This window comes from Microcoleus sp. N9_A1, assembly GCF_036701795.1.
Classification (GTDB): domain Bacteria; phylum Cyanobacteriota; class Cyanobacteriia; order Cyanobacteriales; family Microcoleaceae; genus Microcoleus.
In genome coordinates, this window is record NZ_JAUBRI010000025.1 from 1 (window position 1) to 87,745 (window position 87,745).

General features: G+C 43.0%; 93 protein-coding genes, 1 pseudogene and 2 CRISPR repeat arrays. Of the genes and pseudogenes, 64 read left to right on the plus strand and 30 right to left on the minus strand.

All coding sequences use genetic code 11. The annotated features are described in order from the left end of the window. The 5 genes from QUA58_RS13645 to QUA58_RS13665 form a co-directional block, all read right to left on the minus strand. A partial coding sequence (locus QUA58_RS13645; protein WP_333394468.1) for a site-specific integrase occupies positions 1-326 on the minus strand: 326 nt, incomplete at its 3' end. A 299-nt stretch (positions 327-625) separates the two neighbouring features. Further along, positions 626-6,214, minus strand: coding sequence for an AAA family ATPase (locus QUA58_RS13650; protein ID WP_333394470.1), 5,589 nt, complete (start codon positions 6,212-6,214; stop codon positions 626-628). A 130-nt stretch (positions 6,215-6,344) separates the two neighbouring features. Then, positions 6,345-8,678, minus strand: a complete 2,334-nt coding sequence (locus QUA58_RS13655) for an NAD(P)-binding protein (RefSeq protein ID WP_333386181.1) — start codon at positions 8,676-8,678, stop codon at positions 6,345-6,347. A gap of 119 nt (positions 8,679-8,797) precedes the next feature. Further along, positions 8,798-10,045 (minus strand): hypothetical protein, encoded by a 1,248-nt coding sequence (locus QUA58_RS13660; protein WP_333394471.1) that lies wholly within the window; start codon positions 10,043-10,045, stop codon positions 8,798-8,800. A gap of 281 nt (positions 10,046-10,326) precedes the next feature. Next, on the minus strand, positions 10,327-10,965 hold the full coding sequence (locus QUA58_RS13665) for a tyrosine-type recombinase/integrase (RefSeq protein WP_333394472.1): 639 nt from the start codon (positions 10,963-10,965) through the stop codon (positions 10,327-10,329). Between the two features lie 262 nt (positions 10,966-11,227). On the opposite strand from QUA58_RS13665, the gene QUA58_RS13670 reads away from it, so the two are divergent. The 3 genes from QUA58_RS13670 (at position 11,228) to QUA58_RS13680 (ending at position 12,599) form a co-directional block, all read left to right on the plus strand. Then, positions 11,228-11,503 (plus strand): hypothetical protein, encoded by a 276-nt coding sequence (locus tag QUA58_RS13670; RefSeq protein ID WP_333394473.1) that lies wholly within the window; start codon positions 11,228-11,230, stop codon positions 11,501-11,503. Between the two features lie 141 nt (positions 11,504-11,644). Further along, positions 11,645-12,232, plus strand: coding sequence for a type II toxin-antitoxin system antitoxin SocA domain-containing protein (locus tag QUA58_RS13675; protein ID WP_333341445.1), 588 nt, complete (start codon positions 11,645-11,647; stop codon positions 12,230-12,232). Next, complete coding sequence (locus tag QUA58_RS13680; RefSeq protein WP_333341443.1) at positions 12,204-12,599, plus strand: hypothetical protein; 396 nt, start codon at positions 12,204-12,206, stop codon at positions 12,597-12,599. Before QUA58_RS13675 ends, QUA58_RS13680 begins: the two co-directional genes overlap by 29 nt. 351 nt (positions 12,600-12,950) lie before the next feature. Here QUA58_RS13680 and QUA58_RS13685 read toward each other — a convergent pair whose 3' ends face one another. The 5 genes from QUA58_RS13685 to QUA58_RS13705 form a co-directional block, all read right to left on the minus strand. Next, positions 12,951-13,445, minus strand: a complete 495-nt coding sequence (locus QUA58_RS13685) for a hypothetical protein (RefSeq protein WP_333394475.1) — start codon at positions 13,443-13,445, stop codon at positions 12,951-12,953. Positions 13,446-13,894: 449 nt separating this feature from the next. Then, positions 13,895-15,736 carry a hypothetical protein gene (locus QUA58_RS13690; RefSeq protein WP_333394476.1) on the minus strand — a complete coding sequence of 614 codons (1,842 nt, stop codon included), beginning with the start codon at positions 15,734-15,736 and terminating at the stop codon, positions 13,895-13,897. 645 nt (positions 15,737-16,381) lie between these two features. Further along, positions 16,382-19,540, minus strand: coding sequence for a type I restriction endonuclease subunit R (locus QUA58_RS13695; protein WP_333394477.1), 3,159 nt, complete (start codon positions 19,538-19,540; stop codon positions 16,382-16,384). A 23-nt stretch (positions 19,541-19,563) separates the two neighbouring features. Then, positions 19,564-21,969, minus strand: coding sequence for an N-6 DNA methylase (locus QUA58_RS13700; RefSeq protein ID WP_333394479.1), 2,406 nt, complete (start codon positions 21,967-21,969; stop codon positions 19,564-19,566). A gap of 880 nt (positions 21,970-22,849) precedes the next feature. Continuing rightward, positions 22,850-23,602: a leucine-rich repeat domain-containing protein gene (locus QUA58_RS13705; RefSeq protein ID WP_333394481.1), complete on the minus strand. Its 753-nt coding sequence runs from the start codon at positions 23,600-23,602 to the stop codon at positions 22,850-22,852. A 263-nt stretch (positions 23,603-23,865) separates the two neighbouring features. On the opposite strand from QUA58_RS13705, the gene QUA58_RS13710 reads away from it, so the two are divergent. Both QUA58_RS13710 and QUA58_RS13715 read left to right on the plus strand, forming a co-directional pair. After that, positions 23,866-24,639 (plus strand): arylamine N-acetyltransferase, encoded by a 774-nt coding sequence (locus tag QUA58_RS13710; protein WP_333394482.1) that lies wholly within the window; start codon positions 23,866-23,868, stop codon positions 24,637-24,639. A gap of 26 nt (positions 24,640-24,665) precedes the next feature. Continuing rightward, positions 24,666-25,022: a tyrosine-type recombinase/integrase gene (locus QUA58_RS13715; RefSeq protein WP_445301876.1), complete on the plus strand. Its 357-nt coding sequence runs from the start codon at positions 24,666-24,668 to the stop codon at positions 25,020-25,022. A gap of 427 nt (positions 25,023-25,449) precedes the next feature. On the opposite strand, the gene QUA58_RS13720 is transcribed toward QUA58_RS13715, so the two are convergent. After that, positions 25,450-25,746 (minus strand): hypothetical protein, encoded by a 297-nt coding sequence (locus QUA58_RS13720; protein WP_333394483.1) that lies wholly within the window; start codon positions 25,744-25,746, stop codon positions 25,450-25,452. A 254-nt stretch (positions 25,747-26,000) separates the two neighbouring features. Between QUA58_RS13720 and QUA58_RS13725 the strand changes: the two genes are divergently transcribed. After that, positions 26,001-26,906, plus strand: a complete 906-nt coding sequence (locus QUA58_RS13725; protein WP_333394485.1) for a GUN4 domain-containing protein — start codon at positions 26,001-26,003, stop codon at positions 26,904-26,906. A 153-nt stretch (positions 26,907-27,059) separates the two neighbouring features. Here QUA58_RS13725 and QUA58_RS31510 read toward each other — a convergent pair whose 3' ends face one another. From QUA58_RS31510 to QUA58_RS13740, 4 genes are all read right to left on the minus strand, one after another. Then, positions 27,060-27,152 (minus strand): excalibur calcium-binding domain-containing protein, encoded by a 93-nt coding sequence (locus QUA58_RS31510; RefSeq protein WP_445301877.1) that lies wholly within the window; start codon positions 27,150-27,152, stop codon positions 27,060-27,062. Between the two features lie 432 nt (positions 27,153-27,584). After that, a complete protein-coding gene (locus tag QUA58_RS13730) occupies positions 27,585-28,145 on the minus strand; it encodes a YHYH domain-containing protein (RefSeq protein ID WP_333394487.1) in 561 nt (186 codons plus the stop codon). Positions 28,146-28,360: 215 nt separating this feature from the next. Then, positions 28,361-28,540, minus strand: coding sequence for a hypothetical protein (locus QUA58_RS13735; RefSeq protein WP_333394489.1), 180 nt, complete (start codon positions 28,538-28,540; stop codon positions 28,361-28,363). Positions 28,541-28,831: 291 nt separating this feature from the next. Then, positions 28,832-29,366: a CRISPR direct-repeat array (repeat unit 36 nt; unit sequence GTTTCCATTCAATTAGTTTCCCCAGCAAGTGGGGAG). 554 nt (positions 29,367-29,920) lie between these two features. Beyond that, positions 29,921-31,102 (minus strand): WYL domain-containing protein, encoded by a 1,182-nt coding sequence (locus tag QUA58_RS13740; RefSeq protein ID WP_333394490.1) that lies wholly within the window; start codon positions 31,100-31,102, stop codon positions 29,921-29,923. A gap of 239 nt (positions 31,103-31,341) precedes the next feature. On the opposite strand from QUA58_RS13740, the gene QUA58_RS13745 reads away from it, so the two are divergent. From QUA58_RS13745 to cas2, 10 genes are all read left to right on the plus strand, one after another. Then, a complete protein-coding gene (locus tag QUA58_RS13745) occupies positions 31,342-31,683 on the plus strand; it encodes a type III-B CRISPR-associated protein Cas10/Cmr2 (RefSeq protein WP_333394491.1) in 342 nt (113 codons plus the stop codon). After that, the gene (locus tag QUA58_RS13750) at positions 31,684-32,673 is read left to right on the plus strand and encodes a Cas10/Cmr2 second palm domain-containing protein (protein WP_333394492.1); all 990 of its coding nucleotides are present in this window, start codon (positions 31,684-31,686) and stop codon (positions 32,671-32,673) included. Between the two features lie 202 nt (positions 32,674-32,875). Further along, the gene (locus QUA58_RS13755; protein ID WP_333394493.1) at positions 32,876-33,862 is read left to right on the plus strand and encodes a CRISPR-associated protein; all 987 of its coding nucleotides are present in this window, start codon (positions 32,876-32,878) and stop codon (positions 33,860-33,862) included. Beyond that, the gene (cmr4, locus tag QUA58_RS13760) at positions 33,862-34,695 is read left to right on the plus strand and encodes a type III-B CRISPR module RAMP protein Cmr4 (RefSeq protein ID WP_333394494.1); all 834 of its coding nucleotides are present in this window, start codon (positions 33,862-33,864) and stop codon (positions 34,693-34,695) included. The genes QUA58_RS13755 and cmr4 overlap by 1 nt, the downstream gene beginning before the upstream one ends. Positions 34,696-34,698: 3 nt before the next feature. Beyond that, on the plus strand, positions 34,699-35,127 hold the full coding sequence (locus tag QUA58_RS13765; protein ID WP_333394495.1) for a hypothetical protein: 429 nt from the start codon (positions 34,699-34,701) through the stop codon (positions 35,125-35,127). After that, positions 35,120-36,748 (plus strand): hypothetical protein, encoded by a 1,629-nt coding sequence (locus QUA58_RS13770; protein WP_333394496.1) that lies wholly within the window; start codon positions 35,120-35,122, stop codon positions 36,746-36,748. The genes QUA58_RS13765 and QUA58_RS13770 overlap by 8 nt, the downstream gene beginning before the upstream one ends. A gap of 2 nt (positions 36,749-36,750) precedes the next feature. Further along, on the plus strand, positions 36,751-38,247 hold the full coding sequence (locus QUA58_RS13775) for a hypothetical protein (RefSeq protein ID WP_333394497.1): 1,497 nt from the start codon (positions 36,751-36,753) through the stop codon (positions 38,245-38,247). A 145-nt stretch (positions 38,248-38,392) separates the two neighbouring features. Continuing rightward, positions 38,393-38,677, plus strand: a complete 285-nt coding sequence (gene csx18, locus QUA58_RS13780; RefSeq protein ID WP_333394498.1) for a CRISPR-associated protein Csx18 — start codon at positions 38,393-38,395, stop codon at positions 38,675-38,677. A gap of 32 nt (positions 38,678-38,709) precedes the next feature. After that, entirely contained in the window at positions 38,710-39,699 is a 990-nt protein-coding gene (cas1, locus tag QUA58_RS13785; RefSeq protein ID WP_333394500.1) for a CRISPR-associated endonuclease Cas1, read from the plus strand. A 3-nt stretch (positions 39,700-39,702) separates the two neighbouring features. Continuing rightward, the gene (cas2, locus tag QUA58_RS13790; RefSeq protein WP_333394501.1) at positions 39,703-39,984 is read left to right on the plus strand and encodes a CRISPR-associated endonuclease Cas2; all 282 of its coding nucleotides are present in this window, start codon (positions 39,703-39,705) and stop codon (positions 39,982-39,984) included. Between the two features lie 187 nt (positions 39,985-40,171). Further along, positions 40,172-42,166: direct repeats of the CRISPR family, unit length 36 nt; unit sequence CTCCCCACTCGCTGGGGAAACTAATTGAATGGAAAC. Positions 42,167-43,001: 835 nt separating this feature from the next. On the opposite strand, the gene QUA58_RS13795 is transcribed toward cas2, so the two are convergent. Together QUA58_RS13795 and QUA58_RS13800 are read right to left on the minus strand one after the other, a co-directional pair. Continuing rightward, positions 43,002-43,391 (minus strand): hypothetical protein, encoded by a 390-nt coding sequence (locus tag QUA58_RS13795; RefSeq protein WP_333394502.1) that lies wholly within the window; start codon positions 43,389-43,391, stop codon positions 43,002-43,004. Next, entirely contained in the window at positions 43,388-44,035 is a 648-nt protein-coding gene (locus tag QUA58_RS13800; RefSeq protein WP_333394503.1) for an AAA family ATPase, read from the minus strand. The genes QUA58_RS13795 and QUA58_RS13800 overlap by 4 nt, the downstream gene beginning before the upstream one ends. A gap of 392 nt (positions 44,036-44,427) precedes the next feature. Between QUA58_RS13800 and QUA58_RS13805 the strand changes: the two genes are divergently transcribed. Then, positions 44,428-45,333: a DNA/RNA non-specific endonuclease gene (locus tag QUA58_RS13805; protein WP_333394504.1), complete on the plus strand. Its 906-nt coding sequence runs from the start codon at positions 44,428-44,430 to the stop codon at positions 45,331-45,333. Positions 45,334-45,336: 3 nt separating this feature from the next. Here the strand turns inward: QUA58_RS13805 and QUA58_RS13810 are convergent, their stop codons facing one another. Beyond that, positions 45,337-45,507, minus strand: coding sequence for a LysM peptidoglycan-binding domain-containing protein (locus QUA58_RS13810; protein ID WP_333394506.1), 171 nt, complete (start codon positions 45,505-45,507; stop codon positions 45,337-45,339). Positions 45,508-45,587: 80 nt separating this feature from the next. Then, positions 45,588-46,025, minus strand: a complete 438-nt coding sequence (locus tag QUA58_RS13815; RefSeq protein WP_333394508.1) for a nuclease A inhibitor family protein — start codon at positions 46,023-46,025, stop codon at positions 45,588-45,590. A 276-nt stretch (positions 46,026-46,301) separates the two neighbouring features. Between QUA58_RS13815 and QUA58_RS31515 the strand changes: the two are divergent. Together QUA58_RS31515 and QUA58_RS13825 are read left to right on the plus strand one after the other, a co-directional pair. Beyond that, positions 46,302-47,207 (plus strand): annotated as a pseudogene (locus tag QUA58_RS31515) (pentapeptide repeat-containing protein); the annotation flags it as partial. A gap of 129 nt (positions 47,208-47,336) precedes the next feature. Further along, positions 47,337-48,476 (plus strand): pentapeptide repeat-containing protein, encoded by a 1,140-nt coding sequence (locus QUA58_RS13825; protein ID WP_333394512.1) that lies wholly within the window; start codon positions 47,337-47,339, stop codon positions 48,474-48,476. Between the two features lie 200 nt (positions 48,477-48,676). On the opposite strand, the gene QUA58_RS13830 is transcribed toward QUA58_RS13825, so the two are convergent. Continuing rightward, entirely contained in the window at positions 48,677-49,039 is a 363-nt protein-coding gene (locus QUA58_RS13830; protein WP_333394513.1) for a hypothetical protein, read from the minus strand. A 1,283-nt stretch (positions 49,040-50,322) separates the two neighbouring features. Continuing rightward, positions 50,323-50,871 carry a GIY-YIG nuclease family protein gene (locus QUA58_RS13835; protein WP_333394514.1) on the minus strand — a complete coding sequence of 183 codons (549 nt, stop codon included), beginning with the start codon at positions 50,869-50,871 and terminating at the stop codon, positions 50,323-50,325. Between the two features lie 536 nt (positions 50,872-51,407). Between QUA58_RS13835 and QUA58_RS13840 the strand changes: the two genes are divergently transcribed. The 7 genes from QUA58_RS13840 (at position 51,408) to QUA58_RS13870 (ending at position 56,799) form a co-directional block, all read left to right on the plus strand. Beyond that, the gene (locus tag QUA58_RS13840; protein ID WP_333394516.1) at positions 51,408-52,022 is read left to right on the plus strand and encodes a hypothetical protein; all 615 of its coding nucleotides are present in this window, start codon (positions 51,408-51,410) and stop codon (positions 52,020-52,022) included. A gap of 281 nt (positions 52,023-52,303) precedes the next feature. Next, positions 52,304-52,687: a hypothetical protein gene (locus QUA58_RS13845; RefSeq protein ID WP_333394518.1), complete on the plus strand. Its 384-nt coding sequence runs from the start codon at positions 52,304-52,306 to the stop codon at positions 52,685-52,687. Between the two features lie 116 nt (positions 52,688-52,803). Next, complete coding sequence (locus QUA58_RS13850; RefSeq protein WP_333394520.1) at positions 52,804-53,325, plus strand: hypothetical protein; 522 nt, start codon at positions 52,804-52,806, stop codon at positions 53,323-53,325. A gap of 75 nt (positions 53,326-53,400) precedes the next feature. After that, positions 53,401-53,910, plus strand: a complete 510-nt coding sequence (locus QUA58_RS13855; protein WP_333394521.1) for a hypothetical protein — start codon at positions 53,401-53,403, stop codon at positions 53,908-53,910. 47 nt (positions 53,911-53,957) lie between these two features. Continuing rightward, the gene (locus QUA58_RS13860; RefSeq protein WP_333394522.1) at positions 53,958-55,100 is read left to right on the plus strand and encodes a hypothetical protein; all 1,143 of its coding nucleotides are present in this window, start codon (positions 53,958-53,960) and stop codon (positions 55,098-55,100) included. Positions 55,101-55,111: 11 nt separating this feature from the next. After that, positions 55,112-55,945 carry a hypothetical protein gene (locus QUA58_RS13865; RefSeq protein WP_333394523.1) on the plus strand — a complete coding sequence of 278 codons (834 nt, stop codon included), beginning with the start codon at positions 55,112-55,114 and terminating at the stop codon, positions 55,943-55,945. Between the two features lie 20 nt (positions 55,946-55,965). Beyond that, positions 55,966-56,799 (plus strand): ATP-dependent DNA ligase, encoded by an 834-nt coding sequence (locus tag QUA58_RS13870; protein ID WP_333394524.1) that lies wholly within the window; start codon positions 55,966-55,968, stop codon positions 56,797-56,799. Between the two features lie 141 nt (positions 56,800-56,940). On the opposite strand, the gene QUA58_RS13875 is transcribed toward QUA58_RS13870, so the two are convergent. From QUA58_RS13875 to QUA58_RS13890, 4 genes are all read right to left on the minus strand, one after another. Then, positions 56,941-57,537: an HU family DNA-binding protein gene (locus QUA58_RS13875; protein WP_333394525.1), complete on the minus strand. Its 597-nt coding sequence runs from the start codon at positions 57,535-57,537 to the stop codon at positions 56,941-56,943. Positions 57,538-57,688: 151 nt separating this feature from the next. Then, positions 57,689-60,400: a hypothetical protein gene (locus QUA58_RS13880; protein ID WP_333394526.1), complete on the minus strand. Its 2,712-nt coding sequence runs from the start codon at positions 60,398-60,400 to the stop codon at positions 57,689-57,691. Between the two features lie 6 nt (positions 60,401-60,406). Continuing rightward, complete coding sequence (locus QUA58_RS13885) at positions 60,407-61,882, minus strand: hypothetical protein (protein ID WP_333394527.1); 1,476 nt, start codon at positions 61,880-61,882, stop codon at positions 60,407-60,409. Positions 61,883-61,964: 82 nt separating this feature from the next. Continuing rightward, complete coding sequence (locus QUA58_RS13890) at positions 61,965-62,408, minus strand: RNase H family protein (RefSeq protein WP_333394528.1); 444 nt, start codon at positions 62,406-62,408, stop codon at positions 61,965-61,967. Between the two features lie 93 nt (positions 62,409-62,501). Between QUA58_RS13890 and QUA58_RS13895 the strand changes: the two genes are divergently transcribed. Continuing rightward, entirely contained in the window at positions 62,502-62,705 is a 204-nt protein-coding gene (locus QUA58_RS13895; protein ID WP_333394529.1) for a hypothetical protein, read from the plus strand. Between the two features lie 256 nt (positions 62,706-62,961). On the opposite strand, the gene QUA58_RS13900 is transcribed toward QUA58_RS13895, so the two are convergent. Beyond that, entirely contained in the window at positions 62,962-63,735 is a 774-nt protein-coding gene (locus QUA58_RS13900; protein ID WP_333394530.1) for a hypothetical protein, read from the minus strand. Between the two features lie 396 nt (positions 63,736-64,131). Continuing rightward, entirely contained in the window at positions 64,132-65,004 is an 873-nt protein-coding gene (locus QUA58_RS13905) for a DNA cytosine methyltransferase (protein WP_333394531.1), read from the minus strand. Positions 65,005-65,159: 155 nt separating this feature from the next. On the opposite strand from QUA58_RS13905, the gene QUA58_RS13910 reads away from it, so the two are divergent. The 16 genes from QUA58_RS13910 to QUA58_RS13985 all read left to right on the plus strand — a co-directional run bounded on the left by QUA58_RS13910 (position 65,160) and on the right by QUA58_RS13985 (position 74,382). Beyond that, a complete protein-coding gene (locus QUA58_RS13910; protein WP_333394532.1) occupies positions 65,160-65,615 on the plus strand; it encodes a hypothetical protein in 456 nt (151 codons plus the stop codon). 86 nt (positions 65,616-65,701) lie between these two features. After that, entirely contained in the window at positions 65,702-66,085 is a 384-nt protein-coding gene (locus QUA58_RS13915) for a hypothetical protein (RefSeq protein WP_333394533.1), read from the plus strand. A gap of 67 nt (positions 66,086-66,152) precedes the next feature. Continuing rightward, positions 66,153-66,569, plus strand: a complete 417-nt coding sequence (locus QUA58_RS13920; RefSeq protein WP_333394534.1) for a hypothetical protein — start codon at positions 66,153-66,155, stop codon at positions 66,567-66,569. Positions 66,570-66,758: 189 nt separating this feature from the next. Further along, positions 66,759-67,181: a hypothetical protein gene (locus QUA58_RS13925; RefSeq protein ID WP_333394535.1), complete on the plus strand. Its 423-nt coding sequence runs from the start codon at positions 66,759-66,761 to the stop codon at positions 67,179-67,181. A gap of 41 nt (positions 67,182-67,222) precedes the next feature. Beyond that, positions 67,223-67,951: a hypothetical protein gene (locus QUA58_RS13930; RefSeq protein WP_333394536.1), complete on the plus strand. Its 729-nt coding sequence runs from the start codon at positions 67,223-67,225 to the stop codon at positions 67,949-67,951. Positions 67,952-68,279: 328 nt separating this feature from the next. Next, entirely contained in the window at positions 68,280-69,662 is a 1,383-nt protein-coding gene (locus QUA58_RS13935) for a transposase (RefSeq protein ID WP_333394537.1), read from the plus strand. 24 nt (positions 69,663-69,686) lie between these two features. Beyond that, on the plus strand, positions 69,687-70,037 hold the full coding sequence (locus QUA58_RS13940; RefSeq protein WP_333394538.1) for a hypothetical protein: 351 nt from the start codon (positions 69,687-69,689) through the stop codon (positions 70,035-70,037). A 211-nt stretch (positions 70,038-70,248) separates the two neighbouring features. Continuing rightward, positions 70,249-70,635: a hypothetical protein gene (locus tag QUA58_RS13945; protein WP_333394539.1), complete on the plus strand. Its 387-nt coding sequence runs from the start codon at positions 70,249-70,251 to the stop codon at positions 70,633-70,635. Between the two features lie 29 nt (positions 70,636-70,664). Further along, positions 70,665-71,033, plus strand: coding sequence for a hypothetical protein (locus tag QUA58_RS13950; protein WP_333394540.1), 369 nt, complete (start codon positions 70,665-70,667; stop codon positions 71,031-71,033). A gap of 143 nt (positions 71,034-71,176) precedes the next feature. After that, on the plus strand, positions 71,177-71,542 hold the full coding sequence (locus tag QUA58_RS13955; protein WP_333394541.1) for a hypothetical protein: 366 nt from the start codon (positions 71,177-71,179) through the stop codon (positions 71,540-71,542). 115 nt (positions 71,543-71,657) lie between these two features. Beyond that, a complete protein-coding gene (locus tag QUA58_RS13960) occupies positions 71,658-72,044 on the plus strand; it encodes a hypothetical protein (protein ID WP_333394542.1) in 387 nt (128 codons plus the stop codon). 15 nt (positions 72,045-72,059) lie between these two features. Beyond that, entirely contained in the window at positions 72,060-72,296 is a 237-nt protein-coding gene (locus QUA58_RS13965) for a hypothetical protein (protein ID WP_333394543.1), read from the plus strand. 217 nt (positions 72,297-72,513) lie between these two features. After that, positions 72,514-72,909, plus strand: a complete 396-nt coding sequence (locus QUA58_RS13970; protein ID WP_333394544.1) for a hypothetical protein — start codon at positions 72,514-72,516, stop codon at positions 72,907-72,909. 162 nt (positions 72,910-73,071) lie between these two features. Next, entirely contained in the window at positions 73,072-73,578 is a 507-nt protein-coding gene (locus tag QUA58_RS13975; RefSeq protein ID WP_333394545.1) for a hypothetical protein, read from the plus strand. Positions 73,579-73,736: 158 nt separating this feature from the next. After that, entirely contained in the window at positions 73,737-74,030 is a 294-nt protein-coding gene (locus QUA58_RS13980) for a hypothetical protein (RefSeq protein ID WP_333394546.1), read from the plus strand. A gap of 169 nt (positions 74,031-74,199) precedes the next feature. Continuing rightward, positions 74,200-74,382: a hypothetical protein gene (locus QUA58_RS13985; RefSeq protein ID WP_333394547.1), complete on the plus strand. Its 183-nt coding sequence runs from the start codon at positions 74,200-74,202 to the stop codon at positions 74,380-74,382. Here the strand turns inward: QUA58_RS13985 and QUA58_RS13990 are convergent. After that, a complete protein-coding gene (locus QUA58_RS13990) occupies positions 74,379-75,089 on the minus strand; it encodes an IS1 family transposase (protein ID WP_333394548.1) in 711 nt (236 codons plus the stop codon). The two genes, QUA58_RS13985 and QUA58_RS13990, sit on opposite strands and share 4 nt — an antisense overlap. A gap of 156 nt (positions 75,090-75,245) precedes the next feature. Between QUA58_RS13990 and QUA58_RS13995 the strand changes: the two genes are divergently transcribed. The 21 genes from QUA58_RS13995 to QUA58_RS14095 all read left to right on the plus strand — a co-directional run bounded on the left by QUA58_RS13995 (position 75,246) and on the right by QUA58_RS14095 (position 86,702). Next, entirely contained in the window at positions 75,246-75,530 is a 285-nt protein-coding gene (locus QUA58_RS13995) for a hypothetical protein (protein ID WP_333394549.1), read from the plus strand. A gap of 82 nt (positions 75,531-75,612) precedes the next feature. Continuing rightward, a complete protein-coding gene (locus tag QUA58_RS14000; RefSeq protein ID WP_333394550.1) occupies positions 75,613-76,218 on the plus strand; it encodes an alpha-ketoglutarate-dependent dioxygenase AlkB in 606 nt (201 codons plus the stop codon). Between the two features lie 68 nt (positions 76,219-76,286). Next, positions 76,287-76,883: an SLOG family protein gene (locus QUA58_RS14005; RefSeq protein WP_333394551.1), complete on the plus strand. Its 597-nt coding sequence runs from the start codon at positions 76,287-76,289 to the stop codon at positions 76,881-76,883. 95 nt (positions 76,884-76,978) lie between these two features. Then, the gene (locus QUA58_RS14010) at positions 76,979-77,236 is read left to right on the plus strand and encodes a hypothetical protein (RefSeq protein WP_333394552.1); all 258 of its coding nucleotides are present in this window, start codon (positions 76,979-76,981) and stop codon (positions 77,234-77,236) included. Between the two features lie 132 nt (positions 77,237-77,368). Continuing rightward, positions 77,369-77,587, plus strand: a complete 219-nt coding sequence (locus QUA58_RS14015) for a hypothetical protein (protein WP_333394553.1) — start codon at positions 77,369-77,371, stop codon at positions 77,585-77,587. A 74-nt stretch (positions 77,588-77,661) separates the two neighbouring features. Continuing rightward, the gene (locus QUA58_RS14020; RefSeq protein WP_333394554.1) at positions 77,662-77,937 is read left to right on the plus strand and encodes a hypothetical protein; all 276 of its coding nucleotides are present in this window, start codon (positions 77,662-77,664) and stop codon (positions 77,935-77,937) included. 93 nt (positions 77,938-78,030) lie between these two features. After that, the gene (locus tag QUA58_RS14025; protein ID WP_333394555.1) at positions 78,031-78,519 is read left to right on the plus strand and encodes a hypothetical protein; all 489 of its coding nucleotides are present in this window, start codon (positions 78,031-78,033) and stop codon (positions 78,517-78,519) included. A gap of 102 nt (positions 78,520-78,621) precedes the next feature. Beyond that, positions 78,622-79,077: a hypothetical protein gene (locus QUA58_RS14030; protein WP_333394556.1), complete on the plus strand. Its 456-nt coding sequence runs from the start codon at positions 78,622-78,624 to the stop codon at positions 79,075-79,077. Between the two features lie 60 nt (positions 79,078-79,137). Then, a complete protein-coding gene (locus QUA58_RS14035; protein WP_333394557.1) occupies positions 79,138-79,968 on the plus strand; it encodes a hypothetical protein in 831 nt (276 codons plus the stop codon). Positions 79,969-80,087: 119 nt separating this feature from the next. Then, on the plus strand, positions 80,088-80,456 hold the full coding sequence (locus tag QUA58_RS14040) for a hypothetical protein (RefSeq protein WP_333394558.1): 369 nt from the start codon (positions 80,088-80,090) through the stop codon (positions 80,454-80,456). A 98-nt stretch (positions 80,457-80,554) separates the two neighbouring features. Continuing rightward, entirely contained in the window at positions 80,555-81,472 is a 918-nt protein-coding gene (locus QUA58_RS14045; RefSeq protein WP_333394559.1) for a DUF5131 family protein, read from the plus strand. 19 nt (positions 81,473-81,491) lie between these two features. Continuing rightward, entirely contained in the window at positions 81,492-81,767 is a 276-nt protein-coding gene (locus tag QUA58_RS14050; protein WP_333394560.1) for a hypothetical protein, read from the plus strand. A 581-nt stretch (positions 81,768-82,348) separates the two neighbouring features. Continuing rightward, positions 82,349-82,723, plus strand: a complete 375-nt coding sequence (locus QUA58_RS14055; RefSeq protein ID WP_333394561.1) for a hypothetical protein — start codon at positions 82,349-82,351, stop codon at positions 82,721-82,723. 2 nt (positions 82,724-82,725) lie between these two features. Further along, positions 82,726-83,106, plus strand: a complete 381-nt coding sequence (locus QUA58_RS14060) for a hypothetical protein (RefSeq protein ID WP_333394562.1) — start codon at positions 82,726-82,728, stop codon at positions 83,104-83,106. Positions 83,107-83,134: 28 nt separating this feature from the next. Next, positions 83,135-83,497: a hypothetical protein gene (locus QUA58_RS14065; protein ID WP_333394563.1), complete on the plus strand. Its 363-nt coding sequence runs from the start codon at positions 83,135-83,137 to the stop codon at positions 83,495-83,497. Positions 83,498-83,526: 29 nt separating this feature from the next. After that, positions 83,527-83,778, plus strand: a complete 252-nt coding sequence (locus QUA58_RS14070; RefSeq protein WP_333394565.1) for a hypothetical protein — start codon at positions 83,527-83,529, stop codon at positions 83,776-83,778. A 129-nt stretch (positions 83,779-83,907) separates the two neighbouring features. Next, the gene (locus tag QUA58_RS14075) at positions 83,908-84,234 is read left to right on the plus strand and encodes a hypothetical protein (RefSeq protein ID WP_333394566.1); all 327 of its coding nucleotides are present in this window, start codon (positions 83,908-83,910) and stop codon (positions 84,232-84,234) included. Positions 84,235-84,238: 4 nt separating this feature from the next. Continuing rightward, complete coding sequence (locus QUA58_RS14080) at positions 84,239-85,219, plus strand: hypothetical protein (RefSeq protein WP_333394568.1); 981 nt, start codon at positions 84,239-84,241, stop codon at positions 85,217-85,219. A 60-nt stretch (positions 85,220-85,279) separates the two neighbouring features. Next, the gene (locus QUA58_RS14085; RefSeq protein ID WP_333394569.1) at positions 85,280-85,789 is read left to right on the plus strand and encodes a thermonuclease family protein; all 510 of its coding nucleotides are present in this window, start codon (positions 85,280-85,282) and stop codon (positions 85,787-85,789) included. A gap of 6 nt (positions 85,790-85,795) precedes the next feature. Continuing rightward, positions 85,796-86,404 carry a hypothetical protein gene (locus QUA58_RS14090; protein ID WP_333394571.1) on the plus strand — a complete coding sequence of 203 codons (609 nt, stop codon included), beginning with the start codon at positions 85,796-85,798 and terminating at the stop codon, positions 86,402-86,404. 61 nt (positions 86,405-86,465) lie between these two features. Then, positions 86,466-86,702, plus strand: coding sequence for a hypothetical protein (locus QUA58_RS14095; protein ID WP_333394572.1), 237 nt, complete (start codon positions 86,466-86,468; stop codon positions 86,700-86,702). Between the two features lie 76 nt (positions 86,703-86,778). On the opposite strand, the gene QUA58_RS14100 is transcribed toward QUA58_RS14095, so the two are convergent. Together QUA58_RS14100 and QUA58_RS14105 are read right to left on the minus strand one after the other, a co-directional pair. Next, positions 86,779-87,378, minus strand: a complete 600-nt coding sequence (locus QUA58_RS14100; protein WP_333394573.1) for a hypothetical protein — start codon at positions 87,376-87,378, stop codon at positions 86,779-86,781. A gap of 74 nt (positions 87,379-87,452) precedes the next feature. Beyond that, on the minus strand, positions 87,453-87,638 hold the full coding sequence (locus QUA58_RS14105) for a hypothetical protein (RefSeq protein WP_333394575.1): 186 nt from the start codon (positions 87,636-87,638) through the stop codon (positions 87,453-87,455). Positions 87,639-87,745 lie beyond the last annotated feature (107 nt).

Consider the following 87,745-nt stretch of genomic DNA (forward strand, 5'->3'; position numbering starts at 1 on the left):
AGGTGGCGGCTGGGGAATAGGTAGGGGTGTGAGGGATGCTCGTAGGTTTCTAATAGCAGCCTCAACTCTTGAATGATGGGGATAGTGCGGGTGCCGAGCTTGCCTTTGGTGTTGCCCTTGCGGATGATCATTTCGGAGCGGATGACATTCGCGGGGGTAAAGACATCGATGACTTTCAAGCTGCACGCTTCGGCAATCCGACAGGCGGTGTAGAGGCAAACTCCAAAGAGGGCGCGATCTCGGTCACTCTGCAAACCTTCGTTGAACAGCAGTTCGATTTCCTCTTGGCTGAGTATCTTGGCTTGCCCGTGTCCCTCAATCTTCATGCTTGGTGTATACCCGACCCGACACCACAAAGTTTGCCGCAAATACTGCATTACTGCATCGGTTGGGGGTATTTCTTAACACGATGGCTGAGGGTGAGCGTCATAAATTAGCCCAAGTGCAGCTAACGCAGTAAAGGTGCAAAGGTCACATTTATCGGAGCAATTAGCTTAACAAAAGTAGTAGGATTAAGGATACTAAATGGGTTGATGCACTGCTAAAATTGGTTGACAAACTGCTGTTACTGTTCTCAATCCAAATTGTTCTCAAAACTCAACTCAATTATGTACTAGCAAAACGTCTATATACCCTGCGATAACGGAATCTCCAAAACAAATTCAGCTCCCCGCCTCGGTGCTGAAATGCACGTTAGCGAACCACCGTGTTTTTGTACGATAATTGAGTGCGAAACAGACAAGCCCAGACCAGTCCCCGAACCTACAGGCTTAGTTGTAAAAAAGGGATCGAATACCCGAACGCGGACTGATTCACTCATTCCAAGTCCGTTGTCCGCAATTGAAACGATCGCGCTAGTGCCTTTTACCTCTGTGCGAATCCGAATCGCAGGCGTTGGACACTGCTGGTTATCCAACTGTACCAGTGCGTCGATCGCATTCCCTAGAATATTCATAAACACCTGATTGAGTTCTCCAGCAAAACACTCGACTAAAGGCAAGTTCCCGTATTCTTTAACAACTTGAATTTCTCTGCCCGCAATGCCGACCGGCTTGCCGCTATCCTCCCCATCCCCCGGTGGTTCCGCAGGGTGCAGGCGGTGCTGCAAAATCAGCAGCGTGCTCTCAATCCCTTCGTGAATGTCAACCCGCTTCATCTCGCTCTCAGAAAGACGCGAAAAATTCCGCAAGCCTATCACAATATTGCGGATGCGCTCAGCTCCAACATTCATCGACTTCAGAATTTGCGGCAAGTCTTGTTTAAGGAAATCCAGTTCAATTTCCTCTGTGACTGCTGCCAAATCTGGACTAACATTGGGGTATGTTTGCTGGTAGGTATCGATCAGTTTCAACAAATTTTGCATATATTGAGTTGTGTAAGTAAGATTACCGTAAATGAAATTAATCGGATTATTAATTTCGTGAGCAATTCCTGCCACTAACTGTCCCAGACTGGACATTTTTTCAGTGTGAATCATTTGAGCTTGAGTTTGTTGTAACTCTCGCAGAGCAATTTCTAGCTGAATTGCTTGTTCTTTCAACTGCATTTCTGACTGCCTCAAAGCTGATTCGATAGAGATTCGCTCGCGAATTTCTTGTTGTAAGAGCGCGTTTTTTTCTGTAACTTCCCGCGTTCTCTCTTGCACTTTAACCTCTAAAGTCTCGCTGTACTCCTCCAACTTTTCATTAGCTGCCGACAAATTTTTATAGAGAAAAGCGTTTTCTAAAGAAATTGCAGCCTGAGTAGAAAGAATCTTTAAAACTTCCTGCCGTTCTTCTGTGAAAGCACCTGTTGCTAGATTATTCTCTAAATAAAGCAGAGCGATTAAACTACCTCTATTAATGAGAGGAACGCATAAAATAGACTGGGGATGATTTTTGACAATGTAGATATCATTTTTGAATAATTCATCCTTCCCAGCATCATTTAAAACAACATCTTTTTTCGTTCTAGCTACATAATTTATTACAGAGACTGGCAAATCCTGGCTGAAAGCGATTGGCAGCGACTGCTGCACTATTATGCGATCTTGTTCAACATAGCCAGACGCTTCTATTAGCAAATCACCATCTTTTGCTAAAATCAAAATACCGCTTTGTGCGCCAGCGTTCTCCATCACAATTTTGAGCAATTTTTCTAGCAATTTACTCAAAACAACTTCGCTCGCTAAAACTTGCGAAGCCTTCATTACTGTTGCTAAATCGAGGAAAGAATTACCTGTTGCATTATTTGTAACTGTTGTAGTCTCTGTAGATGTAGTTTTCTCAAAGCTGGCGTTCTTAGCAGATATCAGAGAAAGAAGCGGAGGATATCTTGACTCCAAATCGGCAACCTTAGTCTTCGCTCCCCACCGAGCGTAGCCGTAGTATGCTGATGCCATGTAAGTCTGACCGATTTCCTCTCTTGAAGCCCCTAAATAAAATTCAGCCGCCAGTTCGTAAGCTAAAGCTTCCTCCTGAACGTACCCCTGTTTTTTAGCTCCCGCGATGGCGAGATCGTAATACTCCATCGCTTCCCAATTTTGCCCTTTCACCCGCGCTATTTCTGCCTCTACTAACTCGTATCTGTGCTGGTTGTTTTCTGGTGCATGGTACGCCCACAGCTTCATTCTTTCTTGATTTGACTCAACATTAACCAAGTATTGCTGCTGTTCGTTGCAAGAACTGATATCGCCCTGAGAATCAGAATACTCAGCCAAAAGAGCCAGAGAATAATAAAAATTGTGTTGCGGAACTGTTACAAATCCTATCGCCCCATCTAAATATGTTTCTGCTTGCCTAGCACTAGCAATTGAAAGATTATATTGTCTAAATAAATAATAAATAATTGCTTTAGCAAAATAGGTATGAAAAATCGATAATTTATTATGATTTTTCTCTAAAACAGGTAGCATCTCTTCTTCATTAAAACTCTCACCAATTAACTTGTATTTATCTGCTGAATGTCCCAGCAAATTCAATACCATTTGTCGCCATACTTTAATATAATAAAGTGAAAAATCTTGCTTATTTTTTTTTGTAAAGTCAATAAATTGTGCCTGCCTATTAGCCACATTTTTCAACTCTTCTCCCAGAAAAAGAGGGTAAGTTGAATAATTGCAAGCACAATAACAGGCGTGTTCTATATCTCCAGTTTCTAATCCGCTTTCTATCCCCTCCCAGAAAGGCTCTAAAGATTCTCTAGCGTGTTCTTTCCAATGTCTGACAAAGATATTAAATAATGCGAAAACTTTGGCTTTTAGTTTTTTAGTTTTAAATTTTTCCAATAGTTTAATTGAAAGTTTCCCAGAGCGATAACCTAAATCTATATCGCCCAATACGCTACACAAAAGCAGTCCGTAATAACCATAAGCAAAACTGGCAATTTCTGAGTTGCCATATTCAACACATAGACTTACCATTGTCAAAATTGTGAAAATTAGCAAAGGTGGATTCGCAATATAAGCAGGAGCGCACAGATTCATCATGATTCGTAGTGCTGCTAATTTATAATTATCAGTCATTTGTGGGAGTTTTTCTAAATCTTCAATTTGTCTATCTCCCATAATAGTTTTTGTTTGGATGAGGGCTGTACCAATATCATTTTGAGTCGGCTGTTGAGGTAGCCTAATTTCCAGTATCTCTAAAACTTTTAGGGCTGTATCTATTGCCAACTGCATTTGATTTTGAGCTATGTAAAATAGCATTTGTAACTCGTAAATTTGAATTTTTTCTAAAATGAGAGTAGCATTAACCAGGACAATCTCAGAGAGCGCTCGCGCTCGCTCGAAATTAGTCGTTAAGTATGCCACTTCTACTGTTTCTACATATAGAGTCAGGGTTAAGTCATACTGACTCTGCCAGCTATTAGCAGCGAGGAGATCCAAACCCATATTCAGATACTTAACAGCCGATTCATAGGCAGTCGCTGCCTTTGCTTTCTGACCAGCAATTAGATTTAGGAAAGCTAGTTCATCTTTTTCTACTTGCTCAACAACTAAATCAGCACCAAAATTAAGTTGATTGACTAAAGCAAAAATATTTTCTTTTCTGTCTTCAGGAGTGGTATTTTGCAACAGTAGTTTGCCAATACTCAGATGAGTGACTTTTTTCTCGGATTCGGGGATTAAAGAATAAGCGGCTTGCTGGACGCGATCGTGCAAAAACTTATAGTCAACTCTAGCATCACGAAGCATAAGTTCGTCTAGTTCCTCCTGCCCGAAAATTAGAGGAATTTTGTAGTTTTCACTCAAGGGTAAAATTAGACCAGCATGAAGTGATGCCCACAACTGAGAAGCAGTAACTAATTCTGATTCTTCATTAACAATTGCTAAAACGTTTAAATTAAAAGTGCTGCCTATACAAGCAGCCAATTTTAAGACTTTTTGGGTTGATACTGGTAGTTTTTGAATATTTTTTGCGATCAGTTCAACGATATTGTAATCGACAATGCCAATGCTTTGAATTTCTTCGATGTCCCACTGCCAAATACCGATGAAAGTATCGTAGGTTAGTAGATTTTCAGAATACAGGACTTTCAACAGTTGAGTCAAGAAGAAGGGATTGCCTTGAGTTTTATTGAAAAGTAGTTCGGAGAAGGATTTTATACGGTTTGTGTCTGGAGATTCATTGAGCGTGTCTGCAATTAGCTGCCTAACATGGTTTAGCTGTAAAGGTTTAACAGTAATATTATTGATGGCAGCCCCACTTTCTCGAATTTTTTCTAATGTCTGAATCAAGGGATGAGCTGGATTGACTTCGTTATCTCGATAAGCTCCGATCGTTAACAGGTATTGGCTATCGCGATCACTCATCAACATTTGGATTAGTTTGAGCGATGCAGAATCAGCCCACTGCAAGTCGTCAAGGAAGAGAACGAGGGGATGAGAAGGTTGACAAAAGACTCTGAAGAACTGACCAAAAACGCGATTAAAGCGGTTTTGAGATTCAGACGAACTCAGTTGTGGCACTTCTGGCTGAGGACCGACAATCAGTTCAACTTCGGGAATAACATCAATAATTAGAGAACCATTTTGACCCAATGCAGTTAAAAGTTTCTCTCTCCAAACAGCTATTTTTTCAGAGTTTTCGGTTAATAGTTGTCGCATTAGTGACTGAAAAGCTTCAATTAATGAAGCGTAAGGAATATTGCGATTAAACTGGTCAAATTTACCAGCAATAAAATATCCGCACTTAGTAACAATAGGTTTGTGAATTTCATTCACTAAACAAGATTTACCTATCCCTGAAGAACCGCTGACCAGCATCATTTCGGCGGTACCGAGACTGGTTCGTTCAAACGCTTCCATTAATACAACTACCTCTTCTTCCCTACCGTAGAGTTTCTGCGGAATTAGCAGTTGATTGGATAAATCTTTAGCTCCTATAATAAAATGTGAAATTGTGCCGCTTTCCTGTAACTGAGCTAGGCAATTTTCTAGGTCAGCTTTTATTCCCTCAGCAGTTTGATATCGCTCTTCTGCGGTTTTGGCTAATAATTTGAGTGTAATATCAGAAATAGCTTTGGGAATTTCTGGATTTAAGTGAATCGGCGCAACTGGTTGTTTTGCTAAATGGCAGTGAACCAATTCCATTGGGTCAGTGGCTGCAAAAGGTAGGGAACCTGTCAGCATTTCATAAAAGGTTGCACCCAAAGAGTAAAAGTCGGTGCGATAGTCAATCGACCGATTCATCCTGCCAGTTTGCTCTGGGGATATATAGGCTAATGTGCCTTCCAGACAATTAGGATTGTTAATTGTTTGGTTTTCTCTGTCCAGGCGAGAAGAAATGCTAAAATCGGTAATTTTAACCATCCCAGTTGCGGGATTGATAATAATATTTTTCGGTTTAATATCTTTATGAATAATCTGTTGCTCGTGCAGTTGCCCTAAAGTTACTGCTAGCTGAATTGCTATTTTGAGAAAGCTGATTTTATCGTTTTTGAGTTCGCCAAAAATGTAATTCAAAGATTGACCACCAAAATCTTCCATGATTAAGGCAAAGCTATTCCGATATCTTTCCAATTCCAAGCAATTAACAACTCCTGAAATGTTCAGGTTCTTGGTAATTTCATATTGAAACTTTAAATTAGCAACATCAATAGGATGGGGATACTCTGAGTTGAGCAACTTAACAATAACAGGCTGTTGGTTCTGAACATTCAGCCCTCGATACACAACTGTTTTGATTCCTTCATTTATTTTTTTTAAATTTGTATATCTCGGAAGGCTTAGCATAATTTTTGAATTTTTTAGCGAACTTAATTATTTATGATATCAGACATCCCCCAACCCAGGCATACAAGAGTTTGATTGTTTCTTGAGATGCAATTTAAATGCTGAGCGAGCTTATACCCTGACACAGTTTTCAAAACCAGGAATCCCGCTCACCGATAATTTTTTTTGCATACTCAATCCCAAAAATTTGTGTCAAAATAGCACGAGCAGCCTGCATAGCTGACATAACGGTTGCTTCGACACAGCCTGAATTGTAACCGTTGTCGATCCAGTCACCCGTCAAGTAGAGGTTATCGAAGCCAGATTCATCGGTTTTGAGCCGATATTTTGTACTTCCGGGGACAGAAAGCACGTAACGCTCTGAAGGGTCGATGTTGACTCGCCAGTATTGAGAGTAGAAACGCTTCTGTCCCGGCTGGTTTTTTAGATCGACAAGCAAATCCCAATTCAACCCTTGAGGATTTTCTGGAGTGGTAGCTTTAGGCCATAAGTTACCGATTTGGTTTTCGAGGAAGTTGATAGCCTGTTGTTCTACTTTCTCCTGTTCCCTTTTGGGGAAATCGCGATCGCTGCTAGGAGGAATTCCTGAGTCTGCTATTACGCCTGTAAAATAAGCAAGATTGTAGGGATAATGTTCGGAAGGCCAATTTTCGCGCTGGATCAAATCGCTCATATCGGCATAAGTATCGAGGGGTTCTACATAAGAACCTACCACAGGACTGCCCCCAATCCATCCCAACTGCTGTAAATTAGATTTAAGCCACAACTGACCGCCTTGAGTGGGAACTGTCTCGATTTGATTCACCATCAACGCCCATTTTTGATGAGCCGGATTTTTTTCAGCATTAATCAAATCGCCGCAGATAAAGGGTAAAGCTCCTAGAGAAATGCCGAGAATTACCAAGTCAAAATCTTCTCCAACATTCAGAGTGACTGGGGTTTCATTATCTTGCCACGGAGTCCAAAAAGACTCCAAATTTACCTGCTGTTGCTGGAGTTCTTCACCTTCTACAATTTGCTCGTAGAGGGGTTTGCTCGGCCAGCAGAGGAGCCTCTTAACTTTAATCAGAGGCTCGTATTCCCGAGCCGGTTCTTTGAGATTCACCTGCCGTCCCAAAGAAATGCTAGCGATCGACTGCTGCGAATCGTCAAGGTGCAACTGTTTCACGCGGTGGAAAAACTCAAATTTGACACCACGACGTTTCAGCACTTTATAAAGCGGGGCGAAAATCGTATCTCCCATACCAGCTTGCATTTTCCACATAATCGCCCCGTTGTACTGGAAAATTACGGTTGTTAGGATACGGATTGCTGTTCCTGCTGCTAGTCTGGGCTGATGAACGTTCCCCCCAGGAAAGGCATAAACAAGGTCATACAAAACGCGGATAAATGCTGAATTGATGCTAGTTTCCCCGGCCCCGTGTTTTTGCAGCCACTCCCTATAATCATATTCGTCTAAAGAGTCTAAAGAACCCGAATAAATTACTTCATCAACAAATAATCCCCGAATGTTGGCAAATGCTAAATCTAACAAAACTAAAATCCGAAATGTATCGTCATCTTGCTCAAGTTCTGACTCGATAGAGCTTCTCAAGCGCTGCATAAATTGCTCTAAAAGCTTAAGAATGATCCTGTGGTGTTCGGAGCGGTGAGTGCGGGTATCGTCCGGCATGGATTTGGCTAACTTGTAGGCCAGAGCGAGAAATGTTCCTTCTGATGTTAAATCAATAGTGTCTAAGGTAGTTCCTATCTGTTTCATAGCATTTTCCAACCACTGACACCAGCGGGCTGGTTCTTTGAGAAGTAACTGCACCAGTTGGTCGGGAAGGTGAAGCGGTGCGATTTCTGAGGTGAGTTTAAGAGTTTCCCCGCCAATATCTATCTGTTTGGCAAGAAGTTCTAACCAGTTCGGGATTGGCTGATTGCTGGATAATCTGTTAACTGAACACTGAGATTTTAAAGAGTTTGAACCTTCAAATCCATCGTGCATCAATTTGAGCAGGGAGCAGATATGCTCCCACATCGAGAAATAGCCCCCTCCTTCCCAAGGAAGCAATTTATTCGTGGGAAAGTTGAAAGGCCACTGAACCCAGCGACCATTGATATATTCTTCGAGAACTATCAGGCTGTGCGGCTTGAAGGCATCTTCTATACTCAAAAACGGGCCGTCTTCTCCTAATTCGTCGTAGCACTGTTTCATCAATCGAAAAGCATTCTCGTAGAATCCAAAAAAAATGTGCAATCCATGTTCTTCTATTCGGTAGGTTGGTTCGTGGTAAGGCGGGTTAGACTCCACGCTGCGTCCTGATGCGCCTTTACCTCCCAGACGCCAGCCCTGTTGGTACACAGTAATATCGTAGAGAGCGTTCCATCCCGGCTGGCTGGTGAGTTCAAATGCAGCAGTTATGGAGGCGATTCCTCCTCCCAAAATGGCAATTTTTTTGAGTTTCGATGTTTCAGGCATTTATCGATTGAGTAGAGAATCTACTTTCAAAAGTATATTTTTAACTGCGCTTCATCCCGGGCTTTTTAGCCGGGGTTTTCATGGATTCGCGCTATAATTTGACTGAAATGAAAGTTAATTTAAGAAGGCGCTTTCCAAACTGTAGTACCATTTTCGACGGTGAAGTTGAAGTTGATCCAGAAAGACAGCTTGACGGGCAATCGAACTGATTCTCCTGGTTTTGTACCACGTGGGCGTAACCCCAAATCGTTAACTATGGGGTGGCTGGCATAATCGTACAGTGTGACCTCAAACTGATCGCCTAAAGAACCGAAGCTCAGGATGCGTCCGCTGTGATATTTGTACATTTTCATCAAATTTTCGACGATCGCTTGATAGCAAGCTCGGCTACCATCTTCTGCATCGCGGAATTGTTTGAGAAATACGACTGGAACTGCTGTATGAGTTAGGTAGTCAAAAATATTGAGTGGCAAACTAAAACCAGGAATCTCGATCCTACCATTGTTGTCAAAAAGTAGCTCTAAAATTTCATTGACTAATTCTTGTGGGGTATCCCAAGTCTTGTTAGGTTTAAAAGATACCTCCTTACCAACTCTGCAAACTTCTATCAACCTTTCATCTTGGGCTTGAATGTCCGGTCTAAAATGTTTCCATAAAAGCGTCTCTAAAGTGAATAAATCAGGTGGCTGCGGGGGTTTGGGAATTTGAAAAGAACCCAGTTGTTTTGAAATACCGTAAACCTCGCGCCCTGAAATTAAAACTGGTGAGTTATTGACAAAAACGTAAGGCATGAACCAAGCTAGCCGCTCCACTACAAATGCAGGTCCTACTTGTTTTCCGACCATCGTCAATATCCAAAAAACTACCTCTTCTTCAAGAACATATCCCTTTTCGCTGTCTGGTTTGTTTGTGGAACTGAGCGAATCCATCGTTCCGAAAGTAAGGACAACATAGTGCATGGCAGGGCGATACTCAACTTCTCCTTTAGCTGGCTGGTTGAGATATGTGTCGCATACTGCTTGTAGCTTATGCAAAGAACCTTCTAAGATAAATCCATAGAGGTTTGTACCTTTGATGTCGTAGGGTTGAAGAAAACACTGCTCGCCAGCTCGTTCAATGTATTGTGGCGGTTTTAAATGGTGACTGCCGCCCGATAAAAATGTCTCGCCAAATTTATGTGCTTCTTGTTCTATGCTTTCGCCTCTAGCAGCAAGGTCTAGGAGTAGTTGCTCTGGCGATCGCGGCGGTTTTGCGAGGATGTCTGCTAATTTTTGCGGGTTATTGAGCAGTTCCGCGATCGCGCTGCTTGCTCCTAGTGCGGTGCGAAAGCCTGTTTGCAGAAGTTGAGCGGCGCTGTTAACATTCATTGCTTCATAACCTCATCGTGAGTTAGCTTGCAAACTTTTTATATTTCAGTCATATCACATACCGCTCTGTTCGATCTGAATTAACGCCTATTTTCTCAATCACAAACTCTTTATCGAGCGATCTAGAAAGCAAACTGAGTTCACGGCCCACCTATACTTCATGTAACCGTTGGGGTGATCCATGTGGTGTATATCTGACCCGACAGCGGAGTCGGTCAAACTTGCTGCATTACTTCACTGGTAGGCGGAGATGGAGTGATCGCGGCGGTTGGGGGCGATCGTCAGAAACTAGCAGACCGTTGCCAACTCGGTAATGAGCGTTTTCCAGTGTTAGAAAGGATGGAAATTGAAGAGATCGCTCCTGTGACTTGTTCTGACCGGCACCTCTTTCGTAGCGCTGCAACTGTTCTGGCGTTGCGGTGGCCACTGATTTCTTGAATGATCCGCAGCGGAATCCCGGCGTTGCTCATCTGGGTGAGAGCCGTTCTCCTAAAACTGTGGGTGGAGGCTCCTTCGATGCCGGCGCGATCGAACGCTTCTCTCAAAATCCGATCCGCTGAGTTGGGGTGCAGATGCTTCCAATGATGGTTCGGGTGGCGGCCGGGGAATAAGTAAGTCTGACCGGCGTTAGGTTTCCAAGATGTCAGGAGACTTCGCAAATCCTCTATCACTGGAATCGTCCTGGTTTGGAGTTTTCCTTTGGTGTTGGCTTTGCGGAAGTTGATTGTAGGTCGGACTGTACCTCTGGCTGTGTAAATATCGATGACTTCCAGGGAACAAGCTTCGGCAATCCGACAAGCGGTGTAGAGACAAACTCCAAAGAGCGTGCGATCGCGTGAGGTTTGCAAACCTTTGTTGAACAAAAGCTCGATTTCCTGTTGCGTGAGTATTTTTGCCTGGCCGTGCCGTTCTATCTTCATCTTGGTGTATACTCGACCCGATACCACAGAGTTTGCCGCAAATACTGCATTGCTGTATCGGTCGGGGGGATTTCTTAACGTGGTAGCCCAGCTCACTTCGGGCGGACGTAGAATATACAGACAGCTATCACGGCAGCCCTGGATGCAACCGACGGCAATGTGCGTAAGGTTCAAAAACTCAGCAGGCATCGGAAGCTCGACACTTTAATGATCTATGATGACAACCGGGGTCGCGACCAGCAAGACGTTACCGAATTACTGGATGGAATGTTTTGAGCAAAAAAAAATCCCCAACTTTCGATTAGTTGAGGATTCTGGTTCTTGTGATTTGTCGGCAAGTGCGATCGCACTTGCCGACAGCGAGCAGGATATCGGTCGCTCTTTTTTGTCAAACAATTTCAGGTTTAAGATTCAAATTTTAGATTTTGCTAGTGCAGATTACCGTGCAAACCGCACAAAAACGGGAATCAACGGGAATCAAAATGCGTTAAGTAGTTTTTTTGCCTGTAGTTTAATCCCTGATAAGGTTGTAGGGTGATGTGACACCTAGCAACTCGCCTAAAGCCCTATCAGGGACTGAACTACAGGCTTACCGGAGAATGTTGATTTTTTAGTCTATAATAGAAGTGTAGCAAAATTGTTACAATGAAAGATTCAATATCGCCAGAGGAGCTGCGTCATGATTGATTGCCTCAATGTGGCTCGCTACTTTATTAAGAGAGCTTACCAAGATGGCTTAGAACCTGAAATGACTAACATGAAAGTGCAAAAACTCCTATATTACGCGCAGAGCTTGCATTTAGCCTTGTTTGATGAACCGCTGTTTGAGAATGAAATTCAGGCATGGCGGTATGGACCGGTATGCCCTCCTGCTTACAGGTTTTACAGCGAGTTTGAAGCCAAACAATTACCTATCCCCGGAGAAGATGTTTTGTCACAGGTTCCAGATGAGACAAAGTATCTTTTAGAAAAAGTTTGGGACTCCTTTAGTGGCTACCATGCTTACCTATTGAGTGATATGACTCATGTTGAGTTTCCTTGGAGGAAAGCTCGCAAAGGATTGCCGCCAGAGGAAAGTTCGACAGAGCCGATTCAGCAGGAAGACATGAAAGCACTAGGATATCAAAAGTTGGATTGGATAGAGCGCCAGAATCCACTTTATGAACCTCTGATGCGTGCATTGTTGGAGGATGCCTTTAATTTAGAACCGTCAGAATGTATCAAAAAAGGAGAAGTGCGTGACTGGATCGACTCCCTTCTCGATTGAAAAGTATCCAAAATTTCAGAGGTCTCTTAAGGAATGTGCAAAAAAGTATGGCAAAGATGAGTTTCGGGATTGGATAGCAAAAATTATAGGTGATTTAACTGAAAATCCGTATCCTAACAATTCTCGACAAGAATCTTTGCCTAAAAAAGCTCGATTACCGGAAGGCTGTACATTTCACAAGCTGGCAGTTTCTTTTGCAAAGGGAGCTTCAGGACAAATTAGATTGATGTATGTGGTTAATCCAGTTAGTTGCAAAATTTTATTATTTTGGATTTATAGCCACGAAGACATTGAAAAGCGCCCTCGTGATAAAGATATTACATCCGCCCTCAAAGAGCTTTTATACCTCACAACGGAAGAATCTTAAACCTAGCCCTACAGTTGGGACGCTCCGACACCAACCGCAACTGATGCCCTCACACCTCGTTGCCATTTTCAGCCCGAAACGGGAATCCAAGGAATGTTACTAACTTACTAGACAAGATGTTCTGAGCCACAAAAAAGCCCCAACTATAAGCCGTTGGGGAAATTCCGGTTTTAGTATTTATCGCCGAAGGCGATCGCCTTCGGCGGTCGCAAAGAGACTCTGGTGCGCTCTACTCCAACTGGCATCAATCCCTGATAAGGTTTTAAGTTTTTGTGGCTTAACGCCATAGAAATTATCTCAGCACATCTCCGGGATAAACTGGGGTATAGATTTCTAATTCCCTTTTGGGGTTTACCCTTCAATCATCTCCAAAATCGCTTCGATGTCTGCGAGCGAGGCGGTTGATTTCTTGTGCTTGGCTTTCAGCCTGTTTAACAGGTCAGCAGCATCTGGTGACTCCCATTCAAGCACTACAGGGGCATTTCTCAACGTATCATTCAGTTCAACCCTCAAGTCACTCAACAAATTCTGTAACCGCTTATTCTCAGTCTTTAACCATGTCACTTCGTCAACCAGGTTCCTTGTGTCATGCGATTGATCGGTATTTGGCCTTATTTCGGGACTAACGATGCTATCTGTTGTGTCACGCGGTTCAATACGTGCCATGCCAAGTGGGTTATTTACTGTGTCACGCGGTTCAATTACTTGGTCAAGTTGTCGGGCATATTCCAAAGTAGCGTCAGCCAGGGCGATCGGAACTCGGATGGTGCGAGTCGGGCCGCTCTGCCAAGCAGCTTTAAAGCGGGAATCTTTGATTGAGTCTTCGTGTCCTTTAGGGTTTGGCATAATAATTGAATCCCGTGTGTCAAGCGTTTCATTTACTATAGCAGCCATACCAAGTAGTTTCAAGCGCGTGACACACGGCTTTTAGTTCGGCCAACAGCTAGCGAGGCTGGCTGCTATTTTTTCGACGGTCTTCCAAATCTTTTTCACTTCCACAAAAACTTAACAGCCCGTCGAAAAAATCCCGCTAGGGTTTAGGCGGGGATAGTCATTTTTTCCGATATTCGATAACGACCCTTAGAGAAGCCGAAAGAAGGTTCAATTAGAACCTCTAATGATTAGTCTTTATTTGATTACAACCTGTAACTTATGTCACATACATAGCAGTCTAATGATCATGTTCAGCGGACGCAGAAACCTCTCCAACTCAACGAAGAGGGTTGTTAGCTTAATGCTATACTTAAGTTAGGTTTACTCTATTTTTACTTACCACCAAATACTTTTGGGACAATTCAAAAAATATTCAGAGCCTCTTGCGGTTGAACAACCATATCATCAGAATTCATTGCATTATGTATTAAATTTTGAAGATTTGGATATAGTGCCGTATCTCCATAGGCAGCATTTAACCACTTTCTTCGCTCCTCATCTAAACCTTCATTTTGAGAGAGCTTTGCTAGTTCAAGCATACAAGCTATTTCTACACGAGTTGGAATAAAAATTTTTGTGTTTTTGAGGTGATTTTCAAAAACCTTCTCAGCTTGTTTACATGACCAACACGATGTTGTGTTGTGAATCACATCTACAACAAAACGTTCGAGTTCAAATAAAGGAGTATCAAAAGCAGGTGCTTTTAATACACTGTCCCATTCTTCCTCTGCACCATCCATCGTTGCAAGATGAGCGCAAAGCAATGCAATAGCCTGTAAATAAACTTTTTTGATCTTATCAGACCAAGCTATAAGCTGTAGAGCTTGTTGTTTGAGAAGTTGCCAGTTGTAAGAAGGGTTAGTATCAAAACGAAATAGCATTCTTCCTGCCATAGAACCGGAAGTAGCTATACCCAGGCACACATCAGAATCTGTTTGGTTTTTTGAAAATTGTTCATGAAGGCGTTCAATATAGTTGTCTTGATAGATTACAAGAATATCTTCAAACCAATTTTTAGCATACTGAGCTTCAAGGGTTAAAAGCTCACCCTCAGAATTTTTCATAGAAACATAAGCCGGATCACGGGCACCTTCGACTAGACCATATTGTGGTTCTTGAGTCCAGTTATAAGACCTCAAATCCACAACTTCTTGTTGCTCAATAAACTCAAGCAAGATAGAACGCACTACACGAAATAAACCTCGTAGGGTCAAATAAGAGGTTTTAACTTTCTTACCACCTTTTAGCTCAAATTCTCCTTCAATCTCTTCAGCACGATATGATTCACCAATCAGAAGCTGAGTGAGCGGTGTTAGTGCATGAGAAAACGAAGATCTAAGAATATAAGCATTTTGAATACTTTGATGAATCCTAGAGCGCCTTAATGGAGATTTAGCATTACTATTTGATGCACTATATAAATCGTTGGAGATATGAGCGAGCGCAAAATTTGTAAATCTTCTTGTAGCTCCTGGATGTATGGTGTCTACCAAAACTTCACGAAAATCATCAATCCAACTAGTATCTATAGAGGAAATCCGACCGTCCTCAAACAGAGCATTGAAACGTTCTTTTGGCTCACCTCGTATATCATCCCACGTTGCATGATAATCTGAATGGCTATTTGCTAATGCTTCGATTACAAACACAAGCAAGGAGTAAGAGAGAGCAGCATCACTAGAGAGAACGTGGAGTGCACGTTCGTAAGCAGCAAGAGCTTGACAAACAATTTTATATTTTTCTCGTGGTAGCGATAAAACCTTTTGAAACCAAGAATTAAGCGATAACATTTCTTTATGAGGCAATTTTCGTGTTTCAGTAAAAATATCAGGCAAAATCTTTTGGGGAATAAGGTTATTTCCTACAGGATGAAGCATATTACAGTGCCTTTCAACTTCTTCTGGTGACTGGCCAAAAAACAAGTTCATTCGTAGGATGAGGAAACGACGAATTTGTTCACTTACATGGTCTGCTGATGTGGAAAAAGAACCAGGACCAGCGAAAATTGAACAATTATTAATAGCTAATGTCCAGGCATAAGTGTTAGATACTAAACCTCCATCGACCATAATGAAAGCTGGGCTTACGAAAGTAAGAGGATAAGGAATTAGAAACTTATGGTTACAAAAAAGAGTTCTAAACTCTTGAGTTTGATGAATATTCTCACCCTGAATCTGTCCTAACCAATGAATTTTTTGCAACATAAGAGCTACTTTTGTAAGGTTATGATACTTTTCTTGTTAGCATTATTACCAAACTCTGAGAATTAAATAAATGACTGAGCTATTATTGCAAATGCGTAATCGCACCAAAGGTTGAGAGGGAGAAGCAATGATACGTGTTGGGTTTCATCATCCAACCCGACCTACAACATTGGGCATCAGTAAAAACGCATATCCTGAGCCAGAGCCGGGAACTGCTAAGGTTATTAAATGGGGTCAAGCGCGTGACACACGAGTTTAAGTGTACTCAGTCCGACGGGCAGGCGGCTATTTTTCCGACAGTCTTCTAAATTTTTTCACTTTGACAAAGATTTAACAGAGGGTCGAAAAAATCCCGCTAGGGTTTAGGCGGGGATAGGGTAATTTCCCACTCACTCCAAAACCTTGTTCTAGGCGGGGATAACACTATTTCCCAGCCCAAGACTTGAAAGTGCGGACGCTACATCAGGTTAGCTACATATCTTGACCAGGGGTTTAAACTACTACAGCTTCATCAGAATATAACAGCTTTCCCGTCTATCCTCACTGTACTCAAAATGGCGGGTTTCCTTTACCTTTTGCAACCTATACCATCCTTATCTCTATGTTACAGCTTCGCTACAGGAGTTTTAATCTTCCTGCGTAATATTAGGAACGATTTGTCTCTACTTCAAACTCCGTGAAAACCTTTGCCTGCTCTAACACCAACTCGATCGCAAGAGCTTGTATATCGGGCGGATAGCCATATTGCCTCAATAAGCGTTTGACCATCACCTTCATTCTGGCTCGGACACTTTCTTTGAGATTCCAGTCGATAGAAGCGTTTTTGCGTACCCGTTCTACCAGGACGATCGCCAATTCTCGCAGTTGGTCTTGTCCCATCACGTCCCGCGCACTCTGGTTTTGAGCCAGGGCATCATAAAAGGCGAGTTCATAGGGTTCTAACCCCAACTCTTCACCTCGTTGTTTGGCGGCTTGGACATCCTTAGAGAGATTAATCAATTCTTGGATCACATCCGTGACGCTAATTACTTGGTTTTGGTAGCGTCGCAAGGAGTCTTCAAGCATTTCAGTAAGCCGACGACTCTGGACAATGTTGGTACGGCGTTGGGCTTTGATTTCATCGCGCAACAGTTTTTTGAGCAATTCCACTGCCAGATTTTGATGTTCCATGCCTTCGACTTCTTCCAGAAATTCGTCGGAGATGATGGAGAGGTCAGGGCTTTTGATACCTGCTTCGTCGAAGATGTTGATGACGGTATCGGAGACGAGGGCTTGATCCACCACTTGCCGGATAGCGGTTTCGATTTCGGCATTGCTGAGGCTACCGTCGGTGGGTTCTAGTTTTCGGAGACTCGCTTGGATAGCTTGAAAGAAGGAGATTTTTTCGGATTGGTCGATCGCCTCTGGATGGTGAGCGGTGAGAGCATAGATTTTGGAGAGTGCAGTCACGGCATCGAGGAAACGGTCTTTAATTTGCGGGTCTGCGACATAGTTCGCCGCAGATTTGAGAATGTTGAGTTTGTCCCCGGTGCTGGCGTTGGAGTAAGGCTGATAGTTGAAGCCCGCCATAATGTCTTCAACGACTTCGAGTTTGGCGAACAGTAGCCCGATCGCCACCTGTTGATCGAGGGTGAGGTCGCCTTTGCCGCCGCTTTGGGAGTAAACTTTCAGGGCTTCTCTGAGTTCATTTGCCACACCCAAATAATCGACAATCAAGCCGCCTTGCTTCTCAAAGTAAACACGGTTGATACGAGCGATCGCCTGCATCAGGTTGTGCCCCTTCATCGGCTTGTCCATATACATCGTGTGAAGGATAGGGGCATCGAACCCAGTGAGCCACATATCGCAGACGATGACGAGTTCAAGGTCGTTGGTGGAGTCTTTGAGCCGTTGTGCCAAGATTTGACGATTTTTCTTGTTGGTGTGGTGTTTAACCAAGTTGCCCTTATCAGAAGCGCTGGCAGTCATGACGACTTTAATTTTGCCGCTGTTGAGGTCGTCGCTGTGCCAGTCGGGGCGGATTTTGATAATGGCATCGTAAAGATTGGCAGCTACCTGACGGCTGAGGGTGACGATCATGCCTTTGCCGCGATTGGCAGTTTGGCGGATTTCAAAGTGGGTGATGATATCTTGAGCGATGGTTGTTAGGCGTTGGGTGGAGCCAACGATCGCCTCGACTCTGGTCTGCTTGGCTTTGGCTTGCTGGGTAGCGCTGAGGTCTTCAAAACTGAGGTCTTCGTCGAGTTCGTTGAGCAGTTCCCGCCCTCGCTCATCGAGGTCTACTTTGACCAAGCGACTTTCGTAGTAAATGGGGACGGTGGCATTGTCTTTGACAGCTTGGGCGATGTCGTAGATGTCAATGTAGTCGCCAAAGATTTCGGGGGTGTTTTTGTCAGTCTGTTCGACGGGAGTGCCAGTGAAGCCGACGAAGGTCGCGTTGGGTAGGGCATCGCGGATGTATTTGGCGAAGCCGTAGCGGGTCTGTTTGCCGACGATGTTGCCTTCCTCGTCTTTGATGTTGACCTGTTTGGCTTTGAAGCCGTATTGGCTGCGGTGGGCTTCATCGGCTAGGACGACGATGTTAGTGCGATCGCTAATTTTGGGATAAATCGTTTCGTCGTTTTGGGGGGAGAATTTCTGCACTGTGGTAAAGATAATGCCACCCGAATTAACATTGAGCAGTTCTCGCACTGCCTCGCGATCTCCCGCTTGTTGGGGGGATTGACGCAGCAATTGACGGCACCCGGCAAAAGTGTCGAAGAGTTGGTCGTCGAGGTCGTTGCGATCTGTGAGGATAACTACGGTGGGGTTAGCCAGCATCAGAACGAGTTTGCCACTGAGGAACACCATTGAGAGAGATTTGCCGCTCCCCTGGGTGTGCCACAGAACACCACCGCGATGGTTGCTTTTAGTTGCTGAAATGATGCTCTCGACGGCTAGATTGACCGCATAATACTGGTGATAGGCAGCCAGCTTTTTGATGGTTTGCAGGGTAACGACTTCGGTTTTGGGGTTTACAGTCTTGATTTTTTCAAAGACGGTGAAGTGGCGGATCAGGTCGAGCAGGGTGTCTTTGTTGAACATCCCCTGAGTGAGGATTTCCAGTTCGTTTGTGTTGGGGTCGTTGTCGATGTCGCCGTTGGGGAGTTTCCGTTTCCATTGGCTGAAACGGCTGTAGGAAGCAGAGAGAGAGCCTGCACGGGCGGAGGTGCCATCAGAAATTACTAGCAGGGCGTTATAGGTAAAGAGGCTGGGGATTTCGCGCTTGTATGTCTGTAATTGGTTAAAGGCGGCTTGCAGGTTGGCTTTGGTATCGGCGGCGTTTTTGAGTTCGATCGCCACCAGGGGCAGCCCGTTGATAAAAAGAATGATGTCGGGACGGCGATCGTGGTTGTCTTCGATGACGGTGAACTGATTTACCGCGAGGAATTCGTTATTTTCGGGGTTGCCCCAGTCAATCAGCCAAAGCTTTTCCCCTTTGGTTTCGCCGTCGCGCTGATATTCAACGTTGATGCCCTCAGTGAGGTAGCCGTGGAAGGTTTCGTTGTTGTCGATCAGGTCGAAACTGGCGATGTTTTGCAGTTCCCGTTGAGCTTGGTGGCGAGTTTCGGGCGGAATGTGGGGATTGATCCGCGCTAGGGCTTGGGTCAGGCGGTCTTTAAGCAGGACATCACTGAAGCTCTGGCGGTCGGGTGCGGCTCCTTCAGGTTCAAGGATTTTGCCATGTTTATAGTCATAGCCGAGGGTATTGAGCAGTTCAAGGTTGTATGTCTCGATGTCGTCTTCGGTGGTGAATTTGCTCATAAGACCGGGAAAGGAGTTGAGGTTTATTCGGTGATGCGGAGTTTGCCGCTCATCAGTTTGGGCAGGAGCAAATCGCGTGTTTTAGTTAAGGTTTGAATTTGCTGGCTATTGTTTTCAATCTTTTCAAGAGCTACAAGCCATGTATGGGTAGCTTTTTTGAGAATATCCGCAGAAGGGATAATAATTTCAACTTTTCGGAGTTCTACTTGTCTGATTCCTTCGACAGTCGAACCAGTGGCCCTCCTTTCCAACAGAAATTGACCTTGAATTGATTTCAACCAAAAATACAAATATGTAGAGTCGAATCCTAATTTTGTCCTCAAGCAAAATAACCTTTGTGATAATACATATTTTCTATTATTTGCCAAATAATAAACTTCTCCTAAAGGTGCTTCAGAAGTCAATAAAACATCACCTTTTTGGAGTTCATCCTTCATCCATTTCTGATACAAATCCTCATCTACAAAATTTATTGCATCTTCTCTAACAATTCGTCCATTTTTGATGTTTTTTGCTGAGAGTGCTGGAATTCCAGTCAACGACCAGTCACTCCCTAACTTTTTAGGTGTTTTACCTCGATAATCAATAATTAGAGATAGGACATCATCTAACTTCCTAGCTTTCCAACCTGCGGGAATTTCGCCTAACTCCGATCGCACCATCTCCCCCCCGGATGACTTGTAGGGCTTCCCGTCTTCGTTGGGAAACTCGAAATCGACGAACCAATGTTTAAATAGGGTTTGGGCGATATACTCCAGTACCTCAGATGATGAAAAATCTACTTCACTCCAATCTAGAGAGGGATAAACCAAATGAAGTTGCTCTCTGATTTCTCGATCTAATTTTCTTGCTTGCTGTGTCTGCTTTTGAAGAGACTGGTTGAGATGAATCATTGTTTCCTCAAAGGAAATCTCAGATTCCACCTCATCAGGAATGCCCACATAGCGCCCTGGCGTTAAGACAAAATTATGCTTCTCAATCTCCGCCAGCGTTGCCGACTTACAGAACCCCTTAATGTCCACATAGTTCCCGCCGTCCCGCTTCCATTCGTGATACGTTCCCGCGATCTTCTGAATGTCGTCATCATCAAACGCTCGATTGCGACGGTTGACCATAGCGCCCAACTCCGAGGCATCAATAAACAACACCTCCTCCTTGCGATCGCGGTTCTTGTTGCCGTTCTTAGATCTGCTCAAAAACCACAGACACGCCGGAATCCCTGTGTTGTAAAACAACTGCGTCGGCATCATCACGATGCAATCTACCAAGTCAGATCGCACCAACTGCTGACGAATCTCCCCCTCCCCGCTCGTATTAGACGACAGTGACCCATTCGACAACACAAACCCCGCTGCGCCGGTCGGTGCCAAGTGATACAAGAAATGCTGCACCCAAGCAAAGTTGGCACTGCCCACGGGGGGCGTTCCATACTGCCAACGCCCATCATTACGAAGAGGATGCCCCCCGTCATTTTTCTCGTCTATCCGACCAACCCAGTCGCTATCGTTAAACGGTGGATTCGCGATCACAAAATCCGCCTTTAAATCTGGGTGAGCATCCTTAAGAAACGACCCCTCTGTATTCCAGCGAATATTCGAGCCATCAATCCCCCGAATCGCCAGGTTCATCCGACACAGCTTGTAGGTTGTCTCGTTGCTCTCTTGCCCATAGATCGAAATATCATCCAGTCGCCCCTGATGCGCCTTTACAAATTTCTCACTCTGGACAAACATCCCGCCCGACCCACAGCAAGGGTCAAACACTCGTCCCTTGTAAGGTTCGAGCATCTCTACCAACACCCGCACCACACTTTCTGGCGTGTAGAATTGTCCCCCTTTCTTGCCTTCTGCCAGGGCAAACTCCCCCAAAAAATACTCATACACTTGCCCTAGTAAATCCGCCTGTCGAGTGGGGGCTACCCTTGGCTCCAAATCCAAAATTAATTGCCCGTCAGATTCCGCCTTTACCTTCGCCAAGTTGACGCTGCCGATATTGTCGATCAGCCCCCCCAAAGCGATCGGGTCGAGCTTCTGTTGACCATAGACCTTCGGCAAAATCCCCTTGAGGAGTTTGGGGTTTTCCCGTTCGATCGCCTCCATTGCCTCATCCACGATCTGCCCAATCGTCGGCTGCTTCGCCTGTGCTTGCAACGCCGACCAGCGCGCCTCAGCAGGTACGAAAAACACATTCTCCGCTTTGTACTCGTCCGAGTCTTCCGGGTCAGCCCCTGCGTAGTCGCCCTCGCCCGCAATCAACTTCTCGTGTAACTGCTCAAAGGAATCGGAGATGTACTTAAGGAAAACCAATCCCAAGACAATGTGCTTATACTCTGCCGCGTCAATGTTTTTTCGTAGCTTATCCGCAGCCTTCCATAGCTTCTGCTCTAGGCTTTCCTTATTCTGGACGTTGGTTGTCTTGTTTTTGGGCATAGCAGTCTTCAGGAGTCCAAAGTCTATTTTACCTGACGGGGTGACAAGCCCGTCAAAAGCTTAATAAAATCAAGGACATAGCCCTCAAAACCCGGTGAAAGAATGGGAGCTTATTACCTCTAATTTTCATCAATTCCGCAACAGTTGTATGGCAGGCAAAACTCCCTCTCTACTCTCGGCTTCGCTGTGTCCACGATTGACCATATCACCCTATCCAAAAACTACTATGATGACGTTGCGATCGGCTTGACTCAATCAGGCGATCAATGTATTTCTGAATTCCCCTAAGCTTAAACTTACGTCCCTGTAAAATAGCGCAACTGTAAGCCAAAGCTATCAATAAAATTAAAGTTTTTAGGCGATCGTCACAAGCGTAGCTTTTTTCAAAATTATAGCCTCTTGTTTTACAGTCCTTAAACATTGCTTCGATACCCCTCCGACATTTAAACGCTGTTACAGCTTGTTTCAATGTGCCTATATTTGTGAGTAAATACCATAACTCCTATGATCAGTACCAAATTTGCTCAAGTTCACGCTTGAGCGAAAACAGCAAGAAGCGCGACTGGTAAGGAGTTAGCCAGTGTCGGGCAGTTTAGTAATATCAAGTAAAACTAAGTAAATAACTAAATAACCCGGCTAGATTTGTGCAGGAGTTAGTTGAATAAAACACGCTTGGCTGGGGCGAATTACTGTCCGGGTTTTTGGGTTTTTTTAAGACGAAAGCTAACAGAAACTCACGTCTAAATAGCGTGACAAGTATTCTTCCAGTTATTTATCACGCTTGAGCTAGAGCTTGAGACTATGAAGGCTTGCTAGCAAGAGTTTCACCGCATTCTTTTGCTTACATTCTAATAGACAAAGCGTAAACTTTTTCCTTAGCCTATTCATCTATTTTCAGCTTCGGCAATTGTTTGAGCGCTTCTGGGATGGAGGTAATATTATTATTACTGAGGTCAAGCTCTGTCAGATTGGACAGTTGTCCTAGTGCCTCTGGGATGGAGGTAATCTTATTGTCACTGAGAATAAGCTTTGTCAGACTGGACAGTTGCCCTAGTGTCTCTGGGATACACGTAATCTCATTGTGACTGAGGTCAAGACCTATCAGATTGGACAGTTGCCCTAGCGCCTCTGGGATAGAGGTAATATTATTGTCACTGAGGTCAAGGTATATTAGATTCGACATTTTTCCTAACACCTCGGGGATGAAAGTAATCTGGTTCTTACTGAGATAAAGCCACCTAAGACTGGACAGTTGCCCCAGTGCCTCTGGGATGGAGGTAATATTATTGTTGTAGAGGTCAAGCCATTTTAGATTAGATAGCTGTCCGAACTCCTCTGGGATGGAGGTAATCTCATTATTACCGAGGTCAAGGATTCCTATATTGGACAGTTGTCCGAACTCCTTTGGGATGGAGGTAATATGATTATTACGGAGGTCAAGCCCTGTCAGATGGGAGAGTTGCCTTAGCTCCTTTGGGATGGAGGTAATATGATTGTCACTGAGTACAAGCACTTTTAGAGTCGTGTACTTGACGATTTCTGGTGGGAATTCTTTCAAATTCTGCAAGGGCAACCGCAGTTGCATTTGATCGCTAACCTGCTCAAATGGTGGCACTGGATACTCTTTCGTCATGTCTCTTATCTCTCCCTAGCATTTATTGTCACAAAATTCAAAATATTTCTGTTTTATTTGACTCTCTAGCTTTTAGAAGTGGGGCTTCATTGTCAGACAATGACCCATCAAACATCTTGGCATTAAATCAGCCCTAACATTCTAGCTTCTGGAGTGAGGTTAGAGAATAATAATTAACTACTCCCCATGAAGAAACTCAACAACGACTGACTGAGATTGACATTGATGCCTATTTTCAACGAATTGGCTATAGTGGTGACGGCTTGCCCAGGCTGACAGCGTTACAGGCAATTCATCAGCGACATTCCCACACGATCGCCTTTGAAAACCTCAATTCGCTCCTGAAACAACCGGTTTTGCTGGATTTAGCATCCTTGCAACAAAAACTAATCAACGAGGGACGGGGTGGCTATTGTTTTGAGCAAAACTCACTGTTGCGGGATGTTTTGCTTGCTCTTGGCTTTCAGGTAACGAATCTAGCAGCTCGTGTGCTATGGAATTTACCATCCGGGACGATCGCACCTCGCAGTCATATGGTGCTGTTGGTCAATATTGATGGAGAGCCATACATTGCAGATGTGGGATTCGGAGGATTAACGCTTACCGTACCGCTTGCTTTGACACCGGATATTGAACAACCTACATCCCACGAACCATTTCGATTGATCGCAACGGATCGCAGCTACATTATGCAAGCATATATCAAGCAGGAGTGGAAATCCCTTTACAGATTCGATCTTCAAGAACAAGAATTACCCGATTATGAGGTGAGTAATTGGTACGTTTCAAATCATCCCAACTCGATTTTTGTTAATAACTTGATTGTGGCAAAACCGGGGTCAAATTGTCGTTATGCCTTGTGGAATAATCGGTTTATGGTGCATTATTTGGACGGTCGAACAGAACATCGCGTCCTTTCAACGGTTGCAGAGTTACGCGCTACTCTTGAGAATGTTTTTTGTCTCAACCTGGGAGCGATCGCCGAGATCGATCGGATGTTACAACAATTAATTGAGCGATCGTGTGCGATGACCTAACGGTGAAAGTGGGCAACTCTCGATTTATGGCAAGGGCGACAAGACTCGCGTGGTTCTACTTCCTTCGTCTGTATCTAGCACTTTTGAACAGCAGAGGGGGGGCGGGGAATTCTGAGCCGATTTTCAGGAGTCGGAAAGCAACTAACGGCGGGCACTTGCACAGGGTGTCTGTAACGCACTTGGTCAAGGAAGCTGCGAAACGCGCTGGAATTTCTGAGAAGACTAGCGCCCATTGGTTGAGGCATTGTCACGCTTCCCATGCACTGAACCGTGGGGCCCCGATTCACCTACTATCCCAAACTCTTGGTCATGCCAGTGTGGCGACTACCAGCAAGTATCTTCACGCTAAGCCGAACGACAGCAGCGGATTGTATTTGATGTAGGACAAAGGTTTGAAGCTGTCTATAAGGATATTAAACTATCCTGATGGAGCGGCAAGGGTTACAAACTTTATCTCTTTTTTTGTTCTCATGGCTGTTCAATCCACCTAACCCCTCTAGCTTTTGCTTATAGTTAATAATAAATGAGTTCCCTCTGTCAACCCCGGTAATGACTCTACCCACTACTTTGCTAGCCTCATTTGTCTTTCTTTCCTAGCTTAGCTGTTGATTTAGCATACTAACTATTGAAGAGCCAAAATCCATACTTTGTTTACTTCCACCACTGATTCAGCAAGCCCTAGTTATATCTACGCTTCAGTGAATATACTGATTACCTTTAATAGCTATTTGGTTAGACTTCTAAAATCATTATTTACTTAATTTAAAATGGTTTCAACTCACGACCTATTTTCCCAAACAACTTGCTACATTAATGGTCACCCAAAAAACGGAAAAGTTTTAGCTGTAGCCACCTATGTACATTGTCGCCGAATATGTTTTCAACTTGAAGGGGAAAACCGAGGAATATGGATTCCAGAATCAGCATTCGTAGGAGAAGAAATAGCACCAACACCCGCACCAACACCCGCACCAACGCCTGCACCAACACCCGCACCAACGCCTGCATCAACACCCGCACCAACACCCGCACCAACACCCGCACCAACACCCGCACCAACACCCGCACCAACACCCGCACCCTCATCGCCGACAAATACAACATCATCGCCACAACCCAACGAACAAATTATTCAAATAAATACTGAAGTCAATGCTAATCCTCAACTACGACAACTGAAGCAAGAATCTAATTCAAATGCTTGGAATAGTCTAGTTAATTGGATTGGTGGATCTATTTGTGAAATTAATTTTGCTGCATCTGAATCGTCTGTTAAAAGGCTAAAGCACAGCTACCGAGACAAATCTCCCTATGAAATTGCTCATGTTCTTATTGTTCACAAATCCTTACAAGCGGCTGGAGTGGATTTAGTTAGAGGAATTCCAAGAGCCGAAGCTGTTATCAGGGGGATTGCTAAGTACGATTTACCAGAAATCACCAAACTCTCGGCAGAAATGGTTTATCAGATTGCCGATATTTATGGATTTAACTTACAAGATCCCGAACGAAAAATTGAAGCTTTAACAGCCTTTGGTGCAGCTTTTTTGGGAGAAAGAGCTATTGATGCAGGTATAGACTGGCTAAAGTATGGCATGATTCCCAGTAAAATAATAAGTGCTTCTGCTAAAGCCCTAATGATTTATGCAGTAGGAAATGCTGCTTGTAAGTTCTATGAAGCTAAACTTAATCAACATATAAATCCATTAACTTCGCTAACAGTTATAAAAAAAATTAGAGAACAAAGTCAACATTATTTAGATAACGCTACTTCCGAAGAAGGAATCCTTGCTCTGATTTCTAGCGAAATCAATACGGCTTTGACCATAGACTATACTAGACTCAGTAGTTTACTAAAAGTGGGAGAATGGAAAAAAGCAGACCAAGAAACCTGTGACATCATAGTAAAGATAGCTAACCGTGATTTTGAGGGAAATCTGAGAATATTGCCCCGTGATGATTTACACACTATTAATCAACTTTGGTCACAGAATAGTAATGGACATTTTGGTTTTAAGGCGCAAAAACAAATTTATTCGGATGTGTCAAAAAAAGTAGGGGATTTTGGAGAAAAGATTGGCTGGCGAGGGAAAGCAGGTTTATTCGGTGGCGTTTTTGGTTGGAAATCCTATGATGATTTAAACTTTAACTTAAAATATGCTCCTAAAGGGCATTTGCCAGCTTTTCCCTTAAATAAATCTTGGTGGTACCACTCAGGTGAAGCAACGAGGGATTTTGCCCAATCAATTTTAGAGAGAAACGATTGGTAAAGAGTGATAAATAAAGCTGCATATCTCACGGAATAAGCCTCTACCAATATGCAGCTTTCTTGTCTGTGTTTCCTTCCCCACTCGTCATTATTCAAGCAATGACTTAACGTAAGTGTTTCCCCGCCTATCCGTTTATAGAAATCGTGGCTTCCCTTACCTCTCGCAACCTATGCCGTCCTTATCTCTATCAAATCCGTGGGGTCTGGCTCTAGTACGCGAAAGCGTCTCTGTGAAATGTCGCTGCAATCAAAATCAGGTGGGGTTTGCGGAATGCACAAATCTGGATAAATCGGGTCGCAACTACTTTGTAGACTGGAGGCACGTTTTTGCGGGCGATGAGGTCTATAAACCAAGAAAATCAGAATAAGTCAAGAAAATCAGAATAAGTCAAGAAAAGGCAAAATAAGTCAAGAAAAATCAACCTAAACCAAACTAAAGCGCCGATGGTATCAAACCGATCGCCCCGATGCCTTGCGTATCTGGCGAGTTGTAGTGGTTGTTGGGGTGATTGGATATTGGATGGTGAGGACTGGCACGGCTGGCACGGTCGGAGCGAGCGCAGGGTACGGATAGCTTTTTTGTTTCAAGTGTTGAGATGTAAATGGTTGATGTTTCTAAAAAGCTGGTGAATGCAGAAACCCGCCATAGTCACAGTGCAGCGGGTTTAAAGGGTTTATATCAATTGCGTGATTGTTGGATATAGCGAGAAACATTACCGATCGCTTCAACGGCGTACTTGTTTCCCAAATTAAACGCTAAGGCTCGCTTGAAATTGACTAACGCGGTTTGATAGTTTTTCTGTTTCATTCCTGCGTATCCCAAGTTCATGCAGGTTTTAAAATCTGGACAATTACCGGGTATCGCCATCACGTAAGGCTCAACAACGTTTATTCTGGTAAATGCTTGAATATCCTTTGGTTTGAGGAGTAAGGCTTGCTGGAAATAGTTGAGCGCCTGAGCAGGATTCGACTTAAGTTGCGTTTCCCCCCGACTCATGCAGTCGTTGAACGTCAGACAAACGCCTTCCGAACCTCCGCCACTGGGTGAACTCGATCCAGAACCGGAAGAACCTGACCCAGAACCCGAATTGTGACAATGGTATCCGCTTGTGCGACTGGTATGACATCCGTTGGCATCAGTGCGACCTGGAGTTGCCCAGCTACTGTCCGCGATCGAGACAGCCGATAAAGCTAAAAAAGCAGCAGCCAGGGCTTTGGATACCTTGCGATTAATTTTCATGAGGTTTCCTTTTGGTTGGGTATTGCAGTCAAATAAGCCGTAGATGCAGCAGAATCAAGAGGAAGTTGCGATCGCGTTACAGGTGACGCGGTGGTTTGGCTTTGGAAATAACTGTTGGAGCGTTCCAGTATTATGTTTTTTGATGTTCGACCATAAAAACTCATAAGTTGCTGAAACTATATCAATTGTGCCTCGCCAACGATCGCGTAAGAAATTTAAGTTAGTGGCTCTATCCCTTCTAGCCGTAAGAAATCTACTCCATTGGACGCAATGGTGTAGCAAAATAAGGCTAAAACTAGCGATCGCCTCCACTTTCTCTCATCCCAGACTTTTAGGGTGTTGTCGTAACGCTGCGGAAATAGCCCTTTGCGCGTCGCCGGTAATTGCGATCGCATTGATGTAGTCAGTATGACCCGTCAATGTTTTAAATTCTGTACCATTTGTCAAATCCCATAACTTTAGCGTGTTATCCACCAATCCACCGTAGTGCAGTCTAAAAAAGTGTACGTCCAAGCTGACCCTACCCTACCACCTCATCTGTCGCGCTCTTTGGAATCTGTAACCACCAACCTTTCAGATTTTCCTGGTCTAGTTGCACCTATCGCAAACTCTCTAGCCTCATCATTTAACTGCCGTCAACGAGTGAAGGCAGAAAAACCCGGATTGCCACTATAAGCTATCCGGGTTTTTCCATTCAATTAGCTTCCCCAGCGGGTGGGGAACGGGCTGAAGTATGACAGAATTCCAGGTTCTCCTGTTTCCATTCAATTAGTTTACCCAACGAGTGGGGAGAAAGACTCTGACAATATTTCCACTATCCACACCGCAGAGTTCCCATTCAATTAGTTTCCCCAGCGAGTGGGGAGGGACAGGATTGGATTTGATATGCAAAACCCAAGATTGTTTCCATTCAATTAGTTTCCCCAGCAAGTGGGGAGTCACAAAAAATTTCCAAAGATAATAACAACCAAGTTTCCATTCAATTAGTTTCCCCAGCAAGTGGGGAGCGAAGAGTTGGAAGACTTCGAGGACACTCTACCTGTTTCCATTCAATTAGTTTCCCCAGCAAGTGGGGAGAAAAACCAAGGCCAACCCTGGCTCCTCTGGCCCCCAGTTTCCATTCAATTAGTTTCCCCAGCAAGTGGGGAGCATTAATACTGCCCGAGGTTAAGCCTTCTGCTGAAGGTTTCCATTCAATTAGTTTCCCCAGCAAGTGGGGAGAGTTCGCCACAGAGACCATACCCAGAGCGGGATTCAGCCATCAAATCGACGCACCGCTAAAATATAGCACAGCTAAACGAGAAAAAGCATCGAACTATCAGCCTCAAACTCAATCCCTGTAAAGCATCGACGCACCTCAACCAAACCGTAAGGGTTACAGGAACTAAGCGAGGTGCGTCGATATGGGCTAGATTAGTCTCCTAAAATCAATAGTGTTTTCCGGTCTAAGACTTGAGCTGGTAGATGGAGGCCTCGTGAAATGGCATCCTATGGGCACGAAAAACAGGGACTTTGTAGCGTATGTTGGCTCTAGGTCTGATTGACTGGTGCGATCGTCTAGCCGCAACAAGAAACTGATATCGGCTAGCCTAACTTTTTTAGCCAACTGTCGCCCATTGCTGGAATATAAATGTGTTGTTACTAAAACTGCTGCGCTATCAGTTTTGCTGATTTCATCGGTGTATTGTCTGGCAACTCCCCCTGTTTGTTTACGTGAGAGTGTTACCTACAAGGGATTATACAATTCTTAGCAAGAATTTGTTGTTTAAGTCACGCTAGCTGTATCGATCGGCTAAATCTCTGGCTGCTTGTCGGTGTTTTTCTACTAAACTAGGTGGGGAAAGCACTTGGGCGCTATCCATATATCTGTTTACCCACAGACTGAATTCGTTGAGGGAGCGATCGGGCAAATCGATCTGATAATCCACATAAGCCACTTTGCCAAAACTATCCCTTGGGCCTTCCTTAATCTTTTTTTGTCGTGGATGCCGCCGATCGCCCTCTAAGATAAATCCAATTACCTTCTCAAAAAACCGCACCTTCACTTTTTCTAACTTCAGCGTACCTTCCAATTCAGCCTGCTGTTGCTCTGGCTTACCTAAAAACAGTCCCCAGCCGTTTTTTAACAACTTTTGAGCTATTTTCAAACGTTGTTCCTGCACGGCTAAACCACGCCCCTCGGGAGCGATAATTTCGCAGTAGTCAGTAAAGCGATTCACCCGTTCTACGCTTAAGTGTCCGTTGTCGCAATTTTCGCAAATCAGGTACCAGGCGATATCGTGATAAATCAGTTGCAGAGGCCAGATGCGCCGGAAACCAACGTTGCCTTTACCGTAATAATCGCTTTGGCGGTAAAGTTCGATCGCCTGGCCCCGAACGATGGCTGTTTCTACGATGTCTAGTTTGTGAAATAGAGTATTCCGATATTCTTGGCGATCGAGCATTTCTACAGGGTCGGTGTAAATTATCGCACGATTCAGGTATTCACGAACGGGATAGAACAATTGACCTTTGAGTTCGATATCTAATCCGCGCAACCGTTTCGTGAGTTTTTCACAAATTTGGCGGGCTTGGGGATTTCCTTGATATTTGGCTTGAGATGCTATCGCTTGAAACGCGAATAGTAGTTCTTCGCGATTCATTGCACCGGTGCCGAGATAATAGCCGAAGCGATACATTCGTTTGTCAAGGATTCCGTAATGGCGCAGAGTTTCTAAATCTTTGCGAATGGTAGGAGTTGCGGGATAGTTGGCTGGAAACTCGATGCTGCTGGACTCGGCGGCAACTTTCTGTAATTGAGATTGAACTTCTAGCAAAGCATCGTGATATTTACTATCGGATGCTTCGGTGTCGGAGTGTCCGATGCCCGGATGCTTTACCAATGTGGCGATGAGGAGCATGATGCGATCGAACGTTAGTTTGTCGGCATAGGGGTGAGGGGTTGGTTTTTTTGCCATGATGGGGGTAAGGCGGGTAAAAGTCAAGGAAAAGACAATATTGACACAAAAATATAGAAAAACCTCAAAGGGATTATGTAGAAAGCTGTAGGTTTTCCAAGAGATTTGATAAATATTGTAAATTGCGAGACTCGAAGCTGGCTCGGCTGGTATATTGAGTTGAGTAGAACTTAAGCAGCTAGCGACTGGGGACTACCAGCAGCATTCAGGTGGGCATTGCCCGTCTTAAAATTGAATTTATGTCTGCATACACTGCGATCGCCTTTGCCCCCGTTCAAGGCTTTATCGAGAAATCCCGCAAACTCCGAGATTTATTTGGAGCTTCACTGATTCTGTCTTATCTGAGTTATAAGCTAGTAAAGCAAGCCGAAAAATCAGGTTTAGATGTCATTTCTCCCGGTTCCCCGAACATCCAGAAAGGAATGCCCAATCGGATACTGCTGAAAGGGGAAGGGGAATTTTCCAGGAATGACGTGACGAATACTCTTCAAAAGTCATGGCAAGAAATATTAAATGAATGTCGAGTTTGGATAGAACGAGAAGTACCTCCTAAAGAGCAATACTTTTGGCAACAAGAGTGAATGCGATGGGGTTTGTACACTTGGGAGATATTTTGGGGACACGGAGATTCGATAGAATCTGCGATGAAGAATTTAGAAACGCGCAAATTGCGTCGCGATTGGACGGCGATTAACTGGATTGGCGACAGTTCGAGTTTGACTGGCACGGATGCGATCGCCTGGCCCCGTTTAGGTTTGGAACATCGAGAACCAGGGCGGCTACTATCCGATACAGAAAAAGCTGAACTTAAGGATTTCTATCAGCGTCTCTCCTGTGTCTTAGAAAATCTTCCCCCAGATGGCAAACCCGAAGGCAAATTTCTTGCACTTAATGAAAGATTGAGCATTCCTGAGTTAGTCAAGCGGTTAGTTACTCGCGACGAAGATATTGCCAGAAACATTGGGATATCTCCGCTTGAAGCAGGGTTTAGCGATATTATTCGTGAACCTAAACACTGGACTGGCTGGTTTATGGGAGATGGCGACAGAGTTGGCAAAAAACTTCAGGACATTGCTCAAAAAGAAGGAGATGAAGGTCTAAAGAAGTTCAGCGAAGCCATGCGGGTTTGGGGGGGGAATTTTATCAAGAATTTTCCCAAAGACCAAGGGCGAATTGTTTATGCCGGCGGTGACGACTTCCTCGGTGTAATTTACAGCAGCCAACCCGAAAAGCCCCCAGAACCTATAAAGGCATTAGAATGGTTAATGGGATTGTCAGATAAATGGAAAGAGCACGGTCAGGATATTAATTTAAGTGTTGGTTTTGTTTGGGCTGGTCATAGTGTGCCACAGCGAGATATTCTTCAACACTGTCGAGAAGCCGAAAAACTGGCGAAAAGTTTGGGGCGCGATCGCCTTACAATTCGAGTAGTTTTTAACAGCGGTCAATTTGTGCAGTGGACTTGTCCTTGGGATTATTTGCACATTCTCAAACAATACAAAGACCGCGACGGTAAAAGTTGGGAGCAAAACCCGAATTGGAGTCATGTTTACAATGATTTAGCCATCTAAAAAATCGTCATGTTATTAGTTTTAATTCCAAAGAAAACAGCGCCGATGATGAATTAGCTTTAGCTCTTTTTCAACTTTACTTTCAAGACAAGAATAACTTAGAAAAAAACTGGAAGCACATCGTCGGCGATTACCCAAATCCAGAACAATCTAAACAAATTATTTACTGGATTAGTGACCTAATAAATGTCGGATGGCAGCTATGTTCAAATATCTCATCACTATAAGTCCTTTAGGATTTATGTACGGGAGTTCTGGCGGATTTTTATCGCCTGAAAACCTAGTCGGACGTTCTGGGGCAAAATTCCCTCCCGAAGCCGCTACCCTATCCGGTCTATTTTTCAGCACCAACAAAGTTAAGTCCTATATTTCTCCAAAAGAACTTAGTGATAATTTGTTTGTCGCTGGCCCATTCTGGGCAAAATCAGACGATCCTGAATACTTTTACGTCCCCATTCCGTGGCACAAAATTCTTGCTAAAAAAGGCGTGGATGAATGGGAAATTAAATCTGGAAAATGGGATCGCGAATCTGAAGATTTAGATCCTGAATATAGCTGGCAAACCGTGAATTCTTGGAATAATTCACCTGCTGTCATCAAGAAAAATGGTGATGTTTTTGAGACTCCTTGGAAATACGTCCCTATCTTGCATCCCAAAACAAAAGATGACGAACGCTGCACCTTAGCAGAAGATGGTTTGTTTTTGGAAAATGCCGTGCAGATGGATGATGAATGTTGTCTAGTTTATCTCTCAACTCATCGTTTAGCAGATGGTTGGTATCGGTTTGGTGGCGAAAATCATCTGGTGGAAATCAACAGTATTGAACTGCCTGATGACAGCCCGATCGCACAACTGTTACGCCAACCAATTCAGCGCTCATTTGCTTTGATAACACCGGGGATTTGGGGCTCTAACAAATTTTCATTTCGGTATCCCAAAAATGAAGATTTCTCCAAAAAACGACCGGAGATGCTCACAGATAAACCCATTTCCTATCGCTACCGCGCAAAAGGACAAATGGGACGGGGACGCTATGCTGTTCCACCTGGAACAGTCTATCTTCTTAGAGAACCTTTAGATAAAACTTGGTGGGAATTCCCTGAAGATTGGTTTCCCAAAGAAGGTTTTAGCCTGAAACAAGTTGGATGCGGTTTGTGTTTGCCAATTGAAATTCAAGGAGTTGAATAATGTACAAAAAAGCTTACGGTATTATTGAAACCCTTGCTCCTGTTCATGTGGGAGCAACGGCTGGTGAAGAAAGTGGCAACTTAAACTTAATTTTCCGTGACCAGTTTACCCAAACGGGCATTATTCCCGGTAGCTCGATTCGGGGAAGATTGCGATCGGAAATTCGTCGCAGTCTGGGAGAAACTGAAGCGAATAAATGGTATGGTCAAGAAGCAGAATTAGGGAAGCCAGACAGTACCACGGAGTCCATAATTAAGTTTGAATACGCTTCGCTGCTGTGGTTGCCAGTATTTTGTCCCGGTCAACCAATTGTCTGGGTAACTTGTCCTCGTTTACTGAAACGCTATCAACGAATTGCTGGAGATAATGTCAAACTAAAAGATGGTACATCCCTCAAATCAGCAAAGATTCCAGCTAATTATACAGGTTCTCAAACCTTAAAAGCTCTCGACATAAATGGCAAACCAAAGCTGTTTTTTAACTTTGGGTTTCTGACAATTGACAAAACTCAGGATTTATCTGCTTGGTTTCCTTTAGGGGAGGAATTGCCAGCCGTTGTTGTTGCTGATGATGAAATTGCCATGATTCACGATATGGCCTTATATCGCCAGAGTCGAGTTGCCTTAGACAAAGAGGAAAAAAAGGCTAAGAAAGGAGCTTTTTTTAATACTGAAGCTTTGCCAGAAGGCACAATTTTAGTATTTCCGATCGCCCTCAAAGAAAACCAAGAAAAATGGCAACCTTTTGGCGCGTCTACTGGTGCAGATATTTATCTCGGCGGTTTAGAATCAATTGGTTTTGGTCACTGCTATCTAACTTTAAAGGAGGTATAATTTATGGCTTGGGAATCTTACAAATTAGACCAAGAGGCTCACGATTTAGTTGTCAAATATCGCGACAAAAAAGATGCTCTTAATCAAGCATACAAAATGCGTGTTGCAGTTGCTTACGGTTTAGAGCGATTTTGGGGAGAACAGTTTCGGTTAGTCAAAGACAAAGATAAGGCTGATTATTGGCGGGATACTTGGAAAGCGTTAGTCACAATTATGGCAAAGGCTGGCGTTAAAATTCCCAATGATAATGTTAGTTCTGACAATACAGCAGCCATTAAAATCATGGCAAATAAATTATGGGATTTTCCTGTAGAACAGCGCAAAGTAGCTATAGCTGTGCTGACTCAACTTTGTGACAGTATGGTTTGGTGGACTCAGCGTTATAAGCCTACTAACACTAACAGCAATTCTGGAGGTGAATCAAATGAGTGATAGTAATGATATTCCTTTGATGTTTCGTGCCCAAATAGAAGGGCGCTGTCAGATTCAGCGCTTAATTCCCGGCGCACCTAGGCAACAAGCTTATGACTGGGCTAAAGAATGGATCGCTGGTGTTTCCAAAGAAGTTCCCGACTTTGACTCAAAAACAATTCAAACTAAACCGTTTAAAATCACTTGGCGATTTGTTTCTAATAGCGGTCAAGATGAGGGAGTTATCCGTCCTGTGACTGGTACAAAAGGTTGGCCGTTATATCCCGGTGCTAGTATGAAAGGCGCATTCCTGCGTACCTGTACTGATGAACAAGCAATGAAATATTGTGGCGGTCAACTTTCTCAAAAAGACACAAAACCTGGAATTTTACGCTTTCATGGTGGCTATCCCCAAGATGGAGACTGGACTAAAAAATCCCTAGTAGATGTTGTTCATCCCCAAGAAGATTGGCAAGTCAAGAAGAATGGTAGTCACAGTGCTTTTATCCAGATATCTCTGCATCAACCTACCTTGGTTTTTGGCATTTCGAGCACAGTAGAACTCAGTGAGGAAGAATGGACAACTATCTGGGAACTTTGGGAAAGAGCAATGGAACGGGGTATTGGTTCTAGGGTCAGTGCTGGTTACGGTCAACCGAGAAAGCACGGAAATAGTAATCTGCTCAGCATACAATTAAAGGGTCAAGGTTTAGGCTCTCAGTTAATAGACAAAACAGGCGAATTCCGCCCGAATATGTTTAAAGCTGCTTTGCGTGGTCATACTTTACGTCTATTCAGTGGCATTACTGATGAAAATAGTGCTGAAGAATTGACTAAAGAACTATGGGGGGGCTTTGCAGGTAAAAACGGGGCAATTGTTGGTTTATTGGGGATTGCATTTAATGCTGTAGAATTAGATTTAGATAGCTATAGCTACGGCAATAATATCATGCCTACTTATGAGCTAGTGGACGGGACGCTCAATATTCTTTGCATGACGGCTAAGGCTGAACAACAAAGAAAAAACTTGAAAGTCCTGATTCCTCAACTGATAAAATTCTCTCTGCTATTTGGAGGTTTTGGTAAATCGTGGCGACGAGTTGACCATCGCCTCTTTTTTAAGGAGTATGTAACGGGTAATCATAACCCGATGATTGGGTGTCATTGGCAGTTTGGAGAAAAATCAAATAGTCTCTGCTGTCCTGTGAATGAATTGAGTGATATTACTAATTTTCTGAATACTTTTCAGAAAAGTCTAAAACAGTGGGTTAAGTTAAAGAAGAAAACACTGAGTAGTTCAATCAGCAGTTGGCGGGAAGCATGGCATCCAAAAAAAGTTGAAGTTTGGGGTCGAATTGCTGAAAATCAGTTAGATAGTAAAGCTGTTCGATGGTTTCACGGCCCCTACTTGGGATCACAGTCAATTAAAAAATCAGTGCTAACTGGTCAAATGGGTCAAATAGGCTGTATTTGGCATCGAATGTATCCGCGCTATATTGCTACAAATGGCAAACTACAATCCACAAGAGAGTATGTGGAATTACTGACTATTTTCCCTGATAAATCCGACTCAACTAAAGATTTTCTAGACTATTTAGATAGCACTAGCGACTTTATCAAACTTTGGCCAACTGAGGAATAATTATGAATATCTGGATTGTGACTACTGGTAGCAGCGATGTTAAGCTCAAAACTGATGACAATTGGGGGACTCTGTTTAGAAAGGTGAGAAGTCAATTATACGATCGCCGTTTTGTACCTACACAACCGCCGAATACTGATGAGAACGAACCTTTCATTGTACCAGCTAGAGCGATGGGGATAGTTTATGGCAGCCAATTAACAGATGAATATTATCAAGATTTGCACTTTCCGCTGCTAGATGCTTTTTCTGCCAAGCTTTTAGAGAAAGGTAAAACAAATCCTGACCGAATAATTGTGATTTTGACTAATCAGGAAGTAGTTTTTGATAACGAAGACAGAAATATAGACAAAAGCCCATATTGGCAAGATACTTGCACTCTCAAGCCGATATTTAAGCAATATTTTGAGAGAAACTTTCCTCAAGTTAAATCAATTGATTACTGGGAATTAAAACCAAAATCTCAAGATGAGGGATTAGATAGTTGGAATAAAGCATTGTTGCTGGTTCAGCAAGCTTTGTCTAGTTTAGAGTTTGACAAAAATGCAAATATCTATGTCAGTCATCAAGCGGGAACTCCAGCTATTTCTTCGGCTGTTCAATTTAATTGTTTAGCAAAATTTGGCAAAAAAGTCAAGTTTTTGGTTAGCAATGAGTATGAAGAAAAGTTAGCAGAGAAGGGTGATTTCATAGAAAGTTCTACTTATTTACAGGGGATGCAAGTCCAAGAGGCAAAAGCGCTATTAAGTCGTTATGACTATTTGGGAGTAGAGCGCATTTTAAAACCTTACTGGAAAGATGCTTCCGATCCGCTATTGCTGGAAATTCGTGACTTGTTGGCAATGGCTATACAGTGGAATTTTGCTAAGTTTGAAGATTTTGGTAAGGCTAGGGGAGATGTTACAAAAGAGCCTTTAAATCAGTGGTGGTGGATGGGTTATGAGGCTGCTTATTTAGGCGTGATTCGTTTAAGACAGGGAAACACGGTTGAGGCTCTATTTCACAGTTTTCGGGCTGTGGAAGGAACGATCACAAAATGGGCATTAGAAAAGTATAAGCTACAAATTAAATACTCTAATCCAACGCAGCCCAATACGGCATATTTTCATGATGTGAATTTACCTCATAATTTACGAAATTGGTTTAATGATAACAAGCATCACCGCTTCGGAACTGTGGGATTATTTGGCAAACCGCTGTTTGATTTACTAAAAGCATCTTATTCAGCAGAATGGAATCTAAACCCTCACATTCAAGTTTTTGCTAGCAATACAAGAGATGAAAGAAATTCTACTTTTCATTCGTTGAGCGGTTTGCAGGAACAAGATGTTTTTAAGGCTTGGAATACTAAAAGTAGAGAGGAATGGGAATCACGAGTTTTGGGCTGCTTAAATTTTGTTTCACAGCAAAAATTTGTTTCGTTAAAATCAGCAAGTTTGATGGCGAAAGTGCATGATGAATTGGTAAATTCTATTGACCGTTACGAACTGCAAAAATAAAATCGACTATCTATCGGCAACAGATTCACCATTCCGCCAGGTTTAAAACCCCAGGCGGATTAAGGGACTTAACTAAAATTTTTACCTTCAGCGTGCATCTACAACCCAACTTTACCCTCTATATTCAACACAAAATAGCACAACTATGTACATCACATCTCGCGCATCCACAATCCGTAACTTTTCCCTAGCCGCCGTCAACGGCACTATCACTCTCATCATCCTCCTCATCGCACCACTCGGATTATCTGCCGTAATTTCTAACACATTCCTTGTCACAGTAGCTACTTTTTTTGCCTCGACAGCGGCCGACCAAATCGTTCGCTATCTCCAACCATCTCGCGCCCAAGAAATCCAAAGTCCCTTAGAATCTACCCCAGTATCGTCGCAAATTAGCCCGCGCCGTGATTCCCAAAATTTAGACAGATAACCAACAATTTTGCAGCGGCTGGTTTATTGCTTATGCGTACCGTCTACGTTTCTCAGCCCGGTTGTTACGTTTCCTTGCACCAAGAAATGTTGGTTATCAAAAAAGGCGAATCTGTACTCGGTGAAGTTCAGCTTCCTCTCCTCGAACAACTGCTAATTTTTGGTCAATCTCAAGTCACAACTCAAGCAATTAGAACTTGTCTGTGGCGGAATATTCCGATCGCTTATCTTTCCCGCATGGGTTACTGTTACGGGCGGATTCTTCCTATCGAGCGCGGCTACCGGCAACTTTCTCGCTACCAGCAACAGCTTTGTTTTGCAGAACGTTTGCAGGTGGCCAGACGCATCGTGCAAACCAAGTTGAAAAACAGCCGGGTTATCCTCCAACGACAGCAGCGCCGACAAGCTTCTGAGGTCATTGCTTTTGCGATTCAGTGTTTGGAACATTTAATTAAAAAAGCGGGTGAAGCAGAAACTATTGAGCGGTTGATGGGGTTGGAAGGTGCTGGGGCTGCTCAGTATTTCTCGGCTTTTGAAGAATGTCTCAGCAATCCTGATTTTGTGTTTGTCAGCAGAACGCGCCGTCCTCCGGGAAATCCTGTCAATGCGATGCTGAGTTTTGGCTATCAGGTTCTGTGGAATCATTTGCTGAGTTTGATAGAACTGCAAGGGTTAGATCCTTATTCAGCTTGTTTACACCAAGGAACCGATCGCCATGCGGCTTTGGCATCGGATTTGATTGAGGAATTTCGCGCGCCAATTATTGATTCTTTGGTTACTTATTTAGTCAATCGTCGATTTGTAGATGCTGGCAGCGATTTTGTTTATAGTAACGGGGGTTGTTACTTAAATGATGCTGGCAGACGGAAGTACCTCAAAGCTTTTTTAGATCGTATGGAGGAGGAAATTGAAACAGATTCGGGGAAACAACCTAAGTGGGATTTGTTGAATCAACAAATCAAAGTTTACAAACAATTCGTTTACAACCCAACGGAGCTTTATAAACCTTACCAAATTCGCTAAGTTGTGCTTTTTTATGTGGTGATTTACGATATTCCTGACAACAAGCGACGTTCTAAGGTGCATGATTTGTTGGAAGGTTACGGAACTTGGGTGCAGTATAGCGCTTTTGAGTGCGTACTCAGTGCAGCTAAGTTTGATGAATTGCGATCGCGACTTGGGAAAAAGATTAACCTGGAAGAGGATAGCATTCGGTTTTATCCGGTGTCGCGCCATACTTTGGGACAGGTAGAGGTTTTGGGAGTCGGTGCACCTGTGACTCAAGCAGCTCGATCGGTGATTATTTAGCTGGCTTTGCGAGGCTGGGAGTAAATCGGCTCAAACGCTTTGTTTGCGTCGCGAGCCTCGCAGCATTGCTAGACAAAGGTTTCAGCGTTTAAAATGGATGAGTGACGGTGGGATGTTTGGCAATAATTCCTGAGCCTCGCAAACGGCATCTAGATGGCTTGCGCTGTATGGAGTGTATAATGGAGGCCTCCCCACTCGCTGGGGAAACTAATTGAATGGAAACAGCATTACCTTTTCATTGTGTGGAAAGCTTACTTGCAAGCTTTCTCCCCGCTCCCCACTCGCTGGGGAAACTAATTGAATGGAAACCTAAACAGAACCACATCCAAAATGAAACGGCTTTTCTCCCCACTCGCTGGGGAAACTAATTGAATGGAAACTTCAACTAAATAATTAGAAGCTTTTACATCTGGACTCCCCACTCGCTGGGGAAACTAATTGAATGGAAACATTCGTGAGCAGTTGACTTCTGACGCATGGGCATTCGGATATGCTCCCCACTCGCTGGGGAAACTAATTGAATGGAAACGCGACAAGGTGAGAAAGTATTACCGCGAATATCTTCTCCCCACTCGCTGGGGAAACTAATTGAATGGAAACGGCTCATCTTTAAGCCTTCTCTGTCGGCTACGTCGCGAAAGGCCTCTCCCCACTCGCTGGGGAAACTAATTGAATGGAAACGGTTTTGTTCAAGCAGAGTTTGGTGTTAGTTGACAGCCAAGCTTCTCCCCACTCGCTGGGGAAACTAATTGAATGGAAACTAGCGATTCAATAGGTAATGTGAATATACTTGTTAGGCTCCCCACTCGCTGGGGAAACTAATTGAATGGAAACACGAGCCAATACGGAGACAACAGAGGGGACGGTAGCACTCCCCACTCGCTGGGGAAACTAATTGAATGGAAACTGTTCATGGTGATGTCTTTCAGGGCTATTGCTTGGCAGACTCCCCACTCGCTGGGGAAACTAATTGAATGGAAACCGGAAGTTAGCAGCCGTGATGTTATTCAGCAGCAGCGAGCCTCCCCACTCGCTGGGGAAACTAATTGAATGGAAACTCCTTCTTAGTTCTCAGGCGACTTAGCTGGTCCATCTCCCCACTCGCTGGGGAAACTAATTGAATGGAAACATAATAACCAGAGGCACCACGAACATAGGCGCACCCACCCTCCCCACTCGCTGGGGAAACTAATTGAATGGAAACAATGCACGAGCCAAGACACGGACAACAGAGGAGATAACAGAACTCCCCACTCGCTGGGGAAACTAATTGAATGGAAACATCTTCTACAGTGGGTGCGTATAAGTCTGACATGATGGTGTCTCCTGATCTCCCCACTCGCTGGGGAAACTAATTGAATGGAAACATAGTTCTCGCTGCGGGCGAATAGGTTGGTGGTACCTGCCTCCCCACTCGCTGGGGAAACTAATTGAATGGAAACGATAAAACAGACAATTTAAACTTGGCGATTTCTCGCCTCCCCACTCGCTGGGGAAACTAATTGAATGGAAACAAAACGAGGTCTACATTCAAGCTAACTTCCCCAGCTCCCCACTCGCTGGGGAAACTAATTGAATGGAAACTTCTTTTTCCTTGTCTGTCTGCGCTTTGAGTCTCCCCACTCGTTGGGGAAACTAATTGAATGGAAACCTAATTGGTTTCTATTAGCAGTGATGTATTTATTAACTCCCCACTCGTTGGGGAAACTAATTGAATGGAAACGCTTCAGAAAGCTTTTCGTCGTTTAACCATATGGAAGCTCCCCACTCGTTGGGGAAACTAATTGAATGGAAACATTTCAGGTGTCTGATACTCGAAGTGACATTTTGCAGTTACTCCCCACTCGTTGGGGAAACTAATTGAATGGAAACTTTGCTTGATGTCGGCAGCGCCTTTGTAGCCTTCTCCCCACTCGTTGGGGAAACTAATTGAATGGAAACCTATCTGGTATATCCGATAATGACCAGCCGGATTCGTACTCGAACTCCCCACTCGTTGGGGAAACTAATTGAATGGAAACGCTCATCAAAAACCGAGCCAACCTCATTTTGTCTCAAAAACTCCCACTCGTTGGGGAAACTAATTGAATGGAAACAGCTTGAATGGCGTAGTGTCTTTGTCGTCAGTCTTGTCAACTTGTTTGGACTCCCCACTCGCTGGGGAAACTAATTGAATGGAAACGCTAAAACAAAATTAGTGGAAGTCTTCTATTAATGCGACAGTTTAAGGGAAACCATAAATAGCTGTTGACAAAAGACTAGATTTCTAATAGCCTAGTTTTGGGGGACGCCTCTACCGCATAGAGTAAACGTCCTTAAGGCATCGTCCTATCCCCCAGCCGAAGGGTTACGGCACTTAAATTTAAGTCGGCACTGCCTAGAAATAGGTAGCTAAGACAAATTTTGTCGAGGTCTTCTATTAATGCGGAATCGAAGGAGGCTTCGATCCCCCCGACACCGCAAACAGAAATTAAAAATTAGAGCCTTCTGTAGTGCCAAAAGCTCTAAGTTTTCAACATCGGGAAAACTTCAAACACAAACTTCTACAACTCAAATTTCTGCAATTAATCCGAATTGCGAAGAATTAACAAGCACAAAAAAAGCCCCGTGATTGGGGCAAAATCTAACTATTCTCAGTCGTTGGGTGGCAGGTTTATTATATTGTTGGTGAACTCGCCCCTACGAGAATTGGGGCAGACACGATCGCTTATTATGGAATCACCAAAACCAAATCATCCGCTGTTTTGACAATCTCAGAATTCTGCAAATCTAAATCTTTAAAACCTGGTTGAATGGAAACAACCGATCGCAGCCACGGAACTTAACGCTAAATACTCCCCACTCGTGGGGCAAGCTAATTAAATTGAAACGGGCGATCGTCAAAGTTCAAGAGATACCAGGTTTTCAGTGGAAGCTCCCCACTCCTTGGGAAAACTTCTGTTTCTTAACCCAGTCAGTTCCTCCGAGCGATCGCCACTTTCCGAGTACAGCGATCGCCATCAATAGGAAGAGAATCCTTATCCCTCAACCTCTTTCAAACCATCCTCCAACAGCATCCGCACAATATCCACTTTCTTGCGCCCCGTCCTAGCTGCCAGCATCGACAGTTTACGGTGCAGAGTTTCGGACATATCCACAGTAAACCTGACCGTTGCTTCTTTATCGGGTGCTTGCAGTTTGCTCATCAGGCTAGGCTCTTTTGATTGAATGGGAACTGTTTCTGGTGCAGATACTTCCGGCTGTGGTGGTGTAGCGACTGGCAATGCAATTTCCGGTGTTAGCGATGCTGTGGGCGTTGGTGCTGGCAATACAACGTCTGGTGGTGTTGGGGGTGATGCAGCTTCGTTTGTACCAAAAACAAATTCTTCGATCGCGCTGCCGAGTGGTTTGCGTTTTTTGGTACTCATTTCAGCGCTCCCATGATTTCCTTGAACAGTCGGCCGTACTCTTTCCCGGAATCTTTGGCAGGTTGACCGCCCAAATCCCACACCGTAGCCGCTTGACCCGAAGAATCGGCAATCACTTGTTTTTGATGAATCACCGATTTGAGCACTTTGATGGTGGGGGTAAGTTTCCCCAACAGCTCCATTGCTTCGGTTTTAAGCTTTGTCCCCTTTACCGCACGGCTGAGAAACATCACCGCTTGGGGCGGGCCTTGTCTCACCGATTGCGCTTGTTTGATGAGCCTCACCGCATCGGCTGCTGATTGTACGTCGATACCGCTCGGTTGAACTGGAACCACCGCTAAGTCTGCCCTCATCAAGATTGCCCTGGTTGCTTCACTCAAACCAGCAGGGCCATCCACTACGAGGTAATCAACGTTAGCCGCTAAGTCGGTTAGTTGGTCTAAGAGGTCATCGGGACTTTGCAGTACGTGAGTGGCGATACTCGGTTCCATCCTGCTGCACCACTGGGAACTAGACCGCTGAGCATCAGCATCTACTATCAACACTTGCTTGCCCTGCTGTACGAGCCAATGGGCGAAATGTACGGCTGTCGTGCTTTTGGCACATCCGCCTTTCTGATTTACGAAAGCAATAATTGCTGCCATGATTACTTACTCACTTAATTGCTGCACTGATTACTGCATTACTGAAATACTGAATGCAGTAAGTATAGCGCTTGTTGAGGCATCCACTACCAAAACTTGATAACCTTGCTATGTGACCCAATCTGTTCTCTCTCTGTTGTGTTGTTGCCTGGTTGTACGGCTGCTGTGCTTTTGAGCTGTTTGTCTTTCTAATTTACTGCCAAGCCAAATTAATAATTTAATTACTTACTGCATTACTTACTGCATTACTTACTGCATTACTTAATTAATGAATACAGTAAGCATTAGGTTTGTTGAGGTAACGGGTAAACGGGTAATTAGTAGGAATCTGTACCTCATGCTGCTGTAAGCTTGCAGGGTAAGGGAGACGAAAAAGTTGGGGAGTAAGAGCAATGAAGCAAGTTTATCAAGGGTGGGCGATCGCTCTAGTATTGGTAGAGATTGTTAGCGGTTGCAATCTGACAGCGCCATCGCCACCGTCTCGGCTTCCCCAAGTGCGCGAGAAACCGAGGGTGCAGCAACCAACACTAAAACCAGGAACGCGAGAACCAATTGCATCCGCCACCAACAACCCCAACTTGCTGCTGGGCAATCCCAGCAATGCAGCTTCCAGTATTGCGAACGCAAACAACTATTTAATGGTGAAGCCGCAGTACGTGATGAGCTACAACAGCAAAACTAAGACCGCCAACTGGGTTTCGTGGCAACTGAACCGCTCTTGGATTGGGTCAGCCGACCGCCAGGACAACTTCCGCCCCGATGATGCGCTCCCCGCTGCTTGGTACAAAGTGCGGCCGACAGATTACAGCGGAAGCGGCTACGACCGGGGACACGTTGCCCCGAGCGCCGATAGAACGCGCAACGAAGCCGATAACACCGCTACCTTTTTGATGACCAACATGATGCCCCAAGTCCCAGAACTCAACAGGGGCGTGTGGGGTGAGTTGGAGGAGTATTGTAGAGAATTAGTGCAGCAGGGCAAGGAACTTTACATCGTAGCGGGGCCCGTGGGAAAAAAAGGCAGCATCGGCAAAACAGAAAAAATTACAGTCCCCGCAAAAACTTGGAAAGTTATCGCGGTGCTCGACAGACAGGGATTGGGGTTGCAGGGAATTACATCAAACACCAGGACGATCGCGGTGATGATGCCGAACGATGCCAGCGTCAAAGGCAGGGGGGGATGGAAAAGCTTTCGAGTTTCGGTGAAGCAAGTGGAGCGGGAGACGGGGCTGAATTTCTTGTCTAATGTGCCGCTCCAGGTTCAGCAAGTGATTGAGGGGAAAGTTGACAGTCAGTAAAAGCTATTGGTCAGGAATAGTTAATTGCTGTCCGGGTAAAATTAAATCGGGGTTATCTCCAATAACTTCTTGGTTTGCTAGATAAATCTGTTCCCATTCGTCGCCGTCGCCGTAGAATTGTTCGGCAATGCCGTAAAGCGTATCGCCTTCTTGGACTGTGTAAGATTGAGCCATACATTCCTCTAGGTTGATTGAAGCTGCTTAAGTTTCACTGTTTGCCCGAGCTTTTTTCTCTACCTTGAGGCTGAAAATTGTTAAGTCTCTACTACCTGAGTAGAAAGCCCCGCCCAATCGCCTGACTGAGCAACGCCGACGATGTAGACATCAATTTCAATGCTGCCCACTCGGTAAACCTGCAACTGGGATAGGTTCTGCTTCAACACGCTCACCAAGTTCTCAAAGCGCTGCACCGTTTTTTGTTCTTCTTCGTCGTGCCAATCCTCTTTGGCGGTGGCGGCATCAAAGAACTCATCGACTGTCACTACTTCGACTGAAGCATCGGGCGGGTGTCCGGTGAGTTGCAGCAGCTTTGCCGGGGTGAGTTCTCCCTGTGTCGGCCAATGAATGACCTCGAAGGGAGCGTCGGTTTCGCTTCCGAAGAGCAAGCCTTTGGAAGCTTGGTTGAGTTGGTCGGCGATCGAGTTAATCATGGAGGCTGTTAGTTTTATTTCAGTTTCAAAAATATACCTCATGTGACTAATAACCGCTCTAGTTTCTTTTTATTAAAAATTTATACTATCAATAGTCCGGACAGTTTTTATATTGCCCAATGGCTTATGCTCGCTTGACTTTGGCCACTGTGGATAATTAAATCAATGTCAGATTCACGCCTGACTTATATTTAATTCGACTTTTTTATGCTCCTTGCCTTGTAAAGCTTGTAGTATTGTTCCAAAAACTGTCCGGACTATTGATGCTATTCATGTATTAAGCTATGCGTGTAAGTTTTCCATTTTTTCCTAAGTGCTATGAAATCTGAAGAGGTTTTAAGACGTTACGCTGGTGGATATCTTAATTTTAGTGGGAAAAATCTTCAAGGACAAAGCTTTCAAGGAAAAGATTTGTCTAAAATTGACTTCAGTAATGCATATATTCAAGGAGCAAATTTTACTAACGCTATATTAATAGGAGCAAATTTCACAGGAGCCAAAACAGGACTGCAAAAACGTTGGTTGGTTGGACTTTTGCTTCCTTCACTTTTTTTATCGGGACTGGCTGGGTTTATATGGTCATTCACTGGTGTTTGGACAGCATATTTATTCAAGAAAACCATTATTAGCGATTTCACTATTTTTCCTGGTATCTTTGTTTTGGTAATACTTGCAAGCTTATCATTTATCGCTATTGAGAAAGGCTTGGGAACAGCTTTGGGTTTTGGAGCAGGAACCTTGGCAGTTGCTGGAACAACTGCTATAGGTATTGCTGTTGCCTTTTCCGGTGCGGGAACCTTAGCCGTAGCATTAGCAGGGAATGGCTCGCTGGCGATTGCTGGAGCCTTAGCGGGATTGTTAGCTGGGACTCTTTCGATAGCTATAATTTCTGCCATCGGCAATGCTCTATGTAGATGCGTAGCAATAGTAATTGCATCAGCCTCAATTTTAATGCTGGCTTTAGGATTAGGTTCTAGAACAATTGATGCTGCTGTTAATGTTAACTGGGCTTCAACAGGGGCAATATTAGGAGGAACTTTAGGCATCCTACTAAGTAATTATTTAGCTTTAAAAACTTTATCAGGGGATGAGAAATTCTCATTTTCTTTGAAAATAGTATCTGATTTTTGTGCAATAGGCAGCACCACTTTCCAGGGGGCTGATTTGACTAATGCTATTTTTCAAAATGTAAATCTAAAAGGTACTAATTTGGAGGGGGCGAATCTTGTTGGCACCTGTTGGCTTTCTGCCCGAAGTTTAAGTCTTTGTAAAATTGATCGAGGATATCTCATATACTCGGGAGTACGCCAACTTGTTGTTAGTAATAATGGTCACAACCAAAAATTTATTAGAATGAATTTGGAAGGAATAAATCTGCAAAATGCAAATCTGCAAGATGCCAATTTTATAGGAACAAACCTCAACAGCGCTAATTTGCGGAATGCCGATTTGTCCAGAGCCATCCTGAAGCAAGCGCAACTCGACGGTACAGATATGACGGGAGCAATTCTCACGGAAGCTTGTATCGAAGATTGGGGGATAACAGGTAGCACCAACCTAGAGGACGTGCAATGCGACTATGTATTCATGCGTCTTGAAACCAAAGATAATCCCAACCGATTGCGGAAACCGGATAACTGGGGAGAAACCTTTGCTGAGGGAGAGTTTGCAGATTTCATCAAGCCTTACGTGGATACTCTAGATTTGTACCACAGTCAGGATATTGACCCCCGCGCCATCTCCATTGCACTTAAAAACTTATCAGCCAACCATCCAGAGCAAGAGCTACGGTTTGTGGCGATCGAACGGCGGGGCAACAATGGCTTGAATCTCCGGTTTACCACTGCACCGGGAGCCGATAAATCAGAGTTAAGCCACGAGTATTTTACAGATTACGCTCGAATCCACAAGGAATTGCCGCTTGCCGTTCAGTTAAAACTGGTCGCACAAGACTCTGCAATTCGTACACTTAAAGATACGATTGAGCAGTTTATTCAAACAGGTACGCATCAATCTAAGATTCACGCAGAAACAATTCAAATCGTTCAAGGAGAATTAATCGTGACTCAGAATAAGGGAATCAACATTCATTCAGACGGTGGCAGCATTGGCGACATCAGCGGGTTAGTTGGCGGTGATGGAGTTGTTAATTTGGGCATGATTAGCGGCAACGTGACCAACACTCTCAATCAATTGCCCAATTCCTTGAAAACCGATGAACCCAACATCAAAGAACTTTTAACACAACTCCAACAAGCGATCGAAAATGATTCCGACCTATTCGACCACGACAAAGCCGATTTATTAGAGCAGGTGCAAGCTTTGGCAGAAGCTAAGCAAACAGAGGAACCTGCTAAAAAAGAAGGGCTGACACGAAAAGCGAGGAAGATGTTTGAGGCAACATTGAGCAGTTTACCCCAGACTGCTAGCATTGTAGAAGCGTGCAGCAAGTTATTGCCAATGATATTGAAGGCATTAGGGTTGCCTGCGTAGCGTTGCAGTATTTGCAGGCATAGTGCAAGATACCCCTATCCGACTGATTGGTATTTAGGATATGCACCCCGATGATGCGATTCAACAGAGCGCTGAAAGGCTGCTGATTCAAGTACAATCAAGGGCTTTAAAGTTGCGATAACTGGTCGTGCCCCGGTAAAATGCTGGGGCTTTCTTGTTTTTATCACTGTCAATCGCCCTCAATCTCCCTCAACTTCCATCTCTAACTCATACACCCGCAAACTCGGATGTTCGCCAATCAACCGCCAGCAATATCCCTCAACTGTTGGAGTGGGTCGCGCTCCCTGACGGTACAGGAATATCGGCTCGTTTCGCATCAGTGCGGTAAATATCTCCCGCTCTCTGTCTTTGCCATCATCCCAAATCAGGTGAGCTTTGCCGAAGTACCCCGCACCCATCAAACTAGCAAAGAGCCATTCCATGAGAGCTTGCTGCTCGTCTTGGTTAAGCGTGAATTGACCATAAGTGTCGATTATGGGTATTTTGGATTTGGGCTTGAGCGATGCAATGAGGGCGATGGCGAGGTTGAGGTACTTTTTCATGGGTAGATGGAGATGCGTCTGCTTCTTATTATGCAATCACACAGCGACTTGGGAAAAATCTGGCACCAACTCAATCTCTACTAAGCGTTGGATTTACAGAAATTAAGTGTGGTGCATCGATTTTGGTGAGTAACATCTACAACTTTTGCCTCCGGTGAGCTGTTTGAGAACCCAACTTTTAAAATAGGTTTTACGATCGCACCGCAATTGGGGCTATTTACACTTTATGCCCTAACAGCCTTGGCGGTTGCTACACTATCGCCTTGGTATTGTAAATCTTAGCCCGTTAGTAATTTGGCGAATGTTTTCCTTGTTCGCAGACAACATGAGGTGATTGTAGTTTCCCCCATTCAGGCGAATCGGTGTGGGATAGCGGACAATGAGCGTTGCCATTCTTTCCAACGTCCGATCTTGGTCAGAGGAAGGCAAAATTAAACACGCTGGGCGGCCCTGGATTTGTAACCTCTGCATCCGGGGACGAGTACCATAGGGATTGAGTTTATGATTCATTACACTCTTACAAACATTCTGAATCGTTGACCGTGGCGGTGACGACAACCCCGTTACTTGGAAGAATCCATCAGCACCGCTAAAGCGTTCTTCATAGCCCTTGGTAGGTCGCCAATTGCTGGGATAGCTCAAGCTAACACCATACGCCGAATTCTTGTAAGTAGTCGTGCAAAATTAATTACACAATATTTCGCGTGAAAGCCTTACCTAGCAAGGAGTTTTTATGTAATTAATTTTGTGTAGTTACTTATTGCTTTGTACTGGAAGCAGGTTTACGTGAAACTTGATTTTGACTAACTGATGGGGAAAGCTGGCTGCTACTGCTACCAGGAGAGAGTATTCCTGTTAGCGGCACGAAGGTTAGAAGTCCTAGGCTACACAAGAGTGAATATCGATAAACAATGTTTTTCATGGATTTTCTCGAAATACTCTAGAGGCTTATGTAAACAGCTAGAAATCCGGTTTTTTTCAAGGATTGTTTAGTAATTCAACAATCTCTGTGAATTGGAACAATCTCGAACTGTTACTGATACCTTTCGCTCGCATTTACCTATATCCGGTTAAAATGAGGATGGGAGCCTTAGAAATTCGGTTTGCTAAGATTTAAGATACGGAAACAGCACGGATGCAATCTGCCTGGCAGCATTGCTACCAACCTCTACTACATTTACGCTTATTAACCGGGATTTTGTCTCTTTCTTACTTCTCCAGTTCGCAGGGTCAAATAATACTTTTTTGAGTAACTTGCTATCAGGTGCGGAATCCCAGCAGTTTCACTTACCAAATGGCTGTCCCCAATATTGCCAGCATTCTTTATTAAAAGGCGACTTCCACTTGTAGATAAGCTCGGACTCTAGTTGCAGCCGCTTTTTTCGATTGCTCGGCGCTCCGTACCAAAATGCTATGGCTACACTCACATCTAGGGAATAACGCCGATGCAGTTCGATGTAGTTGCCAATGTAGCTATGACAATAGTGATTCGTCCAACGTTGTTTGGGAGTGCGGTCTGTTTCTCCCACGTAAAGAACTAATGGAAGGGCGTTATCAATGACGAAGTAGAGGCAAGTACGATCGCCCCAATCCGGTTTCTCACAAAATGAGAGATTGTGTAATTCCAGGGCAAACGGGTCTATGCTGTTGGAGTCACAGGGATTTGGAGCTAACTCGAATAGACTTCCCTGTCGCGGTTGTGGCGCACTTTCAGATTGTTGGTGTTCAAAAATGCGTTGTTTCCAAGAATACAAAGCCTCGGAACTCATCGTTAGTTGAGGAGATTTAGCGGAGCTGGGTTTGGGTTGCGGAAAAAGTTCGAGTTGCTGCACAGATTTTAAGATTGTTGGACGATCGCTGCTGGAAAGTTTAGCTCAATGGAATTCTACCAAACATCACGCTCCCGGTAGTAATGTCTCCAAATAGGGAACTGATACTGTCACAATTATACCAAACTGATGACCGTGATTCTTGAAAAAACTAGAGAATTCATGAATGTAATCAGCAAAATCTAGAGATACTGTCACAGATTCCTTAGCTTTTCGATGTAAATGAAGGTTTATTTAGCCGAGTTGCGGAAACCGTCGCCTTCACCTTGCCTATCTATTCGATCGATTCTTAGCTCTTTATAACAAATCGAACCAAATCACAGCAATTTATAAAGAAATGCTACGTCAGCTTTTGCGCTTCTTACGAGCTAACAATTTAGGGCAAAAGAAAACCATTATGCTTCGCTTTAGGGTGATGATGTTTTGGCTCTTTAACTATGAGAATTTAGCAGCATATAAAATTGCAGAATCTGTTTAACTACTGACCACTGACCTCTCATTCTACTGGGAGGTTAGAACTCATACTAGCCCTAAAACACATGGCAAGAGATTTAAGTGCTTACAATGTACCAGAAAAACCGTGTCATAGCTGTCCTTTTGGTGGGAAGAAACCGATCGAACTACCCCCCGAACGGCTCACATATTATTACCACCAACTCCTCAATGGCGGCTCCCAGCACTTATGCCATAGCGCAGAAAAAACTATTTGCCGAAGCGGACGAACTCTCCAACTCCGATGGTTTTGTTTGATTGGTATCATTGAAGAACCTACCGATGAAGCTTTCAATCAAGCTGTTGCAGAAATTGAATCGAAGAGAAACAAAAACGATGGAAACGGTAGAAACGATGGAAAAACAGAAACATCTCAGAAACACATTGATTTGTTTCTGGAACCCAAAGATTGTTTCTTCTTGTACAATCCCTCTAATTGGTGTCCTGGCTGGGCGATCGGTCAAATTGAGCTTCCTATCCCTACTAGCTATTCCCGTTGCTTGACTTTGATTCGTGATGCTGAAGGTGGCTGCCATTGGGTTTCTGCTAAAAATGTTGCCATTCGAGACGGCAATCATCGTCAAACTCACCTTTTCGATACTTACGCAGCGAATTGTTTCGATTGGACAAAGATTAAGAGTTTTCAGGAAATTGTCTGGTGATTCTATGGAAACCTTAAAAATCACTCAAGAACACATTACTTGGTTTCCTGAACCAAAAGACTGTTTCTTTCACTATGGAAATGTTTGGTGTCCAGGTTGGGCGGTTGGTGCAATTGAATTACCGTAGCTTGCGGGGCGGGAACCGCCATCGTTCCCTGCTATTCCCGTTCCTTTACCTTAGTTCGAGATTGTAGTGGCGAAAGTCATTGGTTTACTGCCAACAAGGTTTTGTTTCGCGGTGACAGTCATTTATTTGACAGTTACATCGGAAATACTTTCGATTGGACAAGAATCCATACTTTCAAGTCTCTTGTTTCTTAATTTCTTACCTAACAGCAGCGGTTTACCAGTTCGCTACTGGTTTTTTTATGCTCAATTCCCCTGTTCCGAACCCTAATGCTGATGCTCCTTCTTTGATTGAGCACAGATTTGTTATCTGCTACGCTTATTATTCAATCGCTGCTGCCACCGAACATGGTAGTATTTTGTTCTTGGCTAACTATGAAAATCCTGAATGGATTACTGATTTTGAAGAAGCCTATTTCTTCGAGTCTAAGGAAAAAGCCGAGAAAGTAGTTGCGACTCTACAGGACAACTTCAAAGCTAATAATTTTCCCACAGATTCTGTCTCTGTTATTCTAGTCAATTGCTCAGAATCCGATTAACACTTTTGGCTTTTATCTCTATAACAAAATGGGATAAAAGTCAACTTTTTGGTGTATGAACTCAAAAACAGAAAAGGGATATAAGCTAAAAAATAATTTATTACTTAGTAAGTGACATGGTGTTAACAGCAGGACTAGCAGCAAAACTGCTACGCCAAATCCTCGTAGACTACAATTACTGGCCCGAATCCGAATCCGATTCGCCTCTTTCTGTCAGACGATCGAAAACCGCTTTAGATGACAAAGCGATTCTTTCCCGCGATGCAACCATGCGAAGAACAGCAATGAAGGAGTTAGATCCAGAAGTTGCTTACAAAGCACCAGAACGACGAATTGAATACAAAACACTCGATCAAACATTCAAACCTTTAGCTGCTACTGCACTGCTTGAAGTACAAGCAACAGCAACTAACGTACAAGGTGGAATGGCTGAGTTGGAAACATTGGAGATACCGATCGAACAATCCGAATTTTTGGTGCAACTCTACAGCATTTTCAAACAACTAACAAATGCCAAAGTTTGTTATGTTGTTGATGGTAATATGACAGGTTCTGACCCATATACAGGACTTTTTATTACTGGTGAAAGCAGCGATAATGAGGTGATTATTGCTCAATCTCTGCTAGTTCAAACCTGATAATTAATCCCGTTTGTTTTCTTATACGAAAAACAAACGGGATTAATTACACTATTTTTTACACATTCAAAAACTATGCTAACAGCAGTTCTGGCACTAAAACTTCTTCGCTCCATTCTTGTTGACTATAACTACTGGCCAAGTGATGGTGATTCACCGTTAAGTGTTAGTCGCCACAGACAGAAAGTGACTGAAAAAACCATTCTTTCTCGCGATGCTGCTCTGCGACGCGCTTCGGAAAAAGGCTCAAACAAGAGTGTGCCTTACAAACCGCCAGAACGTCGAATTGAAATCCAAACACTTGACCAAACATTTAAGCCTTTAGTAATTGATACGCTGGTCATTGTGGAGACAATAGTTCAAGAATCTGAAGGTGATTTAGAAAATCTACAACTACCACTCGAAAAATCTGAGTTTTTTATTCAGTTGTATGGTGTTTTTAATCAGTTAGAAAATCCCAAAGTTTATTACGTTTTTGATATTGATAATGTGATATTCAATCCGTATATCGGACTGTATATCACTGGTGAATCTAGCGATGGTGAGGTGATTATTGCTCAAACGTTGATTCAAAACGACAGTTAATCCCACTCTGTTTTGCAGACAAAAAATAAATTAAGGATAATCAAACCATGCCAGTAAGAATTATTTCCCCAGTTTCAGGAGAAATTGTCCAAGCAAACACAGTTCCTAATACTGTGACAGTCAAGGTGATCGCCGACAGTAACTTAAATACTGACGTTCGTTTTAAACTCAACGGAACGATCGTAGGAATTGATAAGTCAGCTACTTCGATCAATGTTAATGGATTTGTAGAATATCAATATCAATTAAATATTCCAATCCCCGCAGCCGGCATTCATTCGATCGAAGCAGAAGATATTGACCAAGCTACAGTTCCAATGGTTCGATCGACTGACTCAATCAGTTTTGAACTCAAACTTAATGACCCCAAAATAACTCTCACTGAAACTACAACAACTTTAGCCGCTAAGTTGGTGACTGCCACGATCGCTAACCGACCAACTGGAGCTTTGGTCAGATTTAGTCTCAATGGTACAGTCGTCAAAGAAGATAGCACCAGCCCATTCAATGTTTCTGTTTCTGAACCCGGAGAACTAAAAGCAGAATTGGTTGTTGCTGGTAGCGTTATTGAAGTTGCTACTGCTACTCTTCAAATCTCCGACCTTCCTACTCCTACTCCTACTCCTACTCCCACTCCTTCCCAAGGACCCAAAGGTGATAAAGGTGATAAAGGTGATAAAGGTGAACCCGGTATTCAGGGCATTCAGGGTGAACGTGGTGAACGTGGTGAGAAGGGAGAGACAGGAGCGATCGGTTCAGAAGGAATTCCCGGCCCCAAAGGTGATACTGGAGCAACGGGAGCTCAAGGGATTAAAGGTGATACTGGTGCCACTGGTGCAACAGGAACAATGGTATGGTCAACCCCGGTTTCTTTGCCATTATCGGCGGGAGTAACAGGGAGTGTAACTTATCAAACTTGCGGAAAATTGGTTCGACTCAATGTGGACGTGATGATGAATTTTACAAACAGTTCAGGGTTGTTAATTTGTGCAAATATGCCGAACACAATCTTTAACACCTGGTTCCATTCCACAGCAATGATTTTTAAATCTGACTTAACAATTGCTGCTACTGGACAATGGGGCTTAATAAGGTATCAACCAAATAACCGAGAATTAGCGTTGATGTTTGACAAAATCGTCAATGAAACTGTGCGATGTGTCAGTAATTTCATAATGGCAGTTAATTAACGAATAAAACCATGACTTTTATAGCGGAAGTACCAAATACTTACAATCCAGCTAAAGAATACATGATTGGATTTTGGCTAAGCACCCCAAAGCTTAACGGAGTTCGTTGTATTTACACACGGGATGGCATCTCACGCGGATTAAGAAGCCAGACTTTGACAACTCGATTTGTAGGACTCGATCGACTTGAGTTAGCCTGTCGCAGTCTCTGTGACGCGAATAATTTATCATTCCTAGACGGTGAACTGTTCATCCCAGGGAAATCACTTGATGAACTTACGGTATTAGTTCGCGATCGTGCTACCTATGAACTTGATGAAAAATTTGCTGTTGAATTCCGAGTTTCTGCTGTTGGGTCGGCAACAAATCCCGCCCTAACAACACAACAGATGATGAATCTGATGCAACAAATCATTCCGGCACAGGGAATGATTTGTTTGATTCCTCAAAAACTAATTCGGAACACACCTCTAGGCGTTCTAGATGAAGCAACCACCGTTCTTAATGCTGGAGGAACTGAAGGAATCATCCTCAGAAATCTGGACTCAGTTTATTCTGGGGTGCGCTCGGACAATCTTCTCAAAGTGAAAGGCATAACAAGCGGAATCTTTACTGTTGTTGGATTTACGCAAAATCTAATAGTGGGTTACGTGAGTTATATGTCCGTTGAAGGCACAGTGAATGGAGTTACCAAAGTTTCTCGTGTTTATGGTTTGAACGATGAAGAAGAACAGGGTCTGTGGATGAATAGAGATTCTTATATAGGCAAACAAGTTCTCATCGTTTATATGGGATTGACAGCGACAGGCAATCTCCGAAGCCCTGCTTTGGGTCGATTTGTTTAACTCGTCAAGGAGCAACAAGAATGTTACTGCAATTAGCAAACACTTACAGTCCCACCAAAAACTATGGTGTAACTGAATGGCTCAGTAGCCCCAAACTGGACGGGGTGCGGTGTTTGTACGAAAATCCGACAAATGGATTAAGAAGTCGATCGGGAAAAACACGATATTCAGGATTGACCGAAATTGAGCAAATCTGTGAAAGTATCAGGTCAGCCAACAATTTATCATTTTTGGATGGCGAGTTGTACATTCCCGGAGAACCTTTTGATAGAATTTCGGGAATTGTTCGTACAACAAAAGCAACTCAGGCTGCCAATAAACTTAGAGTTGAATTCCGCATCTTTGCGATCGGCTTTACTCAATATCCGAACATCCCGGCAGCAGACGAATATAGCCAGGTTCAGCAAATCTTTCCGGCAATGGGGAAGGTTAGCTACGTTCCGCAGAGGTTGATTGAGAATAACCCTCTGATCATTCAAGCGGAAGCCGACTCAATCAAAGCATCAGGACAATCGGCTGAGGGGATAATGCTGCGGAACCCGAATTCAGTTTATTTCCAGGGTCGATCGATCGCATTGCTGAAAGTCAAGAACTTTGTAAAAAGTCAGTTGCAGGTTGCTGGCTTCACCAAAGGAACAGGAAAATATTCTGCATCTCTGGGCAATCTGTTAGTGAGCGGTAACATCGACGGTCGGATCGTCAATGGCAAAGTCGGAACCGGATTTAGCGATATGGAACGATCGACTATCTTTGCCAACCAAGCTAGTTATCTGAACAGAACGATCGAAATTATCCATCTCGGTGTTACTGTTGCCCGGGCGTTGAGACATCCCGTATTTTCTGCTTTTGTTTAAACTTGCTAAGAAATTCTAACAAATTCTTAGAAATTGTTAGAAACAAGAAACATGAAAAAAACCTGAGCGTGGGTGCAGTCACTCAGGTTTTTTTTGTGCAGTTTGTTAGCCGCCAATATAGTTTAGCTGAAGCTCTTCCTATTAGACCAGCCCTACGAGTTCAGGAATGCTCCCTGCTAATTTCCAACCAGTGGCAGCAGAGTAGATTGGAGTATTTGCACCAACTCCCCACTTGGATAGATCCTGGCTCGGAACTTCGATAAAGCTACCGTCTGGGGCTTTGATTTGCCAGATAATTGGTGGTGCAGAAACAGTAAGCAATTCGGCTGGAATTGGAGGAGGCAAAACAGGGGCTGTTGGAGCTGCTACCGGAACTGCTGTGGGAGCTGCTGTGGGAGCTGCTGTGGGAGCTGCTGTGGGAGCTGCTGTGGGAGCTAGAGTCGTTGCAGGGTCTGCTACTGGAGCTGTTGCCGAAGTTGTTTCAGGGGAAGTTTCAGGAGCACTTGCACCCGCATAAACCCTTTCCAGGAACTTCCTATCAAACGTAATCTTCGGTCGGCGAGTAGGTTTGTAAGTGGTTGGTTTGCCTGTTCTTGGGTTTCGTCCTTCCCGTTCGGGTTTTTCAATTAATGAGAAGGTTCCGAATCCTTCGATTTTGATGTCATTTCCGCTTTCTAGAGAAGCTACGACACTGGAGATAACTTCTCCAAATGGGAGATTTTCAACAACTGAAGCCATAATTAAAATTCTGATTGAGAGAGACGCTTGATTTGATTATGCCCTAATTTTTATAAAAGCACAATAAATCAGAAATATTTTTCTCATTTTTAGGGATGAAAGCATCATGAAATGAGTGGTATTTACCACTTGTCGTAAATACCACTAATCATTAATTAGGTGGTAAACCAAAGTCTTCAGGGCCATAAAGACCTGCTGGCATTTTGCCATTTAAGAAATCAATCTGCTCTTGACTCAGGGATTGATTAAATAAACGAGCTGTTTTGGTAATAGTTCTACCCGCCTCATCCATGTATTTGCCGTCGGTGTAAATCCGCATTTCGCGAGTTTCGCCGATCGCAACTTTACTTCGATATTTTTCGGCAACCCATCCAAGGGGAAAATAGCCGATGTTTTTGGTACTGTCGGGATACCTCATATCGATCGCCAACTCCATTCGCGCGGCTTGTTTGCCACTGGCAGGTTTCATCCGCTGGACAATGCGAATGAGTACATTCTGCCCAGTCCATTCACCTCGGCTCCAGACATTGGGTTCTTGTTTGTGGACGTTAAAAACGTTGAAATAGGGCAGAGTATCAGGATTCTCTTGCAACTCAGTCACAATCTCCTCTCGAAATAGGTTAAACACGAGCGCTCCGGTGCTCAGCTCTCCGGCTCCGGTATGAACAGCGCGCCAGTAAGCAGCCGCCCAGGATTTGTCGGTATAGGGTTGACTGTTAGCATCTGCAAATTGTTCAAGAGCTGACTCTTTGAGAGCTTGATATTTGGCAGAAACTTCACGAATTTTGGTAGTGTCACCATCGTTTTGCTCTTTCCAGGCGATCGCACCTTGCATTTCTCTGGCATATCCTTTGCGCTGTTCAAACGCAAAATCGAGCTGTTCTTGGGCTACATCAACTCCCTCAAACAGTGCATTATGAAACGAGTTGATGTCGATGTTGGTTTCTAACTGAGCTGGTCGCCAGTAGGTGTTAACCACTCTGACCAGCCGGGAGATGGTATCGATCGCATCATCCGCAACGGCACAGGGTCGGCTTAGGTAAACATCCTTTTCTTTAAAGTCTTTGAGCCACGGAATTTTACCTGCATCACCGAGACTGTTGAGGTAATTGGTCACCGCTTGCAAACCCTTGTCATTGTTGGGATATGCCGACTTGAGCGAGTCTACGGCGATTTGAAGTTCCTGACTGAGAAAGTCAATGATTGCCATTTCTTTGGGAGCTGTTTGCATCCCGCCGGGGGGAATTATCAGCACTATCCCTTCAGCACCCGCACCTCTGGCGCGACCGAGAAGTGAAGCCACAATCCCGGTGCTGTCGTTCATCGAATTGATGGCGACCTGTTGCAAAGTTCCCGGTAGTGCCATTTTGGGGAGTTTCTTGACTGATGGAGGTTTGTTGAAGTTGGCGATCGCATTCCTTAAGTTGGGATACTCCTTGGATGCGATGAGCTGAACAAAGTCCCCGTCAAAGTCTCTCCCCAAATTCAGCATGAGTTTTGTCGAGGCTGCCATCAATCCTGAACCTTTGGCATAGGTTCCCTCATGACGGTTGATCCACAGTTGACAGTCTCCCCAGTGGCGCATGGGATTGCAAAATACGATGTACTCGCCGGGAGCCATGCCAGGTGCACAAAATACTTTTTCCTTAAAAGTCGTTACGTTGTTAGCGTCCGTAGTTTCGTATTTTTGGAAATATTCGTCAGGCTGGGACATCAGTGACCAGAAACGAACTCCGGCTGCTTTTGCTAAATTGAGCCAAACGGCACGAAGCCTTTCAGCTACTTTCCCGGTGATGTAGGGATGCAGTAACAATCTCCCTTTTATGTCATATTTAATAATCTCCATCGCCGTGTTGACATACTCTGCCTCTGACTGAATGGATTCGCCTTGTTCGCGCTCTTGCGCTGCTTCTACTTGATGGATTCTCAACTCTTTAGCCAAGGCTTGAATAGAATTAGTAGCTGCTGCTAGCTTTTCACATTTAGCTCGAAGTCGGCTGATAATTTTGTCTTGTTCCAGAGTTTCAAACTTAAACCATTGAAATAGCATCCAGCCTGCTTTTGCTGTGCGCTTTTCCGCCTCAAATACCAGCCCACAAAGCAGTTTTTCTCTGTAGTTTCCGAGGGCGGGTTTGTTGCCTTTGAGTGAACTCCAAGGAATGACCAGATCATAGCCAGAGCCATCTAGTGCGGGATTATAGGCGATCGTCCCTTTGGCTACCCATTTTTTAAATGCAGCTATCCTAAACTGAATAGGAATATCAGCATCAATTTCATCAGGATTAAATTCGACTGTTCCCGCGCCGAGTAATTGCATAAATTCTCTGGAAGCTTTTCCGTGACTGTCTCCGCTGTTCCAGTGCCGTTTATTTATTGGGTCATCTTGCGGATTTCCATTTGCATCTCTGGCTGTATCATCAACTATGATGTAACTGAATTCTCGCCCAATTAAATGCTTGCATCCTGTGTGAAGAATACTGCCGTAAATAATTCGTTTCCATTGTTCCGTTGTTTTGGTTCCATAGTATTCTTTCCCAATAGGAGCCAAATTGAATGTGAATCTGCCGTGGTTGCGGGAGTTGCTAGCTAAATCCAGTTGATATCGATCGGTTTTGTTCGCTATAAATGGATTTAGCAAAGCTGCATTTTTGGTATTTTCTGGAATTTCACCAATACAAAATCTATCTTTGCCAACATCTTTATGCAACCCTGAAAGCAGAGTATTTCGCAAAGTTACCTTGGGAGTATTTGACCATTGTTTGGCAATGCAATCCCACACAGACAAAACAGCAACAGTTGATATTTTTGCCAGTGTTTTATCTGCGCCGTACCAGTCGTATTTGAGGTCATATTCTGTTGGCATATTTGATTAAATGAAGTCCATAAAGTTCAGCCTACCTGTTGCTATTCGAGCAACTTTGTCGGCTCCTAATAATGCTACAATCGCTTCTTGTCCAGTGACTTGAATCGGGTTATCAGGATTAGTTAAATTATAACAAACAGCATACTGATTTTTAGCATCTATCCCCAGTCCGACAATTTGGCTCATACTAAGTCGAGCAGTGTCTCGCATCTCTTTAGCTGAGGCTTTGAATTTGTCCAATATTTCGATCGCATTAGTGTCGTACATGGAAGCTACCATCAAATTAAATCGGTTAGGATTGTCGGTTAAATCTCCAAAGATGTAAAGAGTTTTCGACAATGCAGTTTTGTTTCGCATGGCTAAAATAATGATGATTGAGACAATTAAAATCGGAGCTGCCATTCCCAACAAAAACATCCACGCAGTAACATTCATATTCGTCGTACCAAAAACAGTCATCAACAGAGCTTCGTTAGCTTTTAAAGCCGAAGCAGCAAAGAATCTTAGTGCTTCAGCTCCAGAACTTCCTGAAACTTTGAGTACGATCGAAGTTACACAATGAGTAAGAGCTGAAATTAAACTGGCTGGTATTCCAATCAGATTCATACAATTGGTCAAAAACCAGCTTGCTATGCTAGAGATTATGCCTGCTGTAATCCCTACAGTCGCCAAAGCACCGCCAACAGCTACGATCGGCGCTACTACTGGGACAATTATCAAAGCGCTTGCATTGACCGGGACACTTCGGATTGACAAGATTCGATCCTTGTAAATTGAGTTTATATCGTAGTTGCTATGAGCTATTACTGTACCTGTACCTGTACCTGTACCTGTACCTGTACCTGTCGTAGAACGTACAATTTTGGGAGAAGGGATAGGTGCATCACCCATAGCAACCAAGCTTTTAGCAACTTGGTTGTATTTAGCTCGTGTTCTACGTCGATCGTTTAATTTTAGTCGCTCATCTTGCAATTCTTGGTAATATTTATCCCTTAATCTTCTAGCTTCTTCTTGCATTTGAAGCTTTTTCTGATTAATTGATGACCAAGCGGAATCCATAGCATAATCAATTTTTATCCCTGTCTTTGACAGTTCTGGTAGATTTAGGTTGTTGTTGAAGGCATTTATAACATCACCGTAAATACCTCTTTCTGTGCTTGTCGAAGTTAGTACAGAGAGTGCTTTCTCACCGGCACCAGCTAAATTATCATAAACTTTGCTGTTGTAAGCCCTGTTTATACCGTGGGATGTCTCAAGAAAAGCAGTTCCACATTGACCTATCAGCATAGGAAATGCTGTTACATTTTGTGATGATTCAAGCCAACCCAAAACAGCTTTGCCCGTTGGATGAGCCAATAATGCTTGAGTTAGTGGCTGTTCCATTAGCCATTGCTGGGGAGCCTCTGTTATCTTTTTGACTTCAGTGACTCCTGTTAGTGATTGGAAGTTTGCCCAGACATCGGCGATGGCATTGGTAGGCATAGTAAGGGGGGTTGTTCTAGATATTTATTATAAATATTGTAATTCAAACTCCACACTTAATGCCTACCAATTTCACCTACTTTTAAGCATTAGACTTCTTTAAACTTTCCTCTTTAGCAAGTTGATCGCACTCACTCAACTCAGGAGTTGAATTCCGCGACAGCCACAGCCATGTTACCTCATGAACTTTTGCTAACTTATCAAGTTCTTCCCACAAATCCTGGTTGGCGTTACGCTTCCAATTTTTACTCATCGTGTTGACAACATAGGTTGAATCCGAAAAAAGTGTAACTTTGCAAGGTTTCTTGAGAGCTTTCAAAGCTTCGATTGCTGCTGTTAATTCCATGCGATTGTTAGTAGTGGTTGTGTCAGATTTACCACTAATCGCTTTTTTGTTTGACTTACCAGGAATTGTGAGAATTGCAGCCCAGCCACCTGGTCCTGGATTTCCTGAGCAAGCGCCATCACAATGGATGTTTACAGAAGGCTTTAACTTCTTAGTTGTATCTTGAGTTAAGTTAATCATTGAGTTAGAATGTAGAAGAATCAAAACCTGACAGCGAAGCGGTATTGCAGATAATTATTTGCTATAATATAACAAAGAATTTAGAAAATTAATATGTCTGAACATACCGATTTGTTAATAGAATGTTTGCAGTTAGAGGCTGAAAATAGACGACTGAATCAGCAACTAGAACAGATGAAGAATCTGACAGTCGAAATGTTTACTGAATTTAAACATCATCGACCAAACGGAACTCTGACTGAACAAAGTAGAGAATTCATCCAACTGAATGGTGGCGGAACTCTCTACTTTGTTTAATATGTCGATCGCAATGGGAAATCCTACATATCAACGGAAGGATTTACACCAGAGGGTGATATAGCTCCTAAGCTTTTCTATTTTGGGTTTGCGGTGTTTTTTCTGGTAGAAGAGCTGACTCGACAAGGATTTAGTTGTTTGCCGAACAGGTTTTCAAAGTTGTTCGATCGGAATCCCAAGTTTTACCACTATGTCGTCAAGGAATTCCAACGGGTTCTATCAATTTAAGTAACTCATGTCGAAGTCACTGCTGTGGTTAGCACGAAAATAGTGTTTCAGAAGCTGTGAGTTCAGTCGAGAAAGTTTTCTCTGCATCAGCAAAAAGTTGATCAACTTGTAACTGAGACAGATAAAATTCACTGGGATTGTTTTCATTCAAAAAATCGGCAATAAAAGCAGCAATAAGATAGACATTACTGATGATTATATTTTCAGTATTTTCTATTCTCAAAGCTTCCATCTCAGAAAGACCGATCGCATACATACCATGAGGGTAATCAGGATAATCTAAATGGTTGCATTCCCGGTGGTAGATTTTCCACTTTTGGGTAACAGGAGGCTTAATAGGTTCAAAGGATATGCCTTCGGGTAGCTGTTTGTCATTTATGGAACCACCCTCCATCAGCCTCCTGTTACCCAAAATGAGAATTGCACCATTTATGGGTTTATATTCAGCATCATCTGATGAATAATCACCATAAGTCGCAACTAACTGATGGATGAAAGCCTGGGTAATAGCGTCGTTGGTTTGTGAATTGCTGGCTTTAAAAGTTTCTAAAAGCTCTACGCCATTAACAACTATTTTCCAGGCATCTATAACTTTGGCATGAGCTGAGATTAGCCGAAATGTTCTTTCTCTTCCTCGATCAATTTCTAAATAAACAGCGTGAGCATCGCTATGCAATGACTTACTCACGAAACACCGCAAATTGAGTTTTCTACCATAACTCATATCCAGAAACAGTTTGTGTTTTTGTTTCTGCTTTTGTTTGTTTTTGATTTTGTTTTTGATTTTGTTTTTCCTAGTCATAATTTTGTTAAGTTACAATTTAAGAAAAAATTACTTATGAACGATCGTACCATTAAACAATATTTTGAAAAACGCATTATCTCTAATGTCGATAAACTAAAATTTCTTCAACCCCAACGCTTCGGCTTCGCTCAGCGCACCGCTTGCTGACCGATTGCCTTCATGGATTGTCCATCCGTTCTCAAGCTAAGGATGTGCTCTCTGAGAGCTTTTATTTCGTCAACTGTAGCTTGCGGGCGCGTAGCGCATCGAGTGGGTTCGACTTGCTAAGGCTGCAATTTCCATGCTCTGATACTGCGCTCTACCTGTGCTGCTATCTGAGAATAAGACAGCCCTTGACGGTACAAACGGATTTGCTTTTCTACATTGCTCATCTCTTTATAAGAATTACTAATATTAATGCAAGGAAGCAAGAAACTGGAGACGCATTAAGGGAACTGTAGCTTGTGGAACACAGATTGATAAGCCAGCTAAAGTTACTGCTTGTCGTCTTCCAGGCGTTCTACGCTTTAATCCGGGACTGACTGGTGGCGGATTCATTCTCCACCAGTTGTCATAATGCACTCCAGCCAAGTATTCGGGAACCCTAGCATCCAAAGACACAGTTCTGGATTCAGTTTCCGATCGCGCTCCAATCTCCCTTGCAATTTCAATGTGAGTTCCAAGACATTCTGACCAGCAGATCCACCCTTCCCGCGACTTAAGGGCAAGGTTGTCGGCGTAGGCAATGATAAAAACTCTTTGCCTCTCGTGAGGCGCACCGAGCTCCGACGCGCTGATAACTTCAACTTCTGTTTGATAACCAGCCAGTCGAAGTCCGGCAGTAGCTGTTCGTAATCCTCGATCGATAAATCCTTTAGGCTGTTCGATAACCACAAACGTTGGGCTACCGATGATAATGCAGCGCAAGGCTTCAAACCATAATCCTGATTCGTTGCCTGCGAGTCCTTCTTTTTTTCCGGCTGCGGATGTATTTGTGCAAGGGAACGAGCAGAAGAAAACATCGGCTTTGTGTGGGGTTGGATTATATGATCGCACGTCTGAGTGAATTGGGATTTCTGGAAAGTGCGATCGTAATACTTTCTGAGCCTGTGGATTAATTTCGATGAGTTCGATCGTCCGAAACTTCACTTGAGAAATTGGATTAACTAAACTGCTGGCTAGTTCCCAGGCTCCTATTCCAGCAAAGAAATCGACACATTTTAATTCCATGCTACTTTTTCTTTCCAGCTTTTGCAGCGATCGTAATTGTGCTACATAACTCATCATATTCTTCTTATCTAAAATTAAGAAAAAGATATCTTAATTATAACACTTACAATTGGTAGCAAGAAAGTAATTTGAAAGTTTATCGATGAGGGCGCTACGCGATAAAAAAGTGATCTGAAGTTTATCAGCTTAGTTTTTTAGTTTGAGGCAAAATTATGTTTTACGAAACTCCTGAAATCAAAGGCGAAATCCGCAATCTTAAGCAGCAATATTCTGAAAAGTTGCGACAAACAGTATTTACTTACGAAATTTTTCTGGACGGCATTGAAGTATTTCGCGAGACTGAAATGTGGGATGTAAGCGATCGCCCCGCAGCAGTACAAAAAGCTTTGCTGATAGGTAACATACTGAAAGAGAAAGAATTAGCCCGCCGTGAATTAGCAGCAGTAGGTAATGCAATTTACGTAAAATTCAGCACTGATATAACTGCATCAGCAAAACGCAGTGGTCATATTGGGTATTATGGTATTTTTCGCAAGGGAAAACCATATTGCATTTGCAGTAGCGAAAACTACACAAAAGAAGAAGCCTTAGCAGCAATGAATCGAATAGTAGCGAAAAACTGCCGAGACGACTTAAGTTACAAGTTTGGCTTCACTCATTTTGACTAAGGAAAAGCCTCATATCTCATATCCTGCTTGGGGATATGAGATATGAGGCTATCTTTTACTTGACTAATAAACCAACTAATAAAACCATGACCAAAATAGTAATGATTTCAGGAAGTCGGTCAATTTCTAGATTACCATCCGCAGCAATAGAATCTCTCGACCGCATCATTGAATTAGAACTTCCCGTGATCATCGGTGATGCAGCAGGAATTGACAGTCTGGTTCAGCAGTATTTGCGTTCCAAAAACTATCAAAAAGTTACAGTTTACTTTGCTTTGTGGAACGGCAACGGGAAGCCAAGAAACACAACGGGGTATAAAACTGTAGAAATTCCAGGCAGTTATGTCGATCGAGACAAAATGATGTGTTCAGTTTGCGATTACGGTTTGGCTCTCTGGGATGGCAACAGTCGCGGAACCAAAGACAATATTGATCGAACTGAAGGCAAAACTAAAATCATCCGAATTTGAGGTAGTTGAAGTTTTGGGTGAGGTGTGCTTCGCAATGGGGGAGTGTTGTTTCTCCCTCGTAATTGCCATGACTATTACCGTAAAAAAGTTTGACTTCGATAAATTTAACACTGAGAAAGTTAAGTTTGCGATCGATATTGACCACGAAGTTTTCAATGTATCAGAAGGTCTAAAGGATCGCTATGACCAACTAGATAATTCTCCACTTTGGCGAGGTAAGTTTTCTGTTGAGGAGTATCGGCAACTACTCTGGGCAGAAATCCAGAAGCATTTACCGAGATATTTTAGCAAAGGACTAAAAGGTTTCTATGAGCCTTATTTAGTTTCTGATTCAAATATCTTTCGATCGATTATGCAATTAGCTGAAGTTTACCGAGATAAAGGTAGATTAAAGCTGATTTATATTTCCGATCGTTCCCATGCTGAACTTATTGCCAGATGCGTTGATTATTTGGCAAATCAGATATATAGCAAGTCTATTTGAGTCATGAATGTAGAATAACCTGAAACGCTTGTGATGATTGAATCGATTGTTTACAAATCAAATGGTTTTGCTATAGCAATTACGTTAGCCTAGAAACTCAGTATTTCTAGGCTAACGTAGTTTGTTGGTTAAGTGCTTCGCAATCAGGAAACGACTAACAAAACACTACTTTTAATATCAACGATAATCATGTCAGAAATTCACATCAATCCAATGAGCCTTTTTCCTTATGATGTCAACAGACGGGAGGGAACCTACTTTGAGCGAAACGGCAAGCGAGTTGAGGTTGAGGATGACATTCTCAAAAATCATTACTGCGTTAGTTATGAAGGGAAAGAATTTGCGTTATCTACTTGGTCAAGAAAGCAGAGTAAGGGATTAATTAACATAGCAACGTTCTTTGAGGGTAAAACAGCCCAAGAAAAACGTCAGATTCTGTGGAATCAATTTGAAACCCGAACAATTAATAGACGCATTATTCGTTTCTGTGAAAGAGTTAGAAATGAGCCTCTATTTCTTTGGTATGTGAGTTCGTATGACTTACCTACTGCTCAATTCATCAAAAAATTCTTGGAATGGTATTGGTCAGAATACCCAATAATTAACAGTTAAAAACTGCTATACTCTAACTAACTTAGTTAGAATATAGGCTCATGTTTACAACACAATCTCCTGAAAAACCAGCAATCAAAGTAACAGACATAGCCCCAAATTATGAAGTGAATTATAAAACTGGGTACATTGGATTTCTCAACAAAGGAACAGATTTAACATCTCTGGGAATTGCTTACTTCACGGGTTGGGATACGATCAGTGACATTCATGTAACTCATACTCTGATTGTCACTGGTGAAGATGAATGTATAGAAGCAGACAAGGTAAATAACACAGTCAAAGTTTGCACCTTAAGCAAATACTTCAATGACCCTAACTGTCAAATCTTCTTCCGTAAACCAATATTTTTCAACGATGCGGTAGGTTATGCGATCGCACACAAAGCCAGTCTGGAAGTCGGCAAACAATACGATTTCGGCGCAATCTTAACCCAAGGACTCTCAGGCAGTTTCCCTGGGCGGATGCTCGATCGATTGCTGACCGGAAAGTTGGAGGAACTGTTAAGCAATTTACTTAATCATCCTGATAAATGGATATGCAGCGAACTGGTTGCTTATGCTTTGGATGAGCAGCCACTTTACCGAGATAAAGGCATCCTCAAACGTCCTAACTCTACCATCAGCCCTCAAGAACTTTTCCAGGATACTGAAATCTTTGCTCCCTGGAAAAAATCTGAACCCTCAGAAACAAAAACAGTAACAGAAACGGTAACAGAAACAAAAGCAGAAACAGAAACAGATTCAGAAACAGACCTAATCTGTAAGTAAGAGTAGCTGAGGTTAACCGTAAAAACGCTTTGCGGTAAGGACATGAGTTCTTCCGCAGCGAGTTTTGACATGACTTTAGTTAGTCAGACGGGAATCCCCACACTATATTGCTTCGATTAGTGTGGGATGAGAGGCGCGTGAATCGAGGATTCCACATTTTCATGTCCTCGCCAGCATAGCGGGCGAGCAATGAAGGTGTGGATGACGAGATGAACAAATCTTTATTTACCAACATCGTTACTTGACATAATTATTAAATTACTGCTTGACACAATATAGTTTTTTCTGGTATTTTTATTGTCAGCAAATGCGTAAAGGTCGTAGCGCAATGAAAGTAACATATCAGTATCAGTTCTATCCCAACACCATTCAAAAGTTAAGCCTAAATCATTGGTTGAGAATTTGTCGCTATTGCTACAACAGGCAGCTAGGCGATCGATTTGATTGGTGGGAGAGTAACCGGACTGCTATAAATGCTTGCCCATTAGTTGCTAGCATCTCTACGCCCCTCGCGAAGCCTAACTACTATTCCCAAAAACAACAATTACCAGTCATCAAAAAAGACCTAGTAAAAGTCTTTCACAGTGGCGAACTATTGGACTTCAAGCAGGTAGATTCAACTATTCTGCAAGATGTTTCTAAGCGAGTAGATAAAGCCTTTGAGCGGTTTATAGTAGGGGACAGTAAAGGCGGGCGATCGGGTAAGCCCCGATTCAAGACTGAAGCGGATTACCGGACGATGACTTTTTCTACGGCTAATAACGACTGGATTAAGCTGGTTCGCAAGAATTGGTTTTATATCCGATTGCCGAAGTTGGGTGTCATAAAAGTTCGGATGCACCGCCCAATCCCCGATGGATTCACTATTAAGCAAATTAGTGTAACTAGAAAGGCTGACGGTTGGTTCATCCAGATAATGCTTGAAGACGCTTCAGTACCCCAGTTTATTCCTGATAAAGTTACCCCAAACTGGGATAACTCAATTGGGTTGGATGCGGTGCTACATGAAGATGTCTATTTAGCAACATCGTCAGGGGAAAAGCTACCTTCGTTGAAACCGCTTCGCAAAAACCAAGCTAAGTTAGACCAGATATCAAGGAAGCGGAACAAACGGAAGCGCGGTTCTAAAGCCCGACGAAAACTAGCCAAAAAAGAAGCGAGACAGCACCAAAAAATAGCGCGTTCTCGCCAAGATTTCCACTACAAAACAGCTCACAGACTTGTCAGGTCTGGAGCTAAATTCTTTTTTCATGAGGACTTAAACTTAAAAGGCTTAACAAAACGGAATAAAGTTAAGCAAGATAATAAGGGTACTTACCTCCCAAACGGTCAATCAGCTAAATCAGGACTAAATAAGTCTTGGCTGGATGCTGCGTTCGGTCAGTTTTTTAAGACGCTGGAATACATAGCCGAAAAAGCTGGGTCAGCCGTCGTTCCGCAAAAACCTGCTTATACCTCAATGCTTTTGTGCTATCGGAATGAAATTGTTTTCACCGATTGCGGGATGCGAAGCTATTGGGATGAGCAACATTCTTTAATGGTCGATCGTGATATTAATGCCGCGATTAATTTAAAGAGACTTGGGTTGGGCATTTTCCCAAGGATAAAACGCCGTAGCGGGAATCTTTCTATAGTAGGAACTATAGATGATAGTACCGCGAAGGAAATTTTGCACACCCTTCATCGGGCTGCAAAGATGCCCACGTCATAGCTGTACTCAGCTTGACGTGGGAGTATGTCACTTACAGTTACAGCAACAGGAAAGAAGCTAGTCACCCCAATTTCCCGTCCAGACCAGTCTGAATTTGATTTGCCAGTTAGCCAGAATTTAGTTTGGCGAGGCGGTGTCTATGTTTGCGTGGATGGTAGGAAGGAATATCACTTCTCTTGCCAACTCCCGCTGTGTGTCAACGGCGATGTCATCCAGGTTGGTAGCCTCTATTTGACTGTCTGTGGGGTAGTTACAGTTAAGTCGATCGTTCCTTCAGCAACAATTGCTCAATATTTTGAGTATATTGTGGAAACAGAACAAGGAACTGAAGAAAAACTTCTGTCCTGGGAAATCGACAGCCGTGATGAAAGTTAGTATTTTCTGGTAACTTCTAACTCGGAAACAGGAACCGCATAGCCAAAGGTTTCTGTTTCCCAATGCTCATGTAACGGTCATGTAACGGTCATGTAACGGTCATGTGCGCGCTATGCACAGATACAGGTACAGACTATGTACGTGAGTTAAATTCAAAAAAGAGAAATGAAAATACTTCGTTTGGGGGATTTGATGTTATTCCCCAAACGAAATGGAAAACTTATCCCTGTTTGACTGGATTGTGAAAAACAATTTCCCGGAAGCAGATTTCTGGTTGATTAATAAAGGTAGCAAACATAAGTTAGGGGAACCAGTGAAGGAATTTCAGCCTTATCTCACAGGCATCAAATGTCCAGTGTTAGTTTTGCCAGATTACGCTTTCTATATGTGCCTGCACCTGTACCAGCAAGGATTGTGGCAACAGTATTCGCAAGGTTCAATCAATCTTCAGCATCTTCGCCTCAAGAATGTCAAAGAGGTGTTTCAATCGATAGGTAATCAGCACAGGATTCAACATCAAGCTCGTTTCAAGTCGTTTGTTCCATCTCCTGTGCCTGTCACTTCAGTAGAAAGAGAAGAGGTCTATGCTTCGCTGTAAAGTGATGCTGAAATAACAAGATTACTGAAATGGAAAGAATTAATTTCGGTGGAATTCAAGCTGAGGTGTTGGCGTTGTCTCCGCACCACGGCTGTTTTATTTTCCGATTATCCGATCGGATCGCTATCAAAGGCATTTACACAAGCCGATTTACTTGGGATGAAACAACGGACAATCTCGCAGGTTTTCTATCAGAGCGGTTTGTCTTGTATGTAGGGACACATACCTACAACGAAGCTGAACTTATCAAAGACACAATCACCAAAGCTGGCGGAACTCCGAATGAGGATGTCTGTTTTTCCAAATTTGTTCGTGGCTATCCCTATCAAGTGAGAGCGATCGGGCTTTCTCCTGAGTATCTTATTCAAACTCTACAGCATTTTCCTCATCCTGCTTAGCTACAAAAACATTAACAATCCTAGAAACAATCCTAGAAACAATCCTAGAAACAATCCTAGAAACAATCACAGAAACTGTTTCCAAGGTTTGTTAATGTTTTGCTTCGCTTTGAAGTGTTGAGTTATTTACTAGAAACTTAATCATGAACAAAATCAATTTCGCAGGTGTTGAAGGTGAAGTTATTGAAACCTCGCCGCACGGAAGTTACGTTGTAGTAAAATTGAGCGATCGAATCACGATTGTCGGCACAACCAATAATCAATTCAATTGGGAAAAAATGCCGGATGCTGCATCAGGATTTGAATCCTTCATTACGTACATAGGGATTCGATCGAAAACTGAGGCTACTACATATCTAAACTTAGTAGCTACAGTTGGCGGGTACACACTCAAGAAAGAAGCTGAACCCAGAAAAGCCAAGCGGATTAAAGATTTCCCGTTTGAAATTAAAGTACGTGGCTTAACTCCTGAGTTTGTTGCTGAAGTAATTCGTTGCAAGAAAAACTAGCTAAGTAGCGTTAGCGTTAGCCCTGCGAAGGAGGATCGTAATTTTCTCTTCATTTCTCCTCAGTATTTGAAGAGAAACTTACACAATCCTGTTCATTAACACACAAAAAAATCAAATGACTGACAAAATAGTTTACGACTTAATTCAACGATTTGAAATTGTTGATGGTGTACCTCATTTGCTTTCTACCCAAATTAACAACATTGAAGGCGGAACAAGTTTGTTTTCAATCGCAGAGTATTGGGTGGGAAAGAATACGAAATTATTGCCTTTCAATAAACAGCAATACGTTGGCTACAAAAATAAGGGTGATAAAAGATACCAACTGGTACTAACTCCTCGATCGACTTTTGTTCAAGTATCATTTCCGTCTTCCCGTTTAAGCGGTAAAGTCCAATTTGAAACAGAACCAGATACGCTATTTCCTTACGCACTAAGGATGGCGATCGATAACAAAGACAGTCTCATTCAGCTTTTAGAAGATATTTTCCCGCGCAAGTAACAGGAGAACAGAAACATGATGCAACTAGATACACAAACTGAACAGAAAACCCTACGCCTACGTGATGCGTTCCGTGTGCTCGCATGGGAGGTGTTTGATACAAATCCTCAGATTCGTGAAGATTTAAACCAGCGTTACACCAGATTCTACAGTCGCTGGAGACAGAGTAAGATTCGATCGATGAATTTGAGTCAACTTACTCAATTAGCAACAGAAAGAGGTTTCTCAGTCGAAGGATTGTTGTTTTATTGAGAATGCTACTACTCGATTGCACAACCTTATCCATCAGAAACTTTTGCTGATGATTAACCATTAACTTAAATAGATGATGGCGAGTTTATCTTTCCATCATCATCAAATTTTCAGAGCAAGCTTACCCAGAAAATTATCGGTGAGGGCGCTTCGCGATAGAGAGTTGAGGTAGGTTATCTATCTTTTCCATAATCCATTACACCAAAGGAATTTCATCATGGCTATTACTTTTCTTTCCAAAACTGCTAAAAAGCGTAGTTTGTTGATTGATGCACTCAGAATTCTCGCATGGGAAGAGTACAAAGCTACTAACAAAGAAGAACTCAAGGATCTCGAATATGGCGGTTATGCGATATTCGATGCAGAGTGGAAAGTTGAAGACATTCATGACAAAACTTACGAAGAACTTCTTGCTTTTGCCAAAAGTCTAGAGTTTTCCGAAGCAGAATTGTTGGGCATTCGATCGAAATACTATGCCAATAAAACTACGGCTGCTGCTGGGAAATCCAACAGAACATCAAATGGCAATAGTAATGGCAATGGTAATGTCAGCAACGTCAATGGCAATGCTTATTCTCAACAACAAGAGTACGATGTTGAAGATGTGTTTTAGCCTGAATTAGCTCATATTGATGGTGGAGAGTTTGTACTTTCCATCATCAATCTATCAATCTATCGAACGAAAGAGAAGAACCTACAGGAGATTATCTGTTAGGGTCGCTTCGCGATAAGGAGGTGAGTGAAATATTGTCATTAGGAGCCTATCATGGAAAAGATGAAGAAAGTTATCCCAAATCTGTCTGAATTAAAAGAGTATTTGAGAGGTTTAGTTGGCGAAATGGAATATAGCCATAGTAGCTTAACCAAGAAAAGGTTAGAACTTTGGCTATTTAACAAAGTCCATCTTGGCAACGGACAAGTCAGCCTTGGGTTTTATGACGAAAGGTTGTATCAGCTTTGCCAAAGACTTTATCCAGGCTGTGATATAGGTTTGTTGACTTATCATGGCAACAAAAGAGGTGGCAGTAGTGGATTGATTGCCGATCATCGAGATCATGGGTATGGTAGACCGATCGCAGTTTCCCTAAATATTGGCATTGCAGAGTTTGTCGTTGATGGCAAAAGCTGTGTGTTAGATGATGGTGAAATTGTGAAGTTTAATTGTAAGCAAATCCATTCTGTCCCTCGCATTATGAGTGAGGAAAGATTTAGTTTAGTTTTGTGGCAATTAAATCAAGCGAAAGGTTATCGATCGAAAATGATTGAGTCGATCGAATGGTAGAATAAGAGTTAAATATTTTGGAGTAATCCAGAATATTTAACTCTTATTTCCTAATTTGTTAAAGAAAAAAGCAACCGCAAAGTTAACCATTTTGTAGGGCTTCGCCATAAGGGATTGATTTAGAAATTTTGTTTGTGTACTTTACCTAGAGGCTTATTATGGCTATTACAATCTTGACTAAATCTGAGAAAGAAGCGGCTAACTTGCGGGATGCTGTTCGTATCATGGCTTGGTCACAATTCAAGGCTGACAATGATACCGAACTCAAAGGTTTAGATTTGTACGAGCTTTTCAAAGTTGAATGGTTAGAGTACAAAATCCATTCAATGCTACTGCCGGAAATTCTGGAATTCGTCAAACAGTTTGGATATTCAACTGAAGAATTGATGCAAATTCGTACTGAATATTATGCAAATAAGAAAGAATATGCCAATAAAAATGATGAATTTTAAGTCTCATTTCGATCGAACTTAAATATAGAAAAGCCTCAGTGTCTGTAATGGATGCTGGGGCTTTTTGAAGAATTAAGAGAAAGAGCAATTGAAGTTTGTTGGTGAGGGCGCTTCGCGATAAGAGAGTGAGCTGTAAATACAGTTCACTGTCGTTATTCAGGTATTTCTCATGGCTAATTTAGTTGAATCTTTGGTATCGATTGTAATTGCTGGTGAATTAGCAGCAGTAGCAATTTTGGGTGGAACAGCATTGATAGGTTATGCAAAAGTTACAGCAGCTCATGTTCAGTTAATTCAAACAGCGAAACAAAGTAGGGTAGTCCTGCATAGCAAGGAAAATCCAGGGTTTTAATTGATAGATAAACTGGCGTTATACTCATGAATAAAATACCAAATAGCCCCAATATGATTGGAGAGTTTTTTGGAGAATGAAAGAGTTTTTCTCACCAATCTAGATATTCTTTGTCTCATCGTATTATTAAATCTTTCTATATAGTTTGTCAGACCAGTCTCCTTTCCTACTGCCTTGTATCTTTTTTTAGGAAAAACTGTTCCATAGGCGCTCCAAAAGTCTGTATAACTTACGGCACATTGACGATAAACAGGTGGCAAAGAATCCCATAATCCTTGAGCGCCAGCTTGATCTCTTTTGCCAATATATACTCCTACAATTTCTTTGGTTGATGCATCAATTGCCAGCCAAATCCACTGCTTGTTATCCTTATTGCCTACAAATGACCACATTTCATCACATTGAATTATTAGCTTCCCTTTCTTTTTTGACTTCACTTCTACTTCTCTTTTTACAGATCCTAATTTTTTATTAACATAGTATTGCAACCACCGTTCCGAAACCCCAGTCGCCCTCACAATCCCAGCCAGAGATATCTTTTCTAATAAAAGTCGATCTATCAACTCTTTTGTTCCTGATGAAATCGGTTGATGTCTGGGAGTCATGACGAATTGTCTTCCACAATCTCGACATTTAAAATTTTGCTTCCCGGAGCGAGTGCGACCATTTTTCAATATGTATTCAGAGTTACACTTGGGACAGTTCATAAGCTAAAATTTAATGTAGGTTATAAAGAATAAAATTATAACACATTTTCCTTGCTATGCAGGACTACCCAAAGTAGATATGACGCAATCGTAAATTATGGCGAAGTTAGAAGTGTAGCCATCTATACAGGTGATAAGCCAGCAATTGCTGAATGTTTGAGCGGAATTTGTAGAGCGAAAATCCCTTTGCCCAGCGGGTTAACCATAAAATCAACCTTTAGAGGTATTGATGCAAAAGTTGCAGGTAAAGCAGGTAGCAATGTAGCAACGTTGATTAGTTGGAATAGTGAAACCAATAGCGGAATTGGTGGCAGTTATGGCCAGCATGGAACGATTGTGTTTAGCCACCCCTGGACAAGAAAGAAATTTTGTTTAGTTAGAGGCGGAGTTCATGGCAATCTGGGCGAAGTTGTGATTAAGCAAGATAATGAGTGTAAATAGCAAAGCCAAAGTAGAAAATCTCTAACACCCGCTAGAGATTTTTTTTTAGATCCACACAAAGATTTGCCATTACCCAAAAATTATGCTGCACCTCAAAAACTATTTTTCTGTTTCTGAACAACACAATCTCGTTGAACTTACTCGAAATATAGCCAGAGCCAACGGCGGGATGACAATTCCGGTGATGCCGTCTGGTCTGAAATTCAACTGTAGCCAAACCAGTTGCGGGATTGTTGGCTGGCTATCCGATCGAAAAGGCTATCGTTATTCACCCATCAATCCAGTAAATAATCAGCCATTCGCAGCACTGCCAACAGAGTTGATAGAAATTGCTCAAAGTTTAGCCAAATTAGTTGATGAACCTAATTATCAACCTGAAACCTGCTTAATCAACTTTTACCCAGCCACCGCTAAAAGTAAGTTGGGTTTGCATCAAGATAATACCGAGCGCAACCTCAAACCCTGCATTATTTCAATATCTCTCGGTGATGATTGCAGTTTTGTCATCGGTAGTAACCGCAGTCGCAAAGATCCAGTCGAAGGCATCCTCTTACGATCGGGCGATGTCGTTATTCTTCACGGTGACAGCCGTTTAGCCTATCACGGAGTCCAAAGAATCCTACCAAAAACCTCCAATTTACTCAAGAATAACGGCAGATTAAACTTGACCATTCGCCAAGTTTATTAGCCAAAAAATAACACAAAAATAAGTAATGCTTCGCCATGAATTGTTAATTTTTTTCAGAGAAACAACTCATGGCAGCAAGCAATATTCCTGCTTTACAACAACGAGTCAATCGAAGTCTTAACCGCGAGACTCAATACAATTTTGATGAATTGTTTGATGTAAAAGAATACAACACAGCAATGATTACTGGACATCGCTGGTTCGATTACAACATTCCGATCGATAAACTTATCACAATGGCAGTGAATCAAGGTGTGACTAAATTCTACTGTGGAATGGCACTCGGCACTGACCAAGTTGCAGCAGAGATTTTGGTTCACCGTAAACTCAAATGGACAGCCGTGATTCCTTGCGCTGATCAACATCTTCTCTGGAAACCTCGTCAGCAAAGTCATTACAAAAAGTTGCTGGAGCAAGCAACTGATCAAGTCTGCCTTTACAAGAATTACAGTCCAGGTGTCATGCAGGCTCGGAATTTGTGGATGGTGAAACGATCGGACATTTGCCTAGCAGTTTTCTCCGGTGATCCTCACGGTGTTGGTGGTGGAACTGCTTTAACTTTCAAGATGGCGCGTGCTCGTAATCTCCTCATTTATCAGTACATCCCTGCTGAATCTCGGTTCGTGGTTGTCGAACCCGCTTATCAACAGTTAAGTCTGTTCTAGCTGTTTTTCATCGTATCCCCCTCCCACCAGGGGGACATCTGACCAACCAAAAACTCAACCAGAAACTTAACCAAAAACTCAACCAGAAACTCAACATGAAGAAAAAAGTAGTCATGACCCATATTCATGCTCGAATCACAAAACTAGCGAAGGGTGCGATCGAACGTGGAGACATTATCAGTTGCGATCGCATCTCCGACAGTTCTTACTTAATCAAGCGTTCTGTTCCTGATACAAATGACGGCAAACCACAAACCACGAAATATACTACCGTTGCTGCTGCTAGTCTTCTTTATCTGCTAAACTCTTTGGCTCAATCTCAAGCTCAAGATCAAGATCAAGCTCAGATTTAAGCCCAGTAACAGAAATTCAGAATCAACATTGTTCCCGGTAGCATTACTGTTACTGGGAATTTGAATAGCAAAGTTTCTCGTAAAGGTGCTTCGCAATGAGGAAGTGTTGTTTTACTTTACCGAGAATTATTTATGTTGATTAAAAAGACTGAAATCGAAGATTACCGCTCCCTTGAATGGAATACTGAACCCGAATGGGCAATCCCACTCCCAGAATACAATATCAATGGCTACGTCGTTTCTAGACATTATGTACCAGACGAAGCTCCCGTAATTCCTACTGGCTGGATTTACGAGTTTAATGACGGTCGATTTATGTCTGAGGCGCAAATCGATCGTATTAAATGGTAAGGCATCCCAGAAACAAAAATAGAAACAAAAACAGAAATGCTTCGCTGTAAGGGAGTGTTCTGTTTTTTTTTTGAATGAAAGGATTTACCGATCGATATGAAAAGCGTCAAACTTGGTCAGAAGAAGATATGGACTATCTTTTAATAACTGAAAAGATATTCGATGTTGACGCGATCGTAGAAACGCTTAAATTTCGCTGCATCTGTGACTGTCAGATGTACGACGATTCTGATGTCAAGTTAGCGTTTGTGCATTGGTTTAAAGCCAAACTCGAACACATGAGCAACGATATTTACAACGTTGTTGAAGCTGACGATGAGGTTTTCCGAATTAATTTGCCTTCCCTCTGAGCAAGCGAAGAACTTAAAACAAAAGTACCCTTCGTGAAGGCTTCGCCGAGGGGTACTGATTCCTACTCTATTACTCTGTCAAAGGTAACAAATATGTCAATTCCATCTTTTCCTACTTTAGCACAAACTGTTCAACAATTGGCAATCAATTCTAATCTTGATTGTGAAACTGTTGAAACTTTCATTCCTGAAAAAACAGCAGACCAGATGCTCCTTGAAGCGATCGGCAAACTTATCAATCTGGATGAAATCGTCGATCGGCTTCAGGCATTGGATTGTCAGCAGTGCAGTTTATTCACGCCTGATCAAGTTAAGTTTGCCTTCCTGAAATGGCTTGAAAATCATCTTGAGTCGATCGAAATGCAGCCTGAATGGTTCATTAACAAGGATTTCAAGCATTTCGATCGACATCTGCCGTTTGATGACTTACAAGAAGCAACAGACTTGAGAGAGTACGACGTTGATTGTATCCATCAAGAACTTGCTGATGCTCATGAAGCTGGATTATTCGATAATTCAACGCTTGAAGATGAGTTTACTGGAACTCCGCAACAAGCAGCACTAAACGCTCTTAGTTGGTAGAAAACCAGCTCAGACACACAGAAAAAACACACAGAAAAGCGGTTAGCGTAGGACTAACCGCTTTTAGATTCAGTTCAGGTATTTCCACCCAACAATTCTACCATGAAACACCTCAAAAGACTTGCTGAAATTCGCAATCAGATTGAAAGATTAAAAGTTGAAGCTGATGCGATCGAACCTGATGCTATTCTTGAAGGTTTCGACATTATTGAATCCAACAACTCTCGCAAAAACGTTGTCTATAACGACGACAATGCCAAAATAGTTATCCAGCTACGAACTCGCTACGATGACAAAAACCTTAGTGTCGTTCGGTTAGATGAGGATATCAGCCGTGAATACGAGAAAGTCTGTCGATCGAACCCAACTGAAATCGATCGCAGCCAAAGTTACATTGATGATTTGCAACAACTTCTTACAGAAGCAGAAACAAAACATGAAGCGCTTCTCACTTCTCCGTACTTGGAAATGTTACGGAAACAGCGGGCGATTGCTATCAAGAAAACTGAGCATAAAGTGCCAGGATTAGCGGTTCATGTTCACTACTTAAAGCCTTAAAATAAATCTAAAGCCAAGGTAGTGCTTCGCTGAAATATAGTGAGTTTCTTTTACTTTTTAGTGAAAGAAACTCAACCTGAAACAAAACCTGAAACAAAACCAAAAACTCAGCCACAAACTAAACCAAAAACGAAAATGGAAAACCCAATAATCGTAGACGGATTTGCTTTTCGCATTCCTACAATCCCCAGCCGTTACAGAGCTAACTGTAGCCGTGAATTCGGAATGTTTGTCACTGGCGATACCAAAGGAATGAACAGCAGTAAAGCCGAGAAAGCTGGACTGACCCGTGGTGAATTTGTTGAGATGGCTATTTGCGCGATCGGACAGAAAACTCTCACTTTCAAACCTCACTACGAAAATGAGCAATTCACCGAAATCTGGGGCATTCCAGTAGCCGGGGGAATGAAAACTCACTTTCATGAAAAATGTTCTGAGTTAAGTACCTTTCTCATCCATCGTCAATCTCAGGACAAAATGAAAGGCTTAGTCGAATGTTTTGGGCGAGAGGCATTCAATTCTTGGGTTGCTGAAGGTATGCAAGGCGATCACAGTCAATATGCACTCAACAAAGCATCAGACGCTTATTTCGCAAACATTTTCCGATTCGAGATGGTACAAAGTGAAGGCAATTATGGCCCTTACTACTACTTAGCCATCACCACTCGTCCGATCGGAAATCCTTTTGAAGAGGCTGCCGTAAAAGCTGCTCGTATGATCTTTGAAGACGAGAAAAATGGTATCCGTCATTGCAGCGATCCTCGACTGATTGAGAATCAGGCAATGTGCTTAGGTTCTGCTTCTGATTCAGGTTTAGCTCTTGCAGCGGGTAAGGGCGCTGAAGTTGTTGAATCTGAACAACAACCTGTGAAGCAACTTAAAGGCAAATAATCCAACATTCAGGGGAGTAATCCTCTGAATTTCTGTTCAGTTCGATCGTCCTTATTTATGGCGATCGAACTGACTCGACTATCCACTCAATTCAATCTCTGTCAAAGAAAGGTAATCTGATGCTGAAAACAATCAAAGTAACTAGCGCCACAGGTAATGAACAGCACATTATTAAGTTGTTCAAGGAATATGTAATAGATTTTCTCAAAAAAGCTGTTGCCGAAGAAAACGGTCAACGGTTTTTACCTCAATTTTACAATTCTGACTGGCAATGGGTAACAGATTCCTCTCCCGCTGAATTACTGGAAACAGTGTCTTGGGCATGGCACAGTCGATGCGCTTCGCGCCCGCAAGCTACGAACAGCGATGGAGCCGATGGAGATTGCACTATCTACCTCAAGTCTGATCAACCAATCCGAAGTCACACATCAGAAAAGTTACTTGAAGGTAATGCCGTCTACAACGTGGATGTCACCATAATTAGCTAATTCTCTGCTTTTTCTATATACACATACGCACATTAATTAGCGCAAGCGATACGCGCTTAATTAATGTGCGATAACCCTCAAAAAACTGAAAAAAACACATGAGCAATATTCAATGGTGCGACATCACGGTCAACCCAATCCATTTAGTAAAAGCTGACGGCAAACATGGCGGACACTGGTGCCATAAAATCAGTCCAGGATGTACTCATTGTTATGCCGAAGCAATGAATCTAAGCAATTACTTCATCTTTGCCAGTGGTTTAGCCTACACAGGTCAAGTCCCCGAAAACTTGGTTTTCTCAGAAATCATCATGTCAAAATTGGTGAAAATGAAAAAAGGTGAAAGAGTTTTCGCCTTCTCCATGACTGACTGCTTTGGGGATTGGGTCAGTGTTGATTGGCTAGATTTAGCTTTTGCTTATATGGTGATAGCGTCTCAGCACACCTTCCAAATTCTCACAAAACGCCCGGAGCGGATGCCGGACTATTTTCGATCGGCACAGGAACCAATCAGAAAACACGTAGAGGATTTGAGACGAAAATTCAAGCTACCGCAGTCAGAGTTTGTCTGGCCGATTCCAAATCTGTGGATAGGTACCACGGTGGAGAATCAAGAATCTACCAAAAGAATTATTCATGTGTTGGAAACACCAGCAGCAGTCAGATTTCTAAGCTGTGAGCCTTTACTAGAATTGGTAAGCATTAAGAAGGAATGGCTAGATTTGATCGATCAAGTAATTATTGGGGGTGAATCCGGGCCCGGTGCGCGCCCCTGTCAACTTGATTGGATTCGATTCATGGTCAATCAATGTCAAAGAGCGTCTGATGTGGCAATCTTTGTCAAACAACTTGGCTCTAATCCCATTCAGACTGCTTGCTATATCAAAGGAGTAGCAACTACTTACCAAAAGTTGAAGCTCAAAGATAAGAAAGGTGGATCGATCGATGAATTTCCTGAAGATTTAAGAATTCGCCAGTTTCCTGTCCCGCAAAAGCGCTTCGCGATAAGACAGTGAAGTAATTTGGAGTTTTCTCATGTTTATAGAACTAGACGGAATTGAAATCGAATTGGATCAAATCCCCGAAAATTGGCACCTTACTGATGCAGCCCCTGGAGATTGGAGATATTCACTTGAGAATGGTACATACTGGGGAATTTGCAAATCCTTTTCTGAAGCAATAACAACAGCTAAAAGGGATATTGCAAAGTTGATGGAAGATTTCAACTTTACTGCGAATGATTTAGCCCGCGAATGGCAAAGCAAACATGGTATCGATCGAGTCTACTTTGTCTCTGATTCCGAATTCTAGCCATTCCTGCTTCATTCAAAGCCTCTGAACTTACTCAGAGGCTTGGCTTTTTTCTGTCTGGCTGGTGCGGGATAAAGAATACCAGCAAAATGTTAAGTCTGGTTGGAAATGGTGTTTTTCTCGCCAAGCTTGGTTAAAGGTCAGGCTTTTTAATCTGGATGCCAGTTCGCGCGATGGCAAAGACAACCGTTGCAAAAGTTGTCGGCAATTGTTCGATCTACAAAAATATGAGCGAGTTCCGATCGAACTTCGTAAACCCCGAGGCTTTCCTCCTAAACCTCGCAGAAACAGCGACAAGAACCAAGCGCTTAACCGTGTAAATTACGCAGTCACACGTAACAAATTACCCCACGCCCGTAATATCCCGTGTAGATTGTGGTCATTTAGGAGCTGATAAACGCCATGAATCTGACCACTACAAGGGGTACGATGCCATCAACCATTTAGAAGTCGAATGTGTTTGCGTTCCCTGCCATATCGATCGGGAACGGCAACGGAAACAGAAACGGCAATATCACAAACATATCAGTCCTGGTAAATAGTGCTTCGCTGTAAAATTGTAAGTTTTGTGGACAAATAATATGGCAATTCGCATTCCTAACAAAAATGGTAAGTTCCCTAACTCTGACCCTGACCCCCAACCTAAGTCGGAGTTAGAGTCAGAGCCTTCTAATTCAAAGCCAAAAGAGTCAATGTTTGCCAAATTTACGGCTAAACTAGCCTGGGAAATCAAGAATATTGAGCCAGAGTTAGATGAACTTTTTCCGTATTACAAAGACTACTGCTTTATCTTTCTGACTCCTCACTGTGATGAAGAATATGTGGGAGAAGGTTATGGAACTTATCGAGATTGCTTAGACAAATATGATGAAATTGGTCGGCGGTTGGCAAAAATGTGGCCGATCGATCAAGTAACCGAAGACAGAAAAATCAATCACAACAGTCGTGGTAAATAGTTATGGCAATTCGCATTCCGCATAAAAATGACAAGTTTCGTGACCCTGAGCCTGAGCCTAAGCCTGAGTCTAATCCTGAGTCTACTTCTGATGATTCTGGATTTGATGTAGACTTAGTATTTCAGAAATTAACAGCTAAACTTCGCTGGGAACAGAAACATATTAAGCCCGTATTGGGTGAACTGTTCCCTTCTTATGACGATCGATGTTATATCTTTCTAACGTTTGGATGTGATGAAGGATATGTGGGAGAAGGTTATGGTTTTTACCACTCTCGCATGGAAGAGTATGAGGAAATTGGTCGGCGTTTGGCTAAGCTGTGGCCGATCGAACAAGAAACAGAAGAAAGAAAAGTAAATCACTACAGTCGTGGTGCTAGGTAGCCAATAAGTAATGCTTCGCTGTATGGGAGTGACTTTTTCGATAACTAATATATCACTCCCCTATCTCACAAAAATCGACGATTCCAATCATTCTTTCATCCATCCTTCAGCGATTCTCTACGTAGCTTACGGGCGCGTAGCCCATCGACCAGCGGTAAGATTAACTAATCGACTACGTTGGGATAGATTGAATATTAAACCAGAGCTACAAAGACTTTTTTGCTATTACCGTAACACCTGTTCTCTTGCAGACATAACCCAGGGATTTGAAGCTGCTAAGTCTCCCGAAACTTACGCTGAAATCGGTCAATTGTTAGCCGAAATGTGGTCGATCGAACAATTAACACAAGTGAAGCGACTAAATTATTACAGTCGTGGTGCTTCGCTGTAGAGCGGTAGTCTTTAGCTAACCGTTGACCAATGCAAACTCAGACTTTAGAACTTTTAGGACAAAACAGCCAGCAACAGTATCAAAAGCTGACGGCAAAACTTTTGTTTGAAACGGAATATATGGAGCCATATTTAGGCTCCGTATTATTCCCCTACTACCGTCACTACTGCGTTATCTCGGTACTCGGCATCAACTATTCTGATAAGCGGTTTGGGATTTTTGACAGCGGTTATCATTCCGATCGATACGATCGAATTGCCATGCTTCTTAAAAGAATCTAACAAATCATCCGAAAAATTGACTGTTACATCGTGTTCATATAACAGTCAATTAAATCAAAACATCAAGTCAATTAATTATACCCTAAATCTATGCAAGTATTTCTTACCGGAACCGAAAGACTTGAGAAAATGAACGCGGAAATGTGGACACGAATTCACAATATCACAAAGCTAAATGCTACTATCTTAATTGGGAATTATCGCGGTTTTGACCAACTAGCTTTAGGCTTTCTAAATAGTCTGGAATATCGCAACGTTAAAGTTTATGAAACGGGAAGTCGTTTGAGTTTCGGCTATCCGATCGTCAATGCAGGTCGGTATCCAGCACAAGATATTGCCATGAGTCAAGCTGCTGATTATATGTTGGCAGTCCACGACGGTCTTAGTTATGGAGTTAAAGCTAACTTGAGACGGATGCCCGCTAACAAAATTAGAATCATTTACGTTAACATTTGAAACCATGAAATTAAGCATCTTCGACCAGAACCATCCTAATCGCGATCGAAGTCTAAGAATCCTTGAGGATATCAAGAAAGATTTGCTCAAAGAAATCAGGGGCGATCGCACTTACAAAATGCCTCCGAACTACATCAACTGGCATACTTTGAGCGGAATTCTTTCGGTAGCTCTTTCAAGTTGCGGTTCTGAATATGCGAAAGTTGATATTTCGGCATTTATTCATAGCTACCGAACAGCTCTTTGGTTTATCAAAGATGCTCCTATTTATTGCTTGACTGAGCCGTTAATTACAGCTTTCGATCAAACCGATGCACTTGGTAAACCTGGTATCCTGAAAGGTTGGCAGCCATCCTTACCCACTTTTCTGCTAGCGATACCCAAAGGCTTAATTTACACGCCAGACGGTGCTGAAGTCGATTATCTGACCGTTTCTTGTAGCGATTGTGAACATCCTGAGTGGAATTCCGGTAGCTGGCACAACATTCATATTAAACCGTTTTCACTAGAGCACGAGCGATATTTTCAGATTTGCACCGTAGATTCATTAGAAACTGTGTGGACTTCAGGAACTGCGGTTAAAACTGACGGTACTTTGATTTACGATGAAAATGAAAGTTTGGGTAGACATACCATCTCGATCGACGATAAAGCTTTCCTCCAACGCATCCGAAACTTGGTTATAAATGTACTGCTGACTTTAGAGTTTGCACCAGACTTATTGATGCCAGTTACCGAATCTGAAATCAAAACTAAAAACAAGGGATTTATGCGAATCAATCGAAGTTCATCTAATGTAAGATATCCCCGATGGCTAGGCAAAAACTATCAAAACTCCTCGGTATTATCTGTAGCAAAAAGAACTCATAACTCTCCGTGTAGTCACTGGAGACAAGGGCATTGGAGGTTGTTAGAATCAGGTGAAGGCAAGCGCTGGAGAGATAATAAACGCATTTGGATTCAGCCTGTTTGGGTGAAGTCATAATAGCAGTTATCAGCCTCAGCAGTAAACTACAATAGATAAAATACTTCTGAGGCTAAAATAATGATTACTCCAGGATCTTTATATAACTGCTTTTCTAAATTTGTATTTGATGGCGATACTTTAACTCTAGATTCTCAAGGTGCAGAACTAAGAGTAAGACTGCGATGGATAGATACTCCTGAAGCTCAAAAATCTGGACAAAATAGCACAGATCCAAAAATACTGAAACACTGGGAATGGGCGCAAAAAGCAAAGGTTGCATTGATGAATTTGGTGGCAGAAAAAGCAATAATTACGGTTCCTATCGAGAAAGACCAATTCGATCGCTGGGTGTGCGACTGTTATCTTAACAAAGTTTCGGTAGCAACGAATATCCAAATTCTTCAATGCAAAGCAGGAATGGGAGTCAGTTTCCTTCCATTTAACCGCTTTGCCTATAACACCAGAGAATTGTCTTTACTGAGAGGAATTATTACCGAAACTGCCAGCGCTAATCGTAAAAAATTAGGGCTTTGGTCAGAGCCTGACCTAATTCTTCCTTACGAGTTCAAAAAGTTAAATCTATCCTGAAAAACAATGCAATTAGCTGAAAAAATTGTTAAATATATGAAAGCCAAAAATTACCAATTGGCTACACGAGCGGGAGAAAAAAACATAATTTATGTGGAAGGGATGGACCCGGATGGAACGCTTAATGCGGATACTCCAAATCATTTTAATGATGCCCGACTGCTGTTAGTTTTTCACAAAGGAGTCCCAACGATCGAAGCAGCTTGGGAAGCGACAACCGAACCAGGCTACTATTACACCGACAATCCCATGAACCCTAATGGAGCCGCTAGAATTGCCTTTGGACAGTATCGAGCTTGGCAAGTCGGCCTTCATGGTTACTCTCAACCGCACGAAGCTCTCATCCAGGTCGGGCCTGTCAAGGTATACCGGGATTGGAACCGGGACATGATGAGGACAGGGGATGCGATCGATGAAGGTTATTTCGGCATAAATCAGCACCACGGCTACGGCCACCCTAAGAACGACATTCACACCGCCGGAGCTGGATGTTTTGTAGGTCGCGATCCTGACGAACACTTTGATTTTATGTATCGAGTCAAGTCTGACATAAGGTATATTGCTGACCCAAATTTTGTATTTCCAACAGCTATCCTTCCCGGTAATAAACTGTAATCTATGGGCAAATCAAATAGGAAACGCTTGATTCTATTGCTAGTTTAATCGGTAGCAAACTATGAACCTAAAAAAACCTACTGAAGATCAATTAGATACTTTATCAACTATTTTGGGAGCACTCGCGGGAATTGCAGAACTTCTTGTAGCCTGCAGGCGTATTAGCAATGAGGATGGTCAGCTTATTGCTGGGCTTGCATTAATTGCTTGGGGCTTTTTTAGCAATAAACCACCTCGCATTGTTAGACTCAGACTATTTGCGAAGAATAATCTACTAGATGAAGTGAAAGAGGAATAGTATCACTAAGGCTCCCACCAAAATACCTAATAGAAAACTGCTAACTGATCCATAAATCTCAGAGTAAAATCACAGGTTAAAATGATTTTACTATGAGATTTATTTTTTGGTTATAAATTAGTAATGGTTTGTGCATCAGTTGCCCAATCCATCCTCCTTCATGTTCCTCCATCAATTTCAATAGCTTCGATCGAGCAGCAGCTATACTCCGCTCTCTTCTCTTCTGCTGTTTTCTCTCTTGCCACACCAGGCACACTATCAACAACAGAATCAAAAACGGAATCTGTTTCTGTTTCTGACTGAGAATCAGAAACAGTTTTTGTTTCTGGTATTGGGGGTTGTGAAGATTTGAGAAGATGCTCAAGAATGGTGGAGTGATCGTGAGCCATGACTCGGACAAAATTCTGCTGAGCTCCGCTTTGTAGACCTCAACCGAGGCATCAGCCCGAAGTTTCTCTTTGACCACTACTTCCTCAACTAGGACATCGGTGAGAGCGGAGTTAACAGCAGCATCAAGCGCTAGTTGTTTCAGTCGCTGCTCAAAGTCCCAGAGCTCTTGCTGTTCGAGTAGTTCCTTTTTTTTCTGGCTGTCGTGCCAGCCGAAATATCCGCAGCCGATCACACCCAGAGAGCTTGCTTGCCAAACTCCCACCCAGCGATCGAACGGAAGCGGCATCAATGCCAACCCAAACAGTAAAATGCTCCAAAGGATGATCCGATCGTTACCCTATTACCCATGACTGATGACTTCTATCCTTTACCCAATCCCCAATACCCAAAATCGAATGCCCGATGCCCGATGCCGATGCCGATGCCGATGCCGATGACTGATGACTGATGACTGATGACTGATGACTGATGACTGATGACTGATGACTGATGACTGATGACTGATGACTGATTGGAGATATCCCGGCGGGGGTCGAGGGAATACAACCGTACCAGACGGGATGGAAGTGTTATTTACTGTAGTTTAGACTAACCAAAGATGAGAACGGTGGCAAAAGAAGAACTAGAGCCACCGCGCTAGGAGAGAATGAGGG

What these genes read in the sequence shown, in the direction of transcription:
- QUA58_RS13650 (WP_333394470.1), bottom strand. Translation starts at nt 6,214, where the DNA reads ATGCTAAGCCTTCCGAGATATACAAATTTAAAAAAAATAAATGAAGGA.
- QUA58_RS13655 (WP_333386181.1), bottom strand. Translation starts at nt 8,678, where the DNA reads ATGCCTGAAACATCGAAACTCAAAAAAATTGCCATTTTGGGAGGAGGA.
- QUA58_RS13660 (WP_333394471.1), bottom strand. Translation starts at nt 10,045, where the DNA reads ATGAATGTTAACAGCGCCGCTCAACTTCTGCAAACAGGCTTTCGCACC.
- QUA58_RS13665 (WP_333394472.1), bottom strand. Translation starts at nt 10,965, where the DNA reads ATGAAGATAGAACGGCACGGCCAGGCAAAAATACTCACGCAACAGGAA.
- QUA58_RS13670 (WP_333394473.1), top strand. Translation starts at nt 11,228, where the DNA reads ATGGAATGTTTTGAGCAAAAAAAAATCCCCAACTTTCGATTAGTTGAG.
- QUA58_RS13675 (WP_333341445.1), top strand. Translation starts at nt 11,645, where the DNA reads ATGATTGATTGCCTCAATGTGGCTCGCTACTTTATTAAGAGAGCTTAC.
- QUA58_RS13685 (WP_333394475.1), bottom strand. Translation starts at nt 13,445, where the DNA reads ATGCCAAACCCTAAAGGACACGAAGACTCAATCAAAGATTCCCGCTTT.
- QUA58_RS13690 (WP_333394476.1), bottom strand. Translation starts at nt 15,736, where the DNA reads ATGTTGCAAAAAATTCATTGGTTAGGACAGATTCAGGGTGAGAATATT.
- QUA58_RS13695 (WP_333394477.1), bottom strand. Translation starts at nt 19,540, where the DNA reads ATGAGCAAATTCACCACCGAAGACGACATCGAGACATACAACCTTGAA.
- QUA58_RS13700 (WP_333394479.1), bottom strand. Translation starts at nt 21,969, where the DNA reads ATGCCCAAAAACAAGACAACCAACGTCCAGAATAAGGAAAGCCTAGAG.
- QUA58_RS13705 (WP_333394481.1), bottom strand. Translation starts at nt 23,602, where the DNA reads ATGACGAAAGAGTATCCAGTGCCACCATTTGAGCAGGTTAGCGATCAA.
- QUA58_RS13715 (WP_445301876.1), top strand. Translation starts at nt 24,666, where the DNA reads ATGGCAAGGGCGACAAGACTCGCGTGGTTCTACTTCCTTCGTCTGTAT.
- QUA58_RS13720 (WP_333394483.1), bottom strand. Translation starts at nt 25,746, where the DNA reads ATGATGTTGTATTTGTCGGCGATGAGGGTGCGGGTGTTGGTGCGGGTG.
- QUA58_RS13730 (WP_333394487.1), bottom strand. Translation starts at nt 28,145, where the DNA reads ATGAAAATTAATCGCAAGGTATCCAAAGCCCTGGCTGCTGCTTTTTTA.
- QUA58_RS13735 (WP_333394489.1), bottom strand. Translation starts at nt 28,540, where the DNA reads ATGCGATCGCAATTACCGGCGACGCGCAAAGGGCTATTTCCGCAGCGT.
- QUA58_RS13740 (WP_333394490.1), bottom strand. Translation starts at nt 31,102, where the DNA reads ATGGCAAAAAAACCAACCCCTCACCCCTATGCCGACAAACTAACGTTC.
- QUA58_RS13745 (WP_333394491.1), top strand. Translation starts at nt 31,342, where the DNA reads ATGTCTGCATACACTGCGATCGCCTTTGCCCCCGTTCAAGGCTTTATC.
- QUA58_RS13750 (WP_333394492.1), top strand. Translation starts at nt 31,684, where the DNA reads ATGCGATGGGGTTTGTACACTTGGGAGATATTTTGGGGACACGGAGAT.
- QUA58_RS13755 (WP_333394493.1), top strand. Translation starts at nt 32,876, where the DNA reads ATGTTCAAATATCTCATCACTATAAGTCCTTTAGGATTTATGTACGGG.
- cmr4 (WP_333394494.1), top strand. Translation starts at nt 33,862, where the DNA reads ATGTACAAAAAAGCTTACGGTATTATTGAAACCCTTGCTCCTGTTCAT.
- QUA58_RS13765 (WP_333394495.1), top strand. Translation starts at nt 34,699, where the DNA reads ATGGCTTGGGAATCTTACAAATTAGACCAAGAGGCTCACGATTTAGTT.
- QUA58_RS13770 (WP_333394496.1), top strand. Translation starts at nt 35,120, where the DNA reads ATGAGTGATAGTAATGATATTCCTTTGATGTTTCGTGCCCAAATAGAA.
- QUA58_RS13775 (WP_333394497.1), top strand. Translation starts at nt 36,751, where the DNA reads ATGAATATCTGGATTGTGACTACTGGTAGCAGCGATGTTAAGCTCAAA.
- csx18 (WP_333394498.1), top strand. Translation starts at nt 38,393, where the DNA reads ATGTACATCACATCTCGCGCATCCACAATCCGTAACTTTTCCCTAGCC.
- cas1 (WP_333394500.1), top strand. Translation starts at nt 38,710, where the DNA reads ATGCGTACCGTCTACGTTTCTCAGCCCGGTTGTTACGTTTCCTTGCAC.
- QUA58_RS13795 (WP_333394502.1), bottom strand. Translation starts at nt 43,391, where the DNA reads ATGAGTACCAAAAAACGCAAACCACTCGGCAGCGCGATCGAAGAATTT.
- QUA58_RS13800 (WP_333394503.1), bottom strand. Translation starts at nt 44,035, where the DNA reads ATGGCAGCAATTATTGCTTTCGTAAATCAGAAAGGCGGATGTGCCAAA.
- QUA58_RS13805 (WP_333394504.1), top strand. Translation starts at nt 44,428, where the DNA reads ATGAAGCAAGTTTATCAAGGGTGGGCGATCGCTCTAGTATTGGTAGAG.
- QUA58_RS13810 (WP_333394506.1), bottom strand. Translation starts at nt 45,507, where the DNA reads ATGGCTCAATCTTACACAGTCCAAGAAGGCGATACGCTTTACGGCATT.
- QUA58_RS13815 (WP_333394508.1), bottom strand. Translation starts at nt 46,025, where the DNA reads ATGAGGTATATTTTTGAAACTGAAATAAAACTAACAGCCTCCATGATT.
- QUA58_RS13825 (WP_333394512.1), top strand. Translation starts at nt 47,337, where the DNA reads ATGAATTTGGAAGGAATAAATCTGCAAAATGCAAATCTGCAAGATGCC.
- QUA58_RS13830 (WP_333394513.1), bottom strand. Translation starts at nt 49,039, where the DNA reads ATGAAAAAGTACCTCAACCTCGCCATCGCCCTCATTGCATCGCTCAAG.
- QUA58_RS13840 (WP_333394516.1), top strand. Translation starts at nt 51,408, where the DNA reads ATGGCAAGAGATTTAAGTGCTTACAATGTACCAGAAAAACCGTGTCAT.
- QUA58_RS13850 (WP_333394520.1), top strand. Translation starts at nt 52,804, where the DNA reads ATGGTGTTAACAGCAGGACTAGCAGCAAAACTGCTACGCCAAATCCTC.
- QUA58_RS13855 (WP_333394521.1), top strand. Translation starts at nt 53,401, where the DNA reads ATGCTAACAGCAGTTCTGGCACTAAAACTTCTTCGCTCCATTCTTGTT.
- QUA58_RS13860 (WP_333394522.1), top strand. Translation starts at nt 53,958, where the DNA reads ATGCCAGTAAGAATTATTTCCCCAGTTTCAGGAGAAATTGTCCAAGCA.
- QUA58_RS13865 (WP_333394523.1), top strand. Translation starts at nt 55,112, where the DNA reads ATGACTTTTATAGCGGAAGTACCAAATACTTACAATCCAGCTAAAGAA.
- QUA58_RS13870 (WP_333394524.1), top strand. Translation starts at nt 55,966, where the DNA reads ATGTTACTGCAATTAGCAAACACTTACAGTCCCACCAAAAACTATGGT.
- QUA58_RS13875 (WP_333394525.1), bottom strand. Translation starts at nt 57,537, where the DNA reads ATGGCTTCAGTTGTTGAAAATCTCCCATTTGGAGAAGTTATCTCCAGT.
- QUA58_RS13880 (WP_333394526.1), bottom strand. Translation starts at nt 60,400, where the DNA reads ATGCCAACAGAATATGACCTCAAATACGACTGGTACGGCGCAGATAAA.
- QUA58_RS13885 (WP_333394527.1), bottom strand. Translation starts at nt 61,882, where the DNA reads ATGCCTACCAATGCCATCGCCGATGTCTGGGCAAACTTCCAATCACTA.
- QUA58_RS13890 (WP_333394528.1), bottom strand. Translation starts at nt 62,408, where the DNA reads ATGATTAACTTAACTCAAGATACAACTAAGAAGTTAAAGCCTTCTGTA.
- QUA58_RS13895 (WP_333394529.1), top strand. Translation starts at nt 62,502, where the DNA reads ATGTCTGAACATACCGATTTGTTAATAGAATGTTTGCAGTTAGAGGCT.
- QUA58_RS13900 (WP_333394530.1), bottom strand. Translation starts at nt 63,735, where the DNA reads ATGACTAGGAAAAACAAAATCAAAAACAAAATCAAAAACAAACAAAAG.
- QUA58_RS13905 (WP_333394531.1), bottom strand. Translation starts at nt 65,004, where the DNA reads ATGATGAGTTATGTAGCACAATTACGATCGCTGCAAAAGCTGGAAAGA.
- QUA58_RS13910 (WP_333394532.1), top strand. Translation starts at nt 65,160, where the DNA reads ATGTTTTACGAAACTCCTGAAATCAAAGGCGAAATCCGCAATCTTAAG.
- QUA58_RS13915 (WP_333394533.1), top strand. Translation starts at nt 65,702, where the DNA reads ATGACCAAAATAGTAATGATTTCAGGAAGTCGGTCAATTTCTAGATTA.
- QUA58_RS13920 (WP_333394534.1), top strand. Translation starts at nt 66,153, where the DNA reads ATGACTATTACCGTAAAAAAGTTTGACTTCGATAAATTTAACACTGAG.
- QUA58_RS13925 (WP_333394535.1), top strand. Translation starts at nt 66,759, where the DNA reads ATGTCAGAAATTCACATCAATCCAATGAGCCTTTTTCCTTATGATGTC.
- QUA58_RS13930 (WP_333394536.1), top strand. Translation starts at nt 67,223, where the DNA reads ATGTTTACAACACAATCTCCTGAAAAACCAGCAATCAAAGTAACAGAC.
- QUA58_RS13935 (WP_333394537.1), top strand. Translation starts at nt 68,280, where the DNA reads ATGAAAGTAACATATCAGTATCAGTTCTATCCCAACACCATTCAAAAG.
- QUA58_RS13940 (WP_333394538.1), top strand. Translation starts at nt 69,687, where the DNA reads ATGTCACTTACAGTTACAGCAACAGGAAAGAAGCTAGTCACCCCAATT.
- QUA58_RS13945 (WP_333394539.1), top strand. Translation starts at nt 70,249, where the DNA reads ATGGAAAACTTATCCCTGTTTGACTGGATTGTGAAAAACAATTTCCCG.
- QUA58_RS13950 (WP_333394540.1), top strand. Translation starts at nt 70,665, where the DNA reads ATGGAAAGAATTAATTTCGGTGGAATTCAAGCTGAGGTGTTGGCGTTG.
- QUA58_RS13955 (WP_333394541.1), top strand. Translation starts at nt 71,177, where the DNA reads ATGAACAAAATCAATTTCGCAGGTGTTGAAGGTGAAGTTATTGAAACC.
- QUA58_RS13960 (WP_333394542.1), top strand. Translation starts at nt 71,658, where the DNA reads ATGACTGACAAAATAGTTTACGACTTAATTCAACGATTTGAAATTGTT.
- QUA58_RS13965 (WP_333394543.1), top strand. Translation starts at nt 72,060, where the DNA reads ATGATGCAACTAGATACACAAACTGAACAGAAAACCCTACGCCTACGT.
- QUA58_RS13970 (WP_333394544.1), top strand. Translation starts at nt 72,514, where the DNA reads ATGGCTATTACTTTTCTTTCCAAAACTGCTAAAAAGCGTAGTTTGTTG.
- QUA58_RS13975 (WP_333394545.1), top strand. Translation starts at nt 73,072, where the DNA reads ATGAAGAAAGTTATCCCAAATCTGTCTGAATTAAAAGAGTATTTGAGA.
- QUA58_RS13980 (WP_333394546.1), top strand. Translation starts at nt 73,737, where the DNA reads ATGGCTATTACAATCTTGACTAAATCTGAGAAAGAAGCGGCTAACTTG.
- QUA58_RS13985 (WP_333394547.1), top strand. Translation starts at nt 74,200, where the DNA reads ATGGCTAATTTAGTTGAATCTTTGGTATCGATTGTAATTGCTGGTGAA.
- QUA58_RS13990 (WP_333394548.1), bottom strand. Translation starts at nt 75,089, where the DNA reads ATGAACTGTCCCAAGTGTAACTCTGAATACATATTGAAAAATGGTCGC.
- QUA58_RS14000 (WP_333394550.1), top strand. Translation starts at nt 75,613, where the DNA reads ATGCTGCACCTCAAAAACTATTTTTCTGTTTCTGAACAACACAATCTC.
- QUA58_RS14005 (WP_333394551.1), top strand. Translation starts at nt 76,287, where the DNA reads ATGGCAGCAAGCAATATTCCTGCTTTACAACAACGAGTCAATCGAAGT.
- QUA58_RS14010 (WP_333394552.1), top strand. Translation starts at nt 76,979, where the DNA reads ATGAAGAAAAAAGTAGTCATGACCCATATTCATGCTCGAATCACAAAA.
- QUA58_RS14015 (WP_333394553.1), top strand. Translation starts at nt 77,369, where the DNA reads ATGTTGATTAAAAAGACTGAAATCGAAGATTACCGCTCCCTTGAATGG.
- QUA58_RS14020 (WP_333394554.1), top strand. Translation starts at nt 77,662, where the DNA reads ATGAAAGGATTTACCGATCGATATGAAAAGCGTCAAACTTGGTCAGAA.
- QUA58_RS14025 (WP_333394555.1), top strand. Translation starts at nt 78,031, where the DNA reads ATGTCAATTCCATCTTTTCCTACTTTAGCACAAACTGTTCAACAATTG.
- QUA58_RS14030 (WP_333394556.1), top strand. Translation starts at nt 78,622, where the DNA reads ATGAAACACCTCAAAAGACTTGCTGAAATTCGCAATCAGATTGAAAGA.
- QUA58_RS14040 (WP_333394558.1), top strand. Translation starts at nt 80,088, where the DNA reads ATGCTGAAAACAATCAAAGTAACTAGCGCCACAGGTAATGAACAGCAC.
- QUA58_RS14045 (WP_333394559.1), top strand. Translation starts at nt 80,555, where the DNA reads ATGAGCAATATTCAATGGTGCGACATCACGGTCAACCCAATCCATTTA.
- QUA58_RS14050 (WP_333394560.1), top strand. Translation starts at nt 81,492, where the DNA reads ATGTTTATAGAACTAGACGGAATTGAAATCGAATTGGATCAAATCCCC.
- QUA58_RS14055 (WP_333394561.1), top strand. Translation starts at nt 82,349, where the DNA reads ATGGCAATTCGCATTCCTAACAAAAATGGTAAGTTCCCTAACTCTGAC.
- QUA58_RS14060 (WP_333394562.1), top strand. Translation starts at nt 82,726, where the DNA reads ATGGCAATTCGCATTCCGCATAAAAATGACAAGTTTCGTGACCCTGAG.
- QUA58_RS14070 (WP_333394565.1), top strand. Translation starts at nt 83,527, where the DNA reads ATGCAAACTCAGACTTTAGAACTTTTAGGACAAAACAGCCAGCAACAG.
- QUA58_RS14075 (WP_333394566.1), top strand. Translation starts at nt 83,908, where the DNA reads ATGAACGCGGAAATGTGGACACGAATTCACAATATCACAAAGCTAAAT.
- QUA58_RS14080 (WP_333394568.1), top strand. Translation starts at nt 84,239, where the DNA reads ATGAAATTAAGCATCTTCGACCAGAACCATCCTAATCGCGATCGAAGT.
- QUA58_RS14085 (WP_333394569.1), top strand. Translation starts at nt 85,280, where the DNA reads ATGATTACTCCAGGATCTTTATATAACTGCTTTTCTAAATTTGTATTT.
- QUA58_RS14090 (WP_333394571.1), top strand. Translation starts at nt 85,796, where the DNA reads ATGCAATTAGCTGAAAAAATTGTTAAATATATGAAAGCCAAAAATTAC.
- QUA58_RS14095 (WP_333394572.1), top strand. Translation starts at nt 86,466, where the DNA reads ATGAACCTAAAAAAACCTACTGAAGATCAATTAGATACTTTATCAACT.
- QUA58_RS14100 (WP_333394573.1), bottom strand. Translation starts at nt 87,378, where the DNA reads ATGCCGCTTCCGTTCGATCGCTGGGTGGGAGTTTGGCAAGCAAGCTCT.